The organism is Grimontia sp. SpTr1 (assembly GCF_947387585.1).
GTDB classification, from domain to species: domain Bacteria; phylum Pseudomonadota; class Gammaproteobacteria; order Enterobacterales; family Vibrionaceae; genus Enterovibrio; species Enterovibrio indicus.
In genome coordinates, this window is record NZ_CANDOD010000003.1 from 230,686 (window position 1) to 346,028 (window position 115,343).

Below are 115,343 nucleotides of genomic sequence, written 5' to 3' on the forward strand. Positions count from 1 at the left end.
CTGATAAATCAATGTCTTTCAGTAGTTCTTCGAGCTTTTCAATATCACTTTCTGTACCCACTGGGTGCTTTATCTCGTTGGCACGCGCTAAGGCTTCTCCCAAAACTGGCAGTTTTCCTCGCATGTTGATCTTAGGGGAAACAGTGACCCAGGTATTGGAGGTGGCTTTTACTGCGTAGGTGCCGCTGGTTTCGATTTGACAACGATAACCATTTGATTCTAAAAGTGAAGTTAAAGGGAGCAGATCAAACATACATGGCTCGCCTCCAGTAATCACGACATGTTTGGCGTGATAACTGCTTTGCAGATGAGTCAGAATTTCTTCGGCAGTGACTTTCGTCCACAATGGACTATCGCCATTTTTCGCGATAATGGTTCCAAAATCACGTTCATCGGCTGGCAGAGTATCCCATGTCTGGCGCGTATCACACCAAGGGCAGCCTACTGGACAGCCTTGAAGACGAACAAAGACAGAAGGTACGCCGGTGAAGGTGCCTTCGCCCTGAATGGTTTCGAATATTTCGTTGACGTTGTACATACCGCTAAAACAGTCACTGGTTCAAAGAAGGGGGCAGATTATGTCAGTTTCGGGGGCAACTGTCTTGACCAGAAATAAGCAGATACATCTCTTACCGTTTGAAATGGCGCTAACTTATTGATTTTAGGAATCTGAACTTTTTATCTATGCGGTAAATTATTTAGCTCGTGACGAGCTTCACGACATTATCTCATGACGCTTCACAATTACTTCGCAAAGTAAAAAAATTCACTATTCAAGAATTTTACAGGGAGTATGGGATGATCCTCGCCCAGCCAGGACATATAGATCACATCAAGCGTAACAACGCTGGAGCAGTATATAAGTTGATCGATCAGCTAGGGCCAATCTCCCGAATTGAACTCTCTAAGCGCAGCCAGTTAGCGCCTGCCAGTATCACCAAAATCACCCGTGAGCTGATTGAAGCCCACTTGGTCAAAGAGACTGAGTACGGTGAGCCAGTCAGCCGTGGACGTCCTGCTATCGGACTGGTGTTGAACAATGAAGGCTGGCAATTCCTTTCTATCCGTCTTGGACGTGGCTACCTGACGCTGGCACTCCACGAGTTGGGTGGTGACATTTTGGTGGAAGAACGCCACGACATTCTGGTGCTTGAACAAGACTTACTGCTCGAACTGATTCAGCAGCATATCAACCAGTTTTTCTCCACCCACTCTGAGGTGGTTGACCGTGTCACTGCCATTGCCGTGTCCCTGCCCGGTTTGGTGAACAGTACGCAAGGTATTGTGATTCAAATGCCGCACTATGATGTGCACAACATGCCTTTGGGTCCTGCCATTCACCGTGCGACAGGCTTGCCTGTTTTTATCGGTAATGACACCCGTTCATGGGCATTGGCGGAAAAGCTGTTCGGGAATGCGCGTGATGTTGAAAACTCAGTACTGATTTCGATCCACCACGGTGTCGGCGCTGGCATCATGATTGACGGCAAAGTGCTTGAAGGCCAAGTGGGTAACATTGGCGAACTAGGCCATATTCAGATTAAGCCTTTCGGCAAACGCTGCTATTGCGGAAACAGTGGTTGTCTGGAAACGGTGGCCAGTTTACAAGCAGTGCTCGAAGATGCGCAGGTACTACTGGATCAAGGTCATGAAAGCGTGTTGCAGGACAAACCGCTGACGATTGATTCTCTCTGTGCTGCGGCAGTAGCGGGTGACGGTGTTGCGGTAAAAGTGATCACTGAGCTCGGACACAATCTAGGTCAGGCAATTGCCATCGTGGTGAACTTGTTTAACCCAGAGCGAATTTTGATTGGCGGTGAATTCAACCAGGCGAAATCTGTGTTGTACCCAGCCATTATGGAACGTATTCAAAACCAAACGCTTCCACATTACTTTGAGAACTTGGTGCTGGAAGAAAGCCATTTCTATACTCAGGCAACCATGCCAGGTGCTGCACTGGTGAAACGCGCCATGTATGACGGCTATTTGCTGATGAAGGTGCTGGAAGGGTAAAGGTCGACAGCCTCTAAGAGTGAAAATGAAGAAAGGAGCCATTGGCTCCTTTTGTTGTTTATACCAATCACAGTAAGTAGGTGATCAGAAATAGCGCAGGAAAAATGCTCGAGAGTAAGGCAAAAAATTTCGATAAGTAGTTATTCTACAATCAAATTTTTCAACGCAGTGATCGAGTATTTTAACAAGCTAGGATGAGCAGATATTTACTACGATTGGTATTATAGCGGGTACCAGACAACACCATTGTCGAGCGAGCGTTTCGTCAGCGCCAGCGCAACACAGATAGCGATAAGTGCCAGCATGCTCCAGTCTTTCAGAGCCAGCGGGCGCTCGTTATACCAAGTACGTGATTTATTACGTCCGAAGCCTCGAAGTGTCATGGCATTAGAGATTTCGTCTGCACGATCCAGGCTGGAAAAAATCAGTGGGATCAGAATCTTTGCCACACCACGAAAACGTGTCATCAGCGGTGCGTTCTTTGAGAAATCCACACCACGAGCTTGCTGTGCATGCATGATATTGACGAAATCATTCTTCACTTCTGGCAGATAACGAAGCGTGAGGCTGACCGCATAAGCAATCTTGTAGGGTACACCAATGCGATTCAGGCTAGAGGCAAACTCCGTTGGGTGAGTGGTAAACACAAACACCAGTGCGATAGGGAACATGCTGAAGTATTTCAACGTGACCGTGAGTAGGTAAAACAGGGTTTCCTGAGTAAGCGAATAGTTACCCGGTAACGCAATGATCTCAGTGGCCGTGTTTGTCCATTCTGAACCTTGTTGGGGCGCAACCAGAAACATAAACACGGCATTCATGCCGAGTACGCTCAATGTACCCAGCAGAAGTGGTTTATAAACCTGAAAAGCCACGCCCGTCATCTTCAGCAAGGCTAGGCCGAGCAGCACCATTGCAACAATAATACGCAGGTCGAAGGTCGTGAGAACCACAGTGACCCAAGCCATAAACAGGGCAAATTTGGTGATGCCATTTAGCGCATGAAGCGGGGATTGGGTATCAATGTAGTTGATACCAAACTTCATTTTCGATGCTTTCATTTGGCGTTGTTCTCTGTCTCAATAAACTGCTGCATAAAACCGTTGATGTCAGTGATACCTGCCCGCTCTGCCAGTTCGTATAGGCTGGTGGTGGTCAGGTTAGCTGCATCTAAAAGTGTTGGCTGGCTGAAGACGTCAGTCATCGGCGCATCAGCGATCAATTTACTGTCAGCAATCACGATAGAACGGGTGGTGTTTTCAAGCACCAGATGAAGGTCATGAGAAATAATCATCACGGTCACACCACGTTCTTTATTCAATCGTTTGATGAAAGAAAGCATCGCGGTGTAATTTCGATAATCCTGACCAGCAGTTGGCTCGTCCAGAATCAGCAGTTCCGGTTCCATCACCAGAATTGAAGCGATGGTGACACGTTTTTTCTGACCATAGCTCAGTGCATCGACTGGCCAATGGCGATATTTACTCAGACCACAGAATTCAAGCACTTCAAGACAGCGTCGTTCGACCTCTTTGTCATCCAAACCTTGGTTTTTGAGGCCGAATGCCACTTCATCCATGATCATATGGTGGGAGATCATGTGATTAGGATTTTGCATCACCACACCGACTTTCTTGCTTCGCTCAAAAATCGACAACTGATTGAAATCCTGACCGTCGAAGCTGATGCTACCTGCATCTGGTTCCAACACGCCCATGATCAGTTTGGTTATGGTGGACTTACCCGAACCGTTTTTACCGAGAATGGATACCAATTCGCCGCGGTTAACAGTAAAGGAAACGTCTTCAAGCGCATTTTTCTCACCGTCATAGGAGTAGGTGAGTCCTTCCACAGTTAGCAAAGGTTGCTGATTTTCTGTGCGAACAGAAGAGTTGTTCACTGTTGCCCAATGTTGGAGCGACTCTTTGAACTTCTCGACGGGTAGTGCAGACAGATAGGCAGGAGAATCTGATTCCGCCAGCTCACAACCCGCATGTTTGAGCGCAGAGAAATACAGTGGTTGGCGAATTCCGTGTGTTTCCAGCAGACCGGACATCATCAGCGCATTTGGTGTGGTGTCTGCCACGATGGTGCCGTTATCCATCAGAATGACGCGGTCAACATGCTTGGTCAGCACATCTTCCAGACGATGCTCAATGATGATGATGGTTTTGCCGGTATCACGGTGCAGCTGATCAATGATTTCAATGGTGTGTTTGCCCGTCTTCGGATCAAGTGCGGCAAGGGGCTCATCGAACAACAGCTCATCGACATCGTCGACCAGCACGCCAGCCAGAGAAACGCGTTGCTTCTGGCCGCCTGACAAATCATGAGGCGCGTGGTTGAGCAGGGCTTCCAGCTCAACCATCTTGGCAGTGGCTTTCACAACAGGGTACATGTCAGCAACCGGAACCTGTTGGTTTTCCAGAGCGAATGCGATGTCTTCACCTACGGTTAGGCCAACAAACTGGCTGTCGGTATCCTGCAAAACGGTGCCGACTTGTTCTGTGTACTGAACCAGTGACATCGAACTGGCGTTTTGGCCGCCGATGAAAAGCTCACCAGAAACATCGCCTTCTACGGAATGAGGAATCAAACCGTTGATGCACTGACCCAGCGTCGATTTACCGCTGCCACTTGGCCCGATGATCAGGACTTTTTCACCTTTCTCAATGCGAAGGTTGATGCCCTTGAGCGTTGGGTTCACCAATGCATCGTATCGGAAGCTGAAGTTTTTAAATTCTATGGTCATGGAGATGGTCAGGCCTCAGTCAGATTACGACACTGGCTGTTGCGCTTGGCGACAGATTGCAGGATGAAGTAGCCGACCACCGACACGAGCAAAGCGTTACCTGCGGCAATGATGCAAAGCTGGATAAATACCTTGGTGAAAGGTTCTGCATACAAAATAGTATCAAGGAAGGCTGAGCAGCCGTAGCCAATCACATTGCCGAGCAATGCTAGAAGCGCAAACAAGAAGACATCTGGCAGTTTGAAATGGCCGTACTTGAGGCGTTTTTTGGTTAACAGTGGGAATAACCCGATGATCATGCCCACAATGCCTGAGCCTAATACCCAGGTCAGCCATACGCCCCATCCTGCGAAAAGATCAGTCACCCAGTGGCCGATGAAACCAACGAAAAAGCCAACGGCTGGGCCAAACAGCACAGCGAAAAGTGCCAAAATCGCCATGGCGGGTTTCAAAGTGGTGTTGGCAAAAACCGGAATACCAAACATGGGCAAGCCACCGATGCCGTAAAGAGCGGCACCAATGGCAATAATAACGACTGTTTTTGCAGAGAGATTCATAGATAACCTTTCACGCCCGGCTGATCGAAGGCGAGCCAGGACGCTTCGTGATGCAAATATTTTTATACCCAAATAACCTGAAGATGCATGATTCAGCGAGTTTGACTGGCGTTGTGATCGCGGCGTTCCTTTGCAGGTGTAGTCACCTCCATCAAAAAGGAACAACAAAGAGCACGGCGTCAGTCAACTCGCCCGAAGGGAGGCCCTCAATGCGCCCACTTCATCGTTAAATTCCACGGAAATAGAACGACTATTCCTCGCGAAATTTGCCTCGAATTGAACGCATTGATGACCTCTGAATGCGAGCATCTTCAGATTATTTGGGTATAAGTGGCTCCCAAAAAATGAGGCGGGATTATAGGGATAATTTTCGGGAAAGGAAAGCTATCTATCTAGACGTCTAAACCTTTCTGTAAACCAAGATAGACGCTTGATGAAGCTTTGACCGAAACGAAGTTGAGAACCAACAAAAAAGGCGCCGAAGCGCCTTTCTCAAAGAGAGGGAATTGGAGGCTATTTCACCAGCTTCTCCAGTACCGCTTTGCGTTCAACTTCACGACATGCTGCGGCAGTGAACACCACGTCTGTTGAGCTGTTCAGTGCGGTTTCAGCTGAATCCTGAACCACACCAATGATGAAGCCTACCGCAACAACCTGCATTGCCACATCGTTCGGGATACCGAACAGGTTACAAGCCAGAGGAATCAGCAGCAGTGAGCCACCCGCTACGCCAGATGCGCCACATGCAGAAACCGCGGCAACGATGCTGAGAAGAAGTGCGGTGGCCAAATCTACCTGAATACCCAGTGTATTAACGGCAGCCAGTGTCAGAACGGTGATTGTAATCGCCGCACCGCCCATGTTGATGGTCGCACCCAGAGGGATTGAAACGGAGTAAGTGTCTTTATCCAACTTCAAACGGTTACATAGCTGCATGTTCACTGGGATGTTCGCAGCGGAGCTTCGCGTAAAGAAGGCGGTCATACCGCTTTCACGCAGGCACTGGAACACCAATGGGTAAGGGTTTGAGCGGGTTTTGAAGTACACAATAATAGGGTTAACGACCAGCGCGATAATTGCCATGCTACCCAACAGCACAGCCAGCAAGTGCGCATAGCTCATCAGTGCTTCAAAGCCAGTTTCTGCGAAGGTTTTTGCCACCAGACCAAAGATGCCCAGCGGTGCCAGTTTAATGATGTTGCGAACGATGAAAGAGACGCTTTCTGCAACGTCACCAAACACCGTTTTGGTGGTGTCATTGGCGTGGTGAAGAGCAATGCCCAGGCCGATTGCCCAAGCCAGAATGCCGATAAAGTTACCGTTCATCAGAGCGTGGATTGGGTTATCCACAATGCTGAACAGCAGGGTAGTGATCACCTGGCCAATACCTTCTGGCGGTGCAACTGCGGTTTCAGAGGTTGTCAGCGTCAGTTCCGTTGGGAACAGGAAGCTCATCGTCACCGCGGTCAGCGCGGCGGCAAAAGTACCAACAAGGTAAAGGATAACGATAGGACGAAGATGTGTGTGTTGGCCTTTGCGCTGATTAGCGATAGATGCTGCGACCAGGATAAAGACCAGAATCGGAGCAACGGCTTTTAACGCACTGACGAAAAGCCCACCGAGGAAACCGACGGATTTTGCACTTTCTGGCGAAAAACTTGCCAGCGCGACACCCGCAATAATACCAACCAGAATCTGGACAACCAGACTGGTATTGGCAATGCGAGCGAGAGGAGATTGTGTTTGCTTCATTATATTCTCACTTCACTGTGTAAGGGTCTTGGGGCCCCATAACCGACAAAGCCTCAAACGTCATCACGCTTGAGGTAAAACTGTTAACACGAGGTTAGCGGTTGGATTAAATCAGGACGGCTGGCATCCTGTAAAGGGATAAATGACACAAAATATACAATCAGATCGCATATGCGTGATTATATAACGTTATATGTGGATATGGTGATGTAATGTGTTGGATAAATAACTGTTGTTTAGTTGTTAATTGGCTTAATAAAAAAGCGCCCTTGAGGGCGCTTTGGTGGTAAACATCATACTGAGCTTGGTGCGTATCGGACTAATAAATAACGCGTCCAATAGTGTTAAGCAACTGACTAACGCCTTTTGTGAAGTGGAGTGGAGCGTCAGCGACTGTGTAGCATAGGCAACCATCGTGTGTTTGCGGGGTGTGATGGTTTGAGCCGTCCAACACAATGAAATCACCTGGCACGTACTTGTCGTGTTCGTCTTCGAAATGACCACTCAGTAATAGCGTCACTTCCATGCCCTTGTGAGTATGACTTGGAACACTGCCATTCATGCCAATATGAAGCAGGCTTGCTCTGGTATCGCCTTCATTGAGAGGCAGCCTTGCTCGGCTGATTGCACCAATTGAGCTCCACCCTAAATGATGATATCGGCGCAGTGCAGTCGGCAGATTGTATCGTTCACCTGCCACCTCAATCTCTGTAGAAGGGGAAGCAGATACTTTTGTCATTGGCACGCTCTCTCCGCTGATGATGGATGCCATAATTTCAGCAAACAGCGCATCATGCTCTGCGTTGGCCTCGGTGTGCTTAACGCTTTCATCACTGAAGGCTGATTCAGCCGCTTTCGCTTCGTAGTGCGCAAGCTTATCTGCGCAGCATGAACACAGTTCACAGTGGGCAGCGACGGCAATGGACATTGATGCCGGCAATTCACCCGCTGCATGTGCCTCAAGCAGTGCTTCAGACGGATGGTACTTAATCATTATTTACCTCCAGATGAGTACGCAGTTTTTGAAGGCCCAATCTCAACCTAGATTTGATGGTCCCCAGGGGTACATTGAGTTGGTCTGCGAGCTCTTGATGAGTCAGCTGTTTCAGATAGACACCTCTGACGACCTGCTGTTGTAAGTCAGGTAACAAATCAATGTAAGAAAGCAATTGCGTCTGAATTTGATCTTGCAAGGCTTCGTCTTCCTGATCGCCAACTTCACCATCAATAAGCGGCCAAATGTCGCCACTCAAACAATCTTCTCTGTTGCTCTTCACTTTTCTCAGCATGTCAAAGCTGACGTTACGCATGATTGTGAACACCCAAGTCGATGCGCCGCCTTTAGTCCCGTCATACAGGTGGGCTTTTCGCCATACCAGAATCATGGTTTCCTGAACCAACTCCATCGCTTGACCATCGGCTCTCAAGTGGCGAAGGCCGTAAGAACGGATTTTCGGAGCAAAATGACTGAAGAGGCTTGAGAAAGCCTTATCGTCTCTTTTATTCGCAACGAGCGTAAGTAACTCCGCCAAATGTTCAGGGGTGGGTGTAGACATAGATGACCGACTGTTTGATCGTTTCTGGTTGCTTGAATTATAAGTGCTTTCGACCAGTTCCATGATGATTGTGTCCTGTAAATGTCTTACCAGTCGAAACGAATGAAATTCAAATTTGGATCACTTGTACATCAAATTTTTTCTTCGGTGAGCAGTAAAGAAATGAATTGTTTGGCTTCTTCTAAATCCTTTTGGGACAAGAACCATTGCCTTTGGTTGTTGGCGAGCGGAAGAATTTCTAACCAGCGTTGGCATACCCAAAGCATATCATCGAAGTGCTTTTCTTCGTGGTATTGCGAAGCATGTTCAGGATGGGCTTCGAAAACGCTTTCCAACGCTTCGCCTAGAATGCCAGCGCCTTCAATTTCATCCCAATTCTCAAGCGCTTCGGCATCGCCGACCCAAAGTCCGTCTTCTTCCTGGCCGATATTGTCCAGAGCGACACGGGAGATACCTCGGATGGTGATGCCAAGTAAACCGTCTGATAAGGTTTCAAAATCGACGATCTTTACATGTGTGCCGAAGCGACAAATTGCGTCTCCGTCCTTCATTGCCAGCACAAAACCGCTGTCGCTCGCCATTGATTCCTTCACCAAGCGCACATAGCGTGGTTCAAAAATCCTTAGCTTGGTAACACCGCCAGGCAGTAAAAAGAGGGGTAACGGAAAAAGACCTAAGTGCATTGAAACCTCCATAAAATCACATACAAAATTACGGAGAGATCAGTGTGTGAGATCACCTTCGCTTACTCTTTACTCTCGAAATAGTCGGCAAGTCCGCTTTGAATGGCATCAACCAGTTGCTTAAGTTGCTCGCTGCTCATGTCGTATGGCGGCATGATATAAACTAATCGGCCAAACGGACGAATCCATACACCTTTCTTTATGAAGTGTTTTTGAATGGTATCGACATCGACGGGTGAGTGCGTTTCCACCACACCAATCGCACCGAGCCAACGCACATCCTTTACGTGCGGCATTTCAAGCAATGTTGGAAGTAATTCAGCCAGCTTTGCTTCAATACCGAGCACTTTTTCCTGCCAGGGCGTGTCTTGGAGTAATTGAAGGCTGGCGTTGGCTACAGCACTAGCGAGAGGGTTTCCCATAAAGGTTGGGCCATGCATAAAGCAACCTGCTTCCCCGCTACACACTGTGTCTGCTACATGCTTAGAGGTGATGGTGGCTGCCATGGTCATATAGCCGCCCGTTAAAGCTTTACCCAAACAGAGAATGTCAGGTTCGATATCGGCGTGTTCGCAGGCGAAAAGCTTGCCTGTACGGCCAAAGCCAGTAGCGATTTCATCACAGATTAAAAGAATACCGAACTCGTCACACAGTTCTCTGACGCGCTTTAGAAAGATTGGGTGATAAATCCGCATTCCACCCGCACCTTGAACGATAGGTTCGAGGATCACTGCTGCTATTTGCTTTGCATTGCTTTTTAACTTGTCTTTGAAATCGGCAATGTCATTTTCGTCCCACTCATCGTGGAAACCGCATTGCGGTGAGGCCGCGAAAATATGTTCCGGTAAAAAGCCTTTATAGAGCTTGTGCATTGAGTTATCTGGGTCTGTCACTGACATCGCTGCAAAACTGTCGCCGTGATACCCGTGGCGAAGTGTCAAAAACTTCGCTCGGCTTTCCCCTTTTGAATGCCAATACTGCAGCGCCATTTTGAGTGCGACTTCCACAGAAATAGAGCCTGAATCACACAGAAATACTTTCTCTAGCGAAGGCGGTGTCAAGGCTACCAGCTTTTTACACAATTCGATCGCTGGCTCGTGAGTGATGCCGCCAAACATCACGTGAGACATGTTGGCGAGCTGAGAAGTAACAGCTTCATTCAAGGCAGGATGATTGTAGCCGTGAATCGCTGCCCACCAAGACGACATACCGTCAATAAGCTCGGTGCCATCTTCCAGATAAATGTGAACACCTTCCGCCCGGCTAACGGGATAACACGTCAACGGGTTAATGGTGGATGTATAAGGGTGCCAAATGTGATTGCGGTCGAATGCGATATCCATGCTCAAAAAATATCCAGATGTAAACCATAGAGAGTGTTTGCTGTTGACATTGTAAAGGGCGACCTTAGACTGGACAAGTTATCGTTTAATCAATTTGAGGAAAGACAGGTGGACGTTCGCCATAACTGGACTGTCGAGGAAGTACAGGCCCTTTTTGAAAAACCTTTTATGGATCTGATGTTTGAAGCGCAACAGATTCACCGACAGTACCAACCCGCTAACCAAGTGCAAGTCAGCACACTGCTTTCCATTAAGACTGGTGCGTGTCCTGAAGACTGTAAGTACTGCCCCCAGAGCGCACATTACCGCACCGACGTAGAGAAAGAACGTCTGTTGGAGGTAGAGCGTGTTCTGGATGCAGCGCAAAAAGCGAAGAACTCAGGTGCGACGCGTTTCTGCATGGGTGCAGCGTGGAAAAACCCTAAAGAGCGTGACATGCCGTATCTGAAAGACATGATCAAAGGTGTGAAGGGTATGGGCCTTGAAACCTGTATGACACTTGGCATGCTGAGTCCGGACCAAGCGAACGAACTTGCGGGAGCGGGTTTGGATTACTACAACCACAACCTGGATACCTCACGCGAGCACTACGGCAACATAATTACTACCCGTACATTCCAGGATCGTCTGGACACGTTATCTCATGTTCGCGGAGCGGGCATGAAGGTGTGTTCCGGCGGCATCATCGGCCTTGGCGAGAGCAAACAAGACCGCGCTGGTCTGCTTGTCGAGCTGGCGAACCTTCCACATCACCCAGAAAGTGTGCCAATTAACATGCTTGTTAAGGTCAAAGGCACGCCAATGGAAAGTGTCGACGATGTTGAGCCTTTTGACTTCGTTCGTATTGTCGCCGTTGCGCGTATTATGATGCCGAAGTCTGCTGTTCGCCTGTCTGCAGGCCGTGAAAACATGAACGAGCAGATGCAGGCCATGTGTTTTATGGCGGGCGCGAACTCGATTTTCTACGGTTGCAAGCTGCTGACCACGCCAAACCCAGATGAAGACTCAGATATGATGCTCTTCAAGAAGCTGGGCATTAACAGCGAGCAGGCTGTCCAAAAACCGGATCAGGTTCAGGAAGAAACGCTGTTGACTCAAGTAGCAGAACGCGTAGCTTCTCGTCCGGGCAAAGACGATCTCTTCTACGAAGCGAACGTTTAGGAGCGCGCTTCGACAATGCGTGAACAATGCCAGCTGCAAAGCCGTATCGAGCAGAGGCTCGAAGCGCGGCGGCAACAACGCCTTCACCGTCAGGTGGCTGCATTCAGCCACCAAGACGGACTGATTACGGACAGCGATAATCGCCAGTTCGCCAACTTCTCGGGCAACGATTACCTTGGCCTCGCTCAGGACGCATCCCTCATCAAAGCCTGGCAAGAAGGGCTTTCCCTTTACGGCGCAGGAAGCACAGCTTCTCCGTTGGTAACCGGCTTCTCTAAAGCTCACCAGTTCTTGGAAGACCAGCTTTGCGATTGGTTGGGCTTTGATCGGGCGATATTGTTTAACAGTGGTTTCTCTGCCAATCAGGCGGTGATTTTCTCTTTACTAGAAAAGGGAGATTTGCTGCTTCAAGACAAGCTTAATCATGCCTCTTTAATGGAAGCGGGCATGCTGTCTGAAGCCACTATGAAACGCTTTCCCCATAACGATGTGACTAAACTTGGCGTGCTTCTCCAGAAAGCGGGAAGTCCAATGCTGACAGTCACAGAAGGCGTATTCAGTATGGATGGTGACCTGTCACCACTGGCTGATGTGAAAGCACAATGTGAAGCTCACGGTTCATGGCTGATGGTGGACGATGCCCATGGCTGTGGGATTCTTGGCGAAGATGGTCGGGGTAGTTGCGATCATGCCGGTATTAAACCTGACATACTGATCGTGACCTTTGGTAAAGCCTTCGGGATGATGGGCGCGGCTGTACTTTGCAGCGAGAGTGTCCATGATTATTTGACACAGTTTGCCCGTCACTACGTGTATTCAACCGCGATGCCGCCTGCTCAGGCGCATGCTTTAACAAAGGCGGTCGAGATCATCAGCACACAATCCTGGCGGCGTGAGAAACTCGCATCGCTCTCTGAGCTTTTTCATTCTTCGTTAGCTGACGCCTCAGAAGTCATTCCTACGATAACGCCAATCAAACCCGTTGTACTAGGCGATGTAGAACGTATGCAAATTGCAGCAACATCCCTTAAAGCATCCGGGTTTTGGACGGGGGCGATTCGTCCACCGACAGTGCCAGCAAACTCTTCCCGTCTTCGAATCACGTTGTCAGTCAACCAAAGCGAATCGCAAGTGAAAGAGTTAGTAGCGACACTGCGCCAGATTTTGCAGGAGGCATCATGAGTCAGGCTATCGATTTTCAGCAAGGCGCATTCACCATGCTGAATGACGAAAAGAAAGCCATCAAGGACGCCTTCGGCCGTGCGGCAAAAACGTATGACAACAGCGCTTCATTTCAGCGACGTGTTGGCCATCTGTTGATGGACATGAACACGGATTGGCAAGGTAAGACTGTCCTTGATTTGGGCTGCGGCACTGGCTATTTCACCAAACAAATACTGGAGCAGGGCGCAAACATGATTGCGCTCGATCTTTCCGACAAGATGCTTGAGCAGGCGAGGTCACGTTGCGGAGACTGCGTGGACTATGTCTCCGCCGATGCCGAAGCGCTGCCATTGGCAGATAACAGTGTTGATATCGCTTTCAGTTCATTGGCATTGCAATGGTGTCATGACCTTTCTGTCCCTTTGAATGAGTTAAAAAGAGTCGTGAAGCCAGGAGGCAAAATCCTCTTTACGACCTTGTTAGAAGGTTCGCTGGAAGAGCTGAAGCAATCATGGCGTCAAGTGAACGGGCAGTCTCACGTTAATACCTTTTTATCACACAAGCAGGTAAACATTGCGCTCGCTCAAGCTCACTGCAACCACTACCACATAGAATGTAAGCCGATTACGGAGTATTACCCCTCGGCGTTGGCGCTAATGAGAGACCTAAAAGGGATCGGCGCAACGCATCTTCAAGAGGGAAGAAGTGCGGGTCTAGTTGGCAAACGTACCTTCAACGAATTGGAAAACGCTTACGGCGTTTTCCGGTGTGCAGATGGTACCGTTCCCGCTACGTATCAGGTTTGCTTTGGAGCTATAACAAATGAATAAAAGCTTTTTCGTCACAGGTACGGATACTGAAGTAGGAAAAACTGTCGCTTCAATGGCGGTTATGCAGGCTGTCTCCAAGGCTGGTTACAGCGTGGCTGGATACAAACCAGTCGCCGCAGGCAGTAAGGAAACAGAACAAGGCCCAATGAACTCAGACGCCATTCGCCTGCGCGAATGTACGACAGTAGAAGTTAGCTACGCGGATGTGAATCCTTGTCTGTTGCATGCGGCTTGTTCACCGCATATTGCTGCTGAATTGGAAAATGAAACGGTCGACTTTAGTCTTCTAACGGATGGATTGAAGAATCTTCAAGCGAGATCGGAATTCACATTGGTAGAAGGTGCTGGCGGCTGGCGAGTGCCTGTTACTTATGACACTACGCTGGCAGACTGGGTTGTGGGTGAGAAACTACCCGTGATTCTTGTTGTTGGTATTAAGCTGGGTTGTTTAAATCACGCTTATCTTACCGCTGAAGCGATTCGCCGAGATGGCATGGAAATCGTTGGCTGGGTCGCGAACCGCGTTAACCCGGGAACAGAGCACTACGGCGATATCGTTAAGACGCTGGAACATCACTTGAAAGTGCCTAAGCTGGGTGAGATTCCTTACATGCCATCTATCAAGTCGCGTGACTTGAGTGGTTACATCGACATCGCACCACTGGGGTTGTAACCAAAAGAAAAGCCAGCTTAAAGCTGGCTTTTTTTGGAACTTGGTTTTGTGCTTATTTGCTATCTTCCGGCAGCAAGCCCATCAGTGATTGCTGAACATCGGACACTTCTTTGAGCTTTTGATTCTCATCGTCGGCAAGCCCCAACTCGGCACAAGCTTCGTCAAAGCTCATTCCCAAGTGACAGCAAAGGATATCGATCGCCATACGATAGTTTTCTTTGTCAGCCATGATTCTCTCTCCTTAGAATCGCGTCCCTGCTGGGCCACAATGTATGCCTTTTAGCATTTCATCCTTATGCGTACGTTATTCCTCTCTGGCGACAAATACAACTCGACAAAAGTCTAATACCCTAGTCGAACATCCTCTATCTGTTACCTGTTTTACGCACGCTTAAAAAATAGCATACGGCGTATGTTTGCAAGAACTTGCGTTTTAAACTGTGCTCCCTCGCAAATAACGAGTGATGGAGATGTCAATCCAAAGCAGAGTGTACAGAGCTGACCCATTCCAAAGCACATGACTTAGATGAATGCTTTGGCTTCAAGGTCCTGTACGAGTGAATGGTTTTTCTTTTAACCCTCTGACCAAGAGAACAAAAACAACAAATTTCTGTGATTTGTGTTTTAAATTGTTACACAGGCTTGTTTTTCCACATTTCGACCCTACTATTCGAACTGTATACCCAAGCTAGCTGAGGTCACTGTGATCAGCGACTTGAGGTAGCTTGAGTAATACGCTTTCATGATTCGGAGAATATTGACGCAATGAAACGCATCGCATTATTTCTGATGACAAACCTTGCTGTACTGTTTGTCTTCAGCATCGTACTAAACATCGTATATGCCGTTACCGGTCTTCAACCAGGCAGCTTGTCTGGACTATTGGTGATGGCAGCATTGTTCGGTTTTGGTGGCTCACTGATTTCGCTGATGATGTCGAAATCTATGGCACTACGTTCAGTGCGCGGCCAAGTTATCGAACACCCACGTAACGAAACTGAGCACTGGCTGATGAGCACAGTGAGTCGTCAGGCACAGCAAGCAGGCATTGGTATGCCAACGGTTGCTGTTTACTACTCGGACGACATCAATGCTTTCGCGACAGGCGCGAAGCGCGATGATTCTCTGGTTGCGGTTTCCAGCGGTCTGCTGGAAAACATGACACGTGATGAAGCTGAAGCAGTTCTGGCGCACGAAGTCAGCCACATCGCAAATGGCGATATGGTGACTATGACTCTGATGCAAGGTGTCGTGAACACCTTCGTTATCTTCATTTCCCGCCTTATTGCTGGCGCCATTAGTGGTGTAAACAACAGTGATGAAGAGGGTGAAGGTGGCGGCAGTTTTATCACTTACTTCATCGTATCTTCTATTCTGGAAATCGTGTTTGGCCTGCTGGCAAGCATCCTGACCATGTGGTTCAGCCGCCATCGCGAGTTCAAAGCGGATGCTGGTGCTGCCAAGCTGGTAGGTAAAGAGAAAATGATTGCAGCGCTGGAGCGCCTGAAAGTGAGCCATGAGAGCCGCCTTGAAGGTTCTATGATGGCTTTCGGTATCAATGGCAAGAAGTCGCTGAGCGAATTGTTCATGACTCACCCTCCATTGGATAAGCGCATTGCATCACTGCGTACAGGTGAGCATCTGTAACAGGTATTCGTCCTGACTTTGATAAAAACGCCTCCTTATTTAAGGGGGCGTTTTTTTATCCCTCTCTTTTTCAGCCAGAAAGATAATCATCAGCTAGATTTCAAGAAAACACAGAAGGAGAAAGGAAGATGAACCCTGTTGGGTTGTTTGGGTATAAATGGATAGAGCAAAGGCATTTTACGAAGCCACTTTGGGTATGACGCTAAGTAAACAGGAAGTGGGCGGGCAGCAAATGGCGTGGTTCCCCGTAGAAAAAGAAACAGCCTATGGCGCGACGGGTGCATTGATCTTGGGTGAGCCCGGCGCTTCAGCGACCACTGTCTACTTTGGGGTAGAAAGCATTAAAGATGTATTAAGCCGCGTAAAGGAAGGATCTGTCGTTGTTCCGAAAACAGCAATTGGTGAAAACTTTGGTTTTTTCGCAAAGCTTCGTGACAGTGAAGGGAACTTGATAGGTCTCCATAGTCACAGTTAAGCGACAAGTTGTAAGAAATTCGGCTTGGCGGTCACGTTTGTGGCCGCTTTTGCTTGGGTGGTTATTTTTTCAGCGCCCTCAATGTGTTGAAATGGCAGTCATGCGCTTGCACGCTGTTCAATTAGTCTAATAAACCAGTCAGTGTTGACTACATTCTAAAAACTAAGGATTCATGGAAGACGGATGCTGAAGGCAATTAGATTTGTCATTTACAGTGCTGTAGTTTTGGCACTGCTCGCGACCGCCGTGTTTTACGGTGCGCTGACGCTCAGCCTTCCAACACTCTCTGGTACTGCCTCTTCAAACAGCGTGAGCGATACAGTTCATCTGCAGCGCGATGAATTGGGCACCGCTATTATTATCGCCGAAAACCGTCTTGATGCCTCCTATGCGCTTGGATATGCCCATGGGCAAGATCGCTTCTTCCAGATGGATCTGCTCAGAAGAAACGCAGCAGGGGAATTGTCTGCTTTGTTTGGAGAGGCGGCATTGCCTATAGATGAAAACCGTCGTTTCCATCAGTTCCGCAAACGAAGTGAAGCCGCTTTTAAACAACTGTCAAAAGAAGATCAGCTAACGTTAGAAACCTACGCCAATGGCGTGAATGATGCATTAGCCCAGCTTTCACTACCGTCCTTTGAATATCTGGTCACTCAAACACAACCATTGCCATGGAAACCAGAAGATTCGGTATTGGCAATCTTCAGTATGTATCTGGACTTGCAGGGAAGAAGCCTCGAACGTGATCTACTGATCGACGCGCTACACAACAATTTTGGTGACGAAATCGCCCGTTTCATTCTTCAACCTTCGCCGTTTCAGGCTGCATTGGATAGCTCAACCACCACAATAAAGCCCCTGTCTGTTCCAGACTTGAACCCATCTTTATTGGCGAATGCCCAGCAGATCACAATAGAAAAGCCGCAGGCGGTGGGGAGTAACAACTGGGCGGTACACGGTTCTTTAACCCGAAATGGCAAAGCCATGCTTTCTGATGACATGCACCTCGGTTTGAATGTGCCCATTATCTGGTATCGCACCCAAATCAATCTCCTGTCCGGTGATGACCTAACCCAAATTACGGGAGTCAGTTTGCCGGGTGCACCTGCCGTCGTGGTAGGAACAAATGGTCATGTGGCCTGGGGCTTTACCAATGGATATATGGATACGGCGGACTGGTATCTGTTGAGCCCCAAAGAGAAAACGACGCTGGAAACAGAAACCATTCCCCTAAAAGAAGGGGAACACAAGTACCTACTTGAGCAAAGTCAGTATGGGCCAGTTAAGGTGATAAATGGCCTTAAATATGCCTTGAGTTGGGTGGCGCACCGAGACTATGCCGTCAATTTGAACCTGATGAAACTGGAACAGGCAAAAACGGTTCAGGAAGCTTTGGGGGTCAGTAAAAACACAGGCATACCCTTACAGAATCTAGTGGTGGCTGACTCTGCCGGCAATATCGCTTGGCAGGCGACGGGAGCCCTACCTGATAGACGCAAACCGCTCTCGAGGCCGGAAGCCTCTTCGCGATTCGACCAACGCTGGTGGCAGCAAGCGACAGATGTGCCTTTTTCCATTAACCCTAAAACTGATCGAATTTGGACAGGCAATAGCCGTGTCGTTAGTGCCAAGCAGGATCCACGCTTTGGCAATGGTGGATACGCGCTCGGTGCTAGAAGTGCACAAATAAAACAAAGATTGATGGAAAAAGATCTTTTCGATATTGAAGATTTCTACGCCATCCAGTTGGACAATGAGGCCGTGTTCTTAAAACGCTGGCATGCTCGCTTGCTTGAAGTGCTAGAACAGGATGCCGGCGTTTTTCAGGAAGATATCGGTGCGCTCAACAGATGGAATAACTGCGCCTGTGCAGAGTCTGTTGGTTATACCTTGGTGCGAAAATTCCGTGATGCACTTATTGATGCGTTATTTGCACCGCTTGAAACCAAGCTTGAATCTCAGCAACTTTCGCTTTCCCTCATTGAACGGCAGATCGAACCAGCACTTTGGCAACTGATGTTGGAACAGCCTCCGACTTGGCTACCTGCTGGTTATGAAAGTTGGAATGCTTTTCTAACGCAAGCCTACTTGGGTATGCGTGATGCCCTTATGATTGAAATGACAGGCCATGCCGATGGTTCTTTGCAAGCATTGAAATGGGGAGAGGTTAATCAGCTAAAGGTGCAGCATCCGTTCAGCAAGCAAATCCCCATTTTAGGCGGTATTTTAGATATGCCTCCCGTGACTGGGTTTGGCGACCGATTTATGCCTGCGGTGCAGGGGAGAACCTTTGGTGCTTCTCAACGTCTTATTGTTCAGCCTGGAGACGAAGTCAATGGGGTTCTGACGCTTCCAGGAGGGCAAAGTGGTCATCCATTATCGCCTTTTTATCGTGAAGGCTTTGAAAATTATGTAAATAATGCATTTACGCCGCTGTTACCTGCCACGCCTATCCATCAAATATCTTTTCAACCTCAGGCTCCGATCCAGTGAATCGGTGAAATTCGACAAAATTAATGTCTAATTAGTCTATTTTTAATGATAAATACAAATATAAATAAATGAATATTAAAGTAATATTGATTGACTGTAAAAAATAATGACAACTTAATTCTCGTCAAAAACAATTGAATTTAATCAATAATATTCATTGTATTCGTTATCAACAACCAGTTGTGGGAATGAAACCCCATAGAACATGTTGGTGTAAAAAATCAAATAAACGCATGGCTCATTTATTAGAAAATATTTATTTTCTGAATATGTAGTCCAGAATTAAGACCAAAACATTTTTTGATTAGAAAAGTATGAATATTCTCATTTGCATAACACCTGGTGTTAAAGTCGGACAGCCTCTCAAAGGAGAGTGGTCCGTTTGCCTCGGCAAATTGAGGGTATTTGATATGCAGTTTGATTCTTTTGCACATGCTTCGCGTTGGTTGGATCTCGCGACTTTCGGTCCTAAGAAAGGCGAAGCAAACATTTTAATAAATAAGCGCGCTAAAACTTGGTTTGATGAACAAGTAGCACTTCCAACGACATCCCACGTAGAGCAATGCCAGAAGCAATTTGTGGCGCAGGGCTACGGGAAGAGACCTTCAAAGTCCACCCGTGTAAGAGCCTGGCTGGATGTCGCATTCTACTCTAAAGACCAACTTCGCCAACGTGTCGCCTATGCGTTGTCACAAATCTTCGTCGCGTCGGATCAAGATCCGAATCTGGCCAACCATGCGCCAGCTATCGCGAACTACAACGATCTTCTTTGCCAGCATGCGTTTGGCAACTTCCGTGACCTCCTGAAAGATGTATCCGTGTCACCGGTGATGGGGCAATACCTGTCTATGGTCGGTAACAAGAAAGGAGACCCAGCTTCAGGTCGCCGCCCTGATGAAAACTACGCCCGCGAGATCATGCAACTCTTTTCAATTGGACTTTATGAGCGTGATCTGGACGGTACCTACTATCTGGATGGTAACGGCAAGCCAATTCCTTGTTATACCGAAAAGGATATTCAGGAACTGGCACGCGTCTTTACAGGTTGGAACCACGCGGATGCGGATCTGATGGTGCCGATGGTGAATAACGCTGTTGACCATGACCGCGGTGAAAAATCAGTGCTGGGGCATCGTTTCCCGAAAGACATGCCAGCAGAGCAGGAAATGGATCAGGTCATGGATATGTTGCTTCATCATCCATCGACTGCACCTAATATCTGTCATGGTCTGATTCAACGAATGACCACCTCGAATCCATCTCCTGACTACGTTCGCCGTGTGGCTGAGGTATTCCTCGATAACGGTATGGGTGTGACGGGTGACCTGAAAGCGGTCGTTTGGGCCATTTTGACAGACCCGGATGTTTACACCGCAACACCGACGACTATGAGTAAGGTACGTGAGCCCTGGTTGTCTCTGGTGTCTATATATCGAGCCCTGGATGTTAAACCGGGTGCTGGCAGCACAGTGGTGGAAACTGATTTGGTTTATTTGAAAACCTGTAATCAATATCCACTGGGTTCACCGTCGGTATTTAATTTCTTCTTGCCAGACTATGCACCTAAAGGCGTAGTGAAAGAGAATAATTTGGTCGCGCCAGAACTACAAATCGTTGACTGGTCACATATTATTTATGTTCACAACTTTATTTACGGTCTTATTCGTCTGAATCTTCAGAAATTAAGCGCGCCTTTGGCTAAAGAGCTTTATATCAATGTTGAAGAATTTAAATCATTGATTGCCGCTAAAAATATCGAAGGCTTTATCCAAGAAACATCAGAACGCTTTTTCAATGGCGCGATGCCTACTCCACTAAAACAGGAACTTCGTAAGCATTATAACGGGATGGACTTGAACCCGGGCAAATGGGTACAGCGTTTACTGTTTATTGCTCTGGCATCACCATACTTCCACGTTCAGGAGAACCGCGCATGAAACTGACAAGAAGACACTTCATCAAATCTCTGGGTGCAGCGGGTGCGACGGTTGCCGCTCCAATGAGTTTCAGCGTAAAAGCGAATGGCGCAGAAGATTACAAAGCTCTAATTTGCGTTTTCCTCGCTGGCGGTAACGATTTTTTCCATCAGGTACTGCCACTGGACAGCACCAACTACAATAAGTACGCGTCGTCACGTAACTCCACATTAGTTTCGCGTAGCCAGATCAACCCTTTGAATATCAAGGATGCCAATGGTGTGCAGTTTGGTCTGCACAAAGCGATGTCACCCCTGATGCACCTCTTTAACCAAGGCAAAGCGAATATCGCCCTGAATGTGGGTCCACTTCTTGCTCCAGTTACTTCGGATGATATAGCAGCAGACCGCGCAGAGCTTCCTCCTTTCCTGTTTGCGCACAACAAACAACAGGAAGTTTGGCAGCACAGTTGGATGGGGCAGGACTACAGTGAAAACGGTTGGTTGGGTATGTCAATGGATGTACTGTCGCGTAGCTATGGTGGCTTGCCGAACGCGTTCCACACTGGTCCAAATACCCTGTTAGATGCCTACGATTCTGACAAGATCTTCGTTAACAAGAACGGTTTTGAGTCGTTTAACATGCTTCAAAATGCAGCGATGCGCTCTAGTTACGAAGACAATGCCAACCAATACTATGATTCGCCACTGACGGCAGGTTATGCCGAAGCGGTAAAACAAGCCATGTACGCGCAGGATCAGATGAGCCCTGTTGTCGATTCCATCCCAATGGACACCCGTATTCCAGGCTCCAATCTGGGTATGCAGCTGCGTGCGGTGAAGCAAATGATTGAAGGTGCGCAGTTATTGGGTCATAACCGCCAGGTATTTTATGTGTCGCTGGGTGGTTTTGATACTCATGACAATCAAGTTCGTCGTCAGGATGAACTGATGAGAGAGTTTTCTGAGGCGATTGCAGCACTGTATGCCACATTGGATGAGGAAGGGCTCACTGATAACGTACTGACGTGTACTTTGTCGGAGTTTGGCCGCACGATGCACGATAATTCGCGCGAGGGAACCGATCACGGTTGGGGTGGTGGTCACTTCATGTTTGGTGGAGGCACTACGTCGGGGACTTGCTTCGGCACTTACCCAGACTTTACCCGCGGTGGGCAGGATGACAACGGTCAAGGTCGCCTGATTCCTAAAATCGCCCATGAGCAATATGCTGCGCACATGGTGAAATGGCTAGGAATGAATAACGCGGGATTGTCTACCGTGTTCCCGAACCTCCACCGGTTTGGCGGCCCAATGGCATAAGCCTCTTCTCAGTCTATTCAAAGCCCGCAGTAGCGGGCTTTTTCGCTTTGGGGCCAGAGAAAAATCATAAGAACCGATGAAAATGTCGAAATTAGAAAGGGTTTTGGTCCAACTGAATAGATTCATTTTATAAAATGCCATACCATTTCCATAGATTCACTACGTAGTAAGGGTACTAAAATGAGCGAAAGCTGGGATGATCTGGCGGCGGGATGGGATGAAAACGAAGCCGTCATTGCCTTTTCAGAGAAAGCTTTCGGCACCCTTTGTGAAGTCATCGAGATCCGCGGCGCACAAGTACTGGATTTCGGTTGTGGTACCGGATTGCTGACTGAGCAACTCGCCCCTCGTGTCACTTCAGTGACGGCAATTGATCCTGCCACCAAAATGGTCCAAGTGTTGGAGGATAAAGGCTTTGGCAATGTCACTACGGTGGTGGGTGAGGTAGACGAAGATTTTGTTCGTGACTGTCGCCAATCAGGCAAACGCTTTGATGTGGTGGTGGCCTCTTCAGCGCTGGCTTTTGTCCCTGATTATGCTGAAACCATTGAATTACTGACCATGCTGCTCGCCGACAAAGGTGTGTTGGTTCAGTGGGATTGGGAGAAAGTGGGGGACTCCAGTGTGGGCTTCTCTTCAACTGAAATTGAAGATGCTTACGAAAGTGCAGGGCTTAATGTGGTTTCCATCACCCATCCATTCTGCATGGGAGACATGAGGGTCATCATGGCAGTGGGACAACGGGAAGCCTAATCAGTTAGTCCAAAGCGCATGCAAAAGTAAACGCCAGTGTCGAGCAGGCAGTGGTTTTGCTCTTCACTGACGTTTGATTTTTTTGCTAATCGCTTCCTAGGGGCTGTTGACCTTTGGTGATGATTATTTCAGAAGCTCAACCATGGCTTCACCTACACCATGTGCACTCGCAGGGTTTTGGCCTGTCACTAACTTGCCGTCAGTAATCACGTGAACGCCCCAAGGTTGGATCTTGCTGTATTTTGCAGCCTTGCGCGTCAAAGACTCTTCCAGCAAGAACGGAATATCCTTGATGGTGCCGAAATCTACTTCTTCCTCACGGGTAAAAGCGGTCACTGTTTTGTCTGCAATCAACGGCTGACCATTGCTCAACGTGATTGGCAACAAAGCCGCAGGGCCGTGACAAACTGCACCCACAACACCTCCATTTTCATAAAGCTTGGCTGCAAGACTTGCCGTTGGAGCATGCTGCGCAAGGTCAGAAAGCAGACCAAAACCACCTGGGTAGAAAATCGCGTCATAGTCGTCGGCATTCAACTGGCTAACCGGAATAGTGTTCTTTACACGAGACTGGAATTCATCGTTGTTGAAAACACGGCTGTTAACGTCGTCACCTTCCATATCTTCACCATAGAAAGGCACTTCGCCGCCATTGATAGAAGCAACGTCGTAGGCAAAGCCAGCTTTTAGAAATACGTCCAGCGCGTGAGTCAGCTCTGGTGCGTATGTGCCGTTTGCCTGGTCTGTGGTTCCAAGTGTGGCGTGATTCGTAACAATGATCAGAATCTTTTTCATGCTGTAATCCTTTTAACTTGAGCGGGTGCAGATGGTTTGGGTATTTACTCTATACTTTCGCTAATTAGGTGATAATCCATTAATATGGAAAACCGACTTTGCTATATGGCAATAATCAATGAAGAAACGCTCACTCAGTTTTGAAGGTATTGTTGAGTTCGTCACCGTGGCTGACACAAAGGGATTCAGTGAGGCGGCACGGCGACTGAACTGTTCTGTAAGCCATGTATCCCGGCAGGTTTCCCGTTTGGAAGAGCGCTTGGGAACGGCGTTATTTGCCCGCTCCACAAGGTCCGTAAAACTGACGGAAAATGGGCAGCAGTATTATCTTCAATGCCAAGAGTTGGTAAGTGGTCTTTCTCAAGCCAATGAAATGGTGACTGGCGCGCAGTTTGATTTGCAGGGAACGTTGCGAATCAGTATGGCAGGCTCTTTTGCTGAACAATTTGTCGCGCCTGCTTTGGTGGAGTTTGCCAAGCTCCACCCGGAACTCGCCGTTGAGTTGGATTTCAGTAGTCGCCACGTGAATTTTGTTGAAGATGGCTTTGATTTTGCCATTCGCTACGGGCGTTTGCAGGATTCCGGGCTGGTGGCACGAAAGCTGGCAAACAGAAACTTGATGGCTGTTGCTGCGCCAGAATACCTGTCAGCGAAGGGCGAACCAGAGAATCCTCAAGCATTGGCAAAGCATTCATGCCTCATTACCAATAACGACACTTGGCTTTTCGAAAGGAATGGTAAAGAGATGCCGATAAAGGTATCTGGCCGTTTCCGGTGTAACAATGCGAATGCCATGGTTGAAGCTTGTAAAGCGGGACTAGGCGTTGGCTATATGCCGAAAAGCAGCTTTCAAAAGGCGGTTGAAGAAGGGAGCTTGGTGCCTGTTCTCGAACCTTACTGGACGAAGAATATTACTTCGTGGGTGGTGTATCAAAATCGCCGATTCTTGCCTCTCAAAGCCCGTCTTGCTATCGACCACCTGCTCGAGCATTTCAAAGAGTGGAACGAATAACGCAGAGAGTAAGATGAAAACCTAGGGTCAGCAGACCCTACAAACAAAAATACCGCCTGCGTCATCGCAGGCGGTATTTTAAATTGGATAGCTTCCTAAGCCGCTTGAGGCGCGTCTTCAATCGCTACGCGGTTAGCGTTCCAGCTCAGCATCAGACCCAGCGCCACACTTGCGCCAGCACCCATCATTACTGCTGACACCGTCAACAGACCGTGGATTGCCAATGCAGATACCACGCCACTTGCTACGAAACAGATCATTGTCTGTAGGAAGTTCAGTAGACCCGCTGCCGTTGCGCTACAGGTTTTGAACTCTTCCAGTGCTTTGTTTACGACGATTGGGTAAATCGCACCATTCGCCGCTGCCAAGAAGCAGAATGGGATCAGTACCGGCCAGATGTTGGTCACATCAGTCTGCCAAGACACCGCGAAAATGATTGAAACACTCGCGATGAACAGACCCACGAACCACGGCAGAAGCACAGAACCATCAAACTTGTTCAAAAGTGCGCGACAGCTGTAACCACCGACAATGAACGCGATAGTTTGTGGTACATAGCTCATGCCGATGTCAGCGCCGCTGTAACCCATTTCTGTCATCACGAACGGAGAACCAGTCAGCCAAGCAAAGAACGCTGCAGAACAGCCTGCGAATACCAGCATGTTGCCAACGAACTTACGCGAGCTGATGATGTTCTTGTAATCGCTAACCAGTTTCGCACCCAGCTTCTCGTCGCTGTTGACTGCCGGCGCACTCTCTGTCTGACGCAAGGTCGTGATCACCAGCACCGCACCCAAGGCAACCAGTGCGATGAAAATGCTTCGCCAGCCAAACTGAGATTCCAGTGCCGCACCCGCCAGTGGCGCAAGGGCAGGAGACAAAGCGACCAATGGCATGATGGTAGCGAACACACGTTGAGACGTTTTGCTGTCGTAACGGTCGATAACTACCGCTTGCCAAATCACAGAAGCAGAACACGCACCCAGTGCCTGTACAAAACGTGCAGCCAGGAACACTTCAATGCTGTCAGCCATAAAACAGGCTGCAGTTGCAGCGCTGAATAGCGCCATACCGCCGACCAGCACTTTGATGCGGCCGATGCGGTCAGACAGTGGACCATAAACGATTTGACCCAGCGCCATGCCCAACAGGAACACGGTCAGCGAAAGTCCAATCATGGATTGAGTTGTACCCATCTCAAGGCGGATGTTTTCAAAAGCGGGCAGGTACATATCAGTCGCCAGAAAACCGAGCATGCTCAGACCAGCAAACCAAATCATTGTTGTCATAGGAACAGTATTTTTCATTTTACTTATCCGTTGTTGCAATATGCGCGCAGTCTACTGCTAGCGAAAAGCGCTGTGAAACGCTAAAATTTCCACATTGCTTTCAAAAATTTTGATTTGTATGTTTTCCTATCAAGATCTGCAAGTTATCGATGCTGTTGCGCGTCGTGGTAGCTTTTCCGCTGCAGCCGAAGAATTGCACAAAGTTCCCAGTGCGGTGAGCTATACCGTCAGGCAGATGGAAGAGAAGCTTGCTGTGAATTTATTTGAGCGATTGCACCGCTCAGTCAAACTCACGCCCGCTGGCGAGTTCTTCGTGCAACAGGCAAGAGATTTGATGAAGCGGATGGACGAGATACGCGATCAAACCCAGCGTGTTGCCAACGGTTGGACGCGAAGTGTCTCTCTGGCACTGGATAACGTGGTGCGTGAAGATCGTGTCGATTCTTTGGTTCGGGACTTCTACGATGCTTTCCCTGACGTGGAATTACTGCTGACCATGGAGGTGTTCAATGGCGTGTGGGATGCACTGGCGTACGATAGGGCAGACATAGCCATAGGCGCGACAGCGGCGGTGCCAGTTAGCGGAAACCTAAGTTATCGCGATATGGGTATTCTCACCTGGCGGTTTGTGGTTTCGAAAGACCATCCTCTGGCGGCAGAACCTGAGCCTCTCAGACATGAACAATTGCTGGCGTACCCTGCAATTTGTCTGGAAGACACCTCCCGCATTCTTCCCAAACGAGCCACCTGGCTGCTCGATAATCAGCGTCGCCTCACTGTACCCAACTGGCACAGTGCGATTCAGTGTTTTCGTTCAGGATTAGGGATCGGAGCCATGCCTTCGCATATGGCTCAGCCGTATCTAGAAAGTGGGGAGCTGGTTGAGAAAACACTGGTAGAGCCCCCGGCCAAAAGCCCTTGTTGTATTGCATGGCGCTCAGACAAAGAAAATCCGGCGGTGAATTGGATTTTGGATTATCTGGGCGATGCAGAAAAAGCGCACCGGGAATGGTTGGAATAAACCGATTAACTTTGCGTTACCAACGGATACCCCGCAGAAGACCATTGGGTAATTCCCCCTTTCAGTGAGCTCACGTTATTAAACCCCATTCTCCTTAAAGACTCTGTTGCTAAAGCTGATCGTGAGCCTGAACGACAGTAAAGAACGATAGGGGCATTAGAGACATCTTCTACTTTCAAAATATTATTAAGGTGTGCCACGAGATTCATTTCCAGTATTCCTCTGGGAATAGCATGTGCACCGTAGATAATGCCGCTATCCAATTCGTTGGGCTCTCGCACGTCAATGAGGACAACGTTATCTGCGTTTTCGCTGAGCTGCTTTGGTGTTATTTCTTTGATTTTGCCTTTAATAACATCGACGAATTGCTGGCTGGTTAAGAGCATATCTTTTCCTCTCACAATATTTGATTGAATACAAAAACGGTAGAAATGATCATTAGTAGCGCTCCAAACAAACGTGAAATGTGTGTTTGGGGGAAGTGATTGCGAAGCCTGTGTCCAAACAACACAGAGCAATCAGTTGGGCTGTAACAGGAGCGATGACGGCAACTTCAGCGCCTGAAAATGCGCCTAGAACACTCGGTACACCGAATGCCAACAGGAGATGAATGTCGATATTTTTGGTGAAAGGGTTCTTTAGTGAGGATAGGAGGCTAAGAATACCGACAACAACCAGGGAAGACATGATTGCTTCTTTTTCTGGCATACCTGTACCGTATACGAATACTGGTATGGTAATGATGGCGCCTCTCGAGCCTAAAGTTGCTAGTGAGAAACTGATAAAAAGTGCTCCAAGTAACCCCATTCCCTTGTCTCATTAATTAGTAATCGTATTGATAAAACACTAAATGATGAGAGTGGCGCTCAACAACTTATGAAACTTTGTTTGCTCGACAAGGGATTGTTTGCCACTGGGTGTTGACTAATTTTATTGGACACCAACTAAGTTAAATTTACTGGCGTCTGAGTGGCTGGCTGAGGGTATATTTCGCAGTTTTAAAGTATTTGGCGTGGTTATATGGGGTTTATTATCCTTCTGCGTTGATGGAGCCCAGTTGACTCTAGAGTTTTGCCTCAATAAACAACCGCCGGCAAAGATCTCTTTGACGGCGGTATCCGAATTAGCCGTTTAAATTACACCTTGGCTTGATTCAACTGACTGGTCATTTTCTTACCCAGCGCCAACCGCCTCCAAATCTTCTCAAGTGGCCCCATTCGGTGATGTCTCAGCCAGTAGTTGGCAAACAGCACTTGGACCACACTCATTATCACAACGATGCCAATCAATGGTGCGCGATTTAGCGTGCCGTACAGATCTGGAAGTAGCCACTGGAAAATCGCCACGGCAATGAATGATTGCGAAAGATATAGCGTAAATGCCATGCGCCCACAGGCTGCGAAAGGTTGCACAATGACCGACCGTCTTTCCACCAACCAAATCAGCAGTTTTGCATAGCACAGCGAAAGGAGCGGAGACATGGACATGTTGAGCAACTGCAATGTCAGGCCTAGCTCTTCGTTGAAGCCAATTTCGTTTCTGAAGTTCACTAAAAATACCGATGCAAAAGCGGTTAAAGTGCCGACTACACACCAGATAATTAAACGTTTTGATGAATTGAAGAAACCTGTTTTATACAGCCCCATACCAATCAGCATCAAACCGCCGACATGGAACATCAGCACGGGTAAGCCAGATATATAAACGCGGTAATACATTTCTAAACGCAAAGGGATCTGTTCAAAAAAGTAATTGCCAGTAGCGGCTTGAATGAGTTCGGCTGCTTTGCTTGGAGAAACGGGAAGGTAGGTGCCCATAATGGGAGGCGGGGTTTCTTCCGGCGGCGCAAATGCAATAGCTGCAGAAAGCGCTAAAAAGAGCAATGCGGCTAATGAAACGAAGAAAACACCCAAAATCAGCTGGGTGCGTGCTCGCCAGTTAGCGGCGCGGAAGAGAACAAGACCTGTGATGGCATAAACAAACAGGACATCACCTGGCCAAATGAAAGCTGCATGAAGTAAACCAATCACAGCAAGCCAGAACAGTCGTCGTGAAATCCACTTGCCCGCAGATTGCTGTTTGCGCTGCCAACTCTCCGTTTGAATGACCAAGCCAACCCCAAATAGCAGACTGAACAGGCTCATAAAGCGTCCATCAACGAATATGGCTTGGAAGGTATACACCGCCATGTCCATATCAGTCGCCGTTCCTTGCCAATCTGGAGCGTGTAGCGCTAAAGCCGGCAAAGCTTGCTGGGCGAAAATGTTCATAAACAAAATGCCAAGAATCGCGATACCGCGGATGACATCGAGACTGAGTATCCGTTCTGCTGGGTTGGGAGGTGCAGTTGTCATTTCACTTCTCTCATTCAAATGATTAAAAACTGTGCAGTGACATCTATATGGAACTCATTTCATTGATTCAATGAGATAAATGTGTTTTTGCGGATACGGTAAGCAATGTAACTGGACGAATGATACATGGCTCTACAATTCATCAAGTGAATGTCATGGGTTGCGGTTTTTATTCTTCTTATCAATACCCTGCAGAAAAATTGATGTTTCTTTCCGTGGCTTAGGTGAATTCAGTCGGTAGTATTTGATGGAAGTGACTGCTTTGATGCATCACTTCTATGAAAAGGAATTTGCCCATGCTGGAAATCAGACCTAACTGCGAATGCTGTGATAAAGACCTACCGCCTGATTCAACCGAGGCGATGATTTGCACTTACGAATGCACTTTCTGTGCGACCTGCGTTGAAGACATTCTTTCTAACGTTTGCCCAAACTGTGGCGGTGGATTTATGCCCAGGCCTATCCGTCCAAAAACAGTGCGGCGTGAAGGGTTAAGTATTCATCATCAACTGCCTTCAACTAAACGAGTGCATACGCCTTACACCATTGATGAACTCAAAGCATTTGGTAAGCAGTTTAAACATATTGCGCCTGAAAACCGCTAATGCCAGCAACAGGTGAAAACGAAAAACAGGGAGAGTGAAATGGTTACGTGTTATCTCAGATATGTCATCGACCCGACGAAAACTGCAGAGTTCGAGCAATATGCAAAGATGTGGATTCCTTTGGTGAACAAGTTTGGCGGTCAGCACAACGGATATTTTCTGCCTTCTGAGGGGGCGAATAATATCGCGCTGGCGTTGTTCACGTTTCCGAGCCTTGCGGAATACGAAGTGTATCGCACCAAATCGTTTGATGATGAAGCCTGCAAAGCGGCTTTCAAGTTCGCAGAAGAGACTGCCTGTATCGTGAGTTACGAACGCAGTTTTTTCCGCCCCGTTTTTGAATAGGCCTCAAACCTGCCCAAAAAGAGAAAAGCGTCGGGAGAAATTAGTTTCTCCCAACACACTGGCAAATATTAACTGTGAACATAACGCATCGTCGTAAACTCTCGGCGAAATGCGGAGACCGCTTTAGCAATTTCCTCATCAGGCTTTCTGCCTAACAATGAATCGGCAATATGCTTGGCCACTTCAGGCATGTGCTCCGCAGTGAAACCAGCTCTGACAATCTCTGGTGTGCCAAAGCGAAGGCCGTTCATGTCGCCTTCTACCGCTTCAATTGGCAGACCAATTCCGCATGTGAGGATATTCGCTTGGCGCAGCTTCTTCGCCATGGTTTGCCCACCACCGAAAGGTGCTGCCTGAATGGCGAACTGATGAGATTCAGAGGGAGTTTGACCATTCGGGCCAGTTACTCGGAAAACTGGCAGTCCTTCAGCCTGACATGCACGAGCCAGCGCTTGATTGGCTTCAATCATGGCATTGGAATAATCCGGGCCGAACGTCTTCCAGTCCAGCAGCGACACTGCGAGTGCGGCAGATTTAGCGGCATCAAAGTTCGCGGTCAAACCCGGGAAGGCGATGGCATCAATACGTTCCATTAGTTCGGCATCGTTCGACACAATCAGTCCACCTGGAGGTCCACCCAAGCTTTTGTAGGTACTCATGGTCATTAGATGAGCGCCTTCATTCAGCGGGTTTGGCCAGCTTTTACCAGCAATGATTCCGCATTGGTGTGCTGCATCGAACAGCACTTTGGCACCCACTTCATCGGCAATGGCTCGTATGTCTGAAACAGGGTGGGGCAATAGATTCAGGCTTCCGCCAATGGTGATCAATTTGGGTTTGAGGGCGTGTGCTTGCTCTCTCAGCGCATCTAAGTCGACGGTGTAGTGCTCGGCGTCCGCTTTCATTTCGACAATATTGAGCCCATATAGCCCCGCTGCACCTGCATTGTGGTGAGTGACATGACCACCGATAGGAGCCGGTGGAACGAGAATGGTGTCGCCCGGTTGTGCGGTCGCCATAAAGGCGTAAAGGTTTGCCATTGCGCCAGAGGCGACGCGGATTTCAGCAAATTTGGCATCGAAAACATCACACGCCAACTGCGCAGCGATGATCTCGATTTTCTCGATGGCTTCCAGTCCCATTTCATACTTGTCGCCGGGATAGCCAAGAGAAGGGCGCGTACCAATACCTGTTGCCAACAGTGCTTCCGCTTTTGGGTTCATGATATTGGTGGCCGGGTTGAGGTTGATGCACTCTCTTTCGTGGATGTTCCGGTTCTCATCGGAAAGCGCATAAATAGCTGCGATGATGCCTGATTCGTTTAAGGTGCCGATGTTGGCTACGGTGTCTTGTGCGTAATCATTGATGCTTTCTGCTACCCAAGGCTTCTTATGAAATGTCATTTTTGCCGTCCTTGCTCTGTTTCGTGATGTATCTATCTCAACGCGGAAGACCATTTCGCTCAAATGGATTATTTTTTGTATAAGGCAAAAATAATTTTGGGCTTAACTCATGCGTTCTGTTCGCTTTCCTCAACTTCCTCCTTTAGATGCGCTGGTGGCTTTTGAAGCTGCTGCCGAACATGAAAGTTTTGCAAGAGCTGGCGAAGAGCTATTCCTGACTGCATCTGCAGTGGCGTATCAGGTCAAAAAGCTCGAAAGTCATTTAGCCGTCTCTTTGTTCGCAAGGCACGGAAAAGGTGTTTCACTCACTCCCAAAGGCAAAGAATTTTTAGTGCTGGTTAAGCAAGCGCTCAAAGGTTTTGAGGAAAATGTCGAACGGATTCGCCATGGAAACTTAAGACCGGTTCGCTTGTCGACGCAGCATGCGATTGCTCAGTTCTGGTTGCAAAAGCGTTTGGGAAGTTATCAGCATGATTTCCCAGAACATGAATTGGAAATCACCGCTGTCTCGACCGTTTCTGGTCAACCGGAAGATACCGATCTTGCGCTGGGTTATTTCCTTCACGATCCTGGCCGGCGCTGGCAAAAGCTATGGAGCGAGACTCTATTACCTGTTAGTGCCCCTAATTATGTAGGGAAGGATGATCCCGTCTTTTACCAAGACATGCACTGGCATGATGATTGGCGGTTTTGGCAAGACAAGTTCAGTAGTATCCAAGCGCGAACGCGTCGTTCCAGTTTGTATGCTTTATTGCTGCAATCGGTCTTGGACGGGCAGGGAGCGATGGTTGGGCGGGGTTCCCTCCTGCAGGATTACTTGGAGCGCGGTGAGCTGGTGCCTTGGCCGGACGATTCAGTGAATCAGGTGGAAAGTGGTGGATACTATCTTTATCGAAGCGCCGCCTGTGATGATCATCCTGTGGCCAATCATTTCTATGAATGGTTGACGGCGCAGTGCGCTTCCCGATAGGGTGAAATTTCAACAAAAACACGGAAAGTCACACTAATGGAACTGATCACCTTTCTGTTGTTTATCCCCGCCTGCTTTGCTTTAAACATGACGCCGGGGCCAAACAATCTGCTCGCGATGAATAATGCCCGTTGTTATGGCTTTCGGCCTGCGCTGGTTGCCAGCTTTGGCCGAATAGCGGCCTTTGCGGTAATGATTGCTTTAACCGCCTCTGGTTTGGCGGTCATCCTCTACGCATCGGAAAAGGTCTTTCTGGCGATAAAGCTAGTTGGCGCCATGTATCTGTTCTGGATCGCTTTCCAACTTTGGCGGTCAACGTCGAGCCCGGTAAGTGATGTAGAAGCAGATAAAAAGGTGAAAGCATTGCTTCAACAAGAGTTCGCACTCGCTGCTGGAAACCCAAAGGCCATCCTTATTTTTACTGCGTTTCTGCCGCAGTTTGTTGACCCGTCTGCACCCATCAATCAGCAGTTCTTTATTCTGGGTTTGACATTCTTGGTGCTGGAAGTGGTCGCGATTTCTATGTATGCGCTCTGCGGTATTTATCTTCGCCAATGGTTTAGTAAGCCTAAAATGGCGCGCTGGTTTAACCGCGGATGTGCTGCTGTGCTTGGCGTGTCAGGTGGCAACTTGCTGATGATGAATCGAAGCTGATTTTGGGTTGTTTGGCTATATGTAGAAAGGGCGCTTAACGGCGCCCTTTGTCGTGATTAGTTATAGTGAGAGGTGAGTTTTAGCGCTTCGACTTCCATCGGCGCGTTGTAGTAGCCATAAACAAACATCTGCATCAGATACTCGCGGGTTTGGGCGGTGAGTCCTGCTCTCTCTGATTGCATCACATGCACTAATTCGTGAGGAAGTAGATCACGTTGGGATTTGTAGCGGTTTTGAATCCAAATGCCGTAGCCAAAGGTGTACCCTGCCATATTAGGGTTGGTGTAACCCACGCGTTTGGCGATTTCCAGTAGCTCCGGGTCGGTTGGTGCAGGCAGTTTATCTACATAATAAACCCGAACCTTTTCGGGATGTTTTACACCCATCTTTTCCGCGATAAGCACCTGTTGCGGTGTTAATGGAATGCCTTTTTCAAGTGCTTCTGCCTCGGCTTCGTGGGTGAACTTGGCTGCTGCAGGCATCAGTTGCTCGACACCGTCAATCAACTCCTGAGGCGGGTTGGCATAAATTTCATCTCTATTGACGCAACCAGTGGCTACCAAGGTACCCAATACCATTGCTATGAGTTTTCCCCTCATTATCCTTTCCTTTCTCCATATACTGTCTGGCGAAAGGATACCCCTTGATGATTCAGACAAGGCAGACTGGCGCCCATTCTTCGAGTTGCGCCGCAATGGTTTAGGAAAGACCTAACAAAACAGCCACCAGAAAAGTGGCTGTTTGTCGTTAGAACAGGCGCTGGAAGTTATTGCTGCTTAGACAAATCGCGGTAAGCAGCAGGTACGTTCAGACCTGGATGAACCCAATCACGAAGGGCGTAACCGGTGAACTCTGGCAACTGCACTTTCTTCACCGTCTCGCCAAGAGACAAGCCATCATCAATCGCCTGCTGTACTTGGGTTTTAATCGCATCCAGATAATCAATGTGCCACTGAATATCTTCGGGCGTCATCGGAGAACCATGGCCTGGCACTACGGTCGCATCTTCAGGGAGAAAGTCTTTCACTTTCTGAAGTGAACTCAGGGTTTCCAGCAGGTGACCATCCAAAAGCCAAGGTAGTGAAGGTTTCACCGTGACGATTGGGTTACCCGTGTACATGGTTTTTGATTCAGGTTCCCACACGAACAAATCACCACCAGTCTGTGCGAATCCGAAATCCATGATCTCGACATTTTTGCCACCGAGATCGATGGTTATTTTCCCATCTTTCCCTACAAGAATATCGGCGTCAGTTGGTTTGATTTCCTCGATGCCGCGTCCTTTACCGAAGCTTTGCATCATCCACTGTGTATCTGCCTCAAAATGATTGTCGATATAGTTTTGAGTCACCTCATGTTGGATGATTTTTGTTTCTTCCGGTAGGTACATGTTTCCGTAGGAGTGGTCCCCATGGAAGCTGGTGTTAACCGCATAAATGATGGGTTTCTTTGTCTCAACGGCAATCATTCCCTGTAGCTGTTTGTTCAGACGTTCGTTGAGGGTAGTGTCAATCACAAGCACACCTTCATCACCCACAATGAAACCGCCGCTGGTGGCAACAGGTAGGCCTTTCTTTTCCAGCTCTTTGGCATCAGTTGGGTAATAGGCGTAAACCCCATCATCGAGTTTTTCAGCGACGAGCTGAACCTTGTTGGCATCCCATACTGGCTCGTTAGCTTGCGTTGAGAGACTCAAGAGTGAAGTCGCAGCAAGCACTGCCACTGTTGTTTTGGTTATTTTCATCTTGCTTTCCTTTACTTGTCGTCCATTTGTGTTCACTCTAGAAATTCTTGGATATAGAAAAAACAGCAATTTGAGTAACTCAGTGTTCTCCCAAAGAGAACAATTGGAGAGGCGATGGACAAGTTCACCAATATGGAAACCTTTGTGCGGGTGGTTGAGATTGGCAGTATCAGCGGTGCAGCAGACCGCATGAACATTGCCAAATCTGCAGTCAGCCGACGTTTAAAAGAGCTGGAAGAACACCTGAATGTTCAACTGTTCCACCGCACAACACGCACCATGCATGCCACGGAAACAGGCACGGAATATTACAAGCATTGCCTGCGCATTCTCGAAGACTTGCGTGAAGCCGAGGAAATGACTTCTCAGGCACATTGCGTACTGAAAGGGCCGTTAAAGGTTGCTGTTCCCTCAACATTCGGCGTGTTACATATCGGCCCAGCCATTAACGACTTTCTTCAAGAACACCCGCAAATTGAGTTTGAATTGGATTTCAATGATCGGCAGGTTGATTTGATTCAGGAAGGCTACGATCTCGCTATTCGTATTGCCGATTTGCCAGACTCGACGTTGCTCGCCAGAAAAATTGCTACAGTTCGGCACGTGCTTTGTGCCAGCCCAGAATACCTACAAACACATGGCTCTCCTGAATCCCTTTCCGATCTAAGTCATCATCAAGCACTGGTCTACAGCCTAAGCAAAGATGCCAGTCATTGGAGGCTAAACACACCGGAAGGAAAGCTGCAAAAAGTGAAGATTAAGCCCGCATTGAAGGGGAGCAGCGGGGAGTTTCTGCATTCCGCGGCAGAAAAAGGGATGGGCATAGCCCACTTGCCAACATTTGTTGTCCATCAAGCCATCAGGGAAGGGCGTCTAGAAGTGGTGCTTCCCGGCTATGCGTTTGGTGAACTCAACGCCTACGCGATTTACCCACAAACACGGCATTTATCACGCCGAGTCAGAACCTTGATTGATTTCCTGGTCACCCGATTTGAAGGCACGCCTTATTGGGATAGGTAAGATCTGCAACTCGCTGTAATACGTAATGAATTAGCCGATGGTAAACCGATAAAGAACGGAAAGGTGGATGGAAGGAAAGCAGATACTGGCGCAATTTGAAGCGGGCTTCAGACAGCATTTTGCTCTGAGCGATGACGAATGGCAGTCTTTTATCAATCAGGGAAAACTCAAGCTTTACAGCAAGGGGGATGTCCTGTTCAGCGCCGGAGATGTTGTCGACAAAGTAGGGTTTGTTTGTGCGGGCACCTTGTGCAATTTCTATCTCACGCCAGACGGCAACCGACGTAACAAGTCTTTTCTCCAACAGGGCGAGGTGTCTGCGTGTTTATCGTCTTTCGCAAGAGGGCTGCCTGCGCGCTTTGGCTGTGAAGTGCTAACCGATGCAGTTTGTTTCGAAGTGCCTGTGAAGGCATTGAGAAGCTTGAGTGAGTCAACACCGGGATGGAAAGATGTCTTCCTACAGATGGTGACCGCATTGGCCCTAAAAAAAGAGGCGAGGGAAGCTGATTTGCTGATGTTGTCGCCGACCGAGCTCTATATTCAGTTTGTCGAATCCTGCCCTGAATTATCGCAATCGCTACCCAACTATCATATCGCGTCCTACCTTGGCATCACTGAAGTCTCACTCTCTCGCATCCGCGCCAAACTCGGCGTCCAAAACGCTTATCAGCGCCAGTAAAAAAGAAGAAATTTGGTGGTTTTAACTCTTGTTAAAGTGTTAGCTGCCCCTTCCCAATAAGCTGACTCCCGAACTGTCGAAAAAGGGAGTCAGGATGAAACTACTCAATAGAACCATTGTGCTTACTGGTGGGACGTCCGGCATTGGCCGCCAGTTAGTTGAACAACTCGTTGGCGATAACCAACTGATAGTGCTTGGGCGGGATGCAGAGAAACTCAGCACATTGAAGAAAAAATGGCCTTCCATCATCACTTTTCAGGTTGATTTGGCTGATGTGAATCAGGCTCATCTCATCGCCCAATCTATTGCCTCCGCGAAACCCGAAATAGATTTGCTCATCAATAACGCTGCGGCCCAGTTTATGCCGAAATTCACTGATGAGGCGTTCACATTCGATACGGTGAAAACGGAAGTCGATACCAACTTCACCTCTGTTTGCGCGCTAATTCATGGCTTATTGCCTGCGCTTCTTGCATCGGAATCGTCTCGCGTCATCAACATTAATTCTGCACTCGGATTAGTGCCAAAGGCATCTTCTGCGGTCTATTGCGCAACGAAAGGTGCACTCAACATCTTCTCCCAGAGTTTGCGCTATCAACTGGAAGGCTCCGTTGTTGGCGTACAACAGGCTTTTTTGCCTCTGGTAGATACCGCAATGACTAAAGGCAGGGGCAAGAACAAAATCTCATCGGATGTGGCCGCCGCTGAAATTATCGCTGGTATAGAAAAAGGCGAGGACGACTTCGACATTGGTGCGACCCGTTTTTTACGGGTGCTGAATGCTCTGGCACCTTTTGCCGCACGCAAACTACTGAAGGCGTCATAAATGACCACAAAACACAGTTGGCTGGGATTTATTTGGGGAGTGATTTCAATGACTGCAACGGCGACAGAAAACAGCGTAGACATCGTTGTGAAGGGGATAGATACAACAAGGCCAGGAAATGTGTTGGTGATGCTATTTGGTGAAGACGGTTTTCCAAAGAAGCACGACAAAGCGCTAAGGATCGTTAGTTACACCGCTGACAAAGCAGAGCGGAACGTCACCTTCGAAAATGTGCCAACGCAGTTTGCTGTCAAGGTTCTACACGACGAAGACGAGGACGGGAAAGTCACCAAGAACTGGACAGGTGTCTGGCCCAAAGAAGGTTTGGGTTTCTCCAACGGTGCGCGAATCACATTCAAAGCGCCAAGTTTTTCCAGTGCACAGCTTGAAGCCGCAAGCATCACCTCTCCCCACGAAATCACCATCCGCTATCCGTAAGGAGGATTTATGTCATCACTTTTTAAACTCATGGGAATCATGGCCCTGTTTTTTGCATCGACCTTTATTGCGGTGAATGCGATGGGCTGGCTAACGGTAGAGCAGATTCAAACTTGGTTTGAGCAAGCACAGTCACTGAGTGCACTGACTGTTGCCATTATTGTCGTTTCACTGCTGTTTTTGGATTTGTTCATCGCGGTACCCACGCTTTCCATCATGATTCTCGGAGGATATTTCGCAGGGGCATATGTTGGCGCCTTAGCGGCCTTCACGGGTACTTTGCTGGCGGGAATTGCCGGGTATGTCTTGAGTGCGAAGTTTGGCGGTAAGCTGGTGAATGTCGTCGTGAAAGATGAGAAACAACGTGCTGAGTTACGCGGTCACTTCCGTCAGCATGGTGTGTTAATGATTTTGCTTTCCCGCGCCATGCCGATTCTGCCAGAAGTCACAGCATGTATGTCAGGTATCAGCCGCATGAAATTTACAACTTTCCTACTGGCTTGGTGCACAGTTAATCTTCCGTATACCTTTATCGCTGCGTATGCGGGTTCCATCAGCAGTTTGGAAAACCCAAAACCGGCGATTCTTACCGCGATTGCACTCTCAGCCTTCTTTTGGATTGGATGGGGGCTACTCCGACGCTTTTCGTTGAAACGACCTGTTCGCGCGGACTAGCCTAGGGTCTGTTGACCTTTGGTGATGATTTTTGCAGCAGTTTGTGGGGATTTTATACAAGGCAGAGGCTTCGATGTGTAGCTGGCCTACATGAGAAGCCGATAACGCAGGAGAAAGTCCCCACAAACGCTGCCCAGAGGGTTCTGCCCTAAGCGTTTTATGCTTTGTTGAGGTGTATTTGCTTAGAATGACTAGGCGGCATACACCTCGCCGCGCCTAAAACGCTTATGGCTAGAACAAAATTTAACCACCAAAGGCCAACAGACCCTATAAAGAGGATTAAAAACAGTGTTTCGATAGTTAGATTTCACAACAATTCGACATTCGAAGCACTATATTTCACAAGAGGAAGCCTTTCTAATTCAAACCAATTTTATACACACGACAGGCAAGTCTTTTGAAATTGAAATTCGCACTGGATAACCGGAAAAACATCTTAGTTGCCGGCGCAGTATTACTTAGCTTCATCGGCATAGGCAGTTTGCTGCCGGAAGAATTAACGCTTCAACGTTGGATTGCAGCCTTTTTTGCTGCCAATGCCTTGGTGGGAATGGCATTGGCTTTTCTGCTTTCGACACGCATGGAAATTCTGGAATCCATTTTTGGTGGTTTGGACAGGGTTTACAAAGCGCACCGATGGGCGGGCATTTGGTCGGTTTTTTCTATCTTCATGCATTGGTGGTTAGTGCCACAGTCTGAAGTCGCTCGTGAAGAAACCAGTCTGATTGAGATTGGCTCCGACACCGGAGAATGGGCAACTTGGCTGCTTCTGGTACTGGTGGTGGTCAGCTTTATGCGCATGCTGCCTTACCACTTATGGAAGTGGAGCCATCGCTTGATGGGGTTGGTTTTCTTCATCTCCGTCTTCCACTATCTTTTTGCCGTCAGGCCTTTCCAGTTGTTCTCGCCAGCGGGAATCGCGATGAATCTGACAGCAGTTATTGGTGTTTGGGCTTGGTACTACTATGCCTTTGGCAAAGACACCAGTAAGCACTACATCGGCAAAGTTGAAAACGTGAGAAAGCAAAATGGTATCGTCAGTTTTGATACCAAGCCTTTGCAGGGCAAGCCGAAGTGGGAAGCCGGGCAATTCGCTTTTGTCTCAGTCCTTCATAACGACAACATCAAAAGCGAACCGCACCCTTACACTATCGCAAGCAGCGATCACGACGGTAAGCCAAGCTTCTCGATTGCAGCATTGGGTGATTACACCAAAACGCTTTATGAGCATTTGGAAAACGGTCAGATGATTCGACTGGATATGCCATACGGACGCTTCCGCTTGGATATGAAAGCGAAAGAACAAATCTGGATTGGTTCTGGCATCGGTATCACCCCGTTTATTGCCTGGTTACAATCGCTCAACAGCCAAAGCAAACAGCACCCTTCAGTCACGCTCTATTATCTGGTTAAAAACGAAGAAGCTGCCATATTTGCAAAAGAGCTTGGTGAATTAGTCGAAGGCTTGCCAACGGTAAACCTAAACATTGTCTATTCAGAGCAAGGGCGACTAACGCCAGAAAAAATTGCCGAGGATATCAATGGCGATATCGGTGATGTTTCGCTCTATTTCTGCGGCAACCCTGAAGTCAGAAAGACAATGCAGGAAGGTCTAGAGCAACTCGGCATGCCGAAGAACAACACCCATTATGAGTTGTTTGATTTTCGGGGTGCTTTGTAAGCACGAGCTTGTTCAAACGTCGGTTTCTTTTCATCCAACTAACCAAAAGTCACAATGCTACGTTCCACGGGAGGAGCCTATGCACAAACAAAACATGCGCAATGCAGTATTGGCTGCTGTTATCTGTATTTTGAGCGTAGGGTGTTCATCAATGAACGAGTCGGGTAATTCTAAATTCGCCATGAATGTAGAATATGTAAATGATGACAATGAGGTTATTTCAAGGCCCGATCTACCTCAGCGTGTTATTGTCCAGTTTACCGTTATCCCCGGCGCAATATGGGGCCGTCCCTTAACCGATAGCCAGTACTTAGATGTCACCGACATCGGCAGCGCTTTGAATGCTGACTTTTCTGATTTACTCGAGAAAATTGAGCCTTTTGCAACTCCGTTGCTCGACACAGCAGCGAACGAAGGTTTAGTCATTACGCCAAAAGAAACAAAGTTAGCGAGATTTGGCACATTTACGTATGACTTTGAAACTCAGGACTCTCTGGGTGGGACAGGCTTTGGTAGTGCCGACCCTGAGATATATGGTCTAGTACTCACATACTTTGATCGACCCGCTGAGATCAAGGCGGTCAAAACCGAAAATGGGGACACATCAGAGTTCGACATTAAGGTTAAAAAGAAAGGGCTGGTTTGGCTGAAAATAACGAAGCTTCGTAAGAATTTTTATCTTTACACAGTGCATGAGTTTGTTGGTAACGAATTTCTGTTCATTCGACCTCGAACACCAGACCCCAAAGAAGCTAAGCAAGACTTGTCGGCATAAAGTGGTCTGCTGAATATCTGTATTTGATATAGCAATTTATAGGGAGCGAGTTAGCTCTCTTAGTTGTTTGGAGGTCTGCTTTTAGATCAACCCCAACACTTTTAACACCAATGACCCCACGCAAACTGTCACGCTGGAAAATAGGGTAGTGAGCCCGATGATATTGGCGCTCAACGTGGTATTGGCTCCGACGGCTTGTGTCATGGCATAGCTTGCTGCTGCCACAGGTGCTGCGTTCATGAAGAACAGAATCCCCAGTTCCAGTCCTCTGAATCCATACAGGTAACCAATCAGGGTAAAGGCGAAAGGCGCAACCATGAGCTTGTTAGATGCTGCAAACCAGGTTGGCTTTTTCTCCTCTCTCATCATCCGGAAATCCAAGCTGCCGCCCGTACACAAGAGCGCGAGTGGAAGTGCGATTCGGGAAAGGTAGTTGCCCGTGTCTACAATCACGGGTGGGAGAGTGATATTCAGCAGTGAAACAACAACGCCAAGTACAATCGCGATGATCAGCGGATTCTTGGCCAGATTGATAAATATGGTTTTCGTGGACTGCAGCTTGGAACCCGCCGAGCGCGGCGACAAGCAGATCACCGCTTGAATGTTATACACCACGGTAATCACCGCCACATAAATTGCCGCGAGGGCCAGTCCTTGACTGCCATAGGCGTTTTCAACGTAAGCAATACCAATGATGGCCGTGTTGGCACGAAAGCTCCCTTGTATAAGCACGCCGTGATCTGGGTTTCCCTTGAAAGCCAGTTTGGTGGACGCGATACAAAACAGGAAAAAAATGACCGTCATGACAACGGAAAAAGCCAGAAATTCTGTGGCTTGCGAGAAGTTATGGTCAGCCGTGGCAATACTTAAAAACAACATTGCGGGCAGGGCGACATTGAACACCAGACGTGAGGCAACATCGTTAAAGTTGGCGTTGGTCCACTTTAGTCTTTTGAAGATATAGCCAAGGGAAATAATGAAAAATATCGGCGCGACGAGAGAAAGGGAAAACGCTAATTGCTCCATGATGTTAGCCATTTTTCTTCTTCATCTCGACTGCGAAGGGGTTACTTAAAATCTACGCTATTTATGCGTGAATACTCAATAGCCATGCTATCAAGACTGTGTCTCTCATTTGCCAGTCCCACAAATCTATCACTTCTTAACGCTTCTTTAACTTCCTTATTGATGACCTTATACCTTGGTCTTAATTGTCGACAATATTCTTGATCTTGTCTCTTTTCAGTGTCTAAATTATGTCCATAAGATTAAATTGTAGACAATGTTGAGGTTGTATCGATGTCTCAATTTCCTCCATAAATGCTCATGAAAGCGCTGGTGGATATCACGACAAACACCGTCAACACAGCCATTGGACAAGGAACACAATGAGCGAAAACAACGCATTAAACGCGACGCTGGAAAGCGTGAGTCCCACATCTAAAGAAAACACCAAGTCGGAAAACCTGACAGCCTTGTTGGTTGAGGCCATCGTCTCCGGCGAAATCGCGTCGGGCAGTAAAATCTCTGAACCAGAGCTCGCCCGCCGCTATGAATGCAGCCGTGGGCCGCTGCGCGAAGCCATTATGCGCCTGGAAGGGTTGGGGCTGATTGAGCGTATTCCCCATGTAGGGGCGCGTGTCATTACCTTAACGCCAGAGAAGCTCGTTGAGTTGTATGCAGTGCGTGAAGCGTTGGAAGGCATGGCGGCGCGACTGGCAGCCAGAAACATCAAGCAGGATGAGCTTCAGGGCATTGAAGATTTGCTAACCAAGCACTCCAGACATATCGATGAGGTCGAGGGCGCATCTTACTTCCATCAATACGGAGACTTTGATTTCCACTATCGGGTGATCATGGCGAGCCGCAATCAAAAGCTGATCAATTTGCTGTGTGGCGAGCTGTATCACCTGCTTCGCATGTACCGCTACCAATCACCCAAGACTCAATCCAGACCCAACCATGCGTTAGAAGAGCACAAGTTTATTTTGCACGCGATCCGTAATCGTGACGAGGAGTTAGCTGAGCTGGCAATGCGTCGCCATATCGCGGGCAGCCGAAAGGCAATCGAACAACAAATCTTAAAAGATTAGAAGGACCTGACTATGACACTCTCCCCTGGAGCCAAATTCCGACAAGCCGTTGAGCAGAACAACCCGCTGCAAATTGTCGGCACCATCAATCCTTACTGCGCCATGATGGCACAACGCCTTGGCCACCAAGCTATTTACCTTTCTGGTGGTGGTATCGCCAACGCAAGTTACGGTCTGCCTGATCTAGGCATCACCACGCTGAATGATGTGATGGTCGATGTCGAACGCATCACTAACGCCTGTGATTTGCCCTTGCTGGTAGATATCGATACTGGATTCGGCGGCGCATTCAATATCGCTCGCACTATCAAAGCGATGGAGAAAGCAGGCGCAGCGGCGGTGCACATGGAAGATCAGGTGGCACAAAAACGCTGTGGCCACCGTCCGAACAAAGCGATAGTTAGCCAGCAGGAAATGGTCGACCGCGTAAAAGCCGCCGTCGATGCCCGTACTGATGATCAGTTCGTCATCATGGCGCGCACCGATGCGCTGGCCGTGGAAGGCATGGACAGCGCCATTGAACGCGCAATTGCCTGCATTGAAGCGGGTGCTGACATGATCTTCCCGGAAGCGATGAACAAGCTGGAACAATACCAGCAATTCTCAAGCGCGCTTCGCAGTGCGATTGGCAAATCTGTGCCTATTCTCGCCAACATCACTGAGTTCGGACAAACCCCGCTTTATACCTGTGAAGAATTGGCCGCAGTGGACGTCGACATGGTGCTTTACCCGCTGAGTGCGTTCAGGGCAATGAACAAAGCGGCGGAAAACGTCTATCGCCACCTTCTCGAAGAGGGCAACCAAGAGGCATTGGTCGATTCAATGCAAACCCGTGCCGAGCTCTACGACTACCTCAACTATCACGACTACGAAAACAAACTGGACGATCTGTTCGCACAAGACAAATCGTGATTATTGAAAAGAACACCCGTTAACAAGCGCTTGCTGAGACTCACGCTTGAATACAAAAACTAAATCCAATACGTGAAACCGTTCGTCAATAACGCCCCGATAGAGGGCAACAGCGAACAGAAAAGGAGTTCAACATGCCAAATAAAGAGCTAAGTGGAGCAGGGCTACGTGGTCAAAGTGCAGGGTCAACAGCGCTGTGTACTGTTGGAAAATCGGGCACAGGGCTGACTTACCGTGGCTATGACATTACCGATCTGGCGAACAATGCGCAGTTTGAAGAAGTCGCGCATCTGTTATTGCGTGGTCATCTGCCCAATCAAAAAGAACTCGACGATTACAAAACGCGTCTGGTGAGTCTGCGCGGTTTGCCGACAGAGCTGAAACAGGCCTTGGAACTCCTTCCCGCTTCAGCGCACCCCATGGATGTGATACGCACTGGCTGTTCGGTTCTGGGTAATCTAGAGCAAGAGCAGGATTTCTCTGAACAGTTGACCGCCACCGAGCGCATGCTGGCACTGTTCCCCGCCATCATTTGTTACTGGTATCGCTTCAGTCATGACGGTGTGCGTATTGATACCGAAGACACCAGTGAAGATTGCACTGGCGGTTACTTCCTGAAAATGCTGACGGACAAAGCGCCGAGCAATCTCCACAAGCAAGTGATGCATTGTTCGCTAATCCTCTATGCAGAGCATGAGTTCAATGCCTCCACCTTTGCGGCGCGCGTGTGTGCGTCAACGCTGTCTGACCTGCACTCCTGTATTACGGCGGCCATCGGTACCTTGCGTGGCCCTCTGCATGGTGGGGCAAACGAGGCGGCCATGGAGATGATTGAAAACTGGCAAACGCCCGATGAAGCTGAACAAAACATCCTGCGCATGCTGGAAAACAAAGACAAAATCATGGGCTTCGGTCATGCGATTTACCGTGATAGTGACCCGCGCAATGCGCTGATCAAACGCTGGTCGAAAGAGCTTTCCGAAGCTGTCGGTGACACCCAGCTTTATGCTGTATCTGAACGTGTTGAAGCCGTCATGAAGCGCGAGAAAGGCTTGTTCTGTAATGCGGATTTCTTCCACGCCTCTGCCTATCACTTTATGGATATTCCCACCAAGTTATTTACACCGATTTTTGTGATGAGCCGTTTAACGGGCTGGGCGGCACACGTATTTGAGCAACGTGAAAACAACCGCATTATCCGTCCAAGCGCTGATTACACCGGGCCAGAATCCCGAGATTGGCTACCGATTGAGCAGCGCTAATAGGCGGAAATAGGGAACAGACGATGACGCAAAACAATAACCAATACCGAATGCCGCTCGCGCAAACCGGACTCGATTATTTCGACGTTCGCGCAGCCGTTAATGACATCAAGCCGGACGCTTACGACACTTTGCCTTACACATCCCGTGTATTGGCTGAGCAACTGGTGCGTCGCTGCAATCCAGCGGATTTAAAAGCCTGTTTGAGCCAGATTGTTGAAGGCAAAAAGGAACTTGATTTCCCTTGGTATCCCGCCCGCGTAGTGTGTCACGACATCTTAGGCCAAACCGCATTAGTGGATTTGGCAGGCCTGCGCGATGCCATTGCCGAGCAGGGCGGCGACCCTTCACGGGTCAATCCCGTGGTGGAAACCCAACTGATTGTCGACCATTCACTGGCCGTCGAACATGCGGGTTTCGAACCCGATGCGTTTGAAAAGAACCGCGCCATCGAAGAGCGCCGTAATGAAGATCGCTTCCATTTTATTGAGTGGTGTAAAACCGCCTTTAAAAACGTCAGTGTGATCCCGGCGGGCAACGGCATCATGCACCAAATCAATTTGGAAAAGATGTCGCCGGTGATCCAAAGCCAACAAGGCGTCGCATTCCCTGATACCTGTGTTGGTACAGACAGCCACACCCCACATGTTGATGCCTTGGGCGTAATAGCGATTGGCGTCGGTGGCCTTGAAGCCGAAACCGTCATGCTTGGCCGACCTTCAATGATGCGCTTGCCGGACATCGTCGGTGTGAAGTTGGTGGGTCAGCGTCAGGAAGGCATTACTGCCACTGATATCGTGCTGGCACTCACTGAGTTTCTGCGCAACGAACGCGTGGTGTCGAGCTATCTGGAATTCTTTGGCGAAGGTGCACGAGCACTGACCATTGGCGACAGGGCGACCATCTCCAACATGACGCCAGAATACGGCGCAACCGCCGCGATGTTCTATATCGACGAACAGACCATCAATTACCTCAAACTGACAGGGCGCGAGCCTGAACAAGTCGCCTTGGTAGAAACCTACGCCAAAACCGTTGGCTTATGGGCAGATGATTTGGAAAATGCCCGCTATGAGCGTGTGTTGGAGTTCGACCTTTCCAGTGTGACACGTAACATGGCAGGCCCTTCTAATCCGCATCGCCGTTTACCAACCCGTGAACTTGCTGTGCGCGGCATTGCGTCAGCACAGGCGCCAGCAGACTCAGAAGGCTGCATGCCGGATGGCGCGGTCATCATCGCCGCTATTACTTCCTGTACCAATACCAGTAATCCGCGCAACGTGGTTGCCGCTGGTTTGGTGGCGAAAAAGGCGAATGAGCTTGGCTTGGTTCGAAAGCCCTGGGTGAAAACCTCCTTCGCGCCAGGTTCCAAAGTCGCGAAGCTGTATCTGGAAGAAGCTGGGCTGTTGTCCGAACTGGAACAGCTAGGGTTCGGTATTGTGGCTTATGCCTGTACCACTTGTAACGGCATGAGTGGTGCGTTAGACCCAGCTATCGAACAGGAAATTATCGAGCGCGACTTGTACGCGACAGCGGTGCTTTCCGGTAACCGTAACTTTGATGGCCGAATCCATCCGCATGCCAAACAAGCGTTTTTGGCTTCGCCGCCGCTGGTTGTCGCTTACGCTATTGCAGGCACCATGCGCTTTGACATCGAACGCGATGCTCTAGGTACTGATGCCAACGGTAAGCCGATTTACCTGAACGATTTGTGGCCGACCGATGCAGAAATTGATGAGGTGGTGGGCAAGTCCGTCAAGCCAGAACAATTCCAACGTATTTACATCGAAATGTTCCAGCAAGACGAGAATTCAAGCCTGAGCGACCCACTATATGACTGGCGTCCAATGAGTACCTATATTCGCAGACCGCCATACTGGGAAGGCGCGTTAGCGGGAGAACGTACGTTGAAGGGTATGCGGCCGTTGGCGGTGTTGGGTGACAACATCACGACTGACCATTTATCACCTTCGAATGCCATTTTGCCATCGAGTGCGGCGGGCGAATATCTGGCGAAAATGGGCTTGGAACCCGTTGATTTCAACTCCTACGCGACGCATCGAGGCGATCACCTGACTGCGCAACGTGCGACGTTTGCCAACCCGAAATTACTCAATGAAATGGTGAAGGAAAACGGCGAAGTGGTGCAAGGCTCATTGGCGCGCGTTGAGCCAGAAAGTAACGTCACCCGTATGTGGGAAGCGATTGAAACCTACATGGAGCGCAAGCAGCCGCTGATTATTGTTGCGGGTGCAGATTACGGGCAGGGTTCTTCACGTGACTGGGCGGCGAAAGGCGTTCGTCTGGCGGGTGTTGAAGCGATTGCCGCAGAAGGCTTCGAGCGCATTCACCGCACCAATTTGGTTGGCATGGGCGTGTTGCCTTTGCAGTTCAAGGCAGGCGTTAATCGCAACACCTTAGGGATTGATGGTACTGAGCTTTATGACGTGATGGGGGAGATCACACCCGGCGCGGATTTGGCTTTGGTTATCACCCGAGCCAATGGTGAAAAGCTTGATGTCGCTGTGACCTGCCGTCTTGATACCGAAGATGAAGTAAAGGTCTATCAAGCAGGCGGCGTACTTCAACGCTTCGCTCAAGATTTTCTGGCGCAGTAGGTGGCGAGCATGAGTAAGAATTTGAAAATTCCTGCCACCTACATGCGAGGTGGCACCAGTAAAGGCGTCTTTTTCAGGCTGACAGATTTACCTGTTGAAGCGCAATCACCGGGCGCGGTGCGAGATGCCATTCTGATGCGGGTGATTGGCAGCCCTGATCCCTACAGCAAACAGATTGATGGCATGGGCGGCGCAACGTCCAGCACAAGCAAAACCGTGATTGTGTCTAAAAGTACTCGCGACGACCACGATGTTGATTACCTGTTTGGTCAGGTCGCAATTGACAAACCCTTCGTCGATTGGAGCGGTAACTGCGGCAATCTTTCAGCAGCGGTCGGGCCATTTGCCGTGCATGCGGGATTGATTACCAAAGAGCGCATGGTCGATAACGGCGTTATCTCGGTGCGTATCTGGCAAGCCAACATCGGCAAAACCTTGGTGGTTGACGTGCCAATGCGTGACGGGGAAGTGGAGGAGTCGGGCGATTTCGAACTCGATGGCGTGACCTTTCCTGCCGCCGAAGTGCCAGTGGAATTTCTTCATCCTGCGGGTGCGCCGGGTTCTCTGCTCCCGACAGGCAACCTTATCGACACGTTGGAAGTGCCGGAAATCGGCTCATTCCGCGCTTCATTTATCAATGCAGGTATCCCGACCATCTTCCTTGATGCGTCAGAGCTTGGCTATGAAGGCACAGAGCTTCAAGACGCCATCAACAATGATGCGGAAGCATTGGCGAGGTTTGAAAAAATCCGCGCTTATGGCGCCATTCAAATGGGTTTAAACCAAACCGTGGAAGATGCCCAAACCCGCCAGCACACACCGAAGATTGCATTCGTTTCCCCGCCTAAAAGCTACCTGAGTTCCAGCGGGAAAAAGGTGGAAGCAGCCGAAAACGATGTGCTCGTCCGCGCCTTGTCGATGGGCAAATTACACCACGCCATGATGGGAACAGCAGCCGTGGCCATTGCAGCAGCAGCCTGTGTGCCGGGCACCATCGTTAACTTGGCGGCTGGCGGTGGAGAAAGGGAAAACGTGGTTTTTGGTCATCCTTCCGGCACTTTAAAAGTCGGGGCGAAGGCACATCTCAAGCCCGAAGGCTGGTGGGTTGAAAAGGCAATCATGAGCCGCAGTGCCCGCATTTTGATGGAGGGACGCGTTCATGTGCCTTCCAGCGTTCTAGAAGCGAACGAGCGCGGCGAAAGCTAACGCGCTCAGAAAGACATTTTGGAGGAATCAATATGTCTGGCTATCAACAGGAATACTTGAAAGCGCAAACCGAGCCAGAAGCCTTCTGGCGTGAGCAAGCAGAACAATTGGACTGGTTTGAAAAGCCGAAAACCATTCTGGCCAGCGATGAAAATGGCATTGAACGTTGGTTCCCGGATGGTGTGATGAACACCGCCTGGCTGGCTTTGGATTACCATTGCGAAAACGGGCGCGGCGACAAAACCGCGCTGATCTACGACTCCCCAGTCACAGCGAAAAGACAAGCCTACAGCTACTTTGAACTGCGCGACCAAGTGGCAAAAATCGCGGGTATGCTCGCTGGAATGGGCGTTGAGAAAGGCGACCGCGTGGTGATTTACATGCCGATGGTGCCGGAAGCCGCCATGGCGATGTTGGCCTGTGCTAGATTAGGCGCGATTCATTCCGTGGTCTTTGGTGGGTTTGCACCTAACGAACTGGCGGTTCGCATTGAAGATGCCGAGCCAAAAGTGCTGATGACGGCTTCTTGCGGCATCGAAGTCAGCAAAGTGATTCCGTATAAACCACTGGTTGATAAAGCCATCATGGACAGCCGCTGGAAACCGGAAAAGGTAGTCGTGCTTCAGCGCCCTGAATGTGAAGCGTCGTTAGACCAAGAGCGCGATGTGGATTGGCAAACTGCTTATGAAACGGCGCAGCCTCATGACTGTGTGCCTGTGCTCGCCACCGATCCGCTTTATATCCTTTACACCTCTGGCACCACGGGCAAACCCAAGGGCGTAGTGCGCGATAACGGCGGTCATGCAGTCGCGATGAAATACTCCATGAAAGCCGTGTATGACATGCCGCAAGATGGTGTGTTTTGGGCAGCGTCCGATGTTGGCTGGGTAGTGGGACATTCCTATATTGTTTACGCGCCACTGATCCACGGATGCACCACCATTCTGTTCGAGGGCAAGCCCGTTCGAACGCCTGATCCCGGTGCGTTCTGGCGAGTATGCCAAGACTATGGCGTAAACGTCCTTTTCTCTGCGCCGACCGCTTTCCGTGCGATCAAGAAAGAAGATCCGGAAGGGAACTACGTCAATGAGTACGATTTAAGTTCGCTGAAATCCATCTTTATGGCAGGTGAAAGGCTCGACCCGCCAACCTACGATTGGGTCGTTGAAAAGACCGGAAAACCCGTGATTGATCATTGGTGGCAAACCGAGACAGGCTGGGCGATTGCCTGTGACCCAATGGGTATTGAGGTAATGCCAGTGAAAGCCGGTTCATCGACCAAGCCGACACCGGGATATCAAGTCGAAATACTCGATGCCCTTGGTAATAGTCTTCAAGCCAACCAGCAAGGTTATGTGGCACTAAAACGGCCGTTGCCGCCGAGCTGTTTGCCGACGGTATGGCGCAATCACGACCGCTTCGAGACGGGCTACCTTAGCCAATTCCCCGGCTACTATGTGTCTGGTGATGGCGGTTACTTAGATGAAGAGGGCTATCTCTTTATCATGGGCCGCATCGATGACGTGATAAACGTCGCCGGGCATCGCCTCTCAACCGGTGAAATGGAAGAGATTGTCGGTGCACACCCTGCGGTGGCTGAATGTGCGGTCATCGGTATTCACGACGAGCTAAAAGGGCAGCTTCCCGTCGGCTTTGTGGTGCTGAAAGACGGCGTCGACATAGCTTCAGACCAATTGGCTGGAGAGCTTGTCGCCAAAGTACGGGAAGAAATCGGCGCAGTGGCTTGCTTCAAGCTGGCCTTGGTTGTCGACAGATTGCCAAAAACACGTTCCGGTAAAATCCTGCGCAGAACCATGCGCCAAATCGCCGATGGTGAGCAATATGTGGTGCCTTCAACGATAGATGATCCATCCAGCCTGAATGAGATTGAAAGGGTGTTGCAGCGCTAGGGTCGGTTGATCATTTGGAATAGGAAGGGAGCCGATTGGCTCCCTTTTGGCTCATGGTCATCATCACTCAAGTGTTTCAAAGTGGAACTTGTATTCACTGACACCGTCTATACGAACGCCTTTTTCCCTTAACTCAAGGTACTGCTTCATTTTAATGGTTCTGAAGTCCATTGCCTTCAGCGCAAGGATGATCCGCAGTTCATCCATTGAATGTGATTTTGCCTCAGAGCTGCATGTACCGCAGACAACATGGGTCTTCGGCTTAAAACCAACCTGATTAAGCCAGTGCAAGTCTTTGGGTTCTTTACGCGTGCCGCAAAAGTAGCATTGATTCTCTTGGTTCAATGCCGCCTGTTCCCTTAATTCCTTCGGACTAGGTGAATTGGCTGATGAGGAACTTTTAGCCTTCTTATTACCACCGAACTGAGGAAACTGAACGACATTAGACATTGGGTTTGGCCTTATTAATTGGGGTATACAGGTAGTATTTTGCCAGAAAATGATCATAATCGTGCGACAAAACACGGAAAGAACAATGACCATGACTGATTTTCAATATTACTTTCACCAACTGCCTTGTTTTAACTGCAAAAATACCACAGTAAGTACTGATCTTGGTTGGTTAACCTCAGCGATGAAAGACGATGCTGTCGCCCAAATCGCAGCGATTATTGCGCAAGGCAAGGTTGAACCTGATCTTTCAGTGAACGTGACTTGCACAAAAGAAGAAGCGCGCGATTACTTGCTGTTGAACTTCTTTGGCTACTCGGAAGAAGAACTCGCGAATCAAGTTAAAGCGGAAGATGAGCAAGAAGTTGAAGATGAAATCGCAGAGCTCCTCGCTGACGGCAGTGACAAAGCCGTGTTTGAACATGAAGTCGCACTGCAAAGCTGTACTGACTGCGACATTGACTAAGCGCGAAACCTGACATTAAGCCAAATGTTATTGCTGGGCTTATGAAGCTCTAAAGAAAAAGGCGCTATCAAACGAGGGTTTGATAGCGCCTTTTTGTTTTTGCGGTGATTGAATCGTTGGCCGAGGCTCAATCACATTCGTCCAGTGATACTGGACCTTGCAGCTCTTTTAGGATCATCTTTTGAATATCGATGCCCAAGCTCATCACGATCAGGCTCCAGTTCAGGAACGGCAATGAACCGTTTGCAATACTACGAGCAAAGTTATTGGCATTCCAATTAAATACCTCTGACAGCTTTTCGGTGGTCAGCGCTTCGTAATTATCGTTATCTATCAGATTACAGAACTGCTCACTGGTGGGGCACACAAACTTGTCATTAGGCCTGAAAGCCGTCGGTTTAAAATAAGAAAGCACTCTTCTTACGTTAACTTCAATCACTTCACCGGCGCTTTGGATATTCGGCTTGCCAGCGAGCCCGCACAAGAAGCACCAGCATGGATAAGGGATGGTTGAAACGTTGTCAGGTTCGTTCTTATAACGCGCCGTCCACGCATTGATGTTCTTTTGCTGTATGCCTGTTACGCTAACTAATTGATTGGAATCGTAGCCGCTGTCTTTTAATAGGTTGATCACTTCGGCCACTTCTGACACCAAAGGCTTGACCCATCTACTGTATGGAGTAAGTGTTGCTTCTCTGATCATGATTAAATCTTTTACAAACAAGCATTTAGCTTGTTTCTGTTAAACATTACCCGAGATCATACGTGTTCAGACTGATAAGTCTACTTTTATTGGAAAAGGGAGAGGGAACGCTTGAGAGGTGCATTGTCAGTGCTCCTACTTTCATCAGCAATATATACGCTAGGGTTTATGGAACTGGAAGTGTTTTGATGTGCCTGTCGTCTTTGGGAATCGTGAAGTTTTCAGAAACATACATTTTTCGCCTATGCTGCTGTTATCTCACGTATTACTGATGATAATATATTTAAGCCAAGAGACTATGGCTACATCCAACACTGGCATTGAATAAAAATCTCCCAAGTGGGGTCTTTAACACCCCACTATAGGACTTTCCACACTGAAAACTTTTGAGGAGTCAAACATCCCATGTACAACCTATTAGTAACCGCACAGTATGGAGCTTGGGATGGAGGCTTCTATGAGTATGACAAAAGTCGATTTCTTGAATATACGAATGAGAGTATTGCGTCGGCTTTAAAAGAGTTAAGCGATTCTCATATTGAAAATTTAAAAAGTTATCCATGTCTATTTGCATATGAAGGGGGAGATTCAGAGGTTCGGATTGGCTATTTGACATCAATTAAAGAGCGCGGCCGTAGTCTATTAATTGAATTTAAATTTGATCATGACATAAAGCCAATCCCATTTATAAAAATCTTTCCAATCGCCACATTATTAGATATCCGTGGTTGGGAAATGAATAGGACTCATTGGGCGGTCAAAGATGAAGATCTTTTCCAGAGACTACGGGATCAAGGAATCCTCGAACTGGACAAGCAAACAAAAGTAATTAAGCAAGAGTTCCCTATCTCTGAAAAATCCTCAAACCCTAAGGTAACTAAGGTACAAGGTTTTATTGGCAAGGTTTTGGGCCTTGAGCAGACAGACGGTTACGAAGTGTTTTATCGAGGTCACTCAAATAAGAAGAAATACAAGTTAGAACCATCTCTTTTCAGAAAGGATGAAGAAGGTAATTACCTTTACAAGGATAATGAGCATATTTTATATAGAGAACTATTGGTCTCTAATTCCGCTGACTTTCAATCAGACGTTTACACGCTTGATAGCCTTGTGAGGATGCAACATTACTCATTACCAACAAGATTGCTCGACATAACTTCTAATCCTCTAATTGCACTCTACTTTGCATGTAAGTCATCTATCAACGATGATGGAGAGGTCATTGTTTTTTCAATGAAAAGAAGAGACATTAAATACTTTGACTCCGATGTGGCGAGTTGTATCGCTAACTTGGCGCGTTTGCCGCAATCTGAAAAAGAGTCTATAAGTTTTTCAGACATAGGATTTAATGAACAAGCGCCAATTAAGCGACTGTTGCACTTCATTAGAGAAGAAAAGCCATTCTTTGAGGCAAGCATAGTTCCGGATGACTTACGAAAAATAATCTGTGTAAAAGGAAAACAGAGTAACGATAGAATATCATCTCAATCTGGGGCGTTTCTTTTGTTTGGCTTAGATGCTGTGTTTGATGAAGAAGGTACTTCTGAACTTAAGGTTTCAAGAATTACCGTAGCGAATAAGGAGGAAATTCTGAAAGAATTAGACCTATTGAATATCAATGAGAGCACGGTATTTCCGTACATTGAGAACTCAGCGAGATACGTGGCAGATAAATTCAAATTTAGCAAATCAATGCAGCCGTTCACTAAAAGCGGGGACTGATTGAAACATTATCTAAACAAAAAGGGAGCCACTCGGCTCCCTTCGCATTTCCTTTCAGCCTGCTTTAAGCAGCCTCCACTTTCACCCTAAAGAAAATCGCATAGAACAGCGGAATCACCACCAATGTCAGGATGGTCGCGAACAGCAGACCAAACATAATGGTCACTGCCATGCTCTTGAAGAAAGGGTCAATCAAGAGTGGGGCAACACCCAGAATGGTAGTGAATGCGCCAAGCAATACCGGACGGGCGCGGCTGAGAGCGGCGTCGATAATCGCGTTGTAAGGCGTTTTACCATCGCGGATTTCTACGTCTGCCTGATCAACCAATACAATGGCGTTTTTCACCATCATACCAATCAAGCTCAGGAATCCGAGGATCGCCATAAACTCAAATGGTGTCTGGAACACAATCAATCCGACCGTCACACCTACCACTGCCAGTGGAGCAGTCAGCCAAATTACCAATGGTTGGCGTAGGGCGTTGAACATAAAGACCACCGCCAGAATCATCGCCGCAAATCCATAAGGCGCGGAAATCACCAGACCTTCGTTGGCATCTTTCGAGGCTTTGTATTCTCCGTACCACTTGAGCTCGTAGCCCGCTGGCAGGTCAATGGCTTCAATCTTGTTACGGACATCGTTGAACGCATCTGCTGTCAGCACACCCGGTACAGGGTCAGCCTGAACCAGAATGGTTGGCACACGGTCGATTCGGCGAAGAATTGCATCCTGATACACCACGTCGACAGAATCGACTAACTGGCTCACCGGAATAAAGGAGCCTGCTGCTGGGCTGAATACCTCAGTGTTTTCAATCGCACGCTGGTGGTTGCGTTCACTTTCAGGCGCGCGCACCACAATCGGGATCAAATCATCACCTTCACGGTAAACACCCACGTTACGCCCGGTCAGGGTTTGGGCAATCGCCTGGTTAATTTCCTGCATAGTCAGGCCGAAACGCTGCGCTTCTTCGGAAGAATAAACAGGGCGAAGCACCGGCACTTGCTGACGCCAATCGTCTTGCACTGCAATCAGGTTATCGTCGGCCAACATGATGGCTTTTGCCTGCTCTGCCAGTTGACGCAGCACCGCACTGTCAGGGCCGTTAAAGCCAGCTTCGATTTTCTTACCGCCGCCGCGGCCGAGCATAAACTTCCACACCTTGATAGAAGCGTCAGGGTATTTCGCATCCAGTTCGCTTTGCAGTTCGCCTAGAAGTGGGGCGATTTTGGTGTAGTCGTCGATATCAATCAGCAATTGGCCATAGCTCGGGTTACGTGCTTCCGGTGCGTAGGTCAGCATAAAGCGAAGGCCCCCACCGCCAATGAAGCTGGTGATATTGGTAATGCCTTCTTTTGCTTTCACGTCTTTCTCGATGTCTGCGACAACGGCTTCGGTGCGTTTGATGTCTGAGCCTTGCGGCAAGTACACATCAACCACGAACTGAGGGCGTTGAGATTCCGGCATAAAGCCCGGTGGAACGAATTGCACGCCCCAAATCGCAGCAGCCATTGTACCGAACAGCAGGGCACAACTGATGATGCGGCGTTTCAGCACCCAGGTCAGTAAAGCTTTGTAACCTGTTACCATACGACCCGGTTTCTTATCGGCTTTTAACGGCTTCACTTTGAGAAAGTCATGGCACAGCATTGGTGTGACGGTAACTGCAAACACCCAGCTCAGGAACATGGAATACAGGATCACCCAGAACAGCGAGCCCGCGTATTCGCCCATGTCTGATGGCGACAAACCAATCGCACTGAATGCACAGATACCGACGACAGTACCGCCAAGCAGAGGCCATTTGGTGGCGTTCACCACGTCTGAAACCACGACCTTGCGGTCTGCATCGGGTTCTTGCTGCAATCGCACCAGAATGCCATCGGTGACCACAATGGCATTATCGACCAACATGCCAAGCGCGATGATCAGCGCACCCAGCGAAATACGCTGCATGGCGATATCTTCAATCAGCATGATGCAGAGCGTGCCTGCGACCGTCAGCAGCAAGACAAAGCCGATAATCACACCGGAACGGACGCCCATAAATAGCAGCAGCACCACAAATACGATGGCAACCGCAGCAATCAGGTTGTCGATAAAGTTGGCGACAGAATCACGCACCGAATCAGACTGCATGGAGATAACATTCAGTTCCATGCCGAGCGGACGCTGGCTTTCCAGCTCTGCCAGACGCGCTTTGACTGCATCACCCATATCCACGACGTTACCGCCGGTGACATTCGAGATACCAAAGCCGATCGCGCGCTCGCCGTTGTATCGCATCAGCATGGTGGAAGGTTCTTTGTAACCTCGCACGATGTTGGCGATATCACCCAGACGCAGCACGGTGTTGTTATCACCAACCGCAACTTGCAGGTTTTTCAGGTCGGCAACGGAATCAATGTTGGAGCTTGGGATCACCGGAATACGCATCGCTTGGGTTTCAATGCTGCCCGCAACCGTCACCAGATTTTGCTTTTGCAGCACTTGGAAGACTTTCTCTGCAGACACGCCAAATTCCGCGAGACGTTCGCTGGAGATCTCAACAAAGATGGTTTCCTGCTGCTCCGCCAAGGTCGCGGTTTTTGCCACACCCGGTACCAGAACGATTTCACGGCGAAGGGTATCGACATAATCCTGCAGCTGCTTATCGCTGAATCCTTCTCCGGTCACGGCAAAGAACAGGGCGTACACATCCGCAAAATCGTCGTTAACAATTGATGGGCCTGCGCCTGGAGGCAGCTGCCTTTGAGCGTCTGAGACCTTGCGGCGTAGTTTGTCCCAAACCTGTTGGAGGTCGGCACTGCTTTTTGCGAACTCGAGTTTGATTTCAACCGTCACCTCAGACATGCCTTGCATGGAGACGGATTTCACCTCTTTGATTTCCTGAAGCGATTGCACCGCGCCTTCGATAACATCGGTCACTTCGTCAGAGACTTCCTGTGCTGTTGCACCGGAATATGGGGTGACGATGACCGCCTGACGGATAACAAATTCCGGATCTTCAAAACGACCGAGTTTGAGGTAGCTGATGTAGCCGCCAATCAGAGTGAGGGCGATCAGCACCCAAACACTGGTGCGTTTGGCAATGGTATAACGTGCGATATCCATTGTTATGCTCCAGTACGTTCGTCAGTGTAAGGGCGCACTTCCATGCCTTCTCTCACGCTGGAAACGCCCGCGATGATGACGCGTTCGCCAAGGGCCAAGTTCTGCTTCACGACAATGCGGTCTTTGATCAGCGCGCCCACGTCCACATAACGTTTTTCAGCTTTGTTTTCGTGACCGACTACCCAGACGAACTGCTTGCCTTGGTTATCAGGAACCACGGCGGTCAGCGGCAGGGTGATAAGGGTGTCTTCGTCAGTAATAGCATTTGTGTCTGGTATGACTTTCACAGCCATGCCCGGCAAAACGCGGAAGCCTTTTACCTGCTCAAGCCCAAGAACGACCGCATAGGTTTGGGACACTGAATCTGCCTGTGTAGCAAAAGTGCGCAGTGTCAGCGGGAACGCTTGCCCCGGAATCGAAGAAATTTCTGCGATGGCTTTAGTACGGTTACCGCCAGACAACATGACTTGATGAGGAATGTTAATCACCACTTCCAAATCGTTGAGGTCATGCACGGTCAGCACAGGTTCATTGGCTTGAACCTGAATGTGGTTATCCATCATTTTGCGGCCAACAATGCCATCAAACGGTGCGTGAAGTTCGGTGTATTCCAGCTGGCGTTTGGCTTCAGAAACACGGTTCTTTGTGAGATCAAAACGCGTGGTAATCGCATCTAAATCGGCTTTGGAGATCGCCTGGCTTTTCTTATAAATAGCCTGTGCACGCTCGTATTCCAGTGTGGTGTTTCTCAATTCAAGCTCTGCCGATTCCAAGGCTGTTTTGGCATCGCGAGAATCCAGCATTGCCAGCAATTGGCCTTTTTTCACTTCATCACCTTCATTGACGAAGATGTTGGTCAGTCGGCCGCCAATGCGAAAGGCCATGTCTGCGCGCTCAGCCGCGCGCACAACACCGTTAAAGCTGAGATCAGCGGCTTGTTGTGTATCGACGATCTCAGTTAAGGCTGGTTGGATGACAGGTGCGGTGACTTGTTCAACCGCTTTCTCGCCACATCCTGCCAGAAGAAAAGAAGAGATGATCAAAGTAGCAATCGCGCCGCGCTTGAATGACGGTTTGCCGAACGTGTTGACGACCATGTAGTTCTACTCCACAAAGAGACCGGCCTGCAAAGCCGGTCTGATCAGACAATTTTGGGGTTGGTATTAAAACCAAAAGTAAACTCTGGAGTTTATCTTAAGCGTGTTTTGTATTGAGGTAAACTCAAAAGTGTACTTTTTAATTCCAACTTGGTAGATTTGTCGCGTTGAGAAAAGGAGAGAGCCCATGACACGCTCAGAGCAAAAGCGCCTGGCGATCATTACTGCAGCCAAAGAAGAGTTTATCCAGTATGGATTCGCGGCTGCGAATATGGACCGCGTCTGCACAACAGCAGAAGTATCAAAGCGCACGCTTTACCGTCATTTTGAAAGCAAGGAAGTGCTGTTTGAATCTGTACTGACCATCATTCAGTCTTCGATTGATGAAAGCCTAAGATACGAATTTGACGTCGACAAAAGCCTGAGTGAGCAACTCACTACGATTACGCGAAATGAGGTTGAAAACCTTTATGGTAAGTATGGAATTCCTTTCACCCGAACCATCTTGATGGAGTTCTTGCGTCAGCCAGATATGGCTAGCCAAATCATTTCAAAAATCTACAACAATAAATCGCTGAACCATTGGTTTGATGAAGCGCAGAAGGCCGGGAAAATCAAAGCCATCAAACTGGAACTGCTGACCCAAACTTATTCAAGTCTGTTCAACGGCATGTTCGTGTGGCCTCAGGTATTCGACATGCAGCCAATTCCAGAAGGGAAAGATTTGGATGAGAAGGTCGAGCATGTGGTGAGCGTGGTGGTGGGGAGTTGTGGAGCCTAACGCTCAACTCAGTTCTTCTACTTCTCACACTTAATGAAAATAAAATTAGGGTTTTTGCTTAAGCGCTCGTAGGTTTGCTGACAGGCTTGTTTGATGGCTTCTGAAACCTGTCCTTCCGAAATTTGGGTGATAGAAAGCCCCGCACTGGTGATTGCATTGGCAATCTCAACCAGGGGTCGGCGGTAAAACGTCACTTGAACTGGTGTACCGACTGTGTTCCATTCTTCTTGCACTAGCTCGGTATCAAAGTAGTTGCCCGTTGTTGAACACTCGAAGTCAGCAAACGGGTGATGGGTCGAAAACACCATGTATCCGCCAGGCTTTAGCACGCGGCAGATGTCGCTGAATAGAGCGGTGAGGTCTTTCAGGTAATGAATGACCAACGGACACACGATGACATCATATTGCCCATCAGCTTCTTTGGGTAAGCCTTCTGATAGGTCCTGAACATACGCCGAGACATGCTGACCAAACTTATTCTTTACGATGTCGACCATTTCAGCAGAGAAGTCGAGGCAGGTGACAGACGCAGCACCTTCACTCAAGAAGTAATCCGCATAAACGCCAGATCCACAGCCTAAATCCAACACTGTTTTTCCTTCAATGCGCTCAAGCATGGCTTGCAGGTTAGGGCGTTCAAACAGCGCGTTGTAGATATTGCCTTGAACTGCTTCGTCATATTGCTGGGCAAATTTTGAATACATGTCGGATTTCATGATTTTTCTCAGAGATAGTTAGGGAAGGAAACCAGCTGCATTTTGCGACTCAGTGATCTGAAATACAATCCTTCACCAACTGGAAAGCCTCAATAAGGTCAGTCTTTCCATACACTTGCTGGTAAAGCCATGGAATGTATAAGGATTATTGTGAATCGGTAACCTAAAGGTGAATAAAAATGGGAATGGTTATCATTGACTAATGTTATGAAAATTAAGACTTTTTCTGGTTGTTGTTGAATTCAATTTCACTTAGGATGTGGCACATCTTTTGGGATTACCAGCGTTATAAAAGGATCATCACGATGAAAGGTCATCAAGACGTTGTCGTTGAGCTGAATAAGATTCTCACCTCCGAGCTCACCGCAATTAACCAGTACTTCCTCCATGCAAGAATGCTGGGCAATTGGGGTTTTGAAGCGCTCAATAAAGCCGAATACAAGAAATCTATTCAGGACATGAAGCACGCCGATAAATTGATCGAGCGTATTCTGTTTTTGGAAGGCTTACCAAACCTACAGCACCTGGAGCGTCTTCGCATTGGCGAAGAAGTTCAGGAAATGATCGAATGCGACAAAGTGATGTTGGAAGAGCAGTTGATTCAGTTGAAAGAAGCAATTGCCATCTGTGAAGAGAAGCAGGACTACGTCACCCGCGAGTTGCTGAACGACATCCTTGAAGATGAAGAAGAGCATCTGGACTGGATTGAATCTCAACTTGAACTGATTGGCCTGACCGGTCTGCAAAACTACCTGCAAGCGAAAATGGAGAAATAAGCATGAAAGGTAATCAAGAAATCATTGATGGTCTGAACCGCTTGCTGACAAATGAACTGTCTGCGATGGATCAATACTTCGTTCACGCACGCATGTACGAAGATTGGGGTATGGATGAGCTGTATGAGCGCATCAATCATGAATCTGAAGATGAGCGTGAGCATGCATCCATTCTGATCAACCGTATCCTTTTCCTGGAAGGAACACCTGACGTTCAAACGCGCGAAAAATTGCTGATCGGTGCTGACGTTGAAGAGATGATGCAAAACGATCTGAAATACGAGTACATGGTGGCTGCAGAGCTGCGTACCGTGATTGCGCTGTGTGAAGAAAAGCAGGATTACCAGACACGCGAAATCCTGCTGAAGCTTCTTGATGATACTGAGTCAGACCATATGTACTGGCTGGAGAAGCAACTTCGCCTGATCAAAATGATCGGTCTTCAAAACTACATTCAGTCGAAAATGGGCAAATAAGCCGACTCCGACTGAAATCAAAGGCCGCTATCAAAAGCGGCCTTTTTGTTGTCCAAGGTTAAATAGTATTCGTAAACAATGGGCTTAGTTGGCTTTCCATCTTAGGCTTTTGGGGTACTAAATCTATTGTGGACTTTTTAATGAAGAGGAAGCCATTTTGAAAAAAGTTGCTATCGTCACTTTGGATGGCTTTAACGAAATGGATTCGATGATCGCTTTTACAATGCTGAATCGACTTAACAATCTTGGTTTGGTTGCGGAAATTGTTTCAACGCATTCAAATGTCGTTTCAATGAATGGTTTGCGTATTCAGGCTAATCCAACGTTAGAAAGGCTAGAGGAATATGACGGTGTGATATTTGGGAGCAGCAAGCTTTCTAATCAATACGCTGAAAATTCGACCTTTATTTCATCATTTCAACTTGACCCCGATCGCCAATATATAGGTGCACAATGCTCAGGTGTTTTACTGCTTATTGCTAAGGGAATAATTGGAAGCGATGTTTCTATTTCGACAGATTTAAAGACAGAATCTCTGGTGAGTGCTACCGGGCTTTCTTTCTCCTCTTCATCATTTTCCTCTACAAGCAACATCGCCACTGCCGGAGGATGTCTGGCCGCAGAGTATCTTGCGTCTTGGATGGCTCTGAATTTACTAGATATTAATGCCACTCGGAAGATGTTGGCCTCATCTATTCCCAAGGATGAAATGGAGATAAGAATTGACCACACGCTAAACAAAATTCGCGATATTTAGTTGTTCACTCTTACCTCATGCTTTTTAACCAAATATGTATAGTGTTTGCGAAAATTTGTATAGAAAGCAAGCGTCGTCTTCATTCCCAAAATAAAAAGGTTTTTAGCGCATAACGTATTGTTAAATAAGGCTGCTTTCGTTGTTTGAAAAAAACACAGAAAAAACAGAGCAATATGCCTCTTGTTACTTATAACTCTCTCATCAGGGCGGAGTTCTTAAAATGAGATGCATTTTTCATATTTGAGTCATCCGACTTTCGCTTCTAGTTTTTACCCAGTAGTAGTAAAGACATACTGAGGCGAAACTATGGCTGAAAATAACATTGTTGGCACTGTCGACAACGATACGATAAGCGGTACGTCTGGCATCGACAATATCGTCGGTGGTTTAGGCGATGATCATATCAGTGCAGGAAGCGGTGATGATGTCATTTTTGGCAACGGGACCTCAGAGACTACTGGAGAAACAACGACACAGCAGACCACGCTAAACGGCGCGCCGGACAGTACATTGTTCGATGTCCAGCCTGATAGCTCCATCCGGATAACCCTTTCAGATATTCAATCCTCAGCGGGATTTAGAAACAGTCTCGGCTACTACATCATGGACGAAAATGGCTTAGTGCTTTCAGCCGAAGTCGTCATAGATAATGCCAAAGCAGCAGAAGATACAGTTCTAGACATTGCGACTCCTTCTAACGCCGCTACCATCGGTATGTTCCTCATCCCCAACGGTTATAGCCGAGGTTTTGATGTAGGAAGCGTTGAACTGGACTTTTCGTCCTCAAGGCCCACCGTATCGCAAGATGGTGTCACTGTAGAGGTCTTTGTTTCCGACGCGTCATTGAACGATGACGGAGCGGATCACGAGACGTTTGACGGGGAAACGTCTGGCTGGGAAGACATTTGGAGTCTTGGTGATAAAGACTACGACGATGTCACTTTCAATATAGGCGTTACGCAAACAACAACGATAGAACAGACCGACAACGACACCATCCATGCAGGCAGTGGTAACGATACGGTGTTTGGTGAAGAAGGCAATGACACTATTTTCGGAGGAAATGGTGATGACGTTCTAAACGGCGGCAGCGGCAGTGATGTTATCGACGGTGGACGCGGGGCTGATGTTATTCAAGGCGGCACTGGAGATGATGAGCTTTCTGGTGGCCGAGGTAACGATTCCATTTGGGGTGGAGATGGAAATGACGTCTTGTACGGTAACCAAGGCGAAGACTTGCTGCAGGGTGGCAGTGGCGATGATCAACTCTTCGGTGGCAGAGGTGCAGATGAGTTGTATGGTGCCAGCGGAGATGACGTGCTTAATGGGAACCGCGGTGCAGACCGTCTATTCGGCGGCGACGGTGACGATGTTGTGAATGGCGGCCGTGGCAATGACTATGTGAAAGGCGATGCCGGAGACGACACGCTCTCTGGTGGCAGAGGCAATGATGAATTAAAAGGCGGCATGGGCAACGACGTGCTGCGCGGTAATCAAGGCGCTGATGTGCTCTATGGCGATGACGGTGATGGAGCAACACGCGGGCCAAACCTTGTGCTCAACGGCGGGTTCGAATCTTACGGTGACGATGGCAGGAGAATGTGGAGCCTCCTCAACGATGAAGACGTACCTGGCTGGGAAAGCGAAGGCAACATTAAGATGGAACTCCAGCAGGGTGGCTTTGGCGGCGGTCCTGCCAATGATGTGACAAACACTGTAATGGAACTCGATTCCACCGCAAACGCGACTGTTTTCCAACAATTCGATGTTTCATCTATTTCGGCGCAACAAGATGCGGCGATGGAAATCAGTTTCGACCATGCCAACCGATATCGTGGTAGTAACACCACAACCAGTGCTTTTTCGGTCAGTGTGACGGATCAAGATGGTGATGTGCTGTATTACCAATATTTCGATAACGACCAATCAAATCAAGCCTACGAATCTTTCAGCAGTCTGCTTTTACTGCCTGAGGGGACAGAAAGTATCAAGGTTGCTTTTTCGGGTGAAGGTCAATCTGATAGCTTTGGCGCGCTGATCGACAATATCTCTCTGGTTCAAGTCTATGAAACGGTAGAGGTCGACGGAGAAACCGTCACCTTTTCAGGTAATGCCGACACCCTTTATGGCGGTAACGGAAAAGACGAACTGTATGGCGAGTCTGGTGACGACACGCTCCACGGTGGTAACGGTGCTGATATTTTGGATGGTGGCACCGGAGATGATTTACTTAAAGGCGGCAGAGGTGATGACGTTCTAGAGGGAGGTGTTGGTGAAGACACCTTGTTCGGCGGTCGAGGAAAAGACACGCTCAGTGGTGGGGATGGAAACGACGATCTGAAAGGTGGCAGAGGTGCTGACGTTTTAGATGGTGGGGACGGTGAAGACACTCTATTTGGCGGTAGAGGGGATGATACGTTAAACGGCGGTGAAGGTAATGACTCCTTAAATGGCGGTATCGGTGCTGACATTCTCGATGGCGGGGCTGGTGATGATTCCCTGCTTGGTGGCAGAGGTGCTGATGTACTCAATGGTGGTTTGGGTGATGACAGCCTAAACGGCGGTAGAGGCCGTGACGTCTTACATGGTGGCGATGGCGCAGATTTACTGCACGGCGGCAGAGGCAACGACGAGCTCAACGGCGGTAAAGACAACGATACGCTTAAAGGTGGAAGAGGAAGCGACGTACTCAAAGGCGACTCAGGCGAAGACACCTTATACGGCGGGAGGGGCGCGGATACGCTCTATGGCGGTTCTGACAACGACAAGCTCTATGGTGGATTAGGCGCTGACACGCTTCGCGGTGACAGCGGCGACGATACGTTACATGCGGGAAATGGCAACGACCTTGCCTACGGCGGGTCGGGCGATGATGTGCTCAACGGTGGTAATGGTGAAGACTCACTTTACGGTGGTGCGGGGGCGGATGTTCTAAACGGTGGCTCCGGCGCAGACAAACTCTACGGCGGCGATGGCAATGATATCGTCAACGGCGGCGATGGAAACGACTATGTCAAAGGCGACGTCGGCGATGACGTGCTCAATGGTGGCGATGGTCAAGATACTGTACGAGGCGGCATTGGCAATGATGTCCTGAACGGCGGTCTTGGTGCTGACATTCTCACGGGGGAAGACGGCAACGATACGCTGAACGGTGGCATGGGCAATGACGTCATGTATGGCGATGAAGGCGATGACACCCTAAATGGTGGCGAGGGCTCAGATATCCTGCAAGCTGGCACGGGCGACGACGTCCTCAATGGTGGGGATGGTAACGACGAGCTTTACGGCGCTGAGGGCAATGACGTCCTCAACGGCGGCGACGGCAATGACATCCTGAAAAGTGGTATCGGTAACGATTCTCTTTCAGGTGGTGACGGCAACGACTCCATCTGGGGTGATGATGGTAATGACAACATCCAGGGCGGAGATGGCGACGACCTGGCATACGGTGGTGAGGGAAATGACTTCGTCAAAGGTGGATTAGGTAACGACACCCTCTATGGCAGCGACGGTGACGACATTGTCTGGGGTGATAATGGTAATGACACCCTCTATGGTGGCTCCGGTGCCGATGTGCTGGTCGGTGGCAGCGGCGACGATACCCTGAACGGCGGCGGTGATGATGACATCATGCTTGGCGGTTGGGGTAACGATACGCTCTCAGGTAGTAGCGGCAGCGATATCGTCTACGGCGGCGGTGGCGAGAATAGCCTGGAGCTTGGAAGCGGCAACAATACCGTCGCTTACGACGGTAAAGGTAATGATACCGTCGTAGATTTCAGCACCCGTGATGACAAAGTGGTGATTTCGCGTTCAACCAATGTGCTGTCATTCGGCGCGCTTGCGATGGCGCAGGTCGGTGTTGATGTGGTTATCACCATGGGCAGCAAAACGCTGACGTTGGAAGACACACTGCTGCAAAATCTCTCCGAAGATAACTTTGAATTTGTCAGTGAAGAGGATTTCTCAGCGCTACTCAACAATGACGGTGCGCCGACCTTCAGCCAAGAAGGCATCGTTGAGCAATCAGCCGGTAACTTCCTGGTGACTGGCAACCTGCTGGCAGAAGCCGACACTTCCGGCAATTGGAATATGAAGACTGTCGAGATTGATGGCGCAGTCTACGAAATTCCAGATGGTACACTGGTGATTCAAACTGAACGCGGCGAGCTCACCATTTACGGCTCGGATGATGATCGCCATGCAGAAGGTGAATACGTTTACCAACTGGCATCTGATGCTTCACTGGGCGAAGAGATCGAACACTTTGAACTGAAGCTGGAAAATGACTTCGGCGATACCGCAGACATGTCTCTGGATATCAATGCTGGTGAAGATGTTGATATTTCGCTCGGAGATCTCATGGAAGTCATCGAAGGTTCCGAGCTGAATGACAACCTCAATGGTGGTGATGAAACCAATGAGATCAACGGGTATGCAGGTAACGACATTCTTGATGGCGGCTTAGGCAACGATCTGATCGCAGGCGGAGCAGGCTCGGATGACATGTATGGTGGCGAAGGATCCGATACGTTTGTGTTCCTGCAAAGCGATGCCTCTGTCGGAACCGTGGATACCATCATGGATTACGAACCAGAGCTTGATGTGCTTGATTTCGCCGATGTGCTGGGTGATATCAGTGATGAAGACCTAGGCAGCTACCTCGTTGCGCTGGAAGAAAACGACGATGGGGAAGCCGTGCTTTCAGTCGCTTCCGACGGTGACACGGTGGATCAGCAAGTGGTCTTTGCATCAACATCGATTGAAGACATGGTTAACGCCTTCGGATTGGATAGTGAAGCTTCCGGTCAGGATGTCATTAACGCCATGATTGAAGAGAGCAAACTCGTTACGCAATCTTTCTAAATCAAGATTTGAAATCAAACGCCTGGGAGAAATCCCGGGCGTTTTTGTTTGTCATCCTTGCTTAGTGACACAAACAAATCGTTTCCCTGCAGGCAAATTATCCTAGTTTGTCACCCTTCATTGGGCTCGCTAGTCTCACTTAAACGTTGACTAGGGAGAACAAAAACGATGGGCACAGACAGCAGAGGATTGATATATACAGGCACAGATGACGCTGGCGTTAAAAAGTTTGAAGCTGCATTGGAATGGATTTTCGACTATCGCCCAAATGCCATGGAAAAAATAGATTCCATCCTGGAAGCACACCCAGAATTTGTGATGGCCCACGTCTTGAAGGGCTATAGCATTGCGAGTGAAGGGCGCTATTCATCATTGGCTGGCATTTCTGATGTGTTGACTTCCATTCGTTCCCTCGTCAAACAAACCAATAGCCGAGAGCAACAACATATTTCTGCACTAGAAGCTTATCAGCGGGGAGATATCAAAGCCGCTCTGGAAGTCTGGGCAGGTATTTTGAATGAGTGGCCGCTGGATCTGGTCGCTTTTCGACAGTCTACAGGTAACCTTTTCTGGTTTGGTGAAAGACAACGATTGGTTGATACTGCCGCGAAAATCGCACCTCACTGGGGAGAAGATATTTCAGGCTACGGTTATTTTATCGGTGCTTTCAGCTTTGCGCTTGAAGAGGTTGGGGAGTACCAACTAGCTGAAGATTATGCCCGCAGAGCGGTTGAGCTAAACCCTGCAGATGTATGGGCCGTCCACTCTCTGGCTCATGTGCTGGAAATGAATGCACGCACTGATGAGGGCATAGACTGGATAGAGTCACGCAGAGAACAGTTACCTACCCATAACGCGTTCGTCGGCCATCTCTGGTGGCACCTTGCGCTGTTCCACCTGGAGCAGGGCAATATTGATGAAGTGTTCTCCCTTCTTGACCACCATATTTACCCTGAACCTTCCAATTTCTACTTGAGTGTTCAAAACGGCGCTTCATTACTCAAGCGTTTGGAGTTTTTGGGTATTGAGGTTGGTGATCGTTGGCAGCGGCTCTACGAAGGTGTGCGGGATGCTTATGGAGACTATATCTACCTGTTTACTGAACTTCACTCCGCCATGGTGCTCCATCGTGCGGGTGAAAAAGAGGCAATCTCGTCATTGAAGGGAAAGCTAGGTAACCCAAATGCTCTGCGTTACCCCACTGAAAATGAGCTTTCCCAAAAGCTGGTTACGGGTATTGAAGCCTTTGAAGATGGCAATTTTGCCCACGCTGCAAATTTGATAACGCCAATTCGATACGATATGGCGAAGCTGGGTGGAAGCCATGCCCAACAAGATATTCTGCATCAATACCTGATCAAGGCTGAAGTTGAGCAAGGCCATTTGGAAACAACAAAAGGCTTCCTCAAAGAAAGGGTGTCCCGCAGAACCCAGTGGGATCTGGCTCCTGAGATCTACCTGAGAAAATACGCTGCAATTGAAAGGCTGACTTTAGGTGGGGATAACCAAGCGCTGAATCAATTGCTTAGACGCGTTCTTTAACATTTCACAGTGACAAGGATTAGTTTTCCATGACAGTACAGGTTAACTTCTACAGTGATTTGCTTTGTTTTTGGGGTTGGGTTGGCCAGCATTACAACGACAAAATCATGCATCTTTGGGATAACTCCCATGTGCAGTGGCAGCATCATTATTTGGCCTTGTATGCCAATGTACCCGAACGGATGAATTCTATTGGAGTGGGAGAACGCGGGTACATGAAATATGCCGAAATCACCGAAAGGTTGATGGCGAAATTTGATGGCTTGGACGTTCACCCTGACTTATGGAGAAAAGTCCGTCCATCGAGTTCATTGATGCCGCATCAAGCGTTGAAAGCGGTGCAGTTTGTTGCCGGTAATGAGGTCGCGGTTGAACTCGAACATGCACTCCGTGAGGCATTTTTCCGCGATGCAAGGGATATCAGCCACTACGGAGTGTTAAAGGATGTGCTTGAGGAGTGTCACCTTGCGACTCCAGACATCATGGAGCACTTTTTGACGGGGAAAGCCTTGGCAGATGTCTACGGTGACATCAAGCATGCCGAGGAAGAAAAAATCCCAGGTAGCCCTGCGTGGGTTTTTGACTCCGGTCGTTATCGATTCTTCGGCCAAGTTGATATCGATACATTGGCATTTGCCATTAATAATCTGGCGCGGGATTGATCATCCCGCGTTATCCTGAGGTGGATTCTCTTTCAGTGTTTGATATCCCGCCCAAATACGTGTGGCTGTGGTTATCCAGCATAGAGCACCGAACGTCCAGGCAATTTCTGCAAAGTAAACGGGGAACAAGCAAAACAGCACAAAGCACGCAATGGTTTCAGTTCCCTCGGTTAAACCGCCAATGTAATAAAGCGATTTACTTTGATAAACCGGGTTTTCAATGTTTCGTTTACTCGCCATGATGGCAAACGCGAGGAAACTGGAACCTGTCCCCATAAAGGAAAAAACAAGGAACGTCGCAGCAACTGCGTTTTGTTCGGGATTTGCCAATGCAAAAGCAAACGGGATCATCGAATAGAACAGGAAATCCAGCGTGATATCCAGAAACCCACCTGCATCAGTAATCCCTTGTCGTCGAGCCAAGGCACCGTCCAATCCATCAAAAATGCGGTTCAGAGCGATAAACAGTAAACCGAGCCAATAATACTCGTAAGCGATCGCAGGCAGCGCCAGCAAGCCGATCAGAAAGCCACTCACCGTGACTTGGTTGGCAGTGAGGCCGATTTTGTCAGGGATCTTGGCGGCCTGTTTTAAGGGCCAGCGGATAACGGCGATGGAATAGCGATCAAGCATTGTTCTGCTCCGTATTCATAAAGCCCACTTTCGAGGTCGTTTCCCTTTCTTTATTTGGCCAATGCAGCAAGGTACTCTCCATGGGTACGTCATCCTCATCGTGCGTCACCATTACAGCCGCGATGTTACGGTTTTTGATTTGCTTGAACACAAATGCGCGGAATGACTTTCGAAGTGGCTTATCCAGCTTGCTGAAAGGCTCATCCAGCAAGATGACTTTGGGGTGAGATAGCAGGGTACGCATTAAACTGATGCGGGCACGCTGGCCACCGGAGATTTGGTCTGGCGCTTTAAAGGCGATGTCAGCGAGTTCAATTTCTTTCAATGTTGCCAAGGCTCGTTCTTTTTTCTCGGCAGCGCTCATGGTGTCAGGCAGCCCAAACGCGAGGTTTTGCCACACATTGAGGTGCGGGAAGAGCAAGTCATCTTGAAACAGAATCCCTACCGCCCGCTTTTCAGCAGGGAGTGATTGGATGTTTTGGCCATTAACCAGAATATCGCCTTCGCAATCAAATTCTGGGGAAAGATGTCCGGCAATCGCGCTGAGTAGGGTGGATTTACCACAGCCACTTGGCCCCATGATCGATAGTACATCCCCATTTTCGACGAGGAATGATATGCCAGTGACCAAAGCGGCTTGATTAGATTTTATAGTCAGGTTTTGTACGGACAAACTCATTCACAGACTCTCTGGATTCATCATGTCGGGCGAGGCGACGGCGCGGGTCAGCCAATCGGCTGGCAGCCAGCGCAAAGGCAAAGAAAACAAGCGGCAGAAAGGCTTGAATCAGGCCATACACGGCGCTGATACGTCTGTCCTGACCGCTGGCTAGGCTGACAGCTTCGGTGGTTAAGGTGGTAATACGTCCCGCGCCCAACAGTTGGGTGGGCAGATACTGGGCGAAGCTGACACTGAGACCAACAGCCCAAGCCAGCAAAACCGCAGGAATGACAATCGGCAGTTTCACCTGCCACCAGGCTTTAAACGGACTGTGTCCCAAGCTGCGCGCGGTTTGTGTAAGGCGCTGGTCGAACGATTTCCAAGGCCCATCCAACGCGAGATAAACATAAGGGAAGGCAAACAGGATATGCGCCCAGATGGTAGCCGGGACGTGCCATTGCCCCGGTAACATGTATATCGCGACCTGAATACCGAACAGAATCGATAACTGTGGGATCAGCATAGGCACGGCAATAACCAATTGCGGTAGTGATTTGTGGTACTTGTCGCGATACTCCAGACACCCGACGGCAAATATCAACGCAACCGTCGCGGATATCAGGCCAAGAATCAGGCTGTTGGTCGCCAGCTCAATCAGATGACTGGATTCCTGTTCCCAAAAACGGGTGCTGATGCGCGTCGGCCAAATGTCTGGAAAGCGCCAGCGAAGTGCGAACGACCAAACCAGCAACAGGGGAATCATCATAAAAGGCAGCAGGGCGACGAACTTAAACAGGTGTCGCCCCGGCAGTGAATAGGTTTTGCTGCCGCTGAACTGCCAGTTCTGCCAAACGTTAACCAGCACATATTCGAACAGGCGATATAAAAGCAGAGTGCCGAAACAGAGGACGAATAACGAAATCGCCCCCGCTGCTGCACGTGGCAGCATGGATAAGTCAGGGTCGTTAAACCATTGCCACACCAACACGGCAAAGGTGGTCGGCGAAGTTGGACCCAGAATCATCGCTACATCAACCACAGATAACCCGTAAGCCAACACGGCATAAATTGGGAAACGCATCTTCGGCAGCCATTGTGGGAACACCACTTTCAACCATGCCGCGGTGCGGTTGTAGCCGAGGCTTTGTGAGGCTGCAAGCAAACGGTCTACCTGCATTTGCTTAAGCACAGAAAGGCTCATCAGCAAAAGGAAAGGGGTTTCCTTCACCGCCAAAGCCAGAATCAATCCAATACCGCTGCTGTCCTGAACCAGCGACCAGTGGTAGGGCTGTTCTTGTCCGGTAAACAGCGCGATAAAACGGAATAACCAACCTGATGGTGCAAAGGTAAGGGCAAAGCCAATCGCAAAGGCGACGTGAGGCATGGCCAGCAAAGGAGAAAGCCACTGCTCGATGCGTTTCCAGAATCGGGTTCCCCAGCAGGATTGAAGGATCAGAAACGTAAACAGTACGGCAAAGAAAGAGGCGGCAATACCGGTAAACAGGGTGAGCTGAATGGCTTTGTTAGTGCCGGGCCACTCTTGCATCGCGCGCCAACCATCAAGGTTGGGTTCGCTTAATCCAAGAACGGGAAGATAACTGACGGCTGAAAGTAACACGCCGCCAAGTCCGGGAAGGAGAGGTAAACAGCACACGACTAATGTCATCAAATACAGCAGGCGTAACATGTTTACCTCATTTCGTATGAAGCGCTTATCGCTTCAACATTTACTCTAATTATTGACCATAGCGCTTAAGCCATTCTTGCTCGAGCGCACCTTGCCAGCTTGGATGTGGCTCAGGCTGCGACTTGAACAATGGCTTGCTGCCCGTCAGTTTTACGACCGCTGGATCACCCCAGTAATCGCTGTTTGCTTTACGAGCCTGCGCCTCTTCACTCATCAGGAAGTTAACGGCGACGAGTGCGCCTTCTTTTGCATTAGCGTTCCAAGGGATGCCCATAAAGTGAATGTTGGACAGGGCACCCTTGTCAAAAGCAAAGGCTTTTGCGGAAGGCGCAAGTGTACCGTTTTTCACTGCCGTTTCAGCGGCATTGGGGTTAAATGTGATGGCAAGCAGCAACTCTCCATCATCCAACAACTGCATGGTTTCTGCGCTGGCAGCCGGGAATTGTTTACCTTGACGCCAAGCCACAGCATGCAATTCATCCAAGTACTTCCAAAGTGGCGCTGTCACCGCATCAAAATCTGCTTGATCAGTAGACTTGTATAGCGGGGCAGTATCCATGCTCAATTCCAGCAAAGCGGCTTTCAGGAAGCTAGTACCGTGGAATGCCGGTGGTTTCGGGTAGGTGATTTTCCCTGGAAACGCTTTGGCCAGACTCAGCATCTCGTTGAAAGAGGCTGGCGGGTTTGCCAGCGTCTTTTCATCGTGGATGAAAACTAGCTGGCCTACACCCCAAGGTGCTTCCAAACCATTTGTTGGCTCGGTAAAGTCCTCTTTGACTGGCAGGGATTTATCAACAATCGACCAGCTAGGCAGGCTTTCAACAAACGGTCCAAACAACAGGCCGTTTGATTTCATTGATTTGAAGTTTTCACCATTAATCCAAACCATGTCTACGCTGCCGCCTTCATTCTTGCCTGCGGCTTTTTCAGCGACCAAACGGTTAACGGTCTCTGCAATGTCAGACACTTTAACGTGTTGAAGCGTGACGCCGTAACGATCTTTCAGCTCGTCGCCCGCCCAACGCAGGTAAGCATTGATTTCCGGGCTACCGCCCCAGGCATTGAAGTAAACCGTTTGGCCTTGAGCACCTTCTTCAATTTTCTCCCAGTTAGAGAGGTCAGCCGCTGAAACGGCTGAAGTGAAGGCGAGGGCGCAAGCTGCGACGATGGATTTCAAATTCATGGTGATCAATCTTCCTTAATCATGGTTTGAGATTTGTTTGCACTGGATTCGTTACGCATCCAGGTGTGGAACTTCTCTACCCAAGCCAGCAATCCTTGAGGAGCATTGTTTTGCTTCCAAACACCGGCAGTGTATTTGGTGGCTTCACTCATGGTTGGGTAAGGGTGCACTGTACCGAGGATCTTGTTCAATCCAAGGCCGTGACGCATCGCTAGGGTGAATTCTGCGAGCAGGTCGCCAGCATGTGAACCCACAATGGTTGCACCCAGAATTTTGTCTTTGCCTTTCGGCGTGATGACTTTGATAAAGCCGTGATCTTCACCGTCTGCAATCGCGCGATCTAAATCGTCGATACCGTAGTGCGCCACTTCGTACTCGATACCTTGTGCAATCGCTTCTTTCTCGTTGATGCCGACACGGGCAACTTCTGGCGCCGTATAGGTCGCTGCTGGCATCACAGAGTAATCTGCTTTGAATTTCTTAAAGTCACCAAACAGAGCATTCACTGCTGCATACCAAGCCTGATGGCCTGCAGCGTGGGTCAGTTGGAAAGGACCTGCCACATCACCCACCGCAAAGATGTTCGGGTAGTTGGTTTGCAGATACTCGTTCACTTTGACGGTGCCGCGCTCCGTGAGCTCAACGCCGATGTCCTCAAGGCCAAAGCCTTTGGTGTTAGCGACACGACCAAGCGCCAGCATCACATAGTCAAACTCGATGACAACTTCTTCGCCATTGTGCTCAAGGTAAGCACGTTGAACGTCGCCTTCTTTTTCAAAGCGTGTGGCTTTGTGGCCAAGCAATATGTTCACGCCGTCTTCTTTCAGGCCTTTTACAACCAGTTCAGCAGCGTCGGCATCTTCACGGATCAGCAGTTGGTCTGCCATTTCCACCAAGGTCACGTCTGTACCGAGGCGAGAGAAGCTTTGTGCCAATTCGCTACCAATTGGACCACCACCCAGCACCAAGAGCTTCTTAGGCTGCTCCTGAAGCTCCCAGACGTTGTCTGAGGTCAGGTAACTGACTTCCTGAAGACCTGGAATACCCGGAACCAAAGGACGCGCACCGGTTGCGATAACAATGTTGCGAGTAGTCAGGCGTTGACCATTCACTTCTACTTCCCAAGGAGAGAGGATTTTCGCTTCGCCTTCGATACATTCCACGCCAAGCTTGGTGTAACGCTCGACAGAATCGTGCGGCTCGATGTCTGCAATGACTTTGTGCACTCGGCCAATTACTTGTTGGAAATCCACCGTAGGTTCGCCGACGGTTACACCAAACTCTTGTGATCGTTTGATTTCATGCACGGCATGACCTGCACGAATCAGTGCTTTTGAAGGGACGCAGCCGGTATTCAGACAATCGCCGCCCATTTTGTGTTTTTCAATCAGAGTGACTTTGGCTTTTACCGCGGCACCAATGTAGGTGGTCACCAAGCCGCCTGCACCTGCACCAATCGCAATCAGGTTACGGTCAAACGTGGCTGGCTTTTGCCATTTTGCGTAGACGCGGCGCTTTTGAATCACGTTCATGATCATCTTGGCGATGATTGGGAATACACCTAACAATACCAGCGACAACAATACGCCCGGAGAAACAATGCCGCTCAGGGAGTCGATTTGCGCCAGTTGCGTACCTGCATTGATGTAAACCGCGGTGCCCGGCAGCATACCGATTTGGCTAACAATGTAGAAAGTCGCTGTGCGGATTGGCGTTAAGCCCATCAGCAAGTTAATCAGGAAGAACGGAAATACCGGGATAAGACGCAGTGTGAGCAGATAGAAAGGACCATCTTTCTCGACGCCCTGGTTAATCGTAGCTAATCGATCACCAAACTTGCTCTGAACCGAATCTTTCAGCAGGAAGCGGCTGACGAGGAATGCCAGCGTAGCACCAATGGAGCTGGCAAACGACACAAGAAGCAACGCCCACCAGAAGCCAAATAATGCTGCACCAAGCAGTGTCGCAATCGCCGCGCCGGGCAGTGAGAGTGCAGTCATCGCGATGTAGACAACGAAATAGATGATGCTTGCCGTAACAAAGTTACTCGCGATGGTGTCTTTTAATGCTTCATGCTGAGCCTTGGCGTTTTCAAGCGTAAACAGTGCGCCGAGGTCGAAGGCAAACCATGTGACAAATATGGCTGCAATGACAATGAGAACAGCTAACTTCTTTGTGTTCATTCCTGATCCTTTATAAGTGACGTTGTTCCACGAGTCTGTTCAATCGAAATTTGGATAACAGCGTTGCTTAAAGCACAGTTCTAACTATGGCAAAAGTTTCCTTTTGTCTGGACGAAATGCACTTCATTACCAAAGAGTTAAACAGGTTTATTGCCAAAACTGTGACCTTGGGAGTAAACGAGGTTCAGTTTGACGAAAGCAATACGTGGATTTGCGCGCTTTTCCTAATTTTGCTTGCTGGATATGACCGAGGGGATTTGGGAAAAATTACAAACCTCTTCAAAATTTTCGATGCTATATGTTCAAACATGTATATGAAAGGCTGTCGAGAGAGAGTTAACTTCCTGATAAAAATGAGAATATACGAGATTGAATAGAGTCTGGATGTGTCAATGAAGAATCACAAGTTGGATTCATAGGCAGTATTTAGTGTATTGAAGTACCAAAATGCCGAGAGGGATGAGAGCCAGCGTCGTTGCGCCGCCAATGTGGTAGTTACGGTGCCAATAGCAGCGTTGAGCAAAACTATTCAACCGTAGGCCCCAAACCACAACCAGAGCGTTGATACCGAAAAAAAGGATAACAATGATGGTGAGAAACGAGGGGTCAAAAGTGCCGTGCGTATTTGCCGCATACGAGGCTGCAGGGAAAAAGAAGCAAAGAAAAACCGTCCATTTGAATCTGCGCGGCCATTTTCTGAAATGGTCGCGGAAAATTCTGTCTATTTGGTCTGGAAACGGCTTTGTGTAGTGCATTTTTCTGTTGCCATTTGTCTGTCTTCTCTTTTGGCATAGTTCAGATTTGCATGCACTGGTAAGCGGGCAAGGCTCTTGTGTGTCTTATATGTGACACATGTCACGAAAATGGTTTTAGGAGTGCTTTGTTGAGGTTGATCGAACGACGGTCAAAATCATCGGTTTTTTATCAGTTTTCTCTGACAAAGCCTTATCAAATAAGCAATGGTTCATGGCAGGACTTTCCATTATCTCTCTCCAAAACAGCATCAAATCGACAGGAATTTTGCAAATTAGTTCGGATTTACAGTACGGAATATCAGAAAGCAAAACAGCCAGCGGCGGAGAAGGGCACGCTGGCTGTCTCTATAACGAAGTAATCGTGAATTACTGTCGAAGGGTTTCGAGCAACTCGTTTCTGCGTTGGGGCGTGATCACCGACCAATGCTTGCCTTCAATCGCACCTTCCAGCGCCCATAGTAACTCGAGGCTTAGCGTATCGTTGTGGGATTTTTGTAGTGCTTGATAAGCACCTACTGCGCCGGCACGCTGAAGCTCTTCGACGGATTCGATACCTGCTTTTTTCAGCATACGTTCCGTCGCAAGGCGAAGGTTCGGAAGATCTTTGATACGTGAAGGCGCCGCAGTCTTCTTTTCTTGCTGGTCTTCCCTTGCAATTGCGAGGGCCTTGGTGGCGTGGTCCATCATTAGACCGGACTGATCCCACCAATCTTGTGGTACGGCGTAGTACTTAGTGACAACTGGGAATCCACGCTTCTTATACACGTAGGGTTCCATATTCAGTGCTTTGAATTCTGTTTCGTTGGCTGGGCCAGCGCGAAGATGAAGCTGGTCATTTACGACAAGTGCAAACATTGTCTCGTCGCAGAAAACACCAAAACCACCAAACATAGAGCGCGATTTCATTTTGCCCAGACATTCGAAGAACTTCAGTGTGTTTTTTAGGGTTGGTTTATCCATGTGACTTATTCTCAATCAATACGTTCCTGGATGAATGGTCAAGGAGTAACGTAGCAATGCTAATTCAGAGAATTGTCAACGCACCGGGCGAACCGGATGTGAAATGCTAACGTCATCGGTAGCTCCGCTACCAACACCTGATGAATATTTTCAACGGTGTGAGGCCGGAAGCTTTGCGTCCCAGGCTTTCGCCTTGGTTTGCCTTTTTCTTGACGAGATTTAGCTTAACCGAATCGCGTCTTTTTGTCGTTATTGCTGGTCGAACAAAGTGTGATCTTAGTTCAGAACGAACTCTATTGATTTCTTTGTAATTATTCCGTTCTCTTTGTTATTGCAGAAATTTCGACCATCGCACCCCTTTTACAGTATGCAATAAGGGTAGCACTAGAAATCTGGGCATTTTATTGATTTTGAGGTTCGTCGCAATAACAAGATGCATTTATTTGGAAAACTTGTCAGTAAAAGAAAAGCCTGAGCGTAAAGCTCAGGCTTTTTGGTGACATTTGCGGCGATTTTGCGCTATGACTGTTTTAAATTCTTTACAGAGCGTCGCACAATCAATTCAGGCTGCATTTCAAAAATCTGTTGCTGGTTCTCTTTGTTTGCCAGACGTTCCATCAACAGCTTAATTGCCGTTTTGCCCAAACGGTTTTTAGGCTGGTGAATTGTGGTTAACGGTGGCGAGAAGAAGCCAGCTAAATCGATGTTGTCATAGCCAATGATGGAAATGTCATTCGGCACATCCAGACCTGCCTGACGGAAGGTACTGATCGCAGCCAATGCCATTATGTCGTTAAAACAGAATACGGCAGTAGGGCGGTCATCCAGCGCGACAAGCTTATTCGCGGCTTCTACCGCAGAATCACATTCGAAATCCGCTTCGACAATCCAATCCGGGTTGTAAGTCAGGCCAGCCTCTTCCAGCGCTTTGCGGAAACCGTCCAGACGCTCTCTACAAGTCAGCTTATCCATCTGACCTGAGATACAGCCAATCTTGGTGTGACCGTTTTCAATAAAGTGTTTAGTGGCAATGTATCCACCAAGCTCTGCGTTGTCCTGAATGCAGTCGGTGTTAATGTGCTGTGTACCCCAGTCCATCACGACCATTGGCAGATCCTGCTTTTTTTCAAGCAGTGAAAGCAGCTCTTCGTTCAAGTCAGAACACATCACCAACAGGCCATCCACGCGTTTTTCCGCCAGCATGCGCAGGTAATCGCGCTGCTTGGATAGATTACCTTCGGTATTACACAGGATCAGCGTGTAGCCTTCTTTGTAGCAGTATTCTTCTACACCATGCACCACTTCTGCGAAGAATGGGTTGGTTGATTTGGTCACCAGCATGCCAATGGTGCGGGTAGAGTTGCACTTCAAGCTTCTAGCCACAGCGCTTGGTGCGTAGTTCAATTCGTCGACAGCGGCCCAGACTTTCTTGGTCGTGTTCTCTGCAACAAAACGCGTCTTGTTGATCACGTGCGAAACTGTTGTTGTAGAGACACCGGCGAGTCGTGCGACGTCTTTAATTGTTGCCATTCGGTAATCTTCTTATCGTTTTATTGGCAGTCTCCGTTATATCGGACTGCACAAGTTTACGCCGCTTAACCGATCTGAATGTTTTCGATTCAATCCGACGGTATAAGCGGCGTATCAGGTTCGTTCAAATTATGTGTGCTTTCTTTCTCTTACTGATGCGTAATCAGACGCAATGCCCAAATAGTCTGAGCGTTATTGACGCTGAGGAGAAGAAACGCGCGAGGCACTTACATGAGTTTGTTGCAAGATTTCAGAAAATTCTCAATGCCAATCGCTTGCGTTCACAGTTTAATGTCAATGGTCCTACGCCGCAATTATTGTGTCTTAGAGACGTGCATAAGGTTGATGCGCATCATGCTAACCACACAGTGCGTACTTTCAGTTTCAGCTAACTGAGCGCCAGCTTGGTGATTTTGAACAGCTATAAACACAAAAAGCCGGGAACAAGCCCGGCTTTTGAACACTGTGCTTGTCCGTTTATTCGCCTTTAAGGAAGGCTTGGTCCAACTTGATAAAGGACACCAACAAGTTCGCTGCAGCTTTATAGAAGCCGAATTTGTCGAACTGCTGCACGGTTTGTTGGAACTGCTCAATCCAAGGCAGCATCATGGTTTCAAGAAAACGTTGCTGCTCTTGCATCATCGCTTCTTGTTTTTCCTCGTCAGTTTCTTTGTTCGCGAGGATCGTCAGGTTACCCATAAAGTCGAGTTCTACCGCCAAGTGATCAAACGGCTCGTTAAAGTCCTTGCGCTGTGCAATACCGTATTTATCCATCCATTGACCCATTTCAACCGCTGGCTTGTCGTTCAACAAACCGGTTTCGCCAATGTACATGGAGGCATAGGGAAGGGCGCCTGACTTCGGTGTGCTCAGGAACAAGCCACAGAAATCTGCCGCCAATTCAAGCTGTGCATCTTCTCTGACTTTCAGTTTCGCCAGCGCGTCACGAAATTCCGCAATCGGGGCTTTCAATTCGTCGGTCATCGCCAACACGGAGTAGTAGTTATCCATGTCGCCGCCGTGGTAGTTGTCCAGATCTTGCTGGGTCAACTCCGTCGCAAACAGTGAAGACATCCACCAGTAAAACTCGGCACGTTGTTCGTTAATGGCGATAAATTCTTGCATTGTCATTCCGTAAGTGAGGGATGTTTTTCGTTAATTCTAACCAGCTTAGAGTAAAAAAGGGCAGCCAAGCTGCCCTTTTTCTTCACACTGTCTCTTATGCGATATCCATCGCCGGGAACAGTGGGTTAACGTCGTCAACCGCGATAGGGCCGCTGAAGCCGGTCACTGCTGGCACTTTGCCAGTGTATTTCTCAATTTCAACCAGTGCAGTGTGTGCAGAGGTTGCCTGAGCCAGCTTAGAGGTACCGATATCAACGGTCAGCACGTTTGGATCGCCGTAAGTACACAGGGTACCTGGTTTGCCACCTTCCAGCGGCGCATACCATGCACCCTCGTGGATACGACATACGCCAGACATGTAATCGTCAGTCACCACTGCACCAGCCAGTACCTGACCACGGTCGTTGAACACGCGTACGATGTCGCCAGATTGGATACCACGTGCCTTCGCGTCAGCAGTGCTGATGTAGCAAGGCTCGCGACCTGCTACAGCGTAAGTGCCGCGGTGGTCGTCTGACGAACATAGCTGCGAGTGCAAACGGTGGTTCGGGTGACAGCTTTGCAGGTGGATAGGGTACTGTTTCGACTTAGGACCACCGTGGCTACGTTCTACTTTTTCAAACCACATTGGGTGACCCTGACAGTCGTCGTAACCCATGTCAGCGATAGTCTTACAGTAGATCTCAATCAGACCAGACGCGGTGCCCAATGGCTCCAGATCCGGTTCTTTACGGAACGCTGCGTGACGAACCCACTCTGAACCTTCTGGGAACGCGATGAATTGCTCTTCTTCCCAGAATTTAACGAAGTTAGGCATACGAACGCCGATACCACGACCTTGCAGACGTGCGCCGTTGTAGATCTCTTCAATCCACTCCATCTTGGTCTTGCCGCCAGTGAAGGCTTCTTCACGACCGTAACGGGTACACAGCTCACGGAAGATATCGAAATCGTCTTTCGCTTCGAACATTGGCTCAACGATTTGTTTCATCGCGATGATGCCTTTGTTCGAGTGGTTACCGAACTGCTCGATGTCGTTACGCTCGTAAGTGGTGGTCGCTGGCAGAACGATGTCTGCAAAGCGGCAAGTCGCTGTCCATTGGTGCTCAACGCTGACAACCGTTTCCAGATTACGCCACGCTTTGATCATACGGTTACGATCCTGGTGGTGGTGGAATGGGTTGTTACCACAGAAGATAGCCATCTTCATGTGTGGGAATTTCACGCTGTGGCCGTTGAACTGGATAGTGGTACCCGGGTTCTCGATACAATCAACGAAACGTGCAACAGGGATGTAGCTTGAGTAGCCGTTGTAGCTGCCGCTGTGGATTGGATCAACGCCAGTCACTGAGCTGAAACCAGACATCAGTGGACCCGCAGAAGTAATAGTACCTGCGTCGTTGTAGTGCCAACCGAAGCCGAAACCACCGCCTGGCAGACCGATTTGACCCAGCATGGCTGCCAGAACAACGATCATCCACGCGTATTGTTCGCCGTGCTGCATGCGTTGCAGACACCAGCCCGCGATGATCTGGGTGCGGCCATTTGCCATGGTGCGCGCCAGTTCGCGGATTTGATCTGCAGGTATGCCACAGATTTCTGCCGCCCACTCTGGCGTTTTCGCTACGCCGTCTTTCTCACCGGTCAGGTAAGGAACGAACTTGTCGAAACCAGTGGTGTAGTCAGCCAGGAACTGCTCGTCGTATAGCTTCTCAGTGTAGAGCGTGTGCGCGATTGCCAGCATCAGAGGCACGTCAGTTTGTGGGTTAACCGCAACCTGAGAACCACCGAAGAACTTGTATGATTCGTTCTTCACCGGGTCAACGTGAATCACGTTGATTTCGCCTGCTTTTACTTTCTCAGCCAGTTGCTGGTAGTAACCGTAAACACTGTGGTCTGGAACCAGCCAGCCTACTTGCAGGTTCTTGATTGGATCTGAACCCCAGATCACGATGTTTTTCGCGTTTTCCAGAACCAGCGGCCAAGAAGTTTGTTGCTCATAAACTTCCATTGCACCCGCAACGTAAGGCAGAACAACCTGCGCAGAACCGGTCGAGTAGTCGCCCACTTTTGCCAGGTAAGTACCGTGCAGGCTGATAGCGCGCTGCATCATAGTACCGGCGGTGTTGAACTTACCGCATGACTGCCAGCCAGAGTGACCTGCGTAAAGTGCACTTGGGCCGTAAGTGTTTTGAACGCGCTCCAGTTCGTGATGGAAGAAGTCCAAAGCCTGTGACCATGGCACACGTACAAAGCGGTTGTCACCACGTTGTGAAGTGTCTGATTTCCAGCCGTGCTTCAGCCAGTCGATGCGTACCATTGGGTACTTAACGCGAGATGGGTTGTAGACCACTTCACGTACACCGTTCAGCATTGAGGTTGGGTGTGGATCGTTTTCAAACGCTACTGTGTCAACCCAGATACCGTTTTCAACTTTCGCGCGGAATGCACCCCAGTGTGAACCATGAATAACTTCACCAGAGAAGGTGTTTTTCGCTTCAGTCGCGGCCATTGCTTTGCGTGGTGCCAGCAGGCTGGAACCAATCACAACACCCGCACTGGCGGTTAACATGCCAGAGAGAAAACGACGGCGGGAAATGCCTTGTTGTTTTTCAGTCGCCATGTAGAAGTCCTTATAGTTTTTAATTCATCAGGGCAGATGCACGAGGGCGCATCTGCCGCTTAGTATTCTTTTTGCCGATTAGTGGGCGCCTGCACCGCCGGTATCACTACCGTGGTTCTGCAGATACTTCAGCAGGGTGCGCTCTTCGGTCTTGCTCAGGCGGTAATACGCACTCATCGCTTTCAGGCTTGAAATCCAGCCGTTTGCAGTGAAGTGGCCAGGGGCTGGTGCTGCGTGACAAGAGTTACAAGAAGATGCGTACATTTCTGATGCGTAGTCCCAGATAGGGTCAATGCTTTCAACCAGATGATCTTTGGTGATATAGGCATTCACCGCCACTTGTTTCCAAGCGATGTTGGTTGCTGGATCCACTTCTTCAGAAATCACAGTCTCAGTCGCTTTCACGTCACCACGAACGGTCGCCTTGAATACACGTTTACCCATGTACTCAGTCATCACGCGGCCTTTACCGTTGGTTTCGATCCAACCTTGAACACGCACTTTCAGCATGTCGCCTTCTTCGCCAACCACTTCTACTTCAGAAGCTGGCAGCAGCTGGCCTTCAACCTTGCCGTTTGCATCAGCGGTAGCAAACAGGCTCTTCTCTTCGATAGAGAACAGTTTCTTGGCGCCAGCAGGTGCGGTTGCAGAAGCAGTCAGGGTTTCGAATGTCTTACGGAAGCCACCTGCCATGTTTGGCAGTTCGTGAGCAATACCTTTGTGACACTCAATACACGCCATATTTTCTTTCGCTGCAGGGATCATTTCTTTCATCGCCTGAACGGACTGCTTGTCGTGATCCATCGCTTCGTATGAGTGACAGGTTGTACAGGTCTTGTAGTTCTCGTCAGCCATGCGATCCCAGACTTTCTGGGCGAGTTCGAGTCGGTGTTCCTCAAACTTTTCTGGGGTATCAATCTTGCCCGTCACGAAGTGGTGGTAAACGTCTTTATAAGCGCCCATTTTGCGCCAGATTTTGCCTACGAAATCTTTAGGCTGGTGACAGTCTACACATTCAGCACGGATGCCTTTTGCGTTGCTGTAGTGAATCGACTGCTTATATTCCTCGTAGTTTTGCTGCATCGTGTGGCACGACACACAGAACTCGGTTTGAGAGAAGTAGTCGAGAGACTTGTTCATCACGACCACGCCGGCAACCGTGATGACAGCACCGATCAGAACCAGCGCAAGAATGGAGTACTTCGCGCTAGGTTTGTTCAGCTTCTGCAATAGCTTTTTCATAAAAGTGGATACACCCATAAAAGTTTTTGTAGTTAGTGTTTGGGCCCATTCCGGCAGCGTGTTAGGAAGCAAGCCAACGCACTATAGCTACATGTTTTTGATGCGTTATTTAGAGGTGGGCATAGTAGCGATTGGATATGAATATGGTTCATCTAGAAAATGAACAGGTGGGCGGCGAATATGAACAGATGTGAACAGAATCGATTGTTAACGTGAGATGTGGGCTTTATGTGCTTCTAAATGTGCCCAAAATGACTTAATTGTCGCCTATCTCGCAAAAACACCCCTGTTATTGTTAAAAAACATGGTTGATTTGGCGCACAAAAATTTGCAATAACCATGAGATAAATCAAGTTTGTTAGCAATTTAGGTGGTACAGTGCGCCTCCTCATGACGATATGTGAACAGGGTAAATGTGACGCATCACATCTTGGTCGTAGATGATGAAGCAGTGACTCGCACCATGGTGAGCGCGTACTTCGAAAAACAGGGATATCACGTCAGTCAGGCCGCTGACGGCAAGGAAATGCATCAGATTATGAAAGAGCAGCATGTTGACTTAGTGCTGCTTGATATCAACCTGCCTGGCGAGGATGGGTTGATGCTGACACGCCAACTGCGCAGTAAATCCGATGTCGGTATTATTCTTATTACCGCGAGAACTGACAGCATAGACCGAATTGTTGGCTTGGAAATGGGGGCAGATGACTACTGCACCAAACCACTTGAATTACGAGAACTTCTTGTGCGAGTTCGCAATTTGCTCTGGCGCATTTCCAAGGCGAATACTCTGCCTGAAATGCAGAGTTCAGTAAAAGAAAGTGATAACATCGTGAACTTCAATGGCTGGACATTCGACATTGAACGTCGCGCATTGAACAAGGGCGACAACGCAGTGAAACTCACCAAAGCAGAATATGAAATGCTGGTGGCGTTCACGGCGAACCGCAACCGGGTGTTGAGTCGGGAAAGGATCTTGAACTTGATCAGCCATCGGGTCGATGCCCCAAATGACAGAACCATTGATGTATTAGTTCGACGTTTACGCAACAAAATCGAGGTCGAACCCAAAAAGCCGCAAATGTTCATTACTGTCCATGGCGAAGGTTACATGTTCGCGGGGAAATAACGCCCGTGAACTCTGAGAGAACTATGAATTACATTCCCTTTGAAGAATACAAACGTAAGTGGATTTTCACGCACCAGTCTATGCCTGTTGCCGAAGAAGACCGCGAGCACATCAAACCGATGACCGAAGAACGCGGCGGGCAGCTATGGCGCGATTTTGTTAGCCAACAAAGCCCAACGCCGGATCATTTTGGTAAAGGCGACTGGGCGATCATGTGTGATGTGTGGGAGCAAGAATCTGACTGGCAACACCCTTGGGAAGAAGAAGGCGATTTGCCGGAGGACGTATTGGCGTTTTTCCCATGGGAAGATAATGCGGTGGTTTACTTCTGTTACGACAAAGGCAATATCGTTGAAACCCGTTGGGGAATGTTCAAGAAGTACTGGAAAAACTTCTTGTTCTACGATGACAAGCCGCTGCTGATTGGCCGCAAACGCAAAGAAGCGGCGATGTTCGAACAAAATGGCACAGTGAAGTTGGGTAAGCGCCCTTAGTTGCCTTAGTGCCAAACAATCAGATATGAAGAGCCGGGATTGAACCCGGCTTTTTTGTTTTATAGGCCTGATTATTGCTAGTTTTTTAGTCATCGACAAAAAATTGCCGCCTCATTTTGATAAGGATTTTTCATGAAAAAGTTACTGCTTAGCCTGATGACAATGGGCATGGTTTTCGGCTGCAGCTATGTGTCTACCTATGGTGTGCATGGCAAGTTGCTGGGTACAGAGCAACAAATCGTCCAATGTGAGTATGAAGCGGCACTGGACACCCTGCAGCAGTTTACCGTTATCGGCAGTAACAAAGAGAAGTCTCAGGCTTTTGAGTTTATGGGTGTCGTGTATCAGGAAAAAATGGATCTGGAAGCATTTAATCACACGGTTGATAGGTATCTATTCAGTGACATGGGACGGGGAGAAAGCCGAGAGCAAGTGATCATGGAATGGAATGAAGCGCGCCGTGAAATACGTGAAAAGAGGCTTTATGAGCTCGGAAGAGCGGAATGTAGCACGGATTTTGCGTAGGGATTAACGTCCACTGGTGTACATATTTTTCAGCACAACTGTGATCTTATTTCCACAGTATTACCTGACTCGCAAAATTGCTGCATCTGCATAAAACATAAAGGAACTTTCTTGTTTACCTCACAGTTTTCTTATTCATCAGGTACTAAATTACCCCTGTGTTCAAAATCAGTCAGTAATGCAAGGCCGCCACTTACAGACTGATTCTGAACCAAAAGACTTTCATTTCTTTCATTTGGTTTTATCAGCTGAAGGAAACTAATGAGAGGGCAGAACTCTAAATCTGCCAACGTAAAAACTCGAGGAAAACCAGCGTCGGTATTGGCCTATCAACGCTGGTTTTTTTCATTCTAGCCGCTTAAAAAAAGCGGCCTCTCTCAGCCGCTTTTCAAACGTGACGGACGAATTAGGAATAGCGGTAAGGTTTACCCGCTTTCTCCATCACTCCTGCATATTCTTTAAATATTTCTATCACCCGAGCATTTCGTGGGCTGGTTTCAGCGATTTCGTCCCAGAATTTGTAAGCCTCGACCTCAACCTGACGCCACTCTTCATCGGGAATTGTGGTCAGCTGCATCTTGGTACCACTTGTTCTGAGTTTCGCTTCGCCGCCCCAGTACCAGTGCTGACGATAATAGTGTGAAGAATCCATCATCAGGTTAAACAGCACTTTCAGGTGTTCTGGCAGTGCATTCCAACGCTCAGTGTTGGCAAAGAAGGAACCACACCAAGCACCGGAGATATTATTCGTCAGGAAATAGTTGGTCACATCTGCCCAGCCAACGGTGTAGTCTTCTGTAATACCGGACCATGCAATGCCATCCAGTTCGCCGGTCTGCACTGCCACTTCCACATCTTCCCAAGGCAGAGTGACAGGGATAACACCGAAACGGGAAAGGAATCGGCCAGCAGTTGGGAAGGTAAAGATACGTTTCCCTTTCAAGTCCGCCAAGCTACGAATTGGGTCTACCGTTGCGAAGTGGCAAGGATCCCAGGAACCCGCACTTAACCAGGTCACACCTTTGACCTCGCCATACGCTTCCTGCCAGATTTCTTTCAAGCCGTATTCTTCAAACAGTACTGGAACATCGAGGCTATAGCGGGTAGCGAAGGGGAAATAGCCGCCAAACACGGAGATATCGACCGGAGCTGCGATGGAGTCGTCATCACTTTGTACTGCATCAATCGTCCCTTTCTGCATTGCGCGGAACAACTCGCCCGTAGGAACAAGCTGGTCGGCGAAATACAGCTCAATGACCATTTCACCATTGGCTGCAGCGTTAAACGCATCTACAGCAGGTTTGATGACATGTTCAGCGAGCGCTGGGCCAGCATAGGTCTGCAGTCTCCAGCGAATGGGTTCTTTGGCTGATACTACAGCTGGTGCACCCAGAATCGCCGTTGAACTAGCAGCGCCGACGATACCTGCCTTTTTCAGAAAATCACGTCTGTTGTTACTCATAGTGGTGTCCTTATTACGTCATTAATTCGATAAACACACATTTCCATTGATTTGAGTGTAGTTGCATATTTGAGAGTGATTTTTGTAATGGTTTCCTCCTATCGGCTGTAGTGCCATTCTGGCAGCCAGAGCGCGATCTGGGGGAATGCCATGACAATGACAAGCGCACAGATCATGATGAGAACAAACGGCACGATAGAGCGGTAAATGTCGGTCAGTGACACCTCTGGAGGTGCCATCGCACGCATCAGGAACAGGTTGTAGCCAAATGGCGGTGTCATATAGGCAATCTGACAGGTAATGGTATAGAGCACGCCATACCAGATAAGATCGAAGCCGAGTAACTTCACTAATGGCACGTAGAGAGGGGCAACGATAACCAGCATGGCGGTATCGTCGAGGAAGGTTCCCATGATGAGGTAAGAAAGTTGCATCAGGATTAACACTTCCCAAGGCGTCAGACCCAGCCTATCGATAAACAGCGCTTCTATCGCTTTGACTGCGCCTAAACCGTCAAATACCGCGCCAAAGCATAGAGCTGCAAGAATGATCCACATGAACATACAGCTGATGGCGAGGGTTTTACGCAGCGTGTTTTCCATGACTTCTTTGGTCATACGACGCTTGACGATGGCAGCAATGGTCGCTGCCAGAGCGCCGACGGCCGAGCTTTCCACCAAGCTGGTGACACCCATTAGGAACAGGCCTGTCATAGAAAAGAAAATGGCGAGCGGGAGAATGCCTGCGCGCAGAAGTTTGAGCTTCTCACTCATCGGGACATTACGTTCCTCTTTGGAAAGCGCAGGACCGAGATGCGGCTGCATTTTGCAGCGGACGACAATGTATATGATGAACATGCTCGCCATCAGCAGACCCGGCAATACGCCGGCAAGCCAAAGTTGTCCCACAGGCTGGCGTGCAATCATGCCGTAGAGCACCAGTACCACGCTGGGCGGCACCAGTATCCCGAGCGAACTGCCTGCCTGTATCACCCCGGTGACCATGATCTTGTCGTACCCCCGCCTGAGCAGTTCGGGAAGGGCAATACTCGCACCGATAGCCATGCCAGCTACGCTGAGTCCGTTCATGGCTGAAATCGCAACCATCAACAAGATCGTTCCGATGGCTAAACCACCGTGAATCGGTCCCATCCAGACATGGAACATTTTGTAGAGGTCTTCTGCAATACCAGACTCTGAGAGCATGTAGCCCATGTAGATAAACAGGGGCAAGGTTAGCAGCGGATACCACTTCATCAGCTTCATGGCTGCGCCGAAAGCAATTTCAGATCCGCCATCACCCCAAAGCAGCAGAGAAGCAATCACAGCAACGGAACCAATAGCAGCAAATACGCGTTGTCCAGTTAGCAGCATCAGCATCATGGAAGAAAACATCAGCAAAGCGATCAATTCATAACTCATTGCGTGCCTCCTTCTGATTCATCTTCCATACCCTTTGGCGCGCGCAATTTGGCGATGTCTTTGAGCATCACAGCGGTGGCTTGAAGCAGCATCAGGAAGATACTGAAACACATGATGAGTTTGATTGGTGCCATATACGGCCGCCAAGCCGAATAGCTGCGCTCGCCATACTCCAACGCATAGGAGGTGCTGGAAATGCCGCCATAAAGCAAAATCACGAGATAAACGATAAGAAAAATCACCGTGAAACTGTCGACCATCGCTTTGGTGCGCGGTGACCAGTTGCCGTAAACCAAGTCCATGCGTACATGGCTGTTGAGCTGCATAGAGTAGGGGCCACCAAGCATGTAGTAAGCGACCATGGCAAACTGCGCCATTTCAAGCGTCCAAAGCGAAGGCAGGAAAAAGGTTTTGGTGACTGATGAATAGACGAGAATACCTAGCATTAGGAATATCAAATACATCGCAAACCGACCGATGTAGAAGTTAATTGATTCAACAAATCTGACGTAGGTAGCGAGGAACGCAGGCAGGTAAGCCAGATTCTTATCCTCGGGTAAACGTGATGACTCCATAAATACTTCCTTCCTTGAATGGGGTCGTTTAAGGCTTCGTAGACGGCGACGGCTTGCCGGGTGAGGTCTGATTAGCCTTCAGAAAATCCAGCAACCATTGTGTAACAAGCTCTGCGTCCGGAGTTTGCTGCAGGGAGGCTTGCCCGCGAGAGATGACCTCTCCCGGAATACGATCCCTGCGTGACTCCATCAAATCGAAGGAGTAAGCGCGGCTGAATTCGGGATGCCCTTGAATTGCCAGAAAGTGGCTGCCAACGGTAAACATGCCAATAGGGCAGAACTCGCTGCTGGCAAGTGTCGTGCTGTCAGGGGGGAGCTGGCTGACTTGATCCTGATGGCTGACGACAAGTGAAAAGTCAGGCTTGAGACTTTGTAGCCAAGGTTGTGAGACTTTTTCTTCTGCTGACAAATTGCTGGTGGCAATGCCGACTCCCCAGCCTTTTTCTGAACGTTCGACTTTGCCACCCAGTGCCTGAGCCATCATTTGATGGCCAAAGCAAATGCCTACCGTGGGCTTTCCTTGTTCATACAGTGTTCTGACGAAATGCTCGAACCGTTTAATCCAGGGGAGATCGTCATAAACGGAGTAGCGACTGCCAGAAATAACATACCCATCACACTCATCGATGCTTGCGGGATACTCATCGTCAATGACTCGATAGCAGTGCAGAGAAAGCGAAGGATCGACCTTCTTCAATGTCATCTCGAACATGTCAGGATAGTTTCTGTGCGTGCTTTGAAGCTCTGGTTTCACATCATCACAAAGCAGGAGACCGATACGCATAATGCCTCTCAGAGTCCTTTTCCATGGACAGCGTTGAGAAAGAGTTGGCTGTATTCATCAGCAGAAAACGGGATCGGATTACCTCCCGCAGATGGGTCATTGATAGACATCAATCCGACCTTTTCAGCTTCGGAGTCATTAATCCCAATATCAGCCAGTGTGTGGGGAATCCCCAGAGATTCTCGTAATGCCAGTACCCAGCTCAATACGGCATCAGTGCCAGAGCCTTCCAGCGCTAGATAACGAGCCAATCGCTCCATTTTCTCATCGATTTCTCTGCGATTCGCTTCCAATACGTATGGCATCAGGATGGCATTCAGCAGGCCATGGTGAGCGTTGTACAAAGCGCCAAGTGTGTGGGCGATGGCGTGCATAGCACCCAGGCCTTTTTGAAATGCCGTTGCGCCCATACTGGAAGCAACCAACATCTGCATTCTGGCTTGTTTATCTGCCCCGTTGTCAAAAACAATGGGGAGGTTTTGTTGCACTAAACGGATACCTTCAATGGCAATACCTTCTGCCATAGGGTGATAGCCTGGGGCACATAGCGCTTCAAGAGAGTGTGACAACGCATCCATCCCAGTGGCTGCAGTGATATGAGGCGGCAGGCCAAGGGTAAGTTCAGGATCCAGTATGACTTTTCCTGGCAGCATCTGAGGATGAAAGATGATGAGCTTACGTTTTTCATCTTCTTTAGTGATGACAGATGCACGACCCACTTCTGAACCTGTACCTGCCGTGGTTGGAATCGCAACTATGGGGGCAATGAGTTCTGGGTCTGCTTGTGCCCAGTTATCGCCCACATCTTCAAACGCCCAAAGTGGTTGAGACTGTTCCGCTGATAACGCGATGGCTTTCGCGCAATCTAAGGCTGAGCCTCCACCTAGTGCAATCACGCCATCATGGGAGCCTTCTTTGAAAGCCGTATTTCCCGATTCGACGTTCTGGCCTGTTGGATTGCCTTGCACATCACAGAACAGTGCTACAGACAGCCCTTGCTGCTCGCACAGGTCTCTCGTCTGTTGCGTCATCGACAGCGCCGCAATGCCGGGGTCAGTGACCAGCAATGGCCGATGCATTCCCAGGCTTTTACATGCAGTGGGCAAGGCCTCTAACGCGCCGATACCGGCTGTCATTGCAGTGGGGTAATTCCAGTTTGATAATGACATGTCCGCTCCTAAACGCGTTTGAAGTGATAAGACTTGGGTCGTGTTAGATGCTCAAACCCAATTTTTGATAGGGTGCATCCCCGTCCACTGTTTTTGACGCCTACCCAAGCCAGACCGGGGTCAAGGTAATCGCAGCGGTTAAGGAAAACGGTGCCGGACTCGGTGCTATCGGCTAATTGCTCGCCGCGCCCTTCATCTTCAGTGAAAATCGCCGCAGTCAGACCAAATTCGCTTTCATTCATCAAGCGCAAGGCTTCTTCGTCGCTGCTGACACGTTGAATACCTAAAACGGGGCCGAAAGTTTCTTCCGTCATCACCCGCATACTGTGGTCTACGTTAATGAGAAGTTGTGGTGCTAAATAAGGGGTGCCAAGCTGACTAGCCGGGAAATCGGACGCATCAATCAAGGGTTTTGCGCCTTGAAGTATCGCTTCTTCCGTTTGGCCCCTCACAAAATCAGCAGAAGCGGTGCGAACTAAAGGCCCAAGTGTTGTGCTTGCTTCATCGGGTCTGCCGAGTTGATATTGGTTCACGAGTTTTACTGCTGCATCGACAACATCGTCATAAACAGCATCATGGACATAAAGCCTCTCCATACCACAGCATGATTGGCCGGAGTTAAAAAAAGCGCCATCGATGACAGTGTCAACAGCATTGGGAACATTGGCGTCGTGGCATATATAGGCTGGGTCTTTGCCGCCAAGCTCCAAACCTGCGCTGATAAAGCGACCAGCAATGGCCTTCTCAACGACCCTGCCGCCAGGTACTGAACCCGTGAATGCAACATGCCGGATTGAATCGTGTTGCATGACGGATTCGGTATCAGCATGGGAAAGGTGAAGATATTGGAAAACGCCTTCGGGTAACCCCGCCTCTGCAAATGCTTCTGCCATTCTTTCGGCGCAAAGAGGCGTTTGGGCAGAGTGCTTGAGCAGTACCGTGTTACCGGCCAACAAAGCAGGAACAATCGCATTAACCGCAGTCAGGTATGGGTAGTTCCAGGGTGCAACCACGAATACTGTACCGAGTGGAACCCGCTTGATGTAACGACGAAATCCCGCTTTATCTGGTAAAGGCATGGGTGAAAGAGCTTCAGGAGCAATGTCTATCATATGCATCGCGCGTTCTTCGAAGCCTGCCACTTCACCTTTGGTATAGGAAATAGGGCGCCCCATCATCCAGGTGATCTCTTCTGCAATTTCATCACCCCTCGCAACAAAACACTCAACGGCTTTGCGGCATATAGCCTGGCGCACTTCAAGTGGCGTGTTTTTCCATGGCGAATAGGCCTTGGAGGCACTTTCCAGTGCGGCATTTATATCGCTTGCTGTAGCAAAAGGGCGCTCGACGTAAACCGAGCCATCTACGGGTGTAATTGTCTGAAAACGCTCCATGTCTTCACCTATATAATTTCAAAATAACGGTCGAGTTCCCAGTCGGTCACATGCTTGCGGAATTCTCTTTCTTCCCACTCACGTGACGCGGCGAAGTGTTCCACGAAGGCTTCACCCAGCATGGCTTTGGCAGCTTCCGATTGTTTGAAAGACTGTGCGGCCTCCCAGAGTGTGCGGGGCAGTTGGAGTTCTTCAGGATGTTCGATTTCATAGGCGTTACCCACGATGCGATCTGTAGGTTTCATCTTGTGTTCAATGCCATAAAGGCCAGAGGCCAGTGCCGCAGCAAGGGCGAGATAAGGGTTGGCATCTGCAGCGCCAAGACGGTACTCAATGCGCTGCGATTTATCAGAACCCGGAATGACACGAAGAGATGTGGTGCGGTTCTCAACGCCCCAGGTCGCATCCGTTGGTGCCCAAAAGCCTGGGATCATTCGGGTGTAGCTGTTGACGGTTGGGGCAATCATGCAAAGGAATTGCGGCATCAGAAGTTGCTGACCCGCGAGGAAGTGGCGCTGAACGTCACTCATATTGAGCTCTGCATCGGGCGCATAAAAGGCACTTTTCCCCGAAGCGCGGTCTCGAAGCGAAATGTGAATATGTCCGCTTTGGCCGGGGTAATCATTGGTCCACTTGGCCATGAAGGTCGCCATCATGTCGTTTTTCTGTGCCAGCACCTTCATGTAGGTTTTGAACAGCGCGGCCTTGTCAGCGGCCTCTTTTGCGCCGTCTACAGTCAACGCAGCTTCGATAACGCCAGGGCCGGTTTCGGAATGGATGCCTTCGATCGGAAAGTCCATGGCTTCACCCATGGCGAGAATTGCTTTATACAAACCTGAGTAAGTAGAGTTACGAATCATCGAGTAACCAAACCAGTCTGGCGTAATGGTTTTCAGGTTGCGGAAGCCTTTCTCGCGGGCGGAGTGAGGTGTTTCATCGAAAATGAAGAATTCATATTCAAGTGCAGCGTAGGCGTCAAACCCCATGTCTGCGGCTTTTTCAAGTACACGGCGGAGTGTGGCGCGAGGACAAACCGCTTCGGCATCGCCAGAAAACTCCGCAATGAATAGCAGCATACCATCTTCATCAAGCACATCGCGGCAGGTGTCAGGAAGAATACGAACCGGGGCATCAGGATAACCTGTGTGCCAGCCAGTGTATTTGGCGTTGTCGTAGAGTTGGTCTTTGACATCCCAGCCCAACACTACATCGCAGAAAGCAAATCCACCATCCAGCGAAGAGAAGAATTTCTCTTTCGACATGTACTTGCCACGCATCACGCCATCGTTATCAAACAAACCGACTTTGACGTGAGAGAGCTTCCTTTCTTCAACAATCTTTTTGGCGTCTGCCGCCGTTTTTACTTCACGCGCTTCCATACCCGCTCCTGTTATTTTCGTTACTGGACCGAAAGAAAAACTGCATGCTCCATTTGCTTCTGATGTTTCAGAAACCCATGAACCTCTATCAACGATAGTTGAAGCATGGGTAAGCAGTAGGTGACTCATCAGTCACTTACGGTTGGTAACGGACTGAATACCCAAACAACCTGAAGATGCCTGATTCAGCGAGATTGACTGGTGTTGTGATCGCTGCGTCCCTTTGTAGGTGTAGTCACCTCCATCAAAAAGGGACAACAAAGAGCACGGCGCCAGTCAACTCGCCCGAAGGGAGGCCCCTCAATGCGCCCACTTCTTCGTTAAATTCCACGGAAATAGAACGACTATTCCTCGTGAAATTTGCCTCGAATTGAACGCATTGATGACCTCTGAATGCGAGCATCTTCAGGTCGTTTGGGTATTACTTTAAGGTAGGAGACAGTGAAAAACTTTTACCACCACAATCACACAGGGTGGGATAACACTATTAGGAATTTTAATAGTGTGAATTTGAACGGCTTGTTAGGTGTACTTTCCAATGCGTATTTTTCCATCCAGCCAGGGGTAATGTTGGCGGATTTTAGCAAGGAAATGTTGGCGTAGGATTTTGCAACTTCCGTCGGCGAGTTTTTCCGGTAAATCACCCAACTCATTGCGTCTCGCAATCAGGGTTAAGTACCTAAAAAATGAATCTTTTTCCGGGAGTGGAATACAGCTTATCTGGTTGCGGAAAACCTCACCCTGAAGAAGACACAATGGTGTGGTTAATGCCCAGCCAAGTCCTTGAGCTACCGCAGAAAGTACGGCAAATGTGTTATCTAGCTGCATACGGTCTGGCACGGTTAACCCTTGGTGATGAAGGTAGGTTTCGATGGATTGGCTGATAAGGCTTTGTTCACTGTAGCGAATCATATCCAAATGTTGACTCAATGCGACAAGCGAGTGGCAGGTGTCGGGATACTTTTGCTGAAACTGTTTGGGAACAACTAGAACAAAGGGTTCCTTCAGAATCTGCAGACGGCGAAGGTCGTCCTGCCTTTCGAGGACATCATCAGAAATAATAATATCAATGCTACGGCTGAGAAGACCTTGCTGATGAAGGTGAGAGTAGCCCGTCATCATGGTCCAGTTTTCGGTGTGCGCTTTTATCACTTCAATCAGCGGTTGTCCTACGGTGGCAGCCAGTGAATCCACCATAGCAATTCGCACCAAGTGCAGACTGTTAAAACTCCCTTTGGTGATGACTTGCTGGGTTTTATAGGCTTGTTCGAGCAGGTGGACGGATTGGTCGTAGAAATAGCGTCCAGCGACAGTAAGCTCAACGGGGCGCACACTGCGATCAAGGAGCTTCACGCCGAGGCTACTTTCCAGATTGGCAAGAATTTGTGAGACCGAAGATTGAGAAATATCCAGATGCTGAGAAGCGGCGGTCATGTTGCCGGTTTTGGCGGTTGCCACAAACACTTCCAGCGATTTCAGCTCAAAGCCTAATGTCCCCATCTCACATTCCCTATGATTTCAATCTTCCTTATTGATCAGCTTAGCCAAGCGATTTGAAATCAGCATGTTGCAGCAATGAGTCGTAAGCAGTGAGAAACAAAAAAGCCGCTTTCGCGGCTTTCTTTTATGAAGATTAATGCAGGATTTGTTCGGCAAGTTCCAGAAGCTTGGGATACGCGATTGTGCTTTGTTTCGCCAGTGCTCTCTGTTCCTCTAACACTTCTTCTAGGATGTTTTTGGTGGTAAGCGGGTTGGCTAAAACCACACGGAATACGATAGTGGCGCGATTGTCCAATTGGACGGGCGTTAACGTGGTTCGGGAGACGAAAGTGTTTCCGGCTTCGCGTTGGTGCTTCTGAATGAAAATAGTTAGGTCGTTCAAATGCTGGTGGAGTTTTTCGCGCTGCGTATCATTGGCGATTTCGAACGCTTTCGTAACTACTTCAGGAACAAATCGGTAGGTGAGCAGGCAAAGCTCGGGCTTGCTCACCACCTCAAAATCAGACTGCTCTGCAATCAATGAAGCAAAGTACTCGGCTTTATCGACGCTTTGATCTATCAGCAGTTCGTAACCTTCACGTCCGATGATGTTCAGGCTGGCGTATAGCAACATCGCCATGCCACTGCGAGAGCCTTCGAGTGTGTGGCTGCCGAGGTCTTTAGAACCTTTGCGCAGAATGTAGTTGGCGTGATGCTCAATCGCAGAGACCATAGAAGGGTCTTTGAAAATCACCATGCCTGCACCCATTGGCACGTACAGCTGCTTGTGAGCATCAATGGTCACCGAATCTGCTCGTTCAATGCCTTTGAGTTTGTGTCGCTGGTTGCTGGACATCAAACTCGCACCGCCCCAGGCAGCATCCACATGAAAATGAATGCCTTCACGCTCAGCAATTTCTGCCATGGCGTCAAGCGGGTCGATATTCCCGGTTTCGGTTGTGCCAGCGACGCCAACCAGTGCAAATACCTTGGTGTTTTTCGCTTTCAGCTCAGCAACTTTCTCTTCGAGCTTATCGATGCGGATGCGGTTGTTTTCGTCAGTTGGGATAGCAATCAAGGATTGTCGGCCAATGCCAAGGACGTCAGCGGATTTTTTAAGAGAGTAATGGCCGCGATCGGAGACGAGAATGGCTAAGTCGTCATAGCCGTAATGGCGCATGGCGCGGAACAGGCCTTCTTCCGCCACGCCTTTGAAATCGCCATCCGCTTTCAGTGCAGCATTGCGCGCTACCCACAAAGCCGTGATATTGGCGATTGTCCCGCCGGAGCAAAATGCCCCAAGGGAGTGTTCAGCGCTGTGCATCCAGCTTTCATAAAACGGGTCATCACGGCCGTAAATCAGGTTGTGGAGCATGCCCAGCACCTGACGCTCGAGTGGCGTGAAGGCCTTTGAGGTTTCGATTTTGACCGTGTTTTGGTTAAGGCCAATCATGATTTTGGACAGCGGCATCAGGAAGTAGGGAAGCGCTGATGTCATGTGACCAATAAAGCGTGGCGATGAGGTATGAACCGATTGGGCAACCAGTTTATCCAGCAAAAACTCGGTGTGTTCGGAAACGAAGGTTGGTTTTTCGGGGATCAACGGGTTGCTGAAATCTTTTTCGATATCAGTGAGAGATGAATCTGTCGCAGCAATATGATTCTGCAAAAAGCGATTCAGGTTTTGGGAAATTTCCTGCTCGATTTTGCCCAAGGTGGAATCGGGCGCTTCGGGCACGGTAAAAATACGGTGGAGGCTTTCCAGGGACGCTTCCGCCGTCTTAGTTTCTGTAACCATCCGAGGTTCTTTATTTTCTAATAATGGGCTTTTCTACACGATGTTCGCCGAAGTTACAACACAGGAAAAACGTGGGCTTGGTCGATGTCAAAGGGTAGAAATCTTGGGGGTTGAGACAAAAGCCACCATTTAGGTGGCTTTTGTAAAGCTTGGCGCGAGGCTGTTATTGCTTGTCGCAGCTGGTTTCGGCCAGTTTCAACATCGCATCGTTGTACTGAGTCAACGGTACATCGATTTCTTTAGGGTGGCTGAGCAGAGAGGCGAGGGCAGAGCGAAGATCGTAGTTACCTTCGTGTGCTTTACCCTGACGGAATTCGAATACTTTCTTCGCTGCATCCGCGAGTTCGCCTTGTGAGCTACTAAGTGTCTTTACGTCCTCTTGAGACAAATTCAACCAAGATTCCACAGGGGCATCAAAGTTAAGTTTGCTTGGGTCGTTTTCCAGATAGTAGTCAAACGCTTCTTCGTTAAGCGTGAAGTGGTTACGGCGACCTTCAAGGAACCAACCCGCAACGCCTTCCAGTTTAGGGTCTTTCTTAATGGTCAGGTCTACGAGGTTTTCGTACCAAGTGATCGAAGCATCCACATAGTTGTGATACTTCTGGCTAACACAGAGCTTGTCCAGTTGTTCGATGTCTTTCGCAAACGAAATGCCAGGCACCAAAGTGGCAATGAGGATCAGGGCTGAACGACGCATTTTTAAATCCTTTTGGTCGAAGGTTGTTTCCGTGGCGTTCTTTCTTTGGCATTGACGCTACAGATATTTTTTATAGTCGTAATGGTAATGTTAGCGACCGAAGAATAAAAACGAAAATTTTCTCTGGAATTAGTGGATTGTCACAATCCAAGCGAGAGATCTCTCTGTTGCTCAGATTGTGACAAATAGAGGGGTTAGCTTTCGATGCGTTTTTCAGTTTCTCTATCGAACAGGTGAATGTTTTTAGTGTCGATAGTCAGAGGTAACGATGCGCCATCTTCAACCACCACGTGACCTTCAACGCGCAGCGTCATTTGCTGGTCAGAATCACCCAGCGTACCGTAGACCAGTAAGTCAGCACCCAATGATTCGGTTAGCGTGACTTTCATGGTGAGTTGCTTGTTGTCCGGGTTCTCAGCAATCTGGAGATGCTCAGGACGCAACCCGATGTAAAGGCTTCGGTCTTCAAGATTCGAATCCGCAATGGATTCGCCATTGCTCAAGGTCAGCTTTCCACCATTCACTGAGCCCTCAAGAATGTTCATCGACGGACTACCAATAAATGTCGCTACGAACAGAGAGGCAGGGGTGTCATAAACTTCCAGTGGTGTGCCAACCTGTTCGACGTTACCCGCACTTAGTACCACTAGACGATCCGCCAGCGTCATGGCTTCCACTTGATCATGGGTGACGTAGATGGAGGTGGTATTCAGCGAGCGTTGCAGCTTTTTAATTTCCAGACGCATTTGCACACGCAGTTTGGCGTCGAGGTTGGAAAGTGGTTCGTCAAACAAAAACGCTTTTGGACGACGCACAATGGCACGTCCCATCGCTACACGCTGGCGTTGACCACCAGAAAGCTGAGATGGTCTGCGTGTGAGCAGATGATCGAGCTCCAGCATCTTAGCGACTTCGTTAACGGATGTTTCTATTTTATCTTTCGGTACGCCACGGTTTCTTAGGCCATACGCCATGTTGTTGAACACTGTCATATGTGGATACAGCGCGTAGTTCTGAAAGACCATGGCGATATCACGTTCACCCGGTTCTTTCTCATTAACGCGGTCTCCACCTATCGACAAGGCGCCGTCCGATATGGTTTCTAACCCTGCAATCATGCGGAGTAGAGTGGATTTGCCGCAGCCACTTGGGCCTACCAGTACAATCATTTCGCCATCTGCGATGTCTAAATCTACCCCGTGGATCGCTTTAAAACCGTTGGGGTAAACTTTTTTAATTTGGTCGAGTGTCATTGTCGCCATTCACGCATCCTCTGTGTGAAGCTTAATTCTTTATTATTTTTCAGTTTCTACCAGGCCTTTCACGAACAGCCTTTGCATGCCAAGAACCACGAGTACAGGCGGGATCATGGCGAGCAGTGTCGTTGCCATCACCTTGTTCCATTCCACTTCGCCATCACCGACAGCCAACATGCGTTGGATACTCATCACGATGGTGTAGTAGTTATCTTCGGTGGTGATCAGCAGAGGCCATAGATATTGGTTCCAACCGTAAATGAACGTAATCACGAATAAAGCTGCGATATTGGTTCTTGATAGCGGCAGGAGAATATCAAAGAAGAATTTGATTGGGCCTGCGCCATCAATTCTAGCGGCTTCCAAAAGCTCGCCCGGTACTGTCAGGAAGAACTGGCGGAATAGGAAAGTCGCCGTAGCACTAGCGATTAGCGGGATAGTCAGGCCAGACATGGTGTTCAGCATGCTGAGATCGGCGATGACCTGGAAAGTCGGCATAATGCGAACTTCAACAGGCAGCATCAAGGTCATGAATATCACCCAAAACGCCAGCATGCGGCCAGGGAAACGGAAATACACCACGGCATAGGCGGACAAAATGGAAATGGAAAGCTTGCCGAAGGCGATACCAAGCGCCATCAACGTCGAGTTCCATAGCATGCCAGCCACGCTGATTTTCAGTTCTCGCGATGTGCCTTCCGTCAGAATTTCATGGAACACTTCAAAGCCACGGTCGCCAAACCAAAGCGGTGTCATTCCACTCACAAACTCTTTACTGTCGTGTGTCGCTGCTGTCAGTGCCAGCCAGACGGGCAGGGCAACAGCAAGGACACCCAGAATAAGTACTAAGTGGCTGAAAAATGTCAGTAAGGGTCTTCTTTCTACCATCAGTAAGCCACCTTCTTCTCAACGTATTTAAACTGGATAACGGTCAATACACCCACCAGAATCATCAGCAGTACTGACTGAGCGGCGGAGGAGCCCATATTCAGTCCGACGAATCCATCGGCGTAAACCTTGTAAACCAGTGTGGTGGTTGAGTCGCCCGGGCCACCTTGTGTCATTGCATGGATAACGCCGAAGGTGTCAAAGAAGGCATAAACCAAGTTCACGACCAGAAGGAAGAAAGAGGTTGGCGAAAGCAGTGGGAACACAATGGTAAAGAATCGCTTTGCCGGGCCTGCGCCATCAATCGCTGCCGCTTCAATCAGTGAACGGGGAATAGACTGCAATCCGGCGAGGAAGAACAGGAAGTTGTAACTTATCTGCTTCCAGGTTGCCGCGACGATAACCATAAACATGCCATCGCCCCCGTTGATAAACGGGTTCCAATCTATCCCCACTGCTGCCATGGCGTGCGCCAATACGCCCACCGTTGGGTTAAACATAAACAGCCAAAGTACACCGGCAACCGCGGGAGCAACCGCATATGGCCAGATCAATAAGGTTTTATAGGCGGTAGCGCCTTTGATGATGTGGTCAGCCATGACCGCCAGCAGCAAAGAGACGAAAAGCGCTAATGCTGCGACTGCGAAGCTGAAGAATAAGGTGGTGCCAAATGACGAGAAGTAAGCACTGTCTTCAAGAAGCTCAAAGAAATTCTCTAAGCCAACGAATTCTGTACTTAAGCCGAAGGGATCTTCCAGTAGCGTGGATTGCCATACTGCTTGTCCCGCTGGCCATAGGAAAAAAATAAAAGTGATGACCAGCTGGGGGGCGAGCAGCAGTACGGGTAACCAGACGTTGTGAAAGACGGGTTTGTTATCCATAACAACCTGCTTATTGTAATTATGTGGATAAGCGAGGGGCTTTCACCCCTCGGTATTACGCGTTTTACTTGTTGGCTTTAGCGAACTTCGCCAGAAGCACGTTACCGCGCTTAACGGCTTTATCCATCGCATCTTGTGCAGAGGCTTCGCCAGACCAAACGTTTTCCAGCTCTTCGTTGATCACGTCACGGATCTGAACAAAGTTACCGAGGCGAATACCCTTGGAAGCAGGCGTCGGCTCAACAGATGTCATCTGAACAATCGCCACATCAGTACCTGGGTTTTCGTTGTAGAAACCTTGTTTCTTACTCAGGTCGTAAGCGGCGTGAGTGATTGGCAGGTAACCTGTGAACTGATGCCAGTCGGCTTGGTTTTCCGCACTGGACATGAATTTGAAGAACTTAGCGACACCGTCGTAGTCTTTCTTGTCATGGCCTTGCAGTACCCACAGAGTTGCACCACCGATGATGGAGTTCTGTGGCATTTTGATCTTAGAGGAGTAGTAAGGCAATGGTGATACGCCAAACTCAAAGTCTTTCACGTTGCCTTTAATGCCCGCGTAAGACGCTGAAGAGTTGATGTACATGGCACACTCACCACTGTAGAAGAGTGGCGCACTGTCAGAACGGCGGCCACCGTATTTAAAGGTGCCGTCTTTTTGCCATTCTGCCAGTTGGGCGATGTGATCAACGAAAATTTTATCGTTGATAAGCAGTTTTGCGTCTGTGCTATCAAAGCCATTGTTGGCAGTTGCGATAGGCGCATTGTGGCGAGCACCGAAGTTCTCGATTTGTGTCCAGGATTGCCAGCCCGTGGTGAAACCACATTTCGCACCGTTTGCCAGCAGCTTATCTGCTACGGCATCCATTTCTTCCCACGTTTTTGGCGGCTCGACACCGGCTTTAGCGAACAGATCTTTGTTGTAGTAAAGCACAGGTGTGGAGCTGTTAAACGGCATGGAAAGCATGTTGCCGTCGCTGTCGGTGTAATAACCGGTTACTGACGCTAGGTAAGCCGAAGGATCGAATTCTGTTTTGGTGTCTTCCATCAATTGGTATACAGGATAGATAGCACCTTTTGCGCCCATCATGGTCGCAGTACCTACCTCAAAAACCTGAACAATTTCCGGTTGCTGCTTTGCGCGGAATGCGGCAACGGCACCTGTCATCGTTTCCGTGTAGTTGCCTTTGTAGACAGGCTTAACAACGTAGTCGCTTTGGCTTGCGTTAAACTTCTCTGCAATCTCGTTCACTTTTTCACCGAGATTGCCACCCATCGCGTGCCACCACTCGATTTCTGTTGCAGCGTAAGATGGGGATGCCAGCAGCAGTGATACAGAGGTGAGTGCTGCTAATTGACCTAGCTTCATGGTTTACTCCTTGTCTGACGAACTTCTATTGCCTTATTTGGCTTTCCATTTCGAAAGTGTGCTCGCTCGTTCGAGCGGGAGGGTAGAGCATATGAGTGCTATGTTACAAATTTGTTATAGCACCGCCGTCATTGTGTGTCTTTAGTCGCAAATAAAATGTGTGATTTCCCGCTAACTTAGAGATCACCGCAAAGAGTAGATAATTGAATTGACAGGATTATTAATTTTCGATGTCGAAAATGCGAATTGTGAGCGAGACGCTCGAATCAACAGATTAGGGGAATTGCGCCCTCAGAGTTGAGGACGCTTAAGTGTTAGGGTAAGAATCAGATTTAGAGTTTATCAGCGAGCACTGCGGCGCGAATATGTCGCATGGTCTCGTCGATATCAACGTTATCGTCATTGAAGAAACGACTGATCACATCGAACAGCGCGAATTGGGAAGCTCGGCCAATGGCCATATTGTGTGACAAACTGGCAACGAGGTTATCAGTTGCAGCAGCACGCAGAAACGCCTGCATGGATTCCTGAGCGCAGAGGTCGAAGTCTTGCATATCAATATCAACGCGGACTGGGATGGAACCTTTACTCAGGTTAAATTCGCGCTGGAACTCTGGCTCAAGGATTAGTCTGGCCAGCATCTTCTGCGACTCTGAGGTCTCAGAGGCCCCATTTTTGAAGAACACAAAGCTGTCGATGTTGAACGAAAATTGGTTGGCGGTTCCCGGTGCAGGAATGCAAAGAAAGTCTTTTCCTGCCTGCTTGTCCGCTGCGAGAAATTCGCCTTTGGCCCAGTCGCCCATCATTTGCATCGCCGCTTTACCGTCAATCACTAAAGACGTGGTGTCGCTCCAATTACGTCCCGGCGAGTCAACGTCAGTGTATTGTTTCATCTTACGGAACACTTGAAGTGTTTCCCGCATTTTGTCACTGGTTAACGCGTCGCTGTCTTGTTCGATAAAGGCTTTGTGAAAATCTTCTGTACCTAAAATAGCGAGTGCAATCAGCTCGAACAAAGTGGCTTCTTGCCAAGGCTCGTTACCCAGCGCGAGCGGAATGTAACCTGCCGCTTTGATCTTCTCCGCAGCGTTGAAAAACTCATCCAGCGTTTTAGGAGGCTCAACGCCCGCTTTCTTTAATACGTCTGCATTGGCCCATAGCCAGTTTACGCGGTGGATATTAAAAGGTACCGCCACATAGTGATCATCGACTTTCAGAAAATCGCTGACACGACGAGGCACTAACTCGTTCCAATGCTGTTCTTTAGCGACATCATCCAGTGTGGCGAGAAAACCCAGTTTTCCCCACTCCTGAATTTCTGGACCTTTGATTTGCGCAGCATCCGGTGGATTACCGGAAAGGGCGCGGATGCGAAGCGTATTGATAGCACTTTCGCCGGCACGCCCCGCAACGGCGAAGTCTGTCCAAACGTGGCCTTCGCGTTTCATCATTTCTTTGAGTGTATCGACGGAGCGTGCTTCGCCGCCACTTGTCCACCAGTGCAGCACTTCGACGTTATTGGTTTCGTTAGCCTGAACAGAGAAAGCGAGGGCTGAGGCAAACAAAAGGGATGGAAAAAATTTCATGAATCAGGTCCTGGGGAATGCGATGTCAATTTGCAGACCGCCTTCCTTGCGGTTGGACAGAATAATTTCACCACCATGTGCGCGAATGATGTTTTTGGCAATACCCAAGCCGAGACCTGTGCCATGTAAATCAGTATGCAAACGGAAATAAGGGTCGAAAACTTTCTTTAGAAAATCTTCAGGGATGCCAGGGCCTTTGTCCATCAGGGTGATATCCAGCGATTTTTCACCATCATGGACATACACCATGACTTCATCACCGTATTTCACACCGTTGTCGATGAGGTTGGTCAGGCAGCGCTTGAATGCAAGAGGTTTACAATAAAACGGGCGTAACTGCTCGCCGGTAATGTTCACGCGAAGGCGTTGCTGGTTGTGAACCTCTGCGATGCTGCCAAGGATTTGGAGCACATCCAACGCCGTGACGTTTTCGTGAATGTCGGTATCTTTTACCGTTTGCAGCGCACCTTTGACCATGATCTCGAGTTCGTCGAGATCTTTGTTGATTTTCACGGCCTGCACTTCGTCATCAATGAGCTCTGCACGAAGACGCAAGCGGGTGATTGGCGTTTTCAAATCGTGGGAAATGGAACCAAACAGCTTTTCCCTGTCGTGCATGTAACGCTGAAGTCGCTTTTGCATCAGGTTAAAGGCGCGGGTCACTGTGGTGATTTCACTGGCGCCTTCTTCCACCAGTTCTGGTTGCTCAATATCGGTACTCAGGCGGTTTGCTGCTCGTGCGAGTCGCTTCAATGGTCGGGTCTGATTGCGTATCAACGTAAAGGTAAAGACCAGCAGCAGGGTGGTGATCGCAAACAGGAAGACGATTTGGTCTGCGTTAATCAGATCGTTTTCCAAGGTGACATAAGGCGCAGGCAAAATGGCGGCAATGTATACCCATTGTCCTTCAGTGAGTTCAATCTGCACGACGAGAATCGGCGGGTTCAAGGGCTCTAAGCTAAGCGTGTGGTGTGCCCAGGACTTCGGAAGATCAGACAGCAACAAGCTGTTGTTCAACACGCGCAAGGTTTCAGGGCGGGAAAAATCCACTTTGATTTGATCAACATTGGGCAATTCTTTTTTTAGCACGCTTTCAATGGTGCTAATCGCCTCGAGTTTTGAGCGTGTATCCGGAATTGGCGTGATGCGAATTTCTTCCGTGTTAAATGACACGAAAAAGCGTGCACCACCCATATTACGGAGTTGGTCCAGCGCGATATGTCGGTATTCGAGCGGCAAAGACTGGAAGAAGGTAGTGGTGGAAGCAAACATCTGCGCCATGCTTTCAGACGCTGATTTCAAACCTTCCACTTCGCGTTCCTTGGACTGGGTGTACCAGAAGAAACTGGCCACACTTTGTGCAAGGATCACCGACAGTACCGTAAGTAACAACGTCCGCGAAAGCAGCGAACGCGGCCAGAAGTAAGATTTTAAGTTAAGACTCATAGGTGATGTCTGCGACAAACATGTAGCCGTTACCACGAACGGTTTTGATGATGGTGGATTGGCGGCCGTTATCTTTCAGTCTTTGGCGCAGTCGACTGACCTGAACATCAATGCCACGTTCTTGAGGTTGTGCGTCTCGGCCACGGGTCGCGTTAGAAATCGCGTTTCTGTCCATCAGGGAGTTGGGGTTTTCAATAAACAGCATCAGCAGGGCAAAATCTGCTGAAGTCATTTCTACTTCCTGACCGGTGACCTGATGATTGAGTCTTTGTGTGACAGGGTCCAAGCGCCACTGTGCGAAACGAATCGCTTTTGGCTTGGACATGGTGGTTTCCTGTAATTGTTGGGTGCGGCGAAGCAGGGCACGGATTCGGGCAACCAATTGTCGGGGGCTGAACGGCTTAGCAATATAGTCATCCGCACCAAGTTCCAGACCAATGATCTGGTCGGTTTCATCGGAAACTGCAGTGAGCATGATGATAGGAACGCTCGAGTCTTGTCGAACATATTTACACAGCGTGAATCCATCATCACCGGGCAACATAATGTCGAGAAGGATGAGGTCCGGGTATTGAACGGCGAGTTTCGCTTTCATTTCCTGCCCGTTTTGCGCGGTCGTGACATCGTATCCCGCTTTGGACAGATACTCTTGAAGCAGTTCGCGGATTTCTAAATCGTCATCCACCACCAGGATCCGCTTCTGATTAACCATGAAAGGTCTTCCCCTTATTCTCGACAAATATCACGTTATTATCTTAGAGAAAATGTCTTGATTCTAGCGAGGCACGCCCAAATTGAGTGGATGGGATCAAACAAATGGTTGATTTGGACAAAAAAAGAACCCCGGCATTGGCCGGGGTTCTGTACTTTTCTGGGTTCGGATTATTTATCCGAGTTCATTGCGCGGCTGATGCAGTATGCTGCGCCGCCCCAGGTAATGCCGAAACCAATCAGCATCATAATGATTGCACCTGTTGTCATGCGTTTGCCTCCTGTGCGTCTTCTGCTGCTGAATCCTTAGCAGGACGAGATACGATATTTACGATGATACCTACGATAACCAGTGCTGCTGTCAGGCCCCAGCCCAGCATCAGCAGGTCGCTTTGCTCGTAGCCGCCGTAACCTTCTTTGAACGTGTTAACCAGGTTAGTACCGACGATCCAAGCCAGCATCAGTGGGCTTACGAAACGTACACACACTTCCAACCAAGCACCTACAGAGAACTCAGAGACTTTGTTCACGTGGTCACGGATGTCAGACACTTTGATCAACCAGCCCAAGATAACCAGCTCAATCAGACAGCTTGCCAGCAGAGCGACGTTATTCATGAAGTAGTCAACCAGATCCAGCAGCAACAGACCGCCGTTGGTTGCAAACGCCATAGAAACAACGAAACCAGTACCACAAACGACAGAGGCTGCGACTTTACGGCTGATGTTCAGCTTGTCGATAATCGCTGACGTCACCGCTTCAATGATTGAAATGTGTGAGCTCAGACCCGCAACAACCAGTGCGAGGAATAATAGTGGACCAATGATGTAAGGTGCTGGTAGCAGGTTGATAGCCTGAGGCAGCGTAATAAACGCCAAACCTACACCGCCACTAACCACTTCAGTGACAGCTTTACCTTGCTCTTGTGCCATGTAGCCCAAGATAGAGAAGATAAGTACACCGGCCAGAATAGAGAAACCACAGTTGATCAGAACGGTCATGAACGCATTGTTCGTGACGTCAGATTTCTTCGGCAGGTAGCTCGAGTAAGCCAGCATGATGGCAAAGCCAACAGACAGTGTGAAGAAGATCTGGCCGTAAGCCGCTGACCAAACTTTCGCGTCAGTCAGTTTGCTGAAATCAGGCGTGAACAGGTAGTTCAGACCTTCAACAGCACCTGGCAGGAACGCAACGCGTGCAATCAGCAACAGAACCATGATGAAGAGTACAGGCATCAAAATCTTGTTTGCGCGCTCGATACCGCCTTTGATGCCGGTAAATACTGCAGCAAAAGTGATCGCCCATGCGATAGTCATAGGAATTGCGATGTGAAGCTGCCAGCTACCCAGATTACTTGGTGAGTTTTCGCCCAGCTTCAGGTATTCGCTGAAGAAGAAGGCGTTAGTGTCTGTACCCCAGCTTTGATCAAATGCAAAACCGACGTAAGACATTGCCCAGCCGATAACCGCGACGTAGTAAACCGCGATAACCGCTGCGATACCTACCTGAAACCAACCCAGCCATTCGAACTTGGTGTTAAGTTTTGAAAAGACAACCGGCGCAGAACCACGAAGCTTATGGCCAAGGCCAAACTCCATGATCATAAATGGGATACCTGCGGTCAGCATGGCGAAGAGGTAAGGAACAAAAAATGCGCCGCCGCCGTTTTCGTAAGCCATATATGGGAAACGCCAGATGTTCCCCAAGCCGATTGCGGAGCCTACTGCCGCGAGGATAAATCCAGCGCGAGAGCCCCAGACTTCTCTAGTCATAACTTCTCCTTGTTGGTGATAACACCCGTCCTTTTATGTACGCAGACAACGTTTTGTTGTGCTGCGCTGTGTTATCAGCGTCGACGTGAACAGATTTGAATGGTTTTGTTACTGCTCTGGAAGCGCTTGGTTGCGGGTGCTGATTCAACCATGTTGTGTTTGGAATTTTTTCCCATCACGATTTGGCAAAATAATCTTCTGCCTGTGAGGTTAAAGGCAGATTAAGCATTGGTTTCAACTAAATCAATAGCGTGAATCTCTTATGATCGTACTGTTTTGATAGTCATCATTCCGCGTAAACGCATACGGATGGTGTGTTTCTGGATGTAAATGACGTATTAATAGTGATATGAACTATTGATGATGTTTCTGTTAGCAGAAAGTTGCGATCTATCTCCCGTGTTTGTTTGAGTGAAAAATGAACAAAAATGCGTATTGGTTCGAATTTGAAGTTTAAACCTTAAAAAGTCGTTAAAACTGCACAAGGTCTTATTGATCACCGATTGGTAATATCAAGGATGACGCGTTTTATCTAAATCTAATTCACTAAAAAATAGGGTTAATTTGCAACTGTTTTCAAAATGATTCCAATAGTTATAGTTAATGGTCTGTTAAATAAAGTGTGGTGGTAAAATGAAGTTTACTGTTCTTTTTTTAGCCAATTGATGGAGTTTAAGTTCAAATTTTTTCAATCCACCCTTGAGGAAGAAGATGTTTCTATGTGTTTGCTAAGTCTCTCGCAAATACAGCGAAAGATTCTGTAGAGGCTTTGTAGGCAGGGGTTTTGCTTTGTGTCACATAATGAAACATTTGCTTCAATGACTTAACGATCTTAGATAGGAAACTGAATATTTGGCCTTGCAGTGATAATCTCCCTACATTATGTATATGTAACGTAAGTGTTATCGTTAAGGGGTCGGAGAATGGACACTAATTTAAAAATCGCGCTGGTTACCGTTTTTTGTGCATTGAGCGGCATCATTACTTTCGCGACTGTAGCTATCGTTTTCTCATAGCGTTCAGTTGTATAAAAACATTGGCTCTTGGCAAGTGAGAAGGCGTAAGATAACGCCTATTCAATGATGACACCGAGAGGTGCTTGTGAAGAGCCCTAAAGACACTGCCTTTTCAGCGTCTTATCCATCCAACAGCGTTTCCGCTACTCCTGTGAATGACCACACCCTTAAACGCAAAAAGCGCATTGCTTTGGTTGCGCAAGGTGGGGGACAGAAAGGCGTCTTCACAGCAGGTGTATTAGACAGTTTTCTCGATGCAGGTTTCGACCCATTTGAAATCTATATTGGTACTTCTGCCGGTGCACTCAACCTCGCTTCTTATATCACCCGTCAACGTGGGTTCGGGCATCATTTCATTACTCAGTACACCACGCACGATCGCTTCTTCAACCTGATGAAGTATGTGCGTCGCCAGCAATTTATGGACTTGGACTGGGCGTTGGAAATGGCAAGCCCAAGCCACCCGGAAGGGCTACGTTTAGAAAATGCACTGATTACCTTGTCTAACCGAAGTGCTTACGCCTGCGCGACGAATACGCACACCCTCGAGCCACAATTCTTCCGTATGTTTGAAGACAACTGGCTTGATGTCATGAAAGCCACTTGTGCGATCCCTATGTTGTATCCCTCAGCGGTGGGCATTAAAGATCAATTCTTTGTTGATGGCGGTGTCACGGGCGCGATTCCCGCAAGAGAAGCGTTCAACCGTGGCGCTGATATTATTGTGGTGATCCGCACTGAGCCTGTTGCTGAAGACAAATCGCCAATGAGTTCTGCTTTTGCAGAAAACTTACGCGGAAGAATGGAAAAGCGGCTTCCTGAATATCTTGCGAGATTGAACATTGAAGATCGCATGGAGAAACTTTCAGAATTCCATGACCAGCTTTCACACCGGTTGGAAGAAATCAGGGAAAGGTATAGGGAAAAGACGCCAGAACCGATTTGGCATCGACTCAAAGACATGATGCCAAAGCACAAAAGCCAGAATGGTGGCCGTTGGCTATTTGGTGGTGATGCGATTTATCGTCTTCATGCTCTGTCTGGCCAGAAGTTGAATGCGGATATGCTGGAAATGCTAACCCGGCATTTTCAAACGTATCAAGAAGCGATTGAATTTATGTCCCATCCTCCCGTCCGGACAGAACTTATTCAACTCGCGCCAAAACAGCCTCTTTCAAGCAGTGCGTTATTGAGTAAGCCTTTCCAACTGGAACACGATTACCAGGATGGTCTCGAAGCGGGACGACATTTCGTTGACCAATATGCAGCGGCGTTCAATGACGTATCATCAGTAACGGGCTAACTTTAAAAAATCACAGTGTTTTCAAGGAAGAAAGATTGACTGAATTTGAAAAGATGCAGCAGGGAATGCCTTATAGTCCCGCAGACCCGGAACTTACTCAATTCCGCTATGCATCCAGACGGCTTTGCCAGCAATTCAACACCATTGACCCGGCAGACGTTGATGCCAATGAAATGGTGATCACTAAGCTGTTTGCCATTCGCGGCAAAGGCGTGGTGGTAGAGGCTCCGTTTACCTGCACCTACGGCATGAACGTCAATGTGGGTAACAACGTGGCCTTTGGTCCAAACTGCACCATCATCGACAGTGGACACGTAGAAATAGGGAACAATGTCCTCGTCGGCCCTGGCGTGGGCATATACACCATTACCCAAAGTCTCCTGCCCTTGGAGGTACTGAATGGTGAGATGGAAATTTCATTGCCTATAATTATCGGCAACAACGTTGTTATTGGTGGCAACAGTGTTATCAAAGCCGGGGTATCGATTGGCGAAGGGGTTGTGGTTGAAGCGGGTTCCGTGGTCGAAGGTGATATCGAACCGTTTTCCGTGGTGTCTGGAAACCCTGCAAGCGTGATACGCCGCCTCCGCTGAGAGGTTGGCAGTCCTGTTAGAGTTCTGATACGATTGCCCGCCACAGCGTTAGAATTGTTATATTATAACAATTGCAGTACGAGTATTTTGATATGTATCCGGCGCTTAACACTAAGCGGCTCAACCCGGATAAACAGGGCAGTACCATTCAGCGAAGCTGAATAAAAAGAGAATTGCAGTCGATGGCAAAAGTTAGAGCAAGAGTTCCATTGAACGTGGGTGTAGGTAGTAAGATCCCTGCAGAGATTCTTTCGTTCGAAGGTTTGGGCTCAGATAAAGAGCACGTCGCTATTATCTTCAAAAGTGCAGATCAGCAGCAGGACGCACCGCTGGTCAGAATGCATTCAGAATGCCTGACAGGCGATGTATTCCATTCCTCTCGCTGTGATTGCGGCGAACAACTGGAAGAAACCATTCAGAAAATGGGTGAAGAAGGCGGGGTCATTCTCTATCTTCGCCAGGAAGGTCGTGGAATTGGTCTATACAACAAGCTGGATGCCTATAAACTGCAAAGCGAAGGCATGAACACTTATGAAGCCAACAATCATCTTGGGTTTCCCGATGATTTGCGTTCCTTTGAAGACGCGGCAGCGATGCTGAAGGCGCTTGATGTTGATACCATCCGCCTTATCACAAACAATCCGAAGAAAATCCGTGAGATTCAGGAGCACGGCATCGAGTTAGAAGATGTCGTTGGTACACAAGCTCATATTAAAGATGGCAATGAAATGTACCTGAAAGCCAAAGTATCACATGGTAAGCATAAGCTGACCATTGATTGATTCCCTGCCGGGTGATGGGTGTAAAAGCAGCGCATTGTCGCTGCTTTTTTGATCTTGAAGATCTATTCTTAGTTGGCGAATAATCAGGCAAACCAATGGTTGCATATAAGCATTAGTAAAACTAATCCTTTCTATGATTTCTTATCGTGCTTGAATGACGTTTAATTAGTTGTTTGAAGCCTCTCACGACACTAAACTCTGCGAAAAATTAGAGGTGGTGGCGTACTATTCAACGAAAGCGTTAAATATCCCTTTTATCGTCCACTTCCTCGCATAAAAGATTCTTAGTGATTATTTGCTTCCGGGAGTGCTGGTGATGTCATCGACAACGCCTTTATCCAAAATTTTACTCATGATTATCATTCTGGCTGCTGTTGGTCAGATGACCCAGACCATGTATGTGCCTTCCATGGCCATGATGGCTGACAGTTTTGCTGTGCCGCCAGCATGGCTGCAAGCTGTCATGGCGTGCTACTTGATCCCTTACGGACTCTCCCAGTTTATCTATGGTCCGCTGTCTGATCGCTTTGGTCGTAAACCCATCATTCTTGTCGGTTTGGCGATTTATCTTGTTGGTACCATCGTGGCACTCATGGCTCCAAGCTTTAGCATTTTCTTGCTGGGTAGCGTGATTCAAGGTGCTGGTATTGGTTGTGGTGGCGCTATGGCGCGTACCCTGACCCGAGACTGTTTTGACGGTAGCCGTCTTCACAAAGCGAACAGTTTGGTCAGCATTGGCCTGATTTTTTCTCCACTGATGGCACCTGTGATTGGGGGCTTACTGAGCACCTATTTTGGCTGGCAGGCGAGTTATGGATTCTTGTTCGTGTTGGCAGCAGTGGTGTACTTGATCATGTCGCTGTATTTTCAGGAAACATTGCCGCCTGAAGCACGTCGCCAAGATTCCGTGTTGAAGAGCTATCACCATGTAATGAGTAACCGCCAGTTTCAGGGTTACTTAATCTGCTTGATAGCGGTTTTCTCTGGTATCTCAGTGTTTGAAGCGGCAGCTGGGGTGCTGTTAGGAAGCACCCTGGGTCTGAGTGCGACGACAGTAAGCCTGTTATTCGTGATGCCTTTACCGGGTTTTATGGCGGGCTCTTGGCTTTCAAGCGTGATCGAGCAGCGAAAGTCATCAGGGAAATCTCTGCTGGTAGGCTCGGTGATCTTGTTAGCGGGCGCGTTGACCGTTGTGATCCCTGGTTATTTTGTCACCGTGACCGTTGAAACCCTGATTGGCGGTGCATTTATTTACTTCATGGGTGCGGGTGTCCTTTTCCCAGCGGCAACCACAGGTGCTATCTCGCCGTTTCCACGTCATGCAGGCACGGCGGGTGCGGTGATGGGCGGGGTTCAAAACATGGGTGCAGGTTTGTTTACCTTGCTGGCGGCACAGATGAACGTGAATGATCAGTTCTCGCTGGGTGCAATTTTGCTGGCTATGGCAGTGGTATCAGGACTGGGCTTGCTGCTGTGTCGTCGCCAGAATATGGCACAGGATACACCAGTGACGGCGCTATCAGACTAGGGCGCTGTAAAGTAGAAAATACAGACGAAATTGATAAAAAGGCAGGAAATCCAACAGGATCTCCTGCCTTTTTCTGATTTAAGCTCTCCTGATAGAGATCAAAGCAAATATGGAAATATTAGATTTGTTTATTTAGTAATTGCGACGAACATCAAATTGGTGCAATGTGTACCGCCTGTAGCGGAGTCATAGAGGAAAAGGAGGACCTGAAACTCCCGCTTTGATAACGATAAAGGCGGTAAACACACAATGAATGCAAGCAGACAGTCTGAGTGGCTGGGTCATCCTCGCGGTCTGTTCCTCCTCTGTGGTACAGAGCTTTGGGAACGCTTCTCCTTTTACGCAATGCGCGCCATTCTGGTGCTTTACCTCACAGATAAAACCATTAACGGCGGTCTCGGATGGACAACACAAGACGCGCTGAATCTCTACGGTATTTACACCGGACTTGTTTACCTGACGCCAGTGCTTGGCGGCTGGATTGCAGATAATTTTCTTGGTCAACGCCGATCCATCATTATTGGTGGCGCACTTATGGCGATTGGACAGTTCACGTTAGCTTTGCCAAACAGCGTGATCGACCCGTTTGAACTGCAGGCTTTTTATGTTGGCCTTGCCTTCCTGATCATCGGTAACGGCCTATTTAAGCCCAACATTTCAACCATGGTGGGACACCTCTATAAAGATGGGGATAACCGTCGCGATGGCGCATTCACCATCTTCTATATGGGTATTAACCTGGGTTCGCTGCTTGCGGGTATTATTGCCGGCACCGCATCTTTGCATTACGGATGGAAAGCTGGCTTCCTTTGCGCGGGTATCGGGATGTTGCTGTCACTGGTTATCCAGTTGCTTTTTGCAAACCGCTATTTGGGCAACATCGGTATTGAACCAGCGGCAAAAGTACATCGTGACAAGAGTGGCAGCCAAGGAAAACAACCGCTGACAAAGATTGAGCGCGATCGCCTGAAAGTGATTGTCGTGATGAGCCTGTTTGTCATCATCTTCTGGGCAGGCTTTGAACAAGCGGGCGGCCTGATGAACATCTATTCGCAGGAATACACCAACCGAATGCTGGGTAGCTTTGAAGTGCCTGCGGCCTGGTTCCAGTCGTTGAACCCAATGTTCATCATCATTCTTGCACCTTTGCTGGCAGTATTCTGGCGTCGACTGGGTGCCAACGAGCCAAGCTCGCCAATCAAATTCGCGATGGCTATGGGCTTTCTGTCGCTGGGCTTTGTCTGCATGGTGGGTGCGGCAATGCAGCAGGGCGGCGATATGTCAGTAAAAGCCTCAATGTGGTGGCTGGTAGGGGCATATTTTTTCCACACGCTGGGTGAGCTGTGTCTGTCTCCAATTGGTCTTTCCCTGATCACTAAACTGGCGCCGCTTCGCCTGATGTCTGTAATGATGGGAACCTGGTTCTGTGCGAACGCAGTGGCTAACTATGTGGCAGGTTTTATTGGCAGCCATGTGGGTGACGCTGGCCCATTGGCTATTTTCGGCGGTATTGCAGCGACATCTGCCATTGCGGGTTTGCTGCTTATCCTATGTTCAAACAAGCTGGTGGACTGGATGCATGGTGCGGAAGGAAACATACAGGATTCTGACATAAGTTTGACAGAAGATGATGCAACCATCGCCTAGTATTTACTAAGTCATTCGTATGTCTGAAAAAGCCATCTTATGATGGCTTTTTTGTATGTGTCCTCTTACAGGCCAGCAAAAACGTCACATACAGCATACGGTATCATACCAATTTCCCTCGACAGTACTGCTTTTTACGTAGTGCTTTTCTAATGCCTGTTCATTTTT

General features: G+C 48.7%; 101 protein-coding genes and 1 riboswitch (1 of these 102 running past the window's edge). Of the genes, 48 read left to right on the forward strand and 53 right to left on the reverse strand.

Annotation, left to right across the window (positions count from 1 at the left end; genetic code table 11):
* A protein-coding gene (gene queE / locus QL223_RS07740; RefSeq protein ID WP_281544370.1) for a 7-carboxy-7-deazaguanine synthase QueE crosses the window boundary here: on the reverse strand, nt 1-538 show its 5' portion. 125 nt of this gene lie to the left of the window's left edge; the window shows 538 of its 663 coding nt (coding positions 1-538); it begins with the start codon at nt 536-538; its stop codon lies beyond the left edge, outside the window.
* A gap of 260 nt (nt 539-798) precedes the next feature.
* On the opposite strand from queE, the gene QL223_RS07745 reads away from it, so the two are divergent.
* Nucleotides 799-2,013: an ROK family transcriptional regulator gene (locus QL223_RS07745; RefSeq protein ID WP_002535038.1), complete on the forward strand. Its 1,215-nt coding sequence runs from the start codon at nt 799-801 to the stop codon at nt 2,011-2,013.
* Between the two features lie 221 nt (nt 2,014-2,234).
* Here the strand turns inward: QL223_RS07745 and QL223_RS07750 are convergent, their stop codons facing one another.
* From QL223_RS07750 to bioA, 8 genes are all read right to left on the reverse strand, one after another.
* Complete coding sequence (locus tag QL223_RS07750; RefSeq protein WP_002535039.1) at nt 2,235-3,074, reverse strand: energy-coupling factor transporter transmembrane component T; 840 nt, start codon at nt 3,072-3,074, stop codon at nt 2,235-2,237.
* Nucleotides 3,071-4,765: an ABC transporter ATP-binding protein gene (locus QL223_RS07755; protein ID WP_281544371.1), complete on the reverse strand. Its 1,695-nt coding sequence runs from the start codon at nt 4,763-4,765 to the stop codon at nt 3,071-3,073. The genes QL223_RS07750 and QL223_RS07755 overlap by 4 nt, the downstream gene beginning before the upstream one ends.
* Before the next feature lie 8 nt (nt 4,766-4,773).
* Complete coding sequence (locus tag QL223_RS07760) at nt 4,774-5,322, reverse strand: ECF-type riboflavin transporter substrate-binding protein (protein WP_281544372.1); 549 nt, start codon at nt 5,320-5,322, stop codon at nt 4,774-4,776.
* A 513-nt stretch (nt 5,323-5,835) separates the two neighbouring features.
* Entirely contained in the window at nt 5,836-7,074 is a 1,239-nt protein-coding gene (gene sstT / locus QL223_RS07765; protein WP_002535042.1) for a serine/threonine transporter SstT, read from the reverse strand.
* A 319-nt stretch (nt 7,075-7,393) separates the two neighbouring features.
* Nucleotides 7,394-8,068, reverse strand: a complete 675-nt coding sequence (locus QL223_RS07770) for a ChrR family anti-sigma-E factor (protein ID WP_281544373.1) — start codon at nt 8,066-8,068, stop codon at nt 7,394-7,396.
* Nucleotides 8,061-8,693: a sigma-70 family RNA polymerase sigma factor gene (locus tag QL223_RS07775; RefSeq protein WP_281544374.1), complete on the reverse strand. Its 633-nt coding sequence runs from the start codon at nt 8,691-8,693 to the stop codon at nt 8,061-8,063. Before QL223_RS07775 ends, QL223_RS07770 begins: the two co-directional genes overlap by 8 nt.
* 68 nt (nt 8,694-8,761) lie before the next feature.
* Complete coding sequence (locus QL223_RS07780; protein WP_281544375.1) at nt 8,762-9,313, reverse strand: LON peptidase substrate-binding domain-containing protein; 552 nt, start codon at nt 9,311-9,313, stop codon at nt 8,762-8,764.
* A gap of 62 nt (nt 9,314-9,375) precedes the next feature.
* Nucleotides 9,376-10,656, reverse strand: coding sequence for an adenosylmethionine--8-amino-7-oxononanoate transaminase (gene bioA / locus QL223_RS07785; RefSeq protein ID WP_281544376.1), 1,281 nt, complete (start codon nt 10,654-10,656; stop codon nt 9,376-9,378).
* Nucleotides 10,657-10,764: 108 nt separating this feature from the next.
* Here bioA and bioB point away from each other — a divergent pair, with 108 nt between their 5' ends.
* The 4 genes from bioB to bioD are packed head-to-tail and all read left to right on the forward strand — an operon-like array spanning nt 10,765 to nt 14,484.
* Nucleotides 10,765-11,817, forward strand: a complete 1,053-nt coding sequence (gene bioB / locus QL223_RS07790) for a biotin synthase BioB (protein ID WP_281544377.1) — start codon at nt 10,765-10,767, stop codon at nt 11,815-11,817.
* A gap of 15 nt (nt 11,818-11,832) precedes the next feature.
* On the forward strand, nt 11,833-12,999 hold the full coding sequence (bioF, locus tag QL223_RS07795; RefSeq protein WP_281544378.1) for an 8-amino-7-oxononanoate synthase: 1,167 nt from the start codon (nt 11,833-11,835) through the stop codon (nt 12,997-12,999).
* The gene (gene bioC / locus QL223_RS07800; protein WP_281544379.1) at nt 12,996-13,811 is read left to right on the forward strand and encodes a malonyl-ACP O-methyltransferase BioC; all 816 of its coding nucleotides are present in this window, start codon (nt 12,996-12,998) and stop codon (nt 13,809-13,811) included. The genes bioF and bioC overlap by 4 nt, the downstream gene beginning before the upstream one ends.
* Nucleotides 13,804-14,484, forward strand: coding sequence for a dethiobiotin synthase (gene bioD / locus QL223_RS07805; RefSeq protein ID WP_046305499.1), 681 nt, complete (start codon nt 13,804-13,806; stop codon nt 14,482-14,484). The genes bioC and bioD overlap by 8 nt, the downstream gene beginning before the upstream one ends.
* A gap of 52 nt (nt 14,485-14,536) precedes the next feature.
* On the opposite strand, the gene QL223_RS07810 is transcribed toward bioD, so the two are convergent.
* A complete protein-coding gene (locus tag QL223_RS07810; protein WP_002535055.1) occupies nt 14,537-14,713 on the reverse strand; it encodes a hypothetical protein in 177 nt (58 codons plus the stop codon).
* 536 nt (nt 14,714-15,249) lie between these two features.
* On the opposite strand from QL223_RS07810, the gene htpX reads away from it, so the two are divergent.
* From htpX to QL223_RS07840, 6 genes are all read left to right on the forward strand, one after another.
* Nucleotides 15,250-16,131, forward strand: coding sequence for a protease HtpX (htpX, locus tag QL223_RS07815; protein ID WP_002535057.1), 882 nt, complete (start codon nt 15,250-15,252; stop codon nt 16,129-16,131).
* 157 nt (nt 16,132-16,288) lie between these two features.
* Nucleotides 16,289-16,606 (forward strand): VOC family protein, encoded by a 318-nt coding sequence (locus tag QL223_RS07820; RefSeq protein ID WP_281544380.1) that lies wholly within the window; start codon nt 16,289-16,291, stop codon nt 16,604-16,606.
* A 183-nt stretch (nt 16,607-16,789) separates the two neighbouring features.
* Entirely contained in the window at nt 16,790-19,099 is a 2,310-nt protein-coding gene (locus QL223_RS07825) for a penicillin acylase family protein (RefSeq protein ID WP_281544381.1), read from the forward strand.
* A 410-nt stretch (nt 19,100-19,509) separates the two neighbouring features.
* Entirely contained in the window at nt 19,510-21,036 is a 1,527-nt protein-coding gene (locus QL223_RS07830) for a DUF1800 domain-containing protein (RefSeq protein WP_281544382.1), read from the forward strand.
* Nucleotides 21,033-22,337 (forward strand): DUF1501 domain-containing protein, encoded by a 1,305-nt coding sequence (locus QL223_RS07835; protein WP_281544383.1) that lies wholly within the window; start codon nt 21,033-21,035, stop codon nt 22,335-22,337. The genes QL223_RS07830 and QL223_RS07835 overlap by 4 nt, the downstream gene beginning before the upstream one ends.
* 180 nt (nt 22,338-22,517) lie before the next feature.
* Nucleotides 22,518-23,090: a class I SAM-dependent methyltransferase gene (locus QL223_RS07840; protein WP_281544384.1), complete on the forward strand. Its 573-nt coding sequence runs from the start codon at nt 22,518-22,520 to the stop codon at nt 23,088-23,090.
* A gap of 123 nt (nt 23,091-23,213) precedes the next feature.
* On the opposite strand, the gene QL223_RS07845 is transcribed toward QL223_RS07840, so the two are convergent.
* Complete coding sequence (locus QL223_RS07845; RefSeq protein WP_002535063.1) at nt 23,214-23,885, reverse strand: type 1 glutamine amidotransferase domain-containing protein; 672 nt, start codon at nt 23,883-23,885, stop codon at nt 23,214-23,216.
* A 118-nt stretch (nt 23,886-24,003) separates the two neighbouring features.
* Here QL223_RS07845 and QL223_RS07850 point away from each other — a divergent pair, with 118 nt between their 5' ends.
* Nucleotides 24,004-24,897, forward strand: a complete 894-nt coding sequence (locus QL223_RS07850) for a LysR family transcriptional regulator (protein WP_281544385.1) — start codon at nt 24,004-24,006, stop codon at nt 24,895-24,897.
* Nucleotides 24,898-24,992: 95 nt separating this feature from the next.
* Here QL223_RS07850 and punC read toward each other — a convergent pair whose 3' ends face one another.
* Entirely contained in the window at nt 24,993-26,204 is a 1,212-nt protein-coding gene (gene punC / locus QL223_RS07855) for a purine nucleoside transporter PunC (protein WP_281544386.1), read from the reverse strand.
* Between the two features lie 100 nt (nt 26,205-26,304).
* On the opposite strand from punC, the gene punR reads away from it, so the two are divergent.
* Entirely contained in the window at nt 26,305-27,207 is a 903-nt protein-coding gene (gene punR / locus QL223_RS07860) for a DNA-binding transcriptional activator PunR (protein ID WP_281544387.1), read from the forward strand.
* A gap of 5 nt (nt 27,208-27,212) precedes the next feature.
* Here the strand turns inward: punR and QL223_RS07865 are convergent, their stop codons facing one another.
* The 3 genes from QL223_RS07865 to QL223_RS07875 all read right to left on the reverse strand — a co-directional run bounded on the left by QL223_RS07865 (nt 27,213) and on the right by QL223_RS07875 (nt 29,561).
* Nucleotides 27,213-27,593: a rhodanese-like domain-containing protein gene (locus QL223_RS07865; RefSeq protein WP_002535067.1), complete on the reverse strand. Its 381-nt coding sequence runs from the start codon at nt 27,591-27,593 to the stop codon at nt 27,213-27,215.
* A 52-nt stretch (nt 27,594-27,645) separates the two neighbouring features.
* Complete coding sequence (locus tag QL223_RS07870) at nt 27,646-28,014, reverse strand: sulfite exporter TauE/SafE family protein (RefSeq protein ID WP_281544388.1); 369 nt, start codon at nt 28,012-28,014, stop codon at nt 27,646-27,648.
* 329 nt (nt 28,015-28,343) lie between these two features.
* On the reverse strand, nt 28,344-29,561 hold the full coding sequence (locus QL223_RS07875; protein ID WP_281544389.1) for a DUF418 domain-containing protein: 1,218 nt from the start codon (nt 29,559-29,561) through the stop codon (nt 28,344-28,346).
* Between the two features lie 296 nt (nt 29,562-29,857).
* Between QL223_RS07875 and QL223_RS07880 the strand changes: the two genes are divergently transcribed.
* Nucleotides 29,858-30,166 (forward strand): DUF1272 domain-containing protein, encoded by a 309-nt coding sequence (locus tag QL223_RS07880; RefSeq protein ID WP_281544390.1) that lies wholly within the window; start codon nt 29,858-29,860, stop codon nt 30,164-30,166.
* 39 nt (nt 30,167-30,205) lie between these two features.
* A complete protein-coding gene (locus QL223_RS07885; RefSeq protein ID WP_281544391.1) occupies nt 30,206-30,511 on the forward strand; it encodes an NIPSNAP family protein in 306 nt (101 codons plus the stop codon).
* A gap of 68 nt (nt 30,512-30,579) precedes the next feature.
* Here QL223_RS07885 and QL223_RS07890 read toward each other — a convergent pair whose 3' ends face one another.
* On the reverse strand, nt 30,580-31,914 hold the full coding sequence (locus QL223_RS07890; RefSeq protein WP_281544392.1) for an aminotransferase class I/II-fold pyridoxal phosphate-dependent enzyme: 1,335 nt from the start codon (nt 31,912-31,914) through the stop codon (nt 30,580-30,582).
* A 109-nt stretch (nt 31,915-32,023) separates the two neighbouring features.
* Between QL223_RS07890 and QL223_RS07895 the strand changes: the two genes are divergently transcribed.
* On the forward strand, nt 32,024-32,884 hold the full coding sequence (locus QL223_RS07895; protein ID WP_281544393.1) for a LysR family transcriptional regulator: 861 nt from the start codon (nt 32,024-32,026) through the stop codon (nt 32,882-32,884).
* 36 nt (nt 32,885-32,920) lie between these two features.
* Nucleotides 32,921-33,538 (forward strand): LysE family translocator, encoded by a 618-nt coding sequence (locus QL223_RS07900; protein WP_281544394.1) that lies wholly within the window; start codon nt 32,921-32,923, stop codon nt 33,536-33,538.
* 56 nt (nt 33,539-33,594) lie between these two features.
* Here QL223_RS07900 and QL223_RS07905 read toward each other — a convergent pair whose 3' ends face one another.
* On the reverse strand, nt 33,595-34,137 hold the full coding sequence (locus QL223_RS07905) for a hypothetical protein (protein WP_281544395.1): 543 nt from the start codon (nt 34,135-34,137) through the stop codon (nt 33,595-33,597).
* Between the two features lie 167 nt (nt 34,138-34,304).
* Nucleotides 34,305-35,282 (reverse strand): MBL fold metallo-hydrolase, encoded by a 978-nt coding sequence (locus QL223_RS07910; RefSeq protein WP_281544396.1) that lies wholly within the window; start codon nt 35,280-35,282, stop codon nt 34,305-34,307.
* A gap of 114 nt (nt 35,283-35,396) precedes the next feature.
* Here QL223_RS07910 and QL223_RS07915 point away from each other — a divergent pair, with 114 nt between their 5' ends.
* The 7 genes from QL223_RS07915 (at nt 35,397) to QL223_RS07945 (ending at nt 41,376) form a co-directional block, all read left to right on the forward strand.
* Entirely contained in the window at nt 35,397-36,302 is a 906-nt protein-coding gene (locus QL223_RS07915) for a LysR family transcriptional regulator (RefSeq protein WP_281544397.1), read from the forward strand.
* Between the two features lie 67 nt (nt 36,303-36,369).
* On the forward strand, nt 36,370-36,981 hold the full coding sequence (locus QL223_RS07920; RefSeq protein ID WP_281544398.1) for a Crp/Fnr family transcriptional regulator: 612 nt from the start codon (nt 36,370-36,372) through the stop codon (nt 36,979-36,981).
* Nucleotides 36,982-37,075: 94 nt separating this feature from the next.
* Complete coding sequence (locus QL223_RS07925; RefSeq protein WP_281544399.1) at nt 37,076-37,807, forward strand: SDR family NAD(P)-dependent oxidoreductase; 732 nt, start codon at nt 37,076-37,078, stop codon at nt 37,805-37,807.
* On the forward strand, nt 37,808-38,245 hold the full coding sequence (locus tag QL223_RS07930) for a DUF2141 domain-containing protein (RefSeq protein ID WP_281544400.1): 438 nt from the start codon (nt 37,808-37,810) through the stop codon (nt 38,243-38,245).
* Between the two features lie 9 nt (nt 38,246-38,254).
* Nucleotides 38,255-38,920, forward strand: coding sequence for a VTT domain-containing protein (locus tag QL223_RS07935; protein WP_281544401.1), 666 nt, complete (start codon nt 38,255-38,257; stop codon nt 38,918-38,920).
* Nucleotides 38,921-39,317: 397 nt separating this feature from the next.
* Nucleotides 39,318-40,601, forward strand: coding sequence for a ferric reductase-like transmembrane domain-containing protein (locus QL223_RS07940; protein ID WP_281544402.1), 1,284 nt, complete (start codon nt 39,318-39,320; stop codon nt 40,599-40,601).
* Between the two features lie 79 nt (nt 40,602-40,680).
* The gene (locus QL223_RS07945) at nt 40,681-41,376 is read left to right on the forward strand and encodes a hypothetical protein (protein ID WP_281544403.1); all 696 of its coding nucleotides are present in this window, start codon (nt 40,681-40,683) and stop codon (nt 41,374-41,376) included.
* Nucleotides 41,377-41,457: 81 nt separating this feature from the next.
* On the opposite strand, the gene QL223_RS07950 is transcribed toward QL223_RS07945, so the two are convergent.
* Nucleotides 41,458-42,414, reverse strand: coding sequence for an AEC family transporter (locus tag QL223_RS07950; protein ID WP_281544404.1), 957 nt, complete (start codon nt 42,412-42,414; stop codon nt 41,458-41,460).
* Nucleotides 42,415-42,764: 350 nt separating this feature from the next.
* Between QL223_RS07950 and QL223_RS07955 the strand changes: the two genes are divergently transcribed.
* The 6 genes from QL223_RS07955 to QL223_RS07980 all read left to right on the forward strand — a co-directional run bounded on the left by QL223_RS07955 (nt 42,765) and on the right by QL223_RS07980 (nt 51,377).
* Complete coding sequence (locus QL223_RS07955) at nt 42,765-43,469, forward strand: GntR family transcriptional regulator (RefSeq protein ID WP_046305463.1); 705 nt, start codon at nt 42,765-42,767, stop codon at nt 43,467-43,469.
* A gap of 12 nt (nt 43,470-43,481) precedes the next feature.
* Nucleotides 43,482-44,381 (forward strand): methylisocitrate lyase, encoded by a 900-nt coding sequence (gene prpB, locus QL223_RS07960; protein WP_281544405.1) that lies wholly within the window; start codon nt 43,482-43,484, stop codon nt 44,379-44,381.
* A 134-nt stretch (nt 44,382-44,515) separates the two neighbouring features.
* Nucleotides 44,516-45,643, forward strand: coding sequence for a 2-methylcitrate synthase (prpC, locus tag QL223_RS07965; RefSeq protein ID WP_281544406.1), 1,128 nt, complete (start codon nt 44,516-44,518; stop codon nt 45,641-45,643).
* A gap of 23 nt (nt 45,644-45,666) precedes the next feature.
* Nucleotides 45,667-48,261, forward strand: coding sequence for a Fe/S-dependent 2-methylisocitrate dehydratase AcnD (gene acnD / locus QL223_RS07970; RefSeq protein WP_281544407.1), 2,595 nt, complete (start codon nt 45,667-45,669; stop codon nt 48,259-48,261).
* 9 nt (nt 48,262-48,270) lie between these two features.
* The gene (gene prpF, locus QL223_RS07975; RefSeq protein WP_281544408.1) at nt 48,271-49,467 is read left to right on the forward strand and encodes a 2-methylaconitate cis-trans isomerase PrpF; all 1,197 of its coding nucleotides are present in this window, start codon (nt 48,271-48,273) and stop codon (nt 49,465-49,467) included.
* Between the two features lie 32 nt (nt 49,468-49,499).
* On the forward strand, nt 49,500-51,377 hold the full coding sequence (locus tag QL223_RS07980) for a propionyl-CoA synthetase (protein WP_281544409.1): 1,878 nt from the start codon (nt 49,500-49,502) through the stop codon (nt 51,375-51,377).
* 63 nt (nt 51,378-51,440) lie between these two features.
* Here the strand turns inward: QL223_RS07980 and QL223_RS07985 are convergent, their stop codons facing one another.
* Entirely contained in the window at nt 51,441-51,827 is a 387-nt protein-coding gene (locus QL223_RS07985; RefSeq protein WP_281544410.1) for a hypothetical protein, read from the reverse strand.
* A 91-nt stretch (nt 51,828-51,918) separates the two neighbouring features.
* On the opposite strand from QL223_RS07985, the gene QL223_RS07990 reads away from it, so the two are divergent.
* Nucleotides 51,919-52,293, forward strand: a complete 375-nt coding sequence (locus QL223_RS07990; protein ID WP_281544411.1) for a hypothetical protein — start codon at nt 51,919-51,921, stop codon at nt 52,291-52,293.
* Between the two features lie 127 nt (nt 52,294-52,420).
* On the opposite strand, the gene QL223_RS07995 is transcribed toward QL223_RS07990, so the two are convergent.
* Nucleotides 52,421-52,996 carry a hypothetical protein gene (locus QL223_RS07995; RefSeq protein WP_281544412.1) on the reverse strand — a complete coding sequence of 192 codons (576 nt, stop codon included), beginning with the start codon at nt 52,994-52,996 and terminating at the stop codon, nt 52,421-52,423.
* A gap of 405 nt (nt 52,997-53,401) precedes the next feature.
* Here QL223_RS07995 and QL223_RS08000 point away from each other — a divergent pair, with 405 nt between their 5' ends.
* Entirely contained in the window at nt 53,402-54,718 is a 1,317-nt protein-coding gene (locus tag QL223_RS08000) for an FRG domain-containing protein (RefSeq protein ID WP_281544413.1), read from the forward strand.
* A gap of 64 nt (nt 54,719-54,782) precedes the next feature.
* Here QL223_RS08000 and QL223_RS08005 read toward each other — a convergent pair whose 3' ends face one another.
* Both QL223_RS08005 and QL223_RS08010 read right to left on the reverse strand, forming a co-directional pair.
* Nucleotides 54,783-57,833, reverse strand: a complete 3,051-nt coding sequence (locus QL223_RS08005; RefSeq protein ID WP_281544414.1) for an efflux RND transporter permease subunit — start codon at nt 57,831-57,833, stop codon at nt 54,783-54,785.
* 2 nt (nt 57,834-57,835) lie between these two features.
* Nucleotides 57,836-58,930 carry an efflux RND transporter periplasmic adaptor subunit gene (locus tag QL223_RS08010; RefSeq protein ID WP_281544415.1) on the reverse strand — a complete coding sequence of 365 codons (1,095 nt, stop codon included), beginning with the start codon at nt 58,928-58,930 and terminating at the stop codon, nt 57,836-57,838.
* A 187-nt stretch (nt 58,931-59,117) separates the two neighbouring features.
* On the opposite strand from QL223_RS08010, the gene QL223_RS08015 reads away from it, so the two are divergent.
* Entirely contained in the window at nt 59,118-59,711 is a 594-nt protein-coding gene (locus tag QL223_RS08015) for a TetR/AcrR family transcriptional regulator (protein ID WP_002535109.1), read from the forward strand.
* A gap of 17 nt (nt 59,712-59,728) precedes the next feature.
* Here QL223_RS08015 and QL223_RS08020 read toward each other — a convergent pair whose 3' ends face one another.
* On the reverse strand, nt 59,729-60,415 hold the full coding sequence (locus tag QL223_RS08020; RefSeq protein ID WP_281544416.1) for a class I SAM-dependent methyltransferase: 687 nt from the start codon (nt 60,413-60,415) through the stop codon (nt 59,729-59,731).
* A 317-nt stretch (nt 60,416-60,732) separates the two neighbouring features.
* Here QL223_RS08020 and bfr (QL223_RS08025) point away from each other — a divergent pair, with 317 nt between their 5' ends.
* The 6 genes from bfr (QL223_RS08025) (at nt 60,733) to QL223_RS08050 (ending at nt 69,509) form a co-directional block, all read left to right on the forward strand.
* Complete coding sequence (bfr, locus tag QL223_RS08025) at nt 60,733-61,203, forward strand: bacterioferritin (protein WP_002535112.1); 471 nt, start codon at nt 60,733-60,735, stop codon at nt 61,201-61,203.
* Between the two features lie 2 nt (nt 61,204-61,205).
* A complete protein-coding gene (gene bfr / locus QL223_RS08030) occupies nt 61,206-61,679 on the forward strand; it encodes a bacterioferritin (protein ID WP_002535113.1) in 474 nt (157 codons plus the stop codon).
* A gap of 157 nt (nt 61,680-61,836) precedes the next feature.
* Nucleotides 61,837-62,436, forward strand: coding sequence for a DJ-1/PfpI family protein (locus QL223_RS08035; RefSeq protein ID WP_052737546.1), 600 nt, complete (start codon nt 61,837-61,839; stop codon nt 62,434-62,436).
* Nucleotides 62,437-62,742: 306 nt separating this feature from the next.
* The gene (locus tag QL223_RS08040; RefSeq protein ID WP_281544417.1) at nt 62,743-67,305 is read left to right on the forward strand and encodes a calcium-binding protein; all 4,563 of its coding nucleotides are present in this window, start codon (nt 62,743-62,745) and stop codon (nt 67,303-67,305) included.
* Nucleotides 67,306-67,473: 168 nt separating this feature from the next.
* Nucleotides 67,474-68,847 (forward strand): tetratricopeptide repeat protein, encoded by a 1,374-nt coding sequence (locus tag QL223_RS08045; RefSeq protein WP_281544418.1) that lies wholly within the window; start codon nt 67,474-67,476, stop codon nt 68,845-68,847.
* A gap of 29 nt (nt 68,848-68,876) precedes the next feature.
* A complete protein-coding gene (locus QL223_RS08050; protein ID WP_281544419.1) occupies nt 68,877-69,509 on the forward strand; it encodes a DsbA family protein in 633 nt (210 codons plus the stop codon).
* Here QL223_RS08050 and QL223_RS08055 read toward each other — a convergent pair whose 3' ends face one another.
* The 10 genes from QL223_RS08055 to torC form a co-directional block, all read right to left on the reverse strand.
* On the reverse strand, nt 69,510-70,142 hold the full coding sequence (locus QL223_RS08055) for a CDP-alcohol phosphatidyltransferase family protein (protein WP_281544420.1): 633 nt from the start codon (nt 70,140-70,142) through the stop codon (nt 69,510-69,512).
* Nucleotides 70,135-70,821, reverse strand: a complete 687-nt coding sequence (locus tag QL223_RS08060) for an ATP-binding cassette domain-containing protein (protein ID WP_281544421.1) — start codon at nt 70,819-70,821, stop codon at nt 70,135-70,137. Before QL223_RS08060 ends, QL223_RS08055 begins: the two co-directional genes overlap by 8 nt.
* Nucleotides 70,784-72,490: an ABC transporter permease subunit gene (locus tag QL223_RS08065; RefSeq protein ID WP_281544422.1), complete on the reverse strand. Its 1,707-nt coding sequence runs from the start codon at nt 72,488-72,490 to the stop codon at nt 70,784-70,786. Before QL223_RS08065 ends, QL223_RS08060 begins: the two co-directional genes overlap by 38 nt.
* 49 nt (nt 72,491-72,539) lie before the next feature.
* Nucleotides 72,540-73,673 carry an ABC transporter substrate-binding protein gene (locus QL223_RS08070; protein WP_281544423.1) on the reverse strand — a complete coding sequence of 378 codons (1,134 nt, stop codon included), beginning with the start codon at nt 73,671-73,673 and terminating at the stop codon, nt 72,540-72,542.
* A 5-nt stretch (nt 73,674-73,678) separates the two neighbouring features.
* The gene (gene lpdA, locus QL223_RS08075) at nt 73,679-75,856 is read right to left on the reverse strand and encodes a dihydrolipoyl dehydrogenase (protein WP_281544424.1); all 2,178 of its coding nucleotides are present in this window, start codon (nt 75,854-75,856) and stop codon (nt 73,679-73,681) included.
* A 1,121-nt stretch (nt 75,857-76,977) separates the two neighbouring features.
* A complete protein-coding gene (locus QL223_RS08080) occupies nt 76,978-77,571 on the reverse strand; it encodes a TfoX/Sxy family DNA transformation protein (protein ID WP_002535127.1) in 594 nt (197 codons plus the stop codon).
* Nucleotides 77,572-77,685: 114 nt separating this feature from the next.
* A riboswitch (cyclic di-GMP riboswitch) is annotated at nt 77,686-77,784 on the reverse strand.
* A 306-nt stretch (nt 77,785-78,090) separates the two neighbouring features.
* The gene (purR, locus tag QL223_RS08085) at nt 78,091-79,101 is read right to left on the reverse strand and encodes an HTH-type transcriptional repressor PurR (protein WP_281544425.1); all 1,011 of its coding nucleotides are present in this window, start codon (nt 79,099-79,101) and stop codon (nt 78,091-78,093) included.
* A gap of 477 nt (nt 79,102-79,578) precedes the next feature.
* On the reverse strand, nt 79,579-80,226 hold the full coding sequence (torD, locus tag QL223_RS08090; protein WP_281544426.1) for a molecular chaperone TorD: 648 nt from the start codon (nt 80,224-80,226) through the stop codon (nt 79,579-79,581).
* A 94-nt stretch (nt 80,227-80,320) separates the two neighbouring features.
* Entirely contained in the window at nt 80,321-82,849 is a 2,529-nt protein-coding gene (torA, locus tag QL223_RS08095) for a trimethylamine-N-oxide reductase TorA (RefSeq protein WP_281544427.1), read from the reverse strand.
* A gap of 78 nt (nt 82,850-82,927) precedes the next feature.
* Nucleotides 82,928-84,109 carry a pentaheme c-type cytochrome TorC gene (gene torC, locus QL223_RS08100; protein WP_039849377.1) on the reverse strand — a complete coding sequence of 394 codons (1,182 nt, stop codon included), beginning with the start codon at nt 84,107-84,109 and terminating at the stop codon, nt 82,928-82,930.
* Between the two features lie 397 nt (nt 84,110-84,506).
* Here torC and torR point away from each other — a divergent pair, with 397 nt between their 5' ends.
* The 3 genes from torR to QL223_RS08115 all read left to right on the forward strand — a co-directional run bounded on the left by torR (nt 84,507) and on the right by QL223_RS08115 (nt 86,239).
* Complete coding sequence (gene torR / locus QL223_RS08105) at nt 84,507-85,220, forward strand: two-component system response regulator TorR (RefSeq protein WP_281544428.1); 714 nt, start codon at nt 84,507-84,509, stop codon at nt 85,218-85,220.
* A gap of 23 nt (nt 85,221-85,243) precedes the next feature.
* Nucleotides 85,244-85,714 (forward strand): DUF2947 domain-containing protein, encoded by a 471-nt coding sequence (locus tag QL223_RS08110; RefSeq protein WP_281544429.1) that lies wholly within the window; start codon nt 85,244-85,246, stop codon nt 85,712-85,714.
* Nucleotides 85,715-85,846: 132 nt separating this feature from the next.
* On the forward strand, nt 85,847-86,239 hold the full coding sequence (locus tag QL223_RS08115; RefSeq protein WP_281544430.1) for a hypothetical protein: 393 nt from the start codon (nt 85,847-85,849) through the stop codon (nt 86,237-86,239).
* Nucleotides 86,240-86,645: 406 nt separating this feature from the next.
* Here QL223_RS08115 and QL223_RS08120 read toward each other — a convergent pair whose 3' ends face one another.
* The 19 genes from QL223_RS08120 to QL223_RS08210 form a co-directional block, all read right to left on the reverse strand.
* Complete coding sequence (locus QL223_RS08120) at nt 86,646-87,701, reverse strand: TRAP transporter substrate-binding protein (protein WP_002535138.1); 1,056 nt, start codon at nt 87,699-87,701, stop codon at nt 86,646-86,648.
* A 98-nt stretch (nt 87,702-87,799) separates the two neighbouring features.
* Nucleotides 87,800-89,122 carry a TRAP transporter large permease subunit gene (locus QL223_RS08125; RefSeq protein ID WP_002535139.1) on the reverse strand — a complete coding sequence of 441 codons (1,323 nt, stop codon included), beginning with the start codon at nt 89,120-89,122 and terminating at the stop codon, nt 87,800-87,802.
* Complete coding sequence (locus QL223_RS08130; protein ID WP_002535141.1) at nt 89,119-89,697, reverse strand: TRAP transporter small permease subunit; 579 nt, start codon at nt 89,695-89,697, stop codon at nt 89,119-89,121. The genes QL223_RS08125 and QL223_RS08130 overlap by 4 nt, the downstream gene beginning before the upstream one ends.
* A gap of 28 nt (nt 89,698-89,725) precedes the next feature.
* Nucleotides 89,726-90,481 (reverse strand): GMP synthase, encoded by a 756-nt coding sequence (locus QL223_RS08135; RefSeq protein WP_002535143.1) that lies wholly within the window; start codon nt 90,479-90,481, stop codon nt 89,726-89,728.
* Between the two features lie 8 nt (nt 90,482-90,489).
* Nucleotides 90,490-91,650 (reverse strand): iron-containing alcohol dehydrogenase, encoded by a 1,161-nt coding sequence (locus QL223_RS08140; protein WP_281544431.1) that lies wholly within the window; start codon nt 91,648-91,650, stop codon nt 90,490-90,492.
* A gap of 8 nt (nt 91,651-91,658) precedes the next feature.
* Nucleotides 91,659-93,044, reverse strand: coding sequence for an aldehyde dehydrogenase family protein (locus QL223_RS08145; protein ID WP_281544432.1), 1,386 nt, complete (start codon nt 93,042-93,044; stop codon nt 91,659-91,661).
* A gap of 8 nt (nt 93,045-93,052) precedes the next feature.
* Nucleotides 93,053-94,423, reverse strand: coding sequence for a glutamine synthetase (locus tag QL223_RS08150; RefSeq protein WP_281544433.1), 1,371 nt, complete (start codon nt 94,421-94,423; stop codon nt 93,053-93,055).
* Nucleotides 94,424-94,945: 522 nt separating this feature from the next.
* Nucleotides 94,946-95,923, reverse strand: a complete 978-nt coding sequence (locus QL223_RS08155) for a LysR family transcriptional regulator (protein WP_002540225.1) — start codon at nt 95,921-95,923, stop codon at nt 94,946-94,948.
* Between the two features lie 133 nt (nt 95,924-96,056).
* Nucleotides 96,057-97,700, reverse strand: coding sequence for a pyridoxal-dependent aspartate 1-decarboxylase PanP (gene panP / locus QL223_RS08160; RefSeq protein ID WP_281544434.1), 1,644 nt, complete (start codon nt 97,698-97,700; stop codon nt 96,057-96,059).
* A 163-nt stretch (nt 97,701-97,863) separates the two neighbouring features.
* Nucleotides 97,864-98,397: a hypothetical protein gene (locus QL223_RS08165; protein ID WP_281544435.1), complete on the reverse strand. Its 534-nt coding sequence runs from the start codon at nt 98,395-98,397 to the stop codon at nt 97,864-97,866.
* A gap of 194 nt (nt 98,398-98,591) precedes the next feature.
* Nucleotides 98,592-99,659 (reverse strand): sn-glycerol-3-phosphate import ATP-binding protein UgpC, encoded by a 1,068-nt coding sequence (locus QL223_RS08170; RefSeq protein WP_002540228.1) that lies wholly within the window; start codon nt 99,657-99,659, stop codon nt 98,592-98,594.
* A 33-nt stretch (nt 99,660-99,692) separates the two neighbouring features.
* Complete coding sequence (gene ugpE / locus QL223_RS08175; RefSeq protein WP_281544436.1) at nt 99,693-100,541, reverse strand: sn-glycerol-3-phosphate ABC transporter permease UgpE; 849 nt, start codon at nt 100,539-100,541, stop codon at nt 99,693-99,695.
* Nucleotides 100,541-101,422 carry a sn-glycerol-3-phosphate ABC transporter permease UgpA gene (gene ugpA / locus QL223_RS08180; protein ID WP_002540230.1) on the reverse strand — a complete coding sequence of 294 codons (882 nt, stop codon included), beginning with the start codon at nt 101,420-101,422 and terminating at the stop codon, nt 100,541-100,543. Before ugpA ends, ugpE begins: the two co-directional genes overlap by 1 nt.
* A gap of 64 nt (nt 101,423-101,486) precedes the next feature.
* A complete protein-coding gene (gene ugpB, locus QL223_RS08185) occupies nt 101,487-102,791 on the reverse strand; it encodes a sn-glycerol-3-phosphate ABC transporter substrate-binding protein UgpB (RefSeq protein ID WP_281544437.1) in 1,305 nt (434 codons plus the stop codon).
* A 332-nt stretch (nt 102,792-103,123) separates the two neighbouring features.
* Nucleotides 103,124-104,377, reverse strand: coding sequence for an ABC transporter substrate-binding protein (locus tag QL223_RS08190; RefSeq protein WP_281544438.1), 1,254 nt, complete (start codon nt 104,375-104,377; stop codon nt 103,124-103,126).
* Nucleotides 104,378-104,380: 3 nt separating this feature from the next.
* Nucleotides 104,381-105,823, reverse strand: coding sequence for an ATP-binding protein (locus QL223_RS08195; protein WP_281544439.1), 1,443 nt, complete (start codon nt 105,821-105,823; stop codon nt 104,381-104,383).
* Nucleotides 105,813-106,535: a response regulator transcription factor gene (locus QL223_RS08200; RefSeq protein ID WP_165011894.1), complete on the reverse strand. Its 723-nt coding sequence runs from the start codon at nt 106,533-106,535 to the stop codon at nt 105,813-105,815. The genes QL223_RS08195 and QL223_RS08200 overlap by 11 nt, the downstream gene beginning before the upstream one ends.
* A 170-nt stretch (nt 106,536-106,705) precedes the next feature.
* Nucleotides 106,706-106,804, reverse strand: a complete 99-nt coding sequence (locus QL223_RS08205) for a MetS family NSS transporter small subunit (RefSeq protein WP_152442386.1) — start codon at nt 106,802-106,804, stop codon at nt 106,706-106,708.
* Complete coding sequence (locus QL223_RS08210; RefSeq protein WP_281544440.1) at nt 106,801-108,306, reverse strand: sodium-dependent transporter; 1,506 nt, start codon at nt 108,304-108,306, stop codon at nt 106,801-106,803. Before QL223_RS08210 ends, QL223_RS08205 begins: the two co-directional genes overlap by 4 nt.
* 923 nt (nt 108,307-109,229) lie before the next feature.
* Here QL223_RS08210 and QL223_RS08215 point away from each other — a divergent pair.
* The 6 genes from QL223_RS08215 (at nt 109,230) to QL223_RS08240 (ending at nt 115,175) form a co-directional block, all read left to right on the forward strand.
* A complete protein-coding gene (locus QL223_RS08215; RefSeq protein WP_152442387.1) occupies nt 109,230-109,322 on the forward strand; it encodes a YnhF family membrane protein in 93 nt (30 codons plus the stop codon).
* 85 nt (nt 109,323-109,407) lie between these two features.
* Entirely contained in the window at nt 109,408-110,625 is a 1,218-nt protein-coding gene (locus QL223_RS08220; RefSeq protein ID WP_281544441.1) for a patatin-like phospholipase family protein, read from the forward strand.
* A 35-nt stretch (nt 110,626-110,660) separates the two neighbouring features.
* Nucleotides 110,661-111,218: a sugar O-acetyltransferase gene (locus tag QL223_RS08225; protein ID WP_002540238.1), complete on the forward strand. Its 558-nt coding sequence runs from the start codon at nt 110,661-110,663 to the stop codon at nt 111,216-111,218.
* Nucleotides 111,219-111,400: 182 nt separating this feature from the next.
* Entirely contained in the window at nt 111,401-112,000 is a 600-nt protein-coding gene (gene ribA / locus QL223_RS08230) for a GTP cyclohydrolase II (RefSeq protein ID WP_002540239.1), read from the forward strand.
* Between the two features lie 316 nt (nt 112,001-112,316).
* Nucleotides 112,317-113,528 (forward strand): multidrug efflux MFS transporter EmrD, encoded by a 1,212-nt coding sequence (gene emrD, locus QL223_RS08235; RefSeq protein ID WP_281544442.1) that lies wholly within the window; start codon nt 112,317-112,319, stop codon nt 113,526-113,528.
* A gap of 249 nt (nt 113,529-113,777) precedes the next feature.
* The gene (locus QL223_RS08240) at nt 113,778-115,175 is read left to right on the forward strand and encodes a peptide MFS transporter (RefSeq protein ID WP_281544443.1); all 1,398 of its coding nucleotides are present in this window, start codon (nt 113,778-113,780) and stop codon (nt 115,173-115,175) included.
* Nucleotides 115,176-115,343 lie beyond the last annotated feature (168 nt).

What these genes read in the sequence shown, in the direction of transcription:
- QL223_RS08135 (WP_002535143.1), bottom strand. Translation starts at nt 90,481, where the DNA reads ATGCGTATCGGTCTCCTGCTTTGTGATGATGTGAAACCAGAGCTTCAA.
- QL223_RS07810 (WP_002535055.1), bottom strand. Translation starts at nt 14,713, where the DNA reads ATGGCTGACAAAGAAAACTATCGTATGGCGATCGATATCCTTTGCTGT.
- QL223_RS07995 (WP_281544412.1), bottom strand. Translation starts at nt 52,996, where the DNA reads ATGATCAGAGAAGCAACACTTACTCCATACAGTAGATGGGTCAAGCCT.
- QL223_RS07820 (WP_281544380.1), top strand. Translation starts at nt 16,289, where the DNA reads ATGGATAGAGCAAAGGCATTTTACGAAGCCACTTTGGGTATGACGCTA.
- QL223_RS08155 (WP_002540225.1), bottom strand. Translation starts at nt 95,923, where the DNA reads ATGGGGACATTAGGCTTTGAGCTGAAATCGCTGGAAGTGTTTGTGGCA.
- QL223_RS08200 (WP_165011894.1), bottom strand. Translation starts at nt 106,535, where the DNA reads ATGGTTAATCAGAAGCGGATCCTGGTGGTGGATGACGATTTAGAAATC.
- acnD (WP_281544407.1), top strand. Translation starts at nt 45,667, where the DNA reads ATGACGCAAAACAATAACCAATACCGAATGCCGCTCGCGCAAACCGGA.
- QL223_RS08165 (WP_281544435.1), bottom strand. Translation starts at nt 98,397, where the DNA reads ATGCGTCGTTCAGCCCTGATCCTCATTGCCACTTTGGTGCCTGGCATT.
- QL223_RS08240 (WP_281544443.1), top strand. Translation starts at nt 113,778, where the DNA reads ATGAATGCAAGCAGACAGTCTGAGTGGCTGGGTCATCCTCGCGGTCTG.
- punC (WP_281544386.1), bottom strand. Translation starts at nt 26,204, where the DNA reads ATGAAAAATACTGTTCCTATGACAACAATGATTTGGTTTGCTGGTCTG.
- QL223_RS08050 (WP_281544419.1), top strand. Translation starts at nt 68,877, where the DNA reads ATGACAGTACAGGTTAACTTCTACAGTGATTTGCTTTGTTTTTGGGGT.
- QL223_RS07835 (WP_281544383.1), top strand. Translation starts at nt 21,033, where the DNA reads ATGAAACTGACAAGAAGACACTTCATCAAATCTCTGGGTGCAGCGGGT.
- QL223_RS07875 (WP_281544389.1), bottom strand. Translation starts at nt 29,561, where the DNA reads ATGACAACTGCACCTCCCAACCCAGCAGAACGGATACTCAGTCTCGAT.
- panP (WP_281544434.1), bottom strand. Translation starts at nt 97,700, where the DNA reads ATGGTTACAGAAACTAAGACGGCGGAAGCGTCCCTGGAAAGCCTCCAC.
- QL223_RS08055 (WP_281544420.1), bottom strand. Translation starts at nt 70,142, where the DNA reads ATGCTTGATCGCTATTCCATCGCCGTTATCCGCTGGCCCTTAAAACAG.
- QL223_RS08170 (WP_002540228.1), bottom strand. Translation starts at nt 99,659, where the DNA reads ATGGCGACAATGACACTCGACCAAATTAAAAAAGTTTACCCCAACGGT.
- QL223_RS07825 (WP_281544381.1), top strand. Translation starts at nt 16,790, where the DNA reads ATGCTGAAGGCAATTAGATTTGTCATTTACAGTGCTGTAGTTTTGGCA.
- QL223_RS08110 (WP_281544429.1), top strand. Translation starts at nt 85,244, where the DNA reads ATGAATTACATTCCCTTTGAAGAATACAAACGTAAGTGGATTTTCACG.
- QL223_RS07920 (WP_281544398.1), top strand. Translation starts at nt 36,370, where the DNA reads ATGGAAGGAAAGCAGATACTGGCGCAATTTGAAGCGGGCTTCAGACAG.
- QL223_RS07935 (WP_281544401.1), top strand. Translation starts at nt 38,255, where the DNA reads ATGTCATCACTTTTTAAACTCATGGGAATCATGGCCCTGTTTTTTGCA.
- QL223_RS08015 (WP_002535109.1), top strand. Translation starts at nt 59,118, where the DNA reads ATGACACGCTCAGAGCAAAAGCGCCTGGCGATCATTACTGCAGCCAAA.
- QL223_RS08130 (WP_002535141.1), bottom strand. Translation starts at nt 89,697, where the DNA reads ATGGAGTCATCACGTTTACCCGAGGATAAGAATCTGGCTTACCTGCCT.
- QL223_RS08145 (WP_281544432.1), bottom strand. Translation starts at nt 93,044, where the DNA reads ATGGAGCGTTTTCAGACAATTACACCCGTAGATGGCTCGGTTTACGTC.
- QL223_RS08215 (WP_152442387.1), top strand. Translation starts at nt 109,230, where the DNA reads ATGGACACTAATTTAAAAATCGCGCTGGTTACCGTTTTTTGTGCATTG.
- QL223_RS07865 (WP_002535067.1), bottom strand. Translation starts at nt 27,593, where the DNA reads ATGCTCTTAACCAGCCAGCAATTCGTCGATGTTATTAAAGGCAAAATC.
- emrD (WP_281544442.1), top strand. Translation starts at nt 112,317, where the DNA reads ATGTCATCGACAACGCCTTTATCCAAAATTTTACTCATGATTATCATT.
- prpF (WP_281544408.1), top strand. Translation starts at nt 48,271, where the DNA reads ATGAGTAAGAATTTGAAAATTCCTGCCACCTACATGCGAGGTGGCACC.
- prpC (WP_281544406.1), top strand. Translation starts at nt 44,516, where the DNA reads ATGCCAAATAAAGAGCTAAGTGGAGCAGGGCTACGTGGTCAAAGTGCA.
- torC (WP_039849377.1), bottom strand. Translation starts at nt 84,109, where the DNA reads ATGGGTGTATCCACTTTTATGAAAAAGCTATTGCAGAAGCTGAACAAA.
- ugpE (WP_281544436.1), bottom strand. Translation starts at nt 100,541, where the DNA reads ATGGTAGAAAGAAGACCCTTACTGACATTTTTCAGCCACTTAGTACTT.
- QL223_RS08010 (WP_281544415.1), bottom strand. Translation starts at nt 58,930, where the DNA reads ATGGTCGTCAACACGTTCGGCAAACCGTCATTCAAGCGCGGCGCGATT.
- QL223_RS08140 (WP_281544431.1), bottom strand. Translation starts at nt 91,650, where the DNA reads ATGTCATTATCAAACTGGAATTACCCCACTGCAATGACAGCCGGTATC.
- QL223_RS07850 (WP_281544385.1), top strand. Translation starts at nt 24,004, where the DNA reads ATGAAGAAACGCTCACTCAGTTTTGAAGGTATTGTTGAGTTCGTCACC.
- QL223_RS07925 (WP_281544399.1), top strand. Translation starts at nt 37,076, where the DNA reads ATGAAACTACTCAATAGAACCATTGTGCTTACTGGTGGGACGTCCGGC.
- QL223_RS08080 (WP_002535127.1), bottom strand. Translation starts at nt 77,571, where the DNA reads ATGGATAAACCAACCCTAAAAAACACACTGAAGTTCTTCGAATGTCTG.
- QL223_RS07945 (WP_281544403.1), top strand. Translation starts at nt 40,681, where the DNA reads ATGCACAAACAAAACATGCGCAATGCAGTATTGGCTGCTGTTATCTGT.
- ugpA (WP_002540230.1), bottom strand. Translation starts at nt 101,422, where the DNA reads ATGGATAACAAACCCGTCTTTCACAACGTCTGGTTACCCGTACTGCTG.
- ribA (WP_002540239.1), top strand. Translation starts at nt 111,401, where the DNA reads ATGGCAAAAGTTAGAGCAAGAGTTCCATTGAACGTGGGTGTAGGTAGT.
- ugpB (WP_281544437.1), bottom strand. Translation starts at nt 102,791, where the DNA reads ATGAAGCTAGGTCAATTAGCAGCACTCACCTCTGTATCACTGCTGCTG.
- QL223_RS07885 (WP_281544391.1), top strand. Translation starts at nt 30,206, where the DNA reads ATGGTTACGTGTTATCTCAGATATGTCATCGACCCGACGAAAACTGCA.
- QL223_RS07955 (WP_046305463.1), top strand. Translation starts at nt 42,765, where the DNA reads ATGAGCGAAAACAACGCATTAAACGCGACGCTGGAAAGCGTGAGTCCC.
- torA (WP_281544427.1), bottom strand. Translation starts at nt 82,849, where the DNA reads ATGGCGACTGAAAAACAACAAGGCATTTCCCGCCGTCGTTTTCTCTCT.
- purR (WP_281544425.1), bottom strand. Translation starts at nt 79,101, where the DNA reads ATGGCAACAATTAAAGACGTCGCACGACTCGCCGGTGTCTCTACAACA.
- QL223_RS08070 (WP_281544423.1), bottom strand. Translation starts at nt 73,673, where the DNA reads ATGAATTTGAAATCCATCGTCGCAGCTTGCGCCCTCGCCTTCACTTCA.
- QL223_RS07780 (WP_281544375.1), bottom strand. Translation starts at nt 9,313, where the DNA reads ATGCACTTAGGTCTTTTTCCGTTACCCCTCTTTTTACTGCCTGGCGGT.
- QL223_RS07760 (WP_281544372.1), bottom strand. Translation starts at nt 5,322, where the DNA reads ATGAATCTCTCTGCAAAAACAGTCGTTATTATTGCCATTGGTGCCGCT.
- torD (WP_281544426.1), bottom strand. Translation starts at nt 80,226, where the DNA reads ATGCAAGAATTTATCGCCATTAACGAACAACGTGCCGAGTTTTACTGG.
- QL223_RS07745 (WP_002535038.1), top strand. Translation starts at nt 799, where the DNA reads ATGATCCTCGCCCAGCCAGGACATATAGATCACATCAAGCGTAACAAC.
- bioA (WP_281544376.1), bottom strand. Translation starts at nt 10,656, where the DNA reads ATGGATATCGCATTCGACCGCAATCACATTTGGCACCCTTATACATCC.
- QL223_RS07755 (WP_281544371.1), bottom strand. Translation starts at nt 4,765, where the DNA reads ATGACCATAGAATTTAAAAACTTCAGCTTCCGATACGATGCATTGGTG.
- QL223_RS08115 (WP_281544430.1), top strand. Translation starts at nt 85,847, where the DNA reads ATGAAAAAGTTACTGCTTAGCCTGATGACAATGGGCATGGTTTTCGGC.
- prpB (WP_281544405.1), top strand. Translation starts at nt 43,482, where the DNA reads ATGACACTCTCCCCTGGAGCCAAATTCCGACAAGCCGTTGAGCAGAAC.
- QL223_RS07840 (WP_281544384.1), top strand. Translation starts at nt 22,518, where the DNA reads ATGAGCGAAAGCTGGGATGATCTGGCGGCGGGATGGGATGAAAACGAA.
- htpX (WP_002535057.1), top strand. Translation starts at nt 15,250, where the DNA reads ATGAAACGCATCGCATTATTTCTGATGACAAACCTTGCTGTACTGTTT.
- QL223_RS07900 (WP_281544394.1), top strand. Translation starts at nt 32,921, where the DNA reads ATGGAACTGATCACCTTTCTGTTGTTTATCCCCGCCTGCTTTGCTTTA.
- QL223_RS07950 (WP_281544404.1), bottom strand. Translation starts at nt 42,414, where the DNA reads ATGGCTAACATCATGGAGCAATTAGCGTTTTCCCTTTCTCTCGTCGCG.
- lpdA (WP_281544424.1), bottom strand. Translation starts at nt 75,856, where the DNA reads ATGAACACAAAGAAGTTAGCTGTTCTCATTGTCATTGCAGCCATATTT.
- bioD (WP_046305499.1), top strand. Translation starts at nt 13,804, where the DNA reads ATGAATAAAAGCTTTTTCGTCACAGGTACGGATACTGAAGTAGGAAAA.
- QL223_RS07905 (WP_281544395.1), bottom strand. Translation starts at nt 34,137, where the DNA reads ATGAGGGGAAAACTCATAGCAATGGTATTGGGTACCTTGGTAGCCACT.
- QL223_RS08120 (WP_002535138.1), bottom strand. Translation starts at nt 87,701, where the DNA reads ATGAGTAACAACAGACGTGATTTTCTGAAAAAGGCAGGTATCGTCGGC.
- QL223_RS08045 (WP_281544418.1), top strand. Translation starts at nt 67,474, where the DNA reads ATGGGCACAGACAGCAGAGGATTGATATATACAGGCACAGATGACGCT.
- QL223_RS08020 (WP_281544416.1), bottom strand. Translation starts at nt 60,415, where the DNA reads ATGTATTCAAAATTTGCCCAGCAATATGACGAAGCAGTTCAAGGCAAT.
- QL223_RS07930 (WP_281544400.1), top strand. Translation starts at nt 37,808, where the DNA reads ATGACCACAAAACACAGTTGGCTGGGATTTATTTGGGGAGTGATTTCA.
- QL223_RS07915 (WP_281544397.1), top strand. Translation starts at nt 35,397, where the DNA reads ATGGACAAGTTCACCAATATGGAAACCTTTGTGCGGGTGGTTGAGATT.
- QL223_RS08000 (WP_281544413.1), top strand. Translation starts at nt 53,402, where the DNA reads ATGTACAACCTATTAGTAACCGCACAGTATGGAGCTTGGGATGGAGGC.
- QL223_RS08060 (WP_281544421.1), bottom strand. Translation starts at nt 70,821, where the DNA reads ATGAGTTTGTCCGTACAAAACCTGACTATAAAATCTAATCAAGCCGCT.
- bfr (WP_002535112.1), top strand. Translation starts at nt 60,733, where the DNA reads ATGAAAGGTCATCAAGACGTTGTCGTTGAGCTGAATAAGATTCTCACC.
- QL223_RS08065 (WP_281544422.1), bottom strand. Translation starts at nt 72,490, where the DNA reads ATGTTACGCCTGCTGTATTTGATGACATTAGTCGTGTGCTGTTTACCT.
- QL223_RS07775 (WP_281544374.1), bottom strand. Translation starts at nt 8,693, where the DNA reads ATGGAACTGGTCGAAAGCACTTATAATTCAAGCAACCAGAAACGATCA.
- QL223_RS07895 (WP_281544393.1), top strand. Translation starts at nt 32,024, where the DNA reads ATGCGTTCTGTTCGCTTTCCTCAACTTCCTCCTTTAGATGCGCTGGTG.
- QL223_RS07770 (WP_281544373.1), bottom strand. Translation starts at nt 8,068, where the DNA reads ATGATTAAGTACCATCCGTCTGAAGCACTGCTTGAGGCACATGCAGCG.
- QL223_RS07750 (WP_002535039.1), bottom strand. Translation starts at nt 3,074, where the DNA reads ATGAAAGCATCGAAAATGAAGTTTGGTATCAACTACATTGATACCCAA.
- QL223_RS08205 (WP_152442386.1), bottom strand. Translation starts at nt 106,804, where the DNA reads ATGACAACAGGTGCAATCATTATGATGCTGATTGGTTTCGGCATTACC.
- QL223_RS07870 (WP_281544388.1), bottom strand. Translation starts at nt 28,014, where the DNA reads ATGGGGTTACTTGGAGCACTTTTTATCAGTTTCTCACTAGCAACTTTA.
- QL223_RS08125 (WP_002535139.1), bottom strand. Translation starts at nt 89,122, where the DNA reads ATGAGTTATGAATTGATCGCTTTGCTGATGTTTTCTTCCATGATGCTG.
- QL223_RS08150 (WP_281544433.1), bottom strand. Translation starts at nt 94,423, where the DNA reads ATGGAAGCGCGTGAAGTAAAAACGGCGGCAGACGCCAAAAAGATTGTT.
- punR (WP_281544387.1), top strand. Translation starts at nt 26,305, where the DNA reads ATGTTTTCCTATCAAGATCTGCAAGTTATCGATGCTGTTGCGCGTCGT.
- sstT (WP_002535042.1), bottom strand. Translation starts at nt 7,074, where the DNA reads ATGAAGCAAACACAATCTCCTCTCGCTCGCATTGCCAATACCAGTCTG.
- QL223_RS07845 (WP_002535063.1), bottom strand. Translation starts at nt 23,885, where the DNA reads ATGAAAAAGATTCTGATCATTGTTACGAATCACGCCACACTTGGAACC.
- QL223_RS07985 (WP_281544410.1), bottom strand. Translation starts at nt 51,827, where the DNA reads ATGTCTAATGTCGTTCAGTTTCCTCAGTTCGGTGGTAATAAGAAGGCT.
- QL223_RS07910 (WP_281544396.1), bottom strand. Translation starts at nt 35,282, where the DNA reads ATGAAAATAACCAAAACAACAGTGGCAGTGCTTGCTGCGACTTCACTC.
- bioF (WP_281544378.1), top strand. Translation starts at nt 11,833, where the DNA reads ATGCGTGAACAATGCCAGCTGCAAAGCCGTATCGAGCAGAGGCTCGAA.
- bioC (WP_281544379.1), top strand. Translation starts at nt 12,996, where the DNA reads ATGAGTCAGGCTATCGATTTTCAGCAAGGCGCATTCACCATGCTGAAT.
- QL223_RS08040 (WP_281544417.1), top strand. Translation starts at nt 62,743, where the DNA reads ATGGCTGAAAATAACATTGTTGGCACTGTCGACAACGATACGATAAGC.
- QL223_RS08195 (WP_281544439.1), bottom strand. Translation starts at nt 105,823, where the DNA reads ATGAGTCTTAACTTAAAATCTTACTTCTGGCCGCGTTCGCTGCTTTCG.
- QL223_RS08190 (WP_281544438.1), bottom strand. Translation starts at nt 104,377, where the DNA reads ATGAAATTTTTTCCATCCCTTTTGTTTGCCTCAGCCCTCGCTTTCTCT.
- QL223_RS07990 (WP_281544411.1), top strand. Translation starts at nt 51,919, where the DNA reads ATGACTGATTTTCAATATTACTTTCACCAACTGCCTTGTTTTAACTGC.
- QL223_RS08005 (WP_281544414.1), bottom strand. Translation starts at nt 57,833, where the DNA reads ATGGATATCGCACGTTATACCATTGCCAAACGCACCAGTGTTTGGGTG.
- bfr (WP_002535113.1), top strand. Translation starts at nt 61,206, where the DNA reads ATGAAAGGTAATCAAGAAATCATTGATGGTCTGAACCGCTTGCTGACA.
- QL223_RS07890 (WP_281544392.1), bottom strand. Translation starts at nt 31,914, where the DNA reads ATGACATTTCATAAGAAGCCTTGGGTAGCAGAAAGCATCAATGATTAC.
- QL223_RS08210 (WP_281544440.1), bottom strand. Translation starts at nt 108,306, where the DNA reads ATGACTAGAGAAGTCTGGGGCTCTCGCGCTGGATTTATCCTCGCGGCA.
- QL223_RS07880 (WP_281544390.1), top strand. Translation starts at nt 29,858, where the DNA reads ATGCTGGAAATCAGACCTAACTGCGAATGCTGTGATAAAGACCTACCG.
- QL223_RS07980 (WP_281544409.1), top strand. Translation starts at nt 49,500, where the DNA reads ATGTCTGGCTATCAACAGGAATACTTGAAAGCGCAAACCGAGCCAGAA.
- QL223_RS07830 (WP_281544382.1), top strand. Translation starts at nt 19,510, where the DNA reads ATGCAGTTTGATTCTTTTGCACATGCTTCGCGTTGGTTGGATCTCGCG.